The sequence below is a fragment of the Clavibacter michiganensis genome, assembly GCF_016907085.1.
Classification (GTDB): Bacteria; Actinomycetota; Actinomycetes; order Actinomycetales; family Microbacteriaceae; genus Clavibacter; species Clavibacter michiganensis_O.
Genome location: NZ_JAFBBJ010000001.1, coordinates 2,048,242 through 2,157,039, shown reverse-complemented (window position 1 = coordinate 2,157,039; position 108,798 = coordinate 2,048,242). Strand labels below are relative to the sequence as shown.

114 protein-coding genes and 1 tRNA gene (2 of these 115 cut by a window edge) are annotated in these 108,798 nt (G+C 73.1%); 56 read left to right on the top strand and 59 right to left on the bottom strand.

Annotation, left to right across the window (positions count from 1 at the left end; all coding sequences use genetic code 11):
• A protein-coding gene (locus tag JOE38_RS10065) for a hypothetical protein (protein ID WP_204576162.1) crosses the window boundary here: on the bottom strand, window positions 1-893 show its 5' portion. The gene continues 127 nt to the left of window position 1, outside the view; only the first 893 of its 1,020 coding nucleotides appear in the window; the start codon lies at window positions 891-893; the stop codon falls past the left edge of the window.
• Window positions 894-1,023: 130 nt separating this feature from the next.
• On the opposite strand from JOE38_RS10065, the gene JOE38_RS10060 reads away from it, so the two are divergent.
• A complete protein-coding gene (locus tag JOE38_RS10060) occupies window positions 1,024-2,325 on the top strand; it encodes an ATP-dependent DNA helicase (protein ID WP_204576161.1) in 1,302 nt (433 codons plus the stop codon).
• 36 nt (window positions 2,326-2,361) lie between these two features.
• Here JOE38_RS10060 and JOE38_RS10055 read toward each other — a convergent pair whose 3' ends face one another.
• The 3 genes from JOE38_RS10055 to JOE38_RS10045 all read right to left on the bottom strand — a co-directional run bounded on the left by JOE38_RS10055 (window position 2,362) and on the right by JOE38_RS10045 (window position 4,350).
• Window positions 2,362-3,051, bottom strand: a complete 690-nt coding sequence (locus tag JOE38_RS10055) for a hypothetical protein (RefSeq protein ID WP_204576160.1) — start codon at window positions 3,049-3,051, stop codon at window positions 2,362-2,364.
• Between the two features lie 128 nt (window positions 3,052-3,179).
• The gene (locus tag JOE38_RS10050; RefSeq protein ID WP_043583712.1) at window positions 3,180-3,599 is read right to left on the bottom strand and encodes a DUF4383 domain-containing protein; all 420 of its coding nucleotides are present in this window, start codon (window positions 3,597-3,599) and stop codon (window positions 3,180-3,182) included.
• 100 nt (window positions 3,600-3,699) lie between these two features.
• Entirely contained in the window at window positions 3,700-4,350 is a 651-nt protein-coding gene (locus JOE38_RS10045; RefSeq protein WP_204576159.1) for a dienelactone hydrolase family protein, read from the bottom strand.
• Window positions 4,351-4,405: 55 nt separating this feature from the next.
• Between JOE38_RS10045 and JOE38_RS10040 the strand changes: the two genes are divergently transcribed.
• A complete protein-coding gene (locus JOE38_RS10040) occupies window positions 4,406-5,119 on the top strand; it encodes a DUF305 domain-containing protein (RefSeq protein ID WP_204576158.1) in 714 nt (237 codons plus the stop codon).
• A gap of 87 nt (window positions 5,120-5,206) precedes the next feature.
• Here the strand turns inward: JOE38_RS10040 and JOE38_RS10035 are convergent, their stop codons facing one another.
• Window positions 5,207-6,502, bottom strand: a complete 1,296-nt coding sequence (locus JOE38_RS10035; protein WP_204576157.1) for a M18 family aminopeptidase — start codon at window positions 6,500-6,502, stop codon at window positions 5,207-5,209.
• Window positions 6,502-7,224 (bottom strand): deoxyribose-phosphate aldolase, encoded by a 723-nt coding sequence (gene deoC, locus JOE38_RS10030; protein ID WP_204576156.1) that lies wholly within the window; start codon window positions 7,222-7,224, stop codon window positions 6,502-6,504. Before deoC ends, JOE38_RS10035 begins: the two co-directional genes overlap by 1 nt.
• Before the next feature lie 110 nt (window positions 7,225-7,334).
• Between deoC and JOE38_RS10025 the strand changes: the two genes are divergently transcribed.
• Complete coding sequence (locus JOE38_RS10025; RefSeq protein WP_239544799.1) at window positions 7,335-7,550, top strand: hypothetical protein; 216 nt, start codon at window positions 7,335-7,337, stop codon at window positions 7,548-7,550.
• A 22-nt stretch (window positions 7,551-7,572) separates the two neighbouring features.
• Here JOE38_RS10025 and JOE38_RS10020 read toward each other — a convergent pair whose 3' ends face one another.
• Window positions 7,573-7,776, bottom strand: coding sequence for a hypothetical protein (locus tag JOE38_RS10020; protein WP_086521659.1), 204 nt, complete (start codon window positions 7,774-7,776; stop codon window positions 7,573-7,575).
• 251 nt (window positions 7,777-8,027) lie between these two features.
• Here JOE38_RS10020 and JOE38_RS10015 point away from each other — a divergent pair, with 251 nt between their 5' ends.
• From JOE38_RS10015 to JOE38_RS10005, 3 genes are all read left to right on the top strand, one after another.
• Window positions 8,028-8,351, top strand: coding sequence for a DUF7882 family protein (locus tag JOE38_RS10015; protein WP_012039605.1), 324 nt, complete (start codon window positions 8,028-8,030; stop codon window positions 8,349-8,351).
• A gap of 160 nt (window positions 8,352-8,511) precedes the next feature.
• A complete protein-coding gene (locus JOE38_RS10010) occupies window positions 8,512-8,838 on the top strand; it encodes a hypothetical protein (RefSeq protein ID WP_204576154.1) in 327 nt (108 codons plus the stop codon).
• A gap of 378 nt (window positions 8,839-9,216) precedes the next feature.
• Entirely contained in the window at window positions 9,217-10,392 is a 1,176-nt protein-coding gene (locus JOE38_RS10005) for a zinc-dependent alcohol dehydrogenase (protein WP_204576153.1), read from the top strand.
• An 89-nt stretch (window positions 10,393-10,481) separates the two neighbouring features.
• Here JOE38_RS10005 and JOE38_RS10000 read toward each other — a convergent pair whose 3' ends face one another.
• The 3 genes from JOE38_RS10000 to JOE38_RS09990 all read right to left on the bottom strand — a co-directional run bounded on the left by JOE38_RS10000 (window position 10,482) and on the right by JOE38_RS09990 (window position 12,998).
• Window positions 10,482-11,033, bottom strand: coding sequence for an NAD(P)H-dependent oxidoreductase (locus JOE38_RS10000; RefSeq protein ID WP_204576152.1), 552 nt, complete (start codon window positions 11,031-11,033; stop codon window positions 10,482-10,484).
• 146 nt (window positions 11,034-11,179) lie between these two features.
• Complete coding sequence (locus JOE38_RS09995) at window positions 11,180-12,193, bottom strand: Gfo/Idh/MocA family protein (protein ID WP_204576151.1); 1,014 nt, start codon at window positions 12,191-12,193, stop codon at window positions 11,180-11,182.
• A gap of 58 nt (window positions 12,194-12,251) precedes the next feature.
• Window positions 12,252-12,998 carry an SDR family oxidoreductase gene (locus JOE38_RS09990; protein WP_204576150.1) on the bottom strand — a complete coding sequence of 249 codons (747 nt, stop codon included), beginning with the start codon at window positions 12,996-12,998 and terminating at the stop codon, window positions 12,252-12,254.
• A gap of 181 nt (window positions 12,999-13,179) precedes the next feature.
• On the opposite strand from JOE38_RS09990, the gene JOE38_RS09985 reads away from it, so the two are divergent.
• From JOE38_RS09985 to JOE38_RS09965, 5 genes are all read left to right on the top strand, one after another.
• Window positions 13,180-14,307, top strand: a complete 1,128-nt coding sequence (locus tag JOE38_RS09985; RefSeq protein WP_204576148.1) for a hypothetical protein — start codon at window positions 13,180-13,182, stop codon at window positions 14,305-14,307.
• A 72-nt stretch (window positions 14,308-14,379) separates the two neighbouring features.
• Complete coding sequence (locus JOE38_RS09980; RefSeq protein ID WP_204576146.1) at window positions 14,380-15,459, top strand: hypothetical protein; 1,080 nt, start codon at window positions 14,380-14,382, stop codon at window positions 15,457-15,459.
• A 94-nt stretch (window positions 15,460-15,553) separates the two neighbouring features.
• Window positions 15,554-16,642, top strand: coding sequence for a hypothetical protein (locus JOE38_RS09975; RefSeq protein ID WP_204576144.1), 1,089 nt, complete (start codon window positions 15,554-15,556; stop codon window positions 16,640-16,642).
• Window positions 16,643-16,675: 33 nt separating this feature from the next.
• Window positions 16,676-17,485: an Fpg/Nei family DNA glycosylase gene (locus JOE38_RS09970; protein ID WP_204576142.1), complete on the top strand. Its 810-nt coding sequence runs from the start codon at window positions 16,676-16,678 to the stop codon at window positions 17,483-17,485.
• Window positions 17,486-17,543: 58 nt separating this feature from the next.
• A complete protein-coding gene (locus JOE38_RS09965) occupies window positions 17,544-18,119 on the top strand; it encodes a pyridoxamine 5'-phosphate oxidase family protein (RefSeq protein ID WP_204576140.1) in 576 nt (191 codons plus the stop codon).
• On the opposite strand, the gene JOE38_RS09960 is transcribed toward JOE38_RS09965, so the two are convergent.
• A complete protein-coding gene (locus JOE38_RS09960; protein WP_204576138.1) occupies window positions 18,116-19,516 on the bottom strand; it encodes a GntP family permease in 1,401 nt (466 codons plus the stop codon). The two genes, JOE38_RS09965 and JOE38_RS09960, sit on opposite strands and share 4 nt — an antisense overlap.
• A gap of 514 nt (window positions 19,517-20,030) precedes the next feature.
• Between JOE38_RS09960 and JOE38_RS09955 the strand changes: the two genes are divergently transcribed.
• Window positions 20,031-23,495 carry a KAP family P-loop NTPase fold protein gene (locus tag JOE38_RS09955; protein WP_204576136.1) on the top strand — a complete coding sequence of 1,155 codons (3,465 nt, stop codon included), beginning with the start codon at window positions 20,031-20,033 and terminating at the stop codon, window positions 23,493-23,495.
• A gap of 134 nt (window positions 23,496-23,629) precedes the next feature.
• On the opposite strand, the gene JOE38_RS09950 is transcribed toward JOE38_RS09955, so the two are convergent.
• Window positions 23,630-23,703, bottom strand: a tRNA-Gly gene (locus JOE38_RS09950).
• Window positions 23,704-23,784: 81 nt separating this feature from the next.
• Between JOE38_RS09950 and dcd the strand changes: the two genes are divergently transcribed.
• The gene (gene dcd, locus JOE38_RS09945; protein WP_015491456.1) at window positions 23,785-24,390 is read left to right on the top strand and encodes a dCTP deaminase; all 606 of its coding nucleotides are present in this window, start codon (window positions 23,785-23,787) and stop codon (window positions 24,388-24,390) included.
• A gap of 25 nt (window positions 24,391-24,415) precedes the next feature.
• Here dcd and JOE38_RS09940 read toward each other — a convergent pair whose 3' ends face one another.
• Window positions 24,416-25,336 (bottom strand): alpha/beta hydrolase, encoded by a 921-nt coding sequence (locus tag JOE38_RS09940; protein WP_204576133.1) that lies wholly within the window; start codon window positions 25,334-25,336, stop codon window positions 24,416-24,418.
• A 102-nt stretch (window positions 25,337-25,438) separates the two neighbouring features.
• On the opposite strand from JOE38_RS09940, the gene JOE38_RS09935 reads away from it, so the two are divergent.
• Window positions 25,439-25,867, top strand: a complete 429-nt coding sequence (locus tag JOE38_RS09935; protein ID WP_104293174.1) for a MarR family winged helix-turn-helix transcriptional regulator — start codon at window positions 25,439-25,441, stop codon at window positions 25,865-25,867.
• Between the two features lie 14 nt (window positions 25,868-25,881).
• Here JOE38_RS09935 and JOE38_RS09930 read toward each other — a convergent pair whose 3' ends face one another.
• A complete protein-coding gene (locus JOE38_RS09930) occupies window positions 25,882-26,688 on the bottom strand; it encodes an NAD-dependent epimerase/dehydratase family protein (RefSeq protein WP_204576131.1) in 807 nt (268 codons plus the stop codon).
• Between the two features lie 78 nt (window positions 26,689-26,766).
• On the opposite strand from JOE38_RS09930, the gene JOE38_RS15925 reads away from it, so the two are divergent.
• The 3 genes from JOE38_RS15925 to JOE38_RS09915 all read left to right on the top strand — a co-directional run bounded on the left by JOE38_RS15925 (window position 26,767) and on the right by JOE38_RS09915 (window position 28,355).
• Window positions 26,767-27,180 (top strand): winged helix-turn-helix transcriptional regulator, encoded by a 414-nt coding sequence (locus JOE38_RS15925; RefSeq protein ID WP_204576129.1) that lies wholly within the window; start codon window positions 26,767-26,769, stop codon window positions 27,178-27,180.
• A 159-nt stretch (window positions 27,181-27,339) separates the two neighbouring features.
• On the top strand, window positions 27,340-27,822 hold the full coding sequence (locus JOE38_RS09920) for a hypothetical protein (protein WP_204576127.1): 483 nt from the start codon (window positions 27,340-27,342) through the stop codon (window positions 27,820-27,822).
• Between the two features lie 8 nt (window positions 27,823-27,830).
• Complete coding sequence (locus JOE38_RS09915; RefSeq protein WP_204576125.1) at window positions 27,831-28,355, top strand: hypothetical protein; 525 nt, start codon at window positions 27,831-27,833, stop codon at window positions 28,353-28,355.
• Between the two features lie 47 nt (window positions 28,356-28,402).
• Here the strand turns inward: JOE38_RS09915 and JOE38_RS09910 are convergent, their stop codons facing one another.
• Complete coding sequence (locus tag JOE38_RS09910) at window positions 28,403-28,897, bottom strand: Lrp/AsnC family transcriptional regulator (RefSeq protein ID WP_204576123.1); 495 nt, start codon at window positions 28,895-28,897, stop codon at window positions 28,403-28,405.
• A gap of 165 nt (window positions 28,898-29,062) precedes the next feature.
• On the opposite strand from JOE38_RS09910, the gene ald reads away from it, so the two are divergent.
• The gene (gene ald, locus JOE38_RS09905; protein ID WP_204577173.1) at window positions 29,063-30,181 is read left to right on the top strand and encodes an alanine dehydrogenase; all 1,119 of its coding nucleotides are present in this window, start codon (window positions 29,063-29,065) and stop codon (window positions 30,179-30,181) included.
• Between the two features lie 90 nt (window positions 30,182-30,271).
• Window positions 30,272-30,967 (top strand): DUF4190 domain-containing protein, encoded by a 696-nt coding sequence (locus tag JOE38_RS09900; RefSeq protein ID WP_204576121.1) that lies wholly within the window; start codon window positions 30,272-30,274, stop codon window positions 30,965-30,967.
• A gap of 54 nt (window positions 30,968-31,021) precedes the next feature.
• Here JOE38_RS09900 and JOE38_RS09895 read toward each other — a convergent pair whose 3' ends face one another.
• Window positions 31,022-33,094, bottom strand: coding sequence for an MMPL family transporter (locus JOE38_RS09895; RefSeq protein ID WP_204576119.1), 2,073 nt, complete (start codon window positions 33,092-33,094; stop codon window positions 31,022-31,024).
• Between the two features lie 77 nt (window positions 33,095-33,171).
• Between JOE38_RS09895 and JOE38_RS09890 the strand changes: the two genes are divergently transcribed.
• Together JOE38_RS09890 and JOE38_RS09885 are read left to right on the top strand one after the other, a co-directional pair.
• Window positions 33,172-33,735 carry a MarR family transcriptional regulator gene (locus JOE38_RS09890; protein ID WP_204576117.1) on the top strand — a complete coding sequence of 188 codons (564 nt, stop codon included), beginning with the start codon at window positions 33,172-33,174 and terminating at the stop codon, window positions 33,733-33,735.
• Between the two features lie 129 nt (window positions 33,736-33,864).
• Window positions 33,865-34,743, top strand: coding sequence for a patatin-like phospholipase family protein (locus tag JOE38_RS09885; protein ID WP_204576114.1), 879 nt, complete (start codon window positions 33,865-33,867; stop codon window positions 34,741-34,743).
• A 73-nt stretch (window positions 34,744-34,816) separates the two neighbouring features.
• On the opposite strand, the gene idi is transcribed toward JOE38_RS09885, so the two are convergent.
• Window positions 34,817-35,383, bottom strand: a complete 567-nt coding sequence (idi, locus tag JOE38_RS09880) for an isopentenyl-diphosphate Delta-isomerase (RefSeq protein WP_204576112.1) — start codon at window positions 35,381-35,383, stop codon at window positions 34,817-34,819.
• 44 nt (window positions 35,384-35,427) lie between these two features.
• Between idi and JOE38_RS09875 the strand changes: the two genes are divergently transcribed.
• The 5 genes from JOE38_RS09875 to JOE38_RS09855 are packed head-to-tail and all read left to right on the top strand — an operon-like array spanning window position 35,428 to window position 40,738.
• Entirely contained in the window at window positions 35,428-36,498 is a 1,071-nt protein-coding gene (locus JOE38_RS09875; RefSeq protein ID WP_227266735.1) for a polyprenyl synthetase family protein, read from the top strand.
• The gene (gene crtI, locus JOE38_RS09870; protein ID WP_204576110.1) at window positions 36,495-39,140 is read left to right on the top strand and encodes a phytoene desaturase family protein; all 2,646 of its coding nucleotides are present in this window, start codon (window positions 36,495-36,497) and stop codon (window positions 39,138-39,140) included. The genes JOE38_RS09875 and crtI overlap by 4 nt, the downstream gene beginning before the upstream one ends.
• The gene (locus JOE38_RS09865) at window positions 39,140-39,484 is read left to right on the top strand and encodes a lycopene cyclase domain-containing protein (protein ID WP_045529955.1); all 345 of its coding nucleotides are present in this window, start codon (window positions 39,140-39,142) and stop codon (window positions 39,482-39,484) included. Before crtI ends, JOE38_RS09865 begins: the two co-directional genes overlap by 1 nt.
• A complete protein-coding gene (locus JOE38_RS09860) occupies window positions 39,481-39,849 on the top strand; it encodes a lycopene cyclase domain-containing protein (protein WP_204576108.1) in 369 nt (122 codons plus the stop codon). Before JOE38_RS09865 ends, JOE38_RS09860 begins: the two co-directional genes overlap by 4 nt.
• Complete coding sequence (locus tag JOE38_RS09855) at window positions 39,842-40,738, top strand: prenyltransferase (RefSeq protein ID WP_204576107.1); 897 nt, start codon at window positions 39,842-39,844, stop codon at window positions 40,736-40,738. Before JOE38_RS09860 ends, JOE38_RS09855 begins: the two co-directional genes overlap by 8 nt.
• 25 nt (window positions 40,739-40,763) lie before the next feature.
• On the opposite strand, the gene JOE38_RS09850 is transcribed toward JOE38_RS09855, so the two are convergent.
• Window positions 40,764-41,084 carry a hypothetical protein gene (locus tag JOE38_RS09850; RefSeq protein ID WP_204576106.1) on the bottom strand — a complete coding sequence of 107 codons (321 nt, stop codon included), beginning with the start codon at window positions 41,082-41,084 and terminating at the stop codon, window positions 40,764-40,766.
• Between the two features lie 149 nt (window positions 41,085-41,233).
• On the opposite strand from JOE38_RS09850, the gene JOE38_RS09845 reads away from it, so the two are divergent.
• Window positions 41,234-41,965: a hypothetical protein gene (locus JOE38_RS09845; protein ID WP_204576105.1), complete on the top strand. Its 732-nt coding sequence runs from the start codon at window positions 41,234-41,236 to the stop codon at window positions 41,963-41,965.
• Between the two features lie 45 nt (window positions 41,966-42,010).
• Here the strand turns inward: JOE38_RS09845 and JOE38_RS09840 are convergent, their stop codons facing one another.
• Window positions 42,011-43,027: a LysR substrate-binding domain-containing protein gene (locus tag JOE38_RS09840; RefSeq protein WP_204576104.1), complete on the bottom strand. Its 1,017-nt coding sequence runs from the start codon at window positions 43,025-43,027 to the stop codon at window positions 42,011-42,013.
• 103 nt (window positions 43,028-43,130) lie between these two features.
• Between JOE38_RS09840 and JOE38_RS09835 the strand changes: the two genes are divergently transcribed.
• A complete protein-coding gene (locus tag JOE38_RS09835) occupies window positions 43,131-43,562 on the top strand; it encodes a DUF5997 family protein (RefSeq protein WP_094127217.1) in 432 nt (143 codons plus the stop codon).
• A 107-nt stretch (window positions 43,563-43,669) separates the two neighbouring features.
• Entirely contained in the window at window positions 43,670-45,154 is a 1,485-nt protein-coding gene (locus JOE38_RS09830; RefSeq protein ID WP_204576103.1) for a DUF2079 domain-containing protein, read from the top strand.
• A gap of 105 nt (window positions 45,155-45,259) precedes the next feature.
• On the opposite strand, the gene JOE38_RS09825 is transcribed toward JOE38_RS09830, so the two are convergent.
• Complete coding sequence (locus JOE38_RS09825) at window positions 45,260-46,687, bottom strand: CitMHS family transporter (RefSeq protein ID WP_239545437.1); 1,428 nt, start codon at window positions 46,685-46,687, stop codon at window positions 45,260-45,262.
• A 159-nt stretch (window positions 46,688-46,846) separates the two neighbouring features.
• Here JOE38_RS09825 and JOE38_RS09820 point away from each other — a divergent pair, with 159 nt between their 5' ends.
• Genes JOE38_RS09820 through JOE38_RS09805 form a run of 4 tightly spaced genes read left to right on the top strand, consistent with a single transcriptional unit; the run spans window position 46,847 to window position 50,185 of the window.
• Window positions 46,847-48,673: a sensor histidine kinase gene (locus JOE38_RS09820; protein WP_204576101.1), complete on the top strand. Its 1,827-nt coding sequence runs from the start codon at window positions 46,847-46,849 to the stop codon at window positions 48,671-48,673.
• Window positions 48,670-49,332, top strand: a complete 663-nt coding sequence (locus JOE38_RS09815) for a response regulator transcription factor (RefSeq protein ID WP_116054080.1) — start codon at window positions 48,670-48,672, stop codon at window positions 49,330-49,332. The genes JOE38_RS09820 and JOE38_RS09815 overlap by 4 nt, the downstream gene beginning before the upstream one ends.
• 28 nt (window positions 49,333-49,360) lie before the next feature.
• Entirely contained in the window at window positions 49,361-49,828 is a 468-nt protein-coding gene (locus tag JOE38_RS09810) for a YybH family protein (protein ID WP_204576099.1), read from the top strand.
• A 9-nt stretch (window positions 49,829-49,837) separates the two neighbouring features.
• Complete coding sequence (locus JOE38_RS09805) at window positions 49,838-50,185, top strand: ASCH domain-containing protein (RefSeq protein ID WP_204576097.1); 348 nt, start codon at window positions 49,838-49,840, stop codon at window positions 50,183-50,185.
• Between the two features lie 64 nt (window positions 50,186-50,249).
• Here the strand turns inward: JOE38_RS09805 and ectB are convergent, their stop codons facing one another.
• The gene (gene ectB / locus JOE38_RS09800; protein ID WP_204576095.1) at window positions 50,250-51,584 is read right to left on the bottom strand and encodes a diaminobutyrate--2-oxoglutarate transaminase; all 1,335 of its coding nucleotides are present in this window, start codon (window positions 51,582-51,584) and stop codon (window positions 50,250-50,252) included.
• A gap of 149 nt (window positions 51,585-51,733) precedes the next feature.
• Here ectB and JOE38_RS09795 point away from each other — a divergent pair, with 149 nt between their 5' ends.
• Together JOE38_RS09795 and JOE38_RS09790 are read left to right on the top strand one after the other, a co-directional pair.
• Window positions 51,734-52,600, top strand: coding sequence for an alpha/beta fold hydrolase (locus tag JOE38_RS09795; RefSeq protein ID WP_204576091.1), 867 nt, complete (start codon window positions 51,734-51,736; stop codon window positions 52,598-52,600).
• A gap of 106 nt (window positions 52,601-52,706) precedes the next feature.
• Entirely contained in the window at window positions 52,707-54,221 is a 1,515-nt protein-coding gene (locus tag JOE38_RS09790) for a glycoside hydrolase family 28 protein (RefSeq protein ID WP_204576089.1), read from the top strand.
• On the opposite strand, the gene JOE38_RS09785 is transcribed toward JOE38_RS09790, so the two are convergent.
• From JOE38_RS09785 to JOE38_RS09740, 10 genes are all read right to left on the bottom strand, one after another.
• Complete coding sequence (locus tag JOE38_RS09785) at window positions 54,218-54,859, bottom strand: HEAT repeat domain-containing protein (RefSeq protein WP_204576087.1); 642 nt, start codon at window positions 54,857-54,859, stop codon at window positions 54,218-54,220. The two genes, JOE38_RS09790 and JOE38_RS09785, sit on opposite strands and share 4 nt — an antisense overlap.
• Window positions 54,860-54,930: 71 nt before the next feature.
• Window positions 54,931-56,040 carry a VIT1/CCC1 transporter family protein gene (locus JOE38_RS09780; protein WP_204576085.1) on the bottom strand — a complete coding sequence of 370 codons (1,110 nt, stop codon included), beginning with the start codon at window positions 56,038-56,040 and terminating at the stop codon, window positions 54,931-54,933.
• Window positions 56,041-56,294: 254 nt separating this feature from the next.
• On the bottom strand, window positions 56,295-57,164 hold the full coding sequence (locus tag JOE38_RS09775; RefSeq protein WP_204576082.1) for a M56 family metallopeptidase: 870 nt from the start codon (window positions 57,162-57,164) through the stop codon (window positions 56,295-56,297).
• A 68-nt stretch (window positions 57,165-57,232) separates the two neighbouring features.
• On the bottom strand, window positions 57,233-57,694 hold the full coding sequence (locus JOE38_RS09770) for a MarR family winged helix-turn-helix transcriptional regulator (protein WP_012039555.1): 462 nt from the start codon (window positions 57,692-57,694) through the stop codon (window positions 57,233-57,235).
• A 112-nt stretch (window positions 57,695-57,806) separates the two neighbouring features.
• Window positions 57,807-58,523, bottom strand: a complete 717-nt coding sequence (locus JOE38_RS09765; RefSeq protein WP_204576081.1) for an HAD family hydrolase — start codon at window positions 58,521-58,523, stop codon at window positions 57,807-57,809.
• Window positions 58,524-58,572: 49 nt separating this feature from the next.
• On the bottom strand, window positions 58,573-60,231 hold the full coding sequence (locus tag JOE38_RS09760; protein WP_204576080.1) for a glycosyltransferase family 2 protein: 1,659 nt from the start codon (window positions 60,229-60,231) through the stop codon (window positions 58,573-58,575).
• 1 nt (window position 60,232) lies between these two features.
• On the bottom strand, window positions 60,233-61,438 hold the full coding sequence (locus JOE38_RS09755) for a hypothetical protein (RefSeq protein ID WP_204576079.1): 1,206 nt from the start codon (window positions 61,436-61,438) through the stop codon (window positions 60,233-60,235).
• A gap of 188 nt (window positions 61,439-61,626) precedes the next feature.
• Window positions 61,627-62,322, bottom strand: coding sequence for an endonuclease NucS (gene nucS / locus JOE38_RS09750; protein ID WP_204576077.1), 696 nt, complete (start codon window positions 62,320-62,322; stop codon window positions 61,627-61,629).
• 9 nt (window positions 62,323-62,331) lie between these two features.
• Window positions 62,332-63,291: a DMT family transporter gene (locus tag JOE38_RS09745; protein ID WP_239545431.1), complete on the bottom strand. Its 960-nt coding sequence runs from the start codon at window positions 63,289-63,291 to the stop codon at window positions 62,332-62,334.
• A gap of 167 nt (window positions 63,292-63,458) precedes the next feature.
• On the bottom strand, window positions 63,459-63,974 hold the full coding sequence (locus JOE38_RS09740; RefSeq protein WP_204576074.1) for an AAA family ATPase: 516 nt from the start codon (window positions 63,972-63,974) through the stop codon (window positions 63,459-63,461).
• A 50-nt stretch (window positions 63,975-64,024) separates the two neighbouring features.
• Between JOE38_RS09740 and JOE38_RS09735 the strand changes: the two genes are divergently transcribed.
• Both JOE38_RS09735 and JOE38_RS09730 read left to right on the top strand, forming a co-directional pair.
• Window positions 64,025-64,735 (top strand): alpha/beta fold hydrolase, encoded by a 711-nt coding sequence (locus JOE38_RS09735; protein WP_204576071.1) that lies wholly within the window; start codon window positions 64,025-64,027, stop codon window positions 64,733-64,735.
• Window positions 64,736-64,803: 68 nt separating this feature from the next.
• Entirely contained in the window at window positions 64,804-65,334 is a 531-nt protein-coding gene (locus JOE38_RS09730) for a GNAT family N-acetyltransferase (protein WP_204576069.1), read from the top strand.
• Here JOE38_RS09730 and JOE38_RS09725 read toward each other — a convergent pair.
• Both JOE38_RS09725 and JOE38_RS09720 read right to left on the bottom strand, forming a co-directional pair.
• The gene (locus JOE38_RS09725; protein WP_204576067.1) at window positions 65,331-65,885 is read right to left on the bottom strand and encodes a GNAT family N-acetyltransferase; all 555 of its coding nucleotides are present in this window, start codon (window positions 65,883-65,885) and stop codon (window positions 65,331-65,333) included. The genes JOE38_RS09730 and JOE38_RS09725 overlap by 4 nt on opposite strands.
• Window positions 65,886-65,940: 55 nt before the next feature.
• Window positions 65,941-66,468: a hypothetical protein gene (locus JOE38_RS09720; RefSeq protein WP_204576065.1), complete on the bottom strand. Its 528-nt coding sequence runs from the start codon at window positions 66,466-66,468 to the stop codon at window positions 65,941-65,943.
• Window positions 66,469-66,506: 38 nt separating this feature from the next.
• Here JOE38_RS09720 and JOE38_RS09715 point away from each other — a divergent pair, with 38 nt between their 5' ends.
• The gene (locus JOE38_RS09715) at window positions 66,507-67,226 is read left to right on the top strand and encodes a class I SAM-dependent methyltransferase (RefSeq protein WP_204576064.1); all 720 of its coding nucleotides are present in this window, start codon (window positions 66,507-66,509) and stop codon (window positions 67,224-67,226) included.
• A 40-nt stretch (window positions 67,227-67,266) separates the two neighbouring features.
• On the opposite strand, the gene JOE38_RS09710 is transcribed toward JOE38_RS09715, so the two are convergent.
• Window positions 67,267-67,458 carry a hypothetical protein gene (locus tag JOE38_RS09710; protein WP_204576063.1) on the bottom strand — a complete coding sequence of 64 codons (192 nt, stop codon included), beginning with the start codon at window positions 67,456-67,458 and terminating at the stop codon, window positions 67,267-67,269.
• Between the two features lie 148 nt (window positions 67,459-67,606).
• Here JOE38_RS09710 and JOE38_RS09705 point away from each other — a divergent pair, with 148 nt between their 5' ends.
• From JOE38_RS09705 to JOE38_RS09685, 5 genes are all read left to right on the top strand, one after another.
• A complete protein-coding gene (locus JOE38_RS09705) occupies window positions 67,607-68,122 on the top strand; it encodes an ASCH domain-containing protein (protein ID WP_204576062.1) in 516 nt (171 codons plus the stop codon).
• Complete coding sequence (locus tag JOE38_RS09700; RefSeq protein WP_204576061.1) at window positions 68,119-69,060, top strand: methyltransferase family protein; 942 nt, start codon at window positions 68,119-68,121, stop codon at window positions 69,058-69,060. The genes JOE38_RS09705 and JOE38_RS09700 overlap by 4 nt, the downstream gene beginning before the upstream one ends.
• A 23-nt stretch (window positions 69,061-69,083) precedes the next feature.
• Window positions 69,084-69,944 carry an aldo/keto reductase gene (locus JOE38_RS09695; protein ID WP_275577773.1) on the top strand — a complete coding sequence of 287 codons (861 nt, stop codon included), beginning with the start codon at window positions 69,084-69,086 and terminating at the stop codon, window positions 69,942-69,944.
• A gap of 61 nt (window positions 69,945-70,005) precedes the next feature.
• Window positions 70,006-70,995, top strand: a complete 990-nt coding sequence (locus tag JOE38_RS09690; RefSeq protein ID WP_204576057.1) for a type IV toxin-antitoxin system AbiEi family antitoxin domain-containing protein — start codon at window positions 70,006-70,008, stop codon at window positions 70,993-70,995.
• A gap of 35 nt (window positions 70,996-71,030) precedes the next feature.
• A complete protein-coding gene (locus JOE38_RS09685) occupies window positions 71,031-71,897 on the top strand; it encodes a nucleotidyl transferase AbiEii/AbiGii toxin family protein (RefSeq protein WP_204576054.1) in 867 nt (288 codons plus the stop codon).
• 6 nt (window positions 71,898-71,903) lie between these two features.
• On the opposite strand, the gene JOE38_RS09680 is transcribed toward JOE38_RS09685, so the two are convergent.
• Together JOE38_RS09680 and JOE38_RS09675 are read right to left on the bottom strand one after the other, a co-directional pair.
• Window positions 71,904-73,238 (bottom strand): MATE family efflux transporter, encoded by a 1,335-nt coding sequence (locus JOE38_RS09680; protein ID WP_239545428.1) that lies wholly within the window; start codon window positions 73,236-73,238, stop codon window positions 71,904-71,906.
• Between the two features lie 86 nt (window positions 73,239-73,324).
• On the bottom strand, window positions 73,325-75,109 hold the full coding sequence (locus JOE38_RS09675) for an ATPase (protein ID WP_204576052.1): 1,785 nt from the start codon (window positions 75,107-75,109) through the stop codon (window positions 73,325-73,327).
• 181 nt (window positions 75,110-75,290) lie between these two features.
• Here JOE38_RS09675 and JOE38_RS09670 point away from each other — a divergent pair, with 181 nt between their 5' ends.
• The gene (locus tag JOE38_RS09670; RefSeq protein ID WP_204576050.1) at window positions 75,291-75,779 is read left to right on the top strand and encodes a MarR family winged helix-turn-helix transcriptional regulator; all 489 of its coding nucleotides are present in this window, start codon (window positions 75,291-75,293) and stop codon (window positions 75,777-75,779) included.
• Between the two features lie 53 nt (window positions 75,780-75,832).
• On the opposite strand, the gene JOE38_RS09665 is transcribed toward JOE38_RS09670, so the two are convergent.
• From JOE38_RS09665 to JOE38_RS09650, 4 genes are all read right to left on the bottom strand, one after another.
• Window positions 75,833-76,570 carry a ZIP family metal transporter gene (locus JOE38_RS09665; RefSeq protein WP_204576047.1) on the bottom strand — a complete coding sequence of 246 codons (738 nt, stop codon included), beginning with the start codon at window positions 76,568-76,570 and terminating at the stop codon, window positions 75,833-75,835.
• A gap of 55 nt (window positions 76,571-76,625) precedes the next feature.
• On the bottom strand, window positions 76,626-77,231 hold the full coding sequence (locus tag JOE38_RS09660; protein WP_204576045.1) for a hypothetical protein: 606 nt from the start codon (window positions 77,229-77,231) through the stop codon (window positions 76,626-76,628).
• 37 nt (window positions 77,232-77,268) lie between these two features.
• The gene (locus tag JOE38_RS09655; protein WP_204576043.1) at window positions 77,269-77,634 is read right to left on the bottom strand and encodes a biopolymer transporter Tol; all 366 of its coding nucleotides are present in this window, start codon (window positions 77,632-77,634) and stop codon (window positions 77,269-77,271) included.
• Window positions 77,635-77,796: 162 nt separating this feature from the next.
• The gene (locus tag JOE38_RS09650) at window positions 77,797-79,872 is read right to left on the bottom strand and encodes a PhoX family protein (RefSeq protein ID WP_204576041.1); all 2,076 of its coding nucleotides are present in this window, start codon (window positions 79,870-79,872) and stop codon (window positions 77,797-77,799) included.
• Between the two features lie 192 nt (window positions 79,873-80,064).
• Here JOE38_RS09650 and JOE38_RS09645 point away from each other — a divergent pair, with 192 nt between their 5' ends.
• On the top strand, window positions 80,065-80,817 hold the full coding sequence (locus tag JOE38_RS09645) for an SDR family NAD(P)-dependent oxidoreductase (RefSeq protein WP_204576039.1): 753 nt from the start codon (window positions 80,065-80,067) through the stop codon (window positions 80,815-80,817).
• A gap of 107 nt (window positions 80,818-80,924) precedes the next feature.
• On the opposite strand, the gene JOE38_RS09640 is transcribed toward JOE38_RS09645, so the two are convergent.
• From JOE38_RS09640 to JOE38_RS09625, 4 genes are read right to left on the bottom strand one after another with little or no spacing between them, the layout of a single operon-like run.
• Window positions 80,925-81,218: a putative quinol monooxygenase gene (locus tag JOE38_RS09640; RefSeq protein ID WP_204576036.1), complete on the bottom strand. Its 294-nt coding sequence runs from the start codon at window positions 81,216-81,218 to the stop codon at window positions 80,925-80,927.
• A complete protein-coding gene (locus JOE38_RS09635) occupies window positions 81,215-82,012 on the bottom strand; it encodes an ATP-binding cassette domain-containing protein (RefSeq protein ID WP_043583835.1) in 798 nt (265 codons plus the stop codon). Before JOE38_RS09635 ends, JOE38_RS09640 begins: the two co-directional genes overlap by 4 nt.
• Entirely contained in the window at window positions 82,009-83,055 is a 1,047-nt protein-coding gene (locus JOE38_RS09630; protein ID WP_204576035.1) for an ABC transporter permease, read from the bottom strand. The genes JOE38_RS09635 and JOE38_RS09630 overlap by 4 nt, the downstream gene beginning before the upstream one ends.
• Window positions 83,056-83,057: 2 nt before the next feature.
• The gene (locus JOE38_RS09625; protein WP_204576033.1) at window positions 83,058-84,149 is read right to left on the bottom strand and encodes a substrate-binding domain-containing protein; all 1,092 of its coding nucleotides are present in this window, start codon (window positions 84,147-84,149) and stop codon (window positions 83,058-83,060) included.
• A 167-nt stretch (window positions 84,150-84,316) separates the two neighbouring features.
• Between JOE38_RS09625 and JOE38_RS09620 the strand changes: the two genes are divergently transcribed.
• The 3 genes from JOE38_RS09620 to JOE38_RS09610 all read left to right on the top strand — a co-directional run bounded on the left by JOE38_RS09620 (window position 84,317) and on the right by JOE38_RS09610 (window position 87,343).
• Window positions 84,317-85,315 (top strand): LacI family DNA-binding transcriptional regulator, encoded by a 999-nt coding sequence (locus JOE38_RS09620; RefSeq protein WP_239544798.1) that lies wholly within the window; start codon window positions 84,317-84,319, stop codon window positions 85,313-85,315.
• Window positions 85,308-86,198: a carbohydrate kinase family protein gene (locus JOE38_RS09615; protein ID WP_204576029.1), complete on the top strand. Its 891-nt coding sequence runs from the start codon at window positions 85,308-85,310 to the stop codon at window positions 86,196-86,198. The genes JOE38_RS09620 and JOE38_RS09615 overlap by 8 nt, the downstream gene beginning before the upstream one ends.
• A 275-nt stretch (window positions 86,199-86,473) precedes the next feature.
• Window positions 86,474-87,343, top strand: coding sequence for an SDR family oxidoreductase (locus tag JOE38_RS09610; protein WP_204576027.1), 870 nt, complete (start codon window positions 86,474-86,476; stop codon window positions 87,341-87,343).
• A 46-nt stretch (window positions 87,344-87,389) separates the two neighbouring features.
• On the opposite strand, the gene JOE38_RS09605 is transcribed toward JOE38_RS09610, so the two are convergent.
• From JOE38_RS09605 to JOE38_RS09580, 6 genes are all read right to left on the bottom strand, one after another.
• Window positions 87,390-88,301, bottom strand: a complete 912-nt coding sequence (locus JOE38_RS09605; protein ID WP_081840891.1) for a carbohydrate ABC transporter permease — start codon at window positions 88,299-88,301, stop codon at window positions 87,390-87,392.
• A 10-nt stretch (window positions 88,302-88,311) separates the two neighbouring features.
• Window positions 88,312-89,151, bottom strand: coding sequence for a carbohydrate ABC transporter permease (locus JOE38_RS09600; RefSeq protein ID WP_204576025.1), 840 nt, complete (start codon window positions 89,149-89,151; stop codon window positions 88,312-88,314).
• A 134-nt stretch (window positions 89,152-89,285) separates the two neighbouring features.
• The gene (locus JOE38_RS09595; RefSeq protein WP_239544797.1) at window positions 89,286-90,584 is read right to left on the bottom strand and encodes an ABC transporter substrate-binding protein; all 1,299 of its coding nucleotides are present in this window, start codon (window positions 90,582-90,584) and stop codon (window positions 89,286-89,288) included.
• Window positions 90,585-90,697: 113 nt separating this feature from the next.
• A complete protein-coding gene (locus tag JOE38_RS09590) occupies window positions 90,698-91,051 on the bottom strand; it encodes a DUF202 domain-containing protein (protein WP_204576023.1) in 354 nt (117 codons plus the stop codon).
• A complete protein-coding gene (locus tag JOE38_RS09585; protein ID WP_204576022.1) occupies window positions 91,048-91,437 on the bottom strand; it encodes a YidH family protein in 390 nt (129 codons plus the stop codon). The genes JOE38_RS09590 and JOE38_RS09585 overlap by 4 nt, the downstream gene beginning before the upstream one ends.
• Window positions 91,434-92,411 carry a DMT family transporter gene (locus JOE38_RS09580; RefSeq protein ID WP_204576020.1) on the bottom strand — a complete coding sequence of 326 codons (978 nt, stop codon included), beginning with the start codon at window positions 92,409-92,411 and terminating at the stop codon, window positions 91,434-91,436. Before JOE38_RS09580 ends, JOE38_RS09585 begins: the two co-directional genes overlap by 4 nt.
• A 90-nt stretch (window positions 92,412-92,501) precedes the next feature.
• On the opposite strand from JOE38_RS09580, the gene JOE38_RS09575 reads away from it, so the two are divergent.
• Window positions 92,502-93,437 (top strand): LysR family transcriptional regulator, encoded by a 936-nt coding sequence (locus JOE38_RS09575; protein ID WP_204576018.1) that lies wholly within the window; start codon window positions 92,502-92,504, stop codon window positions 93,435-93,437.
• 27 nt (window positions 93,438-93,464) lie between these two features.
• Here the strand turns inward: JOE38_RS09575 and JOE38_RS09570 are convergent, their stop codons facing one another.
• The 3 genes from JOE38_RS09570 to JOE38_RS09560 all read right to left on the bottom strand — a co-directional run bounded on the left by JOE38_RS09570 (window position 93,465) and on the right by JOE38_RS09560 (window position 96,184).
• On the bottom strand, window positions 93,465-94,331 hold the full coding sequence (locus tag JOE38_RS09570) for an aldo/keto reductase family oxidoreductase (protein ID WP_204576016.1): 867 nt from the start codon (window positions 94,329-94,331) through the stop codon (window positions 93,465-93,467).
• A 102-nt stretch (window positions 94,332-94,433) separates the two neighbouring features.
• Window positions 94,434-95,726 (bottom strand): MFS transporter, encoded by a 1,293-nt coding sequence (locus tag JOE38_RS09565; RefSeq protein ID WP_204576014.1) that lies wholly within the window; start codon window positions 95,724-95,726, stop codon window positions 94,434-94,436.
• A 77-nt stretch (window positions 95,727-95,803) separates the two neighbouring features.
• The gene (locus JOE38_RS09560) at window positions 95,804-96,184 is read right to left on the bottom strand and encodes a winged helix-turn-helix transcriptional regulator (protein ID WP_204577170.1); all 381 of its coding nucleotides are present in this window, start codon (window positions 96,182-96,184) and stop codon (window positions 95,804-95,806) included.
• A 114-nt stretch (window positions 96,185-96,298) separates the two neighbouring features.
• On the opposite strand from JOE38_RS09560, the gene JOE38_RS09555 reads away from it, so the two are divergent.
• Entirely contained in the window at window positions 96,299-97,162 is an 864-nt protein-coding gene (locus JOE38_RS09555; RefSeq protein ID WP_204576012.1) for an SDR family oxidoreductase, read from the top strand.
• 87 nt (window positions 97,163-97,249) lie between these two features.
• Here JOE38_RS09555 and mmuM read toward each other — a convergent pair whose 3' ends face one another.
• A complete protein-coding gene (gene mmuM / locus JOE38_RS09550) occupies window positions 97,250-98,155 on the bottom strand; it encodes a homocysteine S-methyltransferase (RefSeq protein WP_204576010.1) in 906 nt (301 codons plus the stop codon).
• Window positions 98,156-98,294: 139 nt separating this feature from the next.
• Here mmuM and JOE38_RS09545 point away from each other — a divergent pair, with 139 nt between their 5' ends.
• Both JOE38_RS09545 and JOE38_RS09540 read left to right on the top strand, forming a co-directional pair.
• Window positions 98,295-98,807, top strand: a complete 513-nt coding sequence (locus JOE38_RS09545) for a MarR family winged helix-turn-helix transcriptional regulator (RefSeq protein ID WP_086521745.1) — start codon at window positions 98,295-98,297, stop codon at window positions 98,805-98,807.
• Window positions 98,808-98,856: 49 nt separating this feature from the next.
• Window positions 98,857-99,555, top strand: coding sequence for an HAD family hydrolase (locus JOE38_RS09540; RefSeq protein WP_204576008.1), 699 nt, complete (start codon window positions 98,857-98,859; stop codon window positions 99,553-99,555).
• 20 nt (window positions 99,556-99,575) lie between these two features.
• On the opposite strand, the gene JOE38_RS09535 is transcribed toward JOE38_RS09540, so the two are convergent.
• Window positions 99,576-100,262, bottom strand: coding sequence for a GntR family transcriptional regulator (locus tag JOE38_RS09535; RefSeq protein WP_204576006.1), 687 nt, complete (start codon window positions 100,260-100,262; stop codon window positions 99,576-99,578).
• Between the two features lie 147 nt (window positions 100,263-100,409).
• Between JOE38_RS09535 and JOE38_RS09530 the strand changes: the two genes are divergently transcribed.
• Together JOE38_RS09530 and biuH are read left to right on the top strand one after the other, a co-directional pair.
• A complete protein-coding gene (locus tag JOE38_RS09530) occupies window positions 100,410-101,786 on the top strand; it encodes a cytosine permease (protein ID WP_204576004.1) in 1,377 nt (458 codons plus the stop codon).
• Window positions 101,783-102,514 (top strand): biuret amidohydrolase, encoded by a 732-nt coding sequence (gene biuH, locus JOE38_RS09525; protein ID WP_204576002.1) that lies wholly within the window; start codon window positions 101,783-101,785, stop codon window positions 102,512-102,514. The genes JOE38_RS09530 and biuH overlap by 4 nt, the downstream gene beginning before the upstream one ends.
• Here biuH and JOE38_RS09520 read toward each other — a convergent pair.
• The 4 genes from JOE38_RS09520 to JOE38_RS09505 form a co-directional block, all read right to left on the bottom strand.
• Window positions 102,493-103,866, bottom strand: coding sequence for a glycosyltransferase 87 family protein (locus JOE38_RS09520; RefSeq protein WP_204576000.1), 1,374 nt, complete (start codon window positions 103,864-103,866; stop codon window positions 102,493-102,495). The two genes, biuH and JOE38_RS09520, sit on opposite strands and share 22 nt — an antisense overlap.
• A 184-nt stretch (window positions 103,867-104,050) precedes the next feature.
• A complete protein-coding gene (locus JOE38_RS09515; protein ID WP_204575997.1) occupies window positions 104,051-105,334 on the bottom strand; it encodes a uracil-xanthine permease family protein in 1,284 nt (427 codons plus the stop codon).
• Between the two features lie 118 nt (window positions 105,335-105,452).
• Window positions 105,453-105,854: a hypothetical protein gene (locus tag JOE38_RS09510; RefSeq protein ID WP_204575995.1), complete on the bottom strand. Its 402-nt coding sequence runs from the start codon at window positions 105,852-105,854 to the stop codon at window positions 105,453-105,455.
• Window positions 105,838-106,035, bottom strand: a complete 198-nt coding sequence (locus JOE38_RS09505; RefSeq protein WP_204575994.1) for a helix-turn-helix transcriptional regulator — start codon at window positions 106,033-106,035, stop codon at window positions 105,838-105,840. The genes JOE38_RS09510 and JOE38_RS09505 overlap by 17 nt, the downstream gene beginning before the upstream one ends.
• A 115-nt stretch (window positions 106,036-106,150) precedes the next feature.
• Between JOE38_RS09505 and JOE38_RS09500 the strand changes: the two genes are divergently transcribed.
• Together JOE38_RS09500 and JOE38_RS09495 are read left to right on the top strand one after the other, a co-directional pair.
• Window positions 106,151-108,133, top strand: a complete 1,983-nt coding sequence (locus JOE38_RS09500) for a M13 family metallopeptidase (protein WP_204575993.1) — start codon at window positions 106,151-106,153, stop codon at window positions 108,131-108,133.
• A gap of 11 nt (window positions 108,134-108,144) precedes the next feature.
• Window positions 108,145-108,798: the 5' portion of a serine hydrolase gene (locus tag JOE38_RS09495; RefSeq protein WP_204577169.1), read on the top strand. It continues 255 nt past the right edge of the window; 654 of the gene's 909 nt are visible here — the first part of the coding sequence; the start codon lies at window positions 108,145-108,147; its stop codon lies off the right edge, out of view.

Here is a 108,798-nt window from a genome sequence, read left to right as displayed (position 1 = left end):
TGCGCGGTGCCGACGGTCGACGGCACGACCCAGTCGAGGTCGGCGGGGTCGCCGCTCGCCGGCTGCAGCGTGATCTGCGGCATCGCCGTCATGCTCCACACCGGCGGCGCGGTGATCCGGTCGCGGATCGTCTTCCCGAACGGGCAGCCCGACGGGTACAGCACGGCCTGCGTCGTGCACTCCGTGAGGTACGCCTCGACCTCGGACTGCACGGAGGCCACGAGGTCGTCGGTCGGCTCGGCGTCGAGGCGCGCCGGGACGACGCTCCCCGGATCGGTGACGGCGACCTCGGCGTCCTCCGCCTGGAGGTACTGGGACGCGTGGTCGAGCGCGAGCGACGCGGGCGCGAGCACGAGGTACGTGGATCCGGCGCCGGCCGTCGTCTCGCCGCCCGCCGCCGCGGAGACGGCCAGCCCGTTGGCCGTGAACGTCGACGCGTGCCGGAGCTCGAGGTCGATCGCGGCGACCGGGCTCGTCGCGAACTCCCACCGGGCGAAGAGGCCGAGGGCCGCGGGGGTCTCGCGCACGCGGAACTCGGTGGATCCGGGCCCCGACGGCAGCGTGTACGAGTACGTGACCGCGCGCTCGCCGCCGCCCGCGGGCTCGTCGGACACGAGCACGACGTCGGCGAGGCCGGGCAGCGCGTGGGCGTCGAGGAGGGCGTGGCTGCCGTCCTCCGGCAGCGTGACGCCGGGGGTCGCGAGCGCGTCGCGGCTGTCCTCGCGGGCGAGCGCGTCGAGGTAGGAGCGCACGAAGCCGTGGGCGCTGAAGGTGCCCTGGTTGAGCGCGGCGACGGTGCCGAGGAACGCCCCGACGAGGAGCGCCGCGAGGAGGGACCAGACGACGACGGCCCGACGCAGCTCGCCGCGCGCGTCGACGGCGGGGCTCGGCATGCGGATCATCCTACGGGCGGGGGATCCGCGCCTCCCCGCGGTGGGCCGGGGTAGATTCGAGTGCGCATCCGCGCCGCGCCGCCGCCCTCGATGCGCGCCGCATCCACCCTCGAACCACCTGGAGCCCCGCGTGAGCACGGTCCCCCTCTCCCCGGAGCAGGCCGCGGTCTTCCAGGCCATCGAGGGCACGCGCGACCACATCTTCGTCACGGGTCGCGCCGGCACCGGCAAGTCGACCCTGCTCACGCACCTGTCGTGGAACACCGAGAAGCAGATCGTGATCTGCGCGCCCACGGGCGTCGCGGCGCTGAACGTCGGCGGGCAGACCATCCACTCGCTGTTCAAGCTGCCCATCGGGGTCATCGCGGACGAGGAGATCGAGCAGACCGGCGAGCTGCGGAAGCTCCTCAACACCATCGACACGCTCGTCATCGACGAGGTCTCCATGGTCAACGCGGATCTCGTCGACGCCATCGACCGCAGCCTCCGCCAGGCGCGCCACAAGAAGGACGTGCCGTTCGGCGGCGTGCAGGTCGTGCTGTTCGGGGATCCGTACCAGCTGGCCCCCGTGCCGGGCGACGGCGACGAGCGCGCCTACTTCGCCGACCGCTACCGCTCCATGTGGTTCTTCGACGCGAAGGTGTGGGAGGAGGCGCAGCTGCGGATCTACGAGCTCACCGAGATCCACCGGCAGCACGAGGAGGCGTTCAAGGAGATGCTCAACGCCGTGCGCCACGGACGCGTCACGGCGGAGATCGCGGGCGTCCTCAACGCGGCGGGCGCCAGGCCGGCACCCACCGACGGCGCCATCACGCTCGCGACGCGCAACGACACCGTGAACCGGATCAACGCGGAGGCCCTCAAGCGCCTGCCCGGCCGCTCGCTCACCGCCACCGCCGACGTCACGGGCGACTTCGGAGGCCGCACCTACCCGGCCGACGAGAAGCTCGACCTCAAGATCGGCGCGCAGGTGATGTTCCTCCGCAACGACGTCGACCAGCGCTGGGTGAACGGATCCGTCGGCGTCGTCACGCGCATCGACACGAACGTGTACGTGGAGCTCGACGGCGTCGTGCACGAGGTCGAGCCGGTCACGTGGGAGAAGCACAAGTACTCGTACTCGCCCACCACGAAGCAGCTCCGCCGCGACGTCGTGGCGGACTTCACGCAGTTCCCGCTGCGGCTCGCGTGGGCGGTCACGATCCACAAGTCGCAGGGCAAGACGTACGACCGGGCCATCGTCGACCTCGGCGCGCGCGCGTTCAGCCCGGGTCAGACGTACGTGGCGCTCAGCCGGATCACCGACATCGACGGCCTGTTCCTCACGCGGCCGCTGCGCCCGGGCGACATCATCGTCGACGAGAACGTGCGGCGCTTCATGAGCGAGGCCACCCGGATCCGCGTCACGCCGGCGGTCGCGCCCGCGAGCTGACCCCGGGATCCGCGTCCGGCGGGCCGGCCGACCGGCTCAATGGCCGGAGTGCTCGCTCTGGATGCCGTCGAGGTCGATCGTGCTGTGCTGCCCGTGGGGCACGGCGAACTCGCCGGCGCGCGTGAGCGAGAGGGCCGGCGTGACGAGGCCGGCGACGACGAAGGCGCCGATGAGCACGCCCACGAGGTAGCGGCCGCCCGTGCGCTCGGGCTCGGCGGCGGATGCGGTGCCGGAGGTCGTCGTGGCCGGCGGCTCGGGGGCGACGGCGGACGCGGATGCGGCGGACGGGAGCGGCGCGCCGGATCCCACGAGCGCGGCGTCGGCCGGGAACGTGGCCTCGACGGCCGTGCACACGGCCTGGGCCTCGGACTCGGCGCGGGAGCGCAGGTGGCGGCCGACGACCGCGGCGACCACGAGGTCGAGCAGGGTCGCGGCGAGCATGGGGATCGCGGGCAGATCGCTCGTGATGCCCGGGGCGGACATGACGACCGCGGCCGTCACGAGGAGCGCCCAGCCGGCGACCGGGACGAGCGCGCCGAGGGCGGCCCAGCCCGGGAGCGGCAGGCGGTCGGAGCGGAGGACCGCGATGGCCCACGCGCCCTCGGCGAGGCCGATGAGGAGGAGGGCCACCATGGCCGCGGGCGGGGATCCCGCGCCGACGGCCAGGTGGATGAGCGCGGCGCCCAGGGCGGCGAGGGCCAGCCAGTGGCGGATGAGCAGTGACACGTGCTGGTCCTTTCGTCGTCCCGGGCGCCGCGGGTGGTGCGGTGCTGCGTGCTGTCGTGCTGTCGTGCGGGTGGTGCCGGTGATGCGTTGCGTGACGCGCCCGGTGCAGCGGCGCGGCCGGGTGCTGCCTACGCGGCGCGGGCGGCGCGGTTGCGGACGCCCTTCTCGGCGCCGAGGCCCACGATCAGCAGCACGACGGCGCTGCCGAGGTGCAGGAAGTGGTCCGCGGTGTTGAGCGCGAGGATGTTGAAGTCGGTGTTCACGAGGAAGAAGCCGACGATGCCGAGGGCGAGGTACGCGAATCCGATGGTGGAGTTCACGGCCTTGGCCGACGCGACGCTGGAGAGGCCGCCGATGAGGAGGGCCGCGCCGATGAGGAGGTGCGCCACGTTGTGGAACGGGTTCACCATGAAGATCCCGAGCAGCAGACCGCCGTCGGAGGAGAAGAAGCCACCGCTCTGCGGCGGGAACAGGAAGCCGAGAAGGCCGACGAGGACGTAGACGGCGCCGAAGACGGTGCCGAGCAGGCGGTTCGGGGATGAGCTCATGATGGTGCCTCCACTGGTAGGGAAGAGCCGGGGATCTCCCAGGCTCCCTACATTCGTACCGCGTAAGCGACCGGATTGGTGCGTATGCGGCACTGATCGGTCACTGGTCTCGCAGGTGCTCGACGAGGAACGCCTCAGTACGGCGGTAGGCGAGGGCCGCGGCGTCGGGATCGAAGCGGTCGCGGAGGCTCGCGTTGGGGAACACGGGGGTCGTGCCGGGATAGGTGTGCGCGGTGACCGGCGTGCCGTGCTCGCGGAGTCGGCCGATGAACGCCTCGGGCCGCTGGTCGTCGATCCACTCGTCGTGCTCGGCGAGGTGGAGGAGCACCGCGCACGGGATGACGCCGTGCTCCTGGGGGCCGAGGCTCGCGCAGTGGGCGACGACCGCGTCGGCACCGCCGTCCTGCGCCTCGAGCAGCGCGAGCCAGCCGCCGGGCGCGAAGCCGACGAGGCCGACGCGCCGGGATCCGCGGGCGCGCGCCGAGTCGATGCCGTCGCGGATCGTGCCGAGGGCGTATCCCACGTCGAGTCCGGCGGCGAGCCCCTCCGCGAGGCCGTCATCGAGGGTCGCGCGGCCGTCGTAGAGGTCGGGCACGAGCACGTGGAAGCCCGTGCGGGCGAGCGCGAGGGCGTACTGGTCGAGCCAGGGGAGGCGGCCGTGGTCGTCGTGGACGAGCACGACCACGGGGCTGCCGGGTGCGCCGAACTCGAGGGTGACGCCGGGGTGCGGCAGGTCGACGATCTCGGGCATGGGGAGAACCTATCGTCGGCCCCTCCGACGCCGCGCCGTGGAGGAGGATCGTCGCATGGGATACCGCAACCGCATCGCCGCCGCCACGACCGCCCTCGTCATCGCCGCCGCGCTCGCCGGCTGCTCGACGCCCCCGCGCACGCCCGAGGATGCCGCCAGCCCCAGCGCCGACGCGGCCGCGCCCTCCGAGACGGAGTCGCAGGGCTGGAACCGCGCCGACCTCTCCTTCGCCGAGGAGATGGGCGACCACGCCGCCGGATCCGTCGAGCTCGCCGTGGCCGCGCTGCAGGTGCGCGACCTGCCGCCGGGTGCGCAGGAGTTGGCCGCGCAGATCCGCGACGAGCAGGGCCCGCAGGCCAGGACGCTCGCGCAGCTCGCCGAGGAGTGGTCGGGCGAGGAGGGCGGATCCGGCGCCACCGGCACCGAGGACCACGACGAGGCGGGCGGGGTCTCGGCCAGCAGCGGATCCGAGGACGGCAGCGCCGGCGGCACCGCGAGCGGCGCCGCGTCCGAGGCCGACATCGAGGCCATGAGCGACACCGCGTTCGACTCCGAGCTGCAGGTGCTCAAGGCGTCGAGCGGCACGGACGCGGGCCGGCTCTTCCTTCAGGGGATGATCGCCCGGCACCAGGCCGCGATCGCGCTGGCCGACGGGGAGGCGCAGCTCGGCACCTCGACGGAGGCGCTCGAGCTGGCGGGCGCCATGTCGGCGTCGCAGGGCGACCAGCTCACCAAGATGCGCGCGCTGCTGGCGTCGTACGGGGGCTGATCCCCGCTGCACGAGCGAGGGCCCGGTGCGGATCGCGTCGGGCCCTCGTGTCGTGCGCGTGGTGCGTTCCGGTGCGCCGGTCCGGCGTCAGGCGGCCGGGCGGAGGAACGCGGCGGCCGCGGCGGCGAGGTGTCCCGGGTCGTCGGCGCCGCACAGCTCGCGGGCCGAGTGCATCGAGAGCAGCGGGATCCCGACGTCGACCGTGCGGATCCCGAGCCGCGTGGCCGTGATGGGCCCGATGGTCGAGCCGCACGGCACCGCGTTGCTGGAGACGAACTCCTGATACGGGACGCCGGCGCGCTCGCAGGCCAGCGCCCACTCGCGCGCACCCACGCCGTCGGTCGCGTAGCGCTGGTTCGCGTTGATCTTCAGCAGCGGGCCGCCGTTCGGCACCGGCCGGTTCGCCGGGTCGTGGCGGTCCGGGTAGTTGGGGTGCACGGCGTGGCCGGCGTCGGCGGAGAGGCACCAGGAGGAGGCGAACGCGCGGCGGCGCTCCTCGGACGTGGCGTCGAGGCCGCCGGAGATGCGACCGAGCACGTCCTCGAGGATGGGGCCGGCGGCGCCCGACGGGGTCGCGGATCCGACCTCCTCGTGGTCGAAGGCGGCGAGCACGGCGATGGGCGCGTCCGGGTCGTCGTCCGCGGTGGCGGCGAGCTCGAGCAGGGCGGCGAGGCCCGCGTGCACGGAGCTGAGGTTGTCCATGCGGCCGGCGGCGAAGAGCTCGCCCGCGAGGCCGAGGGATCCGGGCGCCTGCGTGTCGGCGACGCCCACGTCGTAGCCGAGCACGTCGTCGGCGGCGACGCCCGCCAGACCCGCGAGGTGGCCGAGCACGTCGGCGTCGGCGGGGGAGCCCGTGCCGAGGATCGGGGACATGTGCCGCTGCGGATCCAGCCGGAGCCCCTCGGTGTTGACGCCGCGGTCGAGGTGCACGGCGAGCTGCGGGAAGCGCAGGAGCGGGCCGGTGCGGACGAGGTGGCGGGATCCGTCGCGCATCACGAGGCGGCCGGCCAGCTCGAGGTCGCGGTCGAGCCAGGAGTTGATGAGCGGGCCGCCGTAGACCTCGACGCCGGCCTGGAGCCAGCCGTCGGATCCGATGGTGGGCTTCGGCTTGAGCTTGAAGCCGGGGGAGTCGGTGTGGGCGCCGAGCACGCGGAAGGGCGTGGTGGCGTGCGCGCCGGCGGGATGGATCCACGCGAGGAGCGCGCCGTCCCGGACGATGAACCGTCGACCCGCGCCGGTCGGCCACGCGTTGCGCTCGTCGAGGCGCGCGAAGCCCGCGGCCTCGAGACGGCGGGCGCCCTCCTCCGCGGCGTGGAACGACGAGGGGGAGGCCTGGATGAAGCGGCCGAGGTCCGCGAGGTGCGCGCGACGGTCCGCGGGCATCAGTAGCCGCTCGATCCGAGCGCGCCGTTCTCGGGCGTCTGCACGGGCCCGGCGAGCACGACCGCGCTGCCCGAGACGCCGAGGCGGGTGGCCCCGGCCTCGATCATCTGCACGGCGGTCTCGTAGGTGCGGATCCCGCCGGACGCCTTGACGCCCGCCTTGCCGTCGACCGTGCGGCTCATCAGCTCGACCGCGTGGACGGTGGCGCCGCCGGTGGGGTGGAAGCCCGTGGAGGTCTTGACGAAGTCGGCCCCCGCGGCGACGGCCGCCTGGCAGACGGCCACGATCTGGTCGTCGTCGAGCGCGGCGGACTCGATGATCACCTTGAGCACGGCCGGCGCGGGCACGGCCTCGCGCACGGCGCGGATGTCGGCCTCGACGTCGGCGAAGCGGCCCTCGCGGGCGGCGCCCACGTCGATGACCATGTCGACCTCGTCGGCGCCCTGGCGGATCGAGAGCGCGGCCTCGGCGGCCTTGACCTCGCTGTGGTGCTTGCCGCTCGGGAAGCCGCAGACGACCGCGATCTTGAGGTCGGATCCCGCGGGCAGCTCGAGCGGGAGCATCGAGGGCGAGACGCACACCGAGTAGGTGCCGAGCTCCACGGCCTCGGCGACGAGCGCGGCGACGTCGTCGCGCGTGGCCTCGGGCTTCAGGAGCGTGTGGTCGATGATGCGGGCGATCGCGGCCGTGTCGGTCGCGGGCGTGGACGGGCTGGTGCTCATGCGGGGATCCTCACGTGGACGCTGGGCCTCGATCCTACGGCGGGGGCTGGTCGGCCCGGCCGGACGGGGGTCGGCCGAGGCGCGAGCGCACCGGTAGCGTCCACGGTGTGATGACCGACGGCACGACCACCGCGCTCCTGTACGTGGCCCTCGCGGCCCTCGCCGTCGGGATGGTGCTGCAGGTGATCGGCGCGATCAAGGGGGCCCGCGAGCACGGTTGGGGCCGGGCGAAGCTTTTCGCCCAGCCCGTCCTGCCGTGGACGCTCGCGTCCTTCGGTGCGCTCGCGGTCAGCGTCCTCTGCTGCCTGCCGATCGTGTGGAGCTAGGGGAGCGCGACGGCCCCGCGGCTCAGGAGTAGTCGGCTCCCGGGATGCCGGCGGGACGGTAGACGTAGCCGTCGGCGTCGGAGTCGAGCTCCCACACGACCTCCTCCTCCTTCAGCGAGGTGGCGCGGACGAAGCTCTTCACGGGCTCGCCGTTGAGGAACTCGACCTCGGTCTCCTCCGTGCCGTCGGGGCCGACCAGCTGTGCGGTGTACGTGGAATCAGTCATGTCCCGACCCTACGACCGTCGGCGCGCGGCGACCGGGCCGGCCGGATCCGCACGGCCCCTGCGCAGGCGGGCCGCGACGCCCTCCCCAGGGCCGGCCCATTACCACATGCCGATCCGCCTTCCGGACGAAGCGATCCCGAGCGGCAACGCTGGCATAGTGGGTGGGCACGGCCGAAGCTCAGCGCCGCTCTCTGGCCCCCTCTCCGTCGGCGCGGGGCCCGAGAGCTCATGAGGGGGACACGGGATCGATCATGGGCACGTTCAAGTACGACTCGACGCTGACGGCGGAGTTCGACGACCGCCTGCTCGCGCACCTGCAGCTCGTCATCGGCGCGAAGCTGCGCCGCGGGGAGAACTTCTACTTCTCCTGGCGCGACGACGTGGAGGTGGGCGACGGGCGCACGACCATATGGATGCACAACTCGCTGCCGCTGGTGTTCAAGTACCACGGCAGCCGCGTGCCGCCCATCAACCGCAAGTGGGTGGATGCGCTCATGACCACGGCGAACAGCCCCGGCGGCCTGCTGATCATGCGGGAGCCCCCCGAGGACGAGCCGCGCGACGACGCGCGCTGACCCCCACCGCTTCCGCATCACCCCGTCCCTGGGTGCACCGTCGCCCCTAGGTGCGGACGCTCGCGCGTGTCAACCCCCGCCGGCCCATTGGGGTGGCGTCCGCGCGGCTGGCATCGTGGGGCACGGGTCACGCGGGGGCGTCACCTCGAGGGGGGACGCGATGCAGGACACAGGGACCGACGACACGGGTGACCTCGTCCAGTCCTCCGCGAGCGAGTCCCTCCCCGCGCGCCGCGCGGGTCCCGGCCGCAGCCCCACCGAGCAGGCGCGCTTCGTGGCCGGCTACTTCGGCTGGTCCATCACGGGCGACGCGATCCACGGCGCCGACGACGCCGTCGCCGCCTACATCGAGGACCTCGCGGTCGCGCTCGCCGAGCTCGGCTGGATCTCCGCCGCCGGCATCCACTGGGACCGCCTGCCCTACGCCGAGCACGAGGCAGCCGAGGCGCTCCGCGAGGCGCAGCGCGCCCACGGCTGGGACGTCTGAGCCCCGCCGTTCCCGCGGGTCCGCCGGGAGTCATGGTCGGGGGCTGGCGCATTTCCCCGCCCGAGGAGCACACTGTCCGCACGAGGCCGCCGCGGGCTCGGGCGCTTGAGGATTGTCGAGAGTCCTCCTATGCAGTCCGGACCGTCGTCACCGGCCCTCCAGATCCGCCCCGGTCCGGTCGTGTCGTGGACGACCGACTCCCCGGGGCGGATCGTCTGAGCCGCCGCCCGCCGCGCCATCCGCCTCCGGTCCGCCGCGCCCGGGCGTCCGCGCTCCCTGGGTGACTTCTGGCCTTCGCTTGGCGGACAGGCCGGCAGGGCGTTGTCTGGAGGAGCGCGTGTCCCACGAGGATCCGCGCCCGAGAGCAGAAGGAGCACCATGAAGGCACTCACCTGGCAGGGCATCCACGACGTCGAGGTCAAGGAGGTCGCCGACCCCGTGATCGAGCAGGACACCGACGCCGTGATCCGCATCACGTCGACCGCGATCTGCGGATCCGACCTCCACCTCTACGAGGTCTTCGGACCGTTCCTCGAGAAGGACGACGTGCTCGGGCACGAGAACATGGGCGTCGTCGAGCAGGTCGGCAGCGCCGTCACGAAGCTCAAGGTCGGCGACCGCGTCGTCGTCCCGTTCGTCATCGCCTGCCACGACTGCTTCATGTGCGACAAGGGCCTGTTCACGCAGTGCGAGACCACGCAGGTGAAGGCGCAGGGCAGCGGCGCCGCGCTCTACGGCTTCAGCGAGATGTACGGATCCATCCCCGGCGGCCAGGCCGAGCGCCTCCGCATGCCGCTCGCCGACGTGAACGCCATCGTCGTGAACTCCGAGCTGCCGGACGAGCGCTACCTCTTCCTCAGCGACATCCTCCCCACCGCCTGGCAGGGCGTGCAGTACGCGAACGTGCCCGAGGGCGGGACGCTCGGCGTGATGGGCCTCGGCCCCGTCGGCCAGTTCGCGGCCCGCATCGGCAAGCACCTCGGCTACCGCGTCATCGCGGTGGATCCCGTCCCCGAGCGCCGCGCCATGGCCGAGCGCCACGGCGTCGAGACCCTCGACCTCACCGACGACGTGGCCGACAAGCTGCGCGAGATGGTCGACGGCCGCGGGCCCGACGCCATGGTCGAGGCCGTCGGCATGGAGGCGCACGGCAGCCCCGCCGCCTCGTTCGCGCAGAAGGCCGCGGGCCTGCTGCCCGACGGCATCGCGAAGAAGGTCATGGACGTCGCGAGCGTCGACCGCCTCGCCGCGCTGCACACGGCGTTCGACGCGGTCCGCCGCGGCGGCACCGTCTCCATCTCGGGCGTCTACGGCGGCGAGGCCGACCCGCTGCCCATGAAGTCGCTCTTCGACAAGCAGATCGCGATCCGCATGGGCCAGTGCAACGTCCAGTACTGGATCGAGGACCTGCTGCCCCTCGTCGAGGACCCGTCCGACCCGCTGGGCGTCCTGGACCTCGTCACGCACTCCGTGCCGCTCAGCGAGGCCGCGCACATGTACGAGATCTTCCAGAAGAAGGAGGACGGCTGCATCAAGGTGGTGCTGAAGCCGTAGCCTCTCCGCACGCACGACGACGGCCGCGTCCCCGAGGGGGCGCGGCCGTCGTCGTGCTCGGGGCTCTCGGCCCGGGTCGGCGGGTGGGCTCAGGCGGCGGTCGCCGAGGAGCGCACGGCGTCGAGCACCTGGCTGAGCTTCTCCACGACCTCGGCGTCGTCCGCCGGGTGGCGCTCGGCGAACCGCACGACCGACTCGGGGACGGCCATCTTCACGTCCTCGAGCACGTGCGCGCCGGCGATGCCGAGCGACTTGCGGGCCTCGTCCTGCGCCCAGACGCCGCCGTACTGGCCGAAGGCGCTGCCGATCACCGCGGTCGGCTTCCCCGCGAGGGCGGATGCGCCGAACGGACGCGACGCCCAGTCGATGGCGTTCTTGAGCACCGCGGGCATCGTGCCGTTGTACTCGGGCGTGATCACGAGGAGCGCGTCCGCGGCGGCGATCGCGTCGCGGAAGCGGACGGCATCGGCGGGCACGGATCCCTCGACGTCGATGTCCTCGTTGTAGAAGGGGAGCCGGTCGAGGCCGGCGTGGATCTCGAGGGTCACGCCCTCGGGGGCGTGGCGCACCGCCGCCTCGGCGATCTGCTGGTTGGTGGAGCCGGCGCGCAGGCTGCCGACGAGCACGAGGACGTGCGTCATGGTGTTCTCCTTCGGGGTCGTTCCGGTCGGATCGTCTCCGTCGACGTGCCGCAGGGGGAGGCGCGTGCCTCCCCATCGACCCTAACGACCGTCTTCTGACGGCTCCCCGGACGGACGACTCCGGGCGCCTCCCGGCCGGCCGTCCGTCAGCGCGCGCCGATGTCCGCGAGGATCCCGTCCATCAGCTCGGCGAGGGCGACGGACTCCGCGTGCGGCATCTCCGCGCACTCGACGGCGCCCGCGCGGATCGCGTCGCGGGCCGCCCGGAACATGGGCACGTAGCCGCGGCCCTCGATCGCGTGCTCCTGCCGCTCGGGATCCCCGTCGGCGGGCACGACCGTGAGCGCGCGGGAGGCGAGGAAGAGCGGATCCACCTCGATGCGGCCGGCCGTGCCGCTGACGGTCGCGCCGGTGGGGAGCGCCGCGACGAGCGAGCAGGCGAGGGTTGCGTGGCGGCCGTCGGGCCAGCCGAGCAGGATCGCGACCTCGGTGTCGACGCCGCCGTCGATCACGGTGCCGACCGCGGAGACGGACGAGGGCGTGCCGAACAGGCCGTGCGCGAAGGCGAGCGGGTAGACGCCCATGTCGAGCAGCGTGCCGCCGCCGACCTCCGGGTCCCAGAGGCGGCCCGTCCCGTCGGTGACGAAGCCGAAGGCCACGGAGATGGCGCGCGGATCCCCGATGCGGCCGTCCGCGATCGCCTGGCGCACGGCGAGGTAGCCGGGGGAGAAGGCCATCCAGAGCGCCTCGAGGAACAGCAGGCCCTCCGCGCGGGCGAGCTCGACGAGCGCGCGGGTGTCGGCGGCCGTGGTGGTGGCGGGCTTCTCGCCGACCACGTGCTTCCCGGCGCGGAGGGCGGCCTCGGCCTGCGACCGGTGGAGGGTGTGCGGGGTGGCGACGTAGACGGCGTCCACCTCGGGGTCGGCGAGGAGCGCGTCGAGGGTGTCGTGGATCCGCGCGATGCCGTGCGCTTCGGCCAGCGCCGCGGAGCTCGCGCGGGAGCGGGAGTGCACGGCGACGACCTCGATGCCGGGCACGAGCAGCATGTCGGGGACGACGGAGGTCGCGATGCCGGCGGCGCCGATCACGCCGAAGCGGATGGGGCGGGCGTCGTCTCCGTCGGCGGTGCGGGCGGGAGCGGGCGGCATCGTCGTCGACATGGATCGAGCCTAGGCGGGCGGGTGCGCACCCGACCGGGTCAGCAGGCGACCCGGCGGGTCAGCGCCCGCTGAGCAGCGCGAGCATCTCGTCGTGACGGCTGTCGCGCTCGGCGAAGCGGAGGCCGTGCACGTCCTGCACGAGGATCTCCTCGTCCTCCGGGCGCGCCTGGAGGATCCCCATGACCTCGTCGAGGAAGTCCTCGAGCGGCATCGCGTCGCCCGCGTCCTGCTGGCCGGGCATGAGCGCGGTCTGCACCTTGGGCGGCACCAGCTCGACCACCTCGACGGACGTGCCGTCGAGCTGCGCGCGGAGGCTCTGCGTGTACGAGTGCACGGCGGCCTTGGTGGCGGAGTAGGTGGGCGTGGCCGGCAGCGGGACGAACGCGAGGCCGGACGAGACGGTCATGAGCGTGGCCTCGTCGCTCGCGAGGAGGCCGGGCAGGAACGCGTCGACGGTGCGGATCGTGCCGAGCAGGTTCGTCGTGACGATGGCCTCGGCGGTGGCCTGGTGCGCGGGATCGCGGAGGTCCTCGGCCCGCATGATGCCGGCCATCGTGATCACGACGTCGAGGTCCGGGTGGCTCGCGGCGAGCTCGTCGCGCGCGGCCGTGATGGAGGCGGGGTCGGCGACGTCGAGCACGACCGAGGCCATGCCGTCGTGCTGCGCGGTGATCTCGTCGAGCAGCTCGCGGCGGCGGCCCGCGATGACGACGCGGTTGCCCGCGGCGTGGAACCGCTCGGCGAGCCCGCGGCCGATGCCCGAGGTGCTGCCGGTGATGAGGACGGTGCGGCCGGTGATCTTCATGGGTGGGCTCCTGTGCTCCTGCTGCTCGGGACGTGACGCGGGGATCGGGTGCGTCGAGTGTGCTCCCTCGCGGGTGACCGGAACGGGGCACGCGCCGATGGTCGCGGAGCGTCCAGGTGCAGTTCACGCCGCCTTCGGGGAGTCCGCTCGCCGGAGGGTCCCCGACCGCTACCGTCGGCCCATGCATCCACCCCGCGTCCCCTCGTCCTCCACGAGCGCGAGGCCCGGGACCCCCGTGGTGGTGGCCGCGTTCGTGATCCTGCTGCTCGGCACCCTCGCGCTCGTCGCGCAGGGGCTCATCGCCGTCGTCTCCGGTGCCGTCGGCGCGGACGGCGTGCGGTCGTGGGTCGTGTCCGCGGCGGCGTCGGTGCTCCTGGCGGCCCTGATCGGGCTGCCGACGCGGGGCGACGCGATCCGCCGCGCCCTGGGTGTGACGCCGGATGCCACCATCCTGGGCCTCGAGACGCCGGCGCTGGTGGCGGGGCTCGCCGCCCTCCTGGCTGTCGTGTCCGCGATCGTCTCCGCCGTCGTCGGCCTGCCCGTGGCGCACATCGCGGGGGCGCTCGCCGGGACCGTGGGGGTCGGCGCGGCCAGCTGGATCCTCGGCCTGCGTGCCGGCGGCGGCGCCCGGGAGCTCCGCGACGGTCTGCGGGACGGGCAGCCGTTCCCCGCGGACATCCCCTGGGACCGGCGCGCGATCCTCGCGCGCGTCCTCGGGGTCGCCGGGCTGGGCGTGCTCGTCATCGTGGTGGGCGCTGCGGTGCAGTCGACCTCTGCTGCCGGCGGCGACACGGACCTGCCCGTGACCGGCGCGCTGATCAGCGTCGGAGCGGCTGCCGTCGTGGCGGGGGTCGCGAGCATGGTGGTCGTGTTCCCGGCCAGCCGGATCCTGCGGCCGCTCGTCCTCGACCTCGACCGGCCGGATCAGAAGCGGGTCCTCCTCCGGATCCGCGGCACGGGCTCGCCCCTGGAACCCGATCACGAGTGGCGCGCCGCGCGTCTCGCACGTGCGTGCCGCATCGGCGAGCCCTTCAGCTCCGTCGGCATCGTGCTGATCCTCGCGGGCGCTGCCCTTCTCGCGCTGGGCGCATCGCGCGTCGTGCCGCCCGACGCGGTGTTGGCCCTCACCGCCGTCGCCATCGGGCTGGCGTTCGTCGTCGTGGTCGCAGCGGGGTACCTCGGCTCGATCTACGCGCTGCTGATGCGGTACTCCGGCGACGAGGCCGTGATCGCGCTCGCCGCCTCGCGACGGCCAGGTGCCGTGGAGGCCGAGCGCTGGCCGGCACCGACGGGCGATCCGCTCGGCTGACGTCCGGCCCGCGTGACGTGCGCCCTGTCCTGGGGAGGCGGCGATCCGGATCCCGGCCGATAGCGTCGGGGAGTGAGCACACGTGGAACGGATGCAGCACCACCCCGCGCGACGACGGGACGTCCGGTCGGGCGACGCCGCTGGCTCGCCGCCCTCCTCGCGCTCTTGACCGCGGGAACGGCCGTGCTGCTCGGTGCCGGGTTCTGGAGCGCGATCCAGGCCGACGTCGATGACCCGTTGTTCGTCGCGCTGGCCGTGCAGACGACCGTGGGCCTCGTAGCCCTGAGCCTCGCGCTCTCCGTCGGCCAGGTCGAGGTGCATCGGGCCGTGGGTCCCGCGACGGAGGGGCGGCGGCCCGTCGCGCTCCTGGTCGTGAGCGGGATCACCGGTGCGCTCGCGATCGTCGCGACGGTCGCGGGCGTGATCGCTGGTCTGTCTGCGTGGATCACCATCGGCTTCCTCCTCGGGCTCGTCGGCATGTCCGCGACCAGCTGGCTGCTGGGGCACCGCACGCGCCTCCGGTCCGAGACGAGCGAGGCCGAGGCGGGGGCGAGCGGCGCCGGTCCGACGCCCGACCTCGACTGGACGCCCGCGGTGGTCCGCCGCAAGGTGCGCAGGATCGTGGTGGTCGGCTTGCTCGCGGGCCTCGCGGCGGCCGCCGTCGCCGTCGCGTTCGCCGACGAGCTCGACGAGGGCCTCGCGGAGGTCTGGCCGATCGTCCTCCAGCTGGCCTTCACGGCGTCGGCGCTGACGTGCGCCGTGGTGTCCTACCCCGCGCAGGCGGCGGCGGCGCCCATCGTGCGCGACCTCAGCCCGGCCGAGCGCAAGGCCGTCGGCCGCCGGACCTCGGGCAAGGGCGATCCGCTCGCCCCGCGCCTGGAGCGACGGGCCGCTCGCCTGGCCGCGGTCTCCGTGATCACCCAGCGGTTCCAGCTCACGACGTCATCGCTCATCGCCGTCGCGGCGGTGATGACCTTCGTCCGGCTCGACGCCGACGGTCCGCTCCTCGTCATCGCGATCGTCCTAGCCGTCCTCTTCGTCGCGTTCATCCCGTACGCCGTCATGGACGTCCGCCGTCGCGGCCGCTACGCCGCGTCGACGCGGGAGCTCGCGCGGGTCGGCGCGGATGCGGACGGCGTCACCGCGTCTTGACGCGGTCCTCGCGCACGATGCTCCGGGTCCCGTGTCCGGAAGCCGCCCCGGACCGGGGCCAGACCGCGCCGCCTCACGCGCCTACGGTGAGCAGATGAGCATCCCCGGCACGGACTCGACCGCCGCCACCGCGTCGACGACCGGCGACGAGGGCGGGCTCCGTGGTCGCGTGCTCCTCGGCGTGCTCCTCGCGGCGCTCGGGGCGGGGATGGCCGTGCTCTACGGCGTCGGCCTGTGGTCGGCTGCCGTCCACTCCGATCGGGATGCGGCGGCCGTCCTGCCGCAGATCATCTCAGGACTCGTGGTCCTCGGCTTCGCGCCGATGATCGGCCTGATCGAGACCCAGCGCCCCGCCGACGACCTGCTCCGCGATGCACGTCCGGCCCGCCCCGTGCGCTTGGCCGGGTGGCTGGCCGTCACCGCGCTCACCGCGGCCGTGCACGCCGTCGCCTCCGCGATCGCGGGCGTGCCGTTCCTCGTGGGCCTCGGGTTCCTGCTCGGCGCCGTCGGAGCGGTCGCGACCAGTGGGATCCTCGGTCGCCGTGCGCGTCTCGCCCGCGCCGCCCGGGCCGCCGCGGGCAGCCGCGATCTCGGCGAGGCGCTCACCCCCGACCTCGACTGGACGCCGCGCGACATCCGCCGCAAGCGCCGCCTGATCGTGGCAGCCTTCGTCGTCGTGCTGGCCGGCTCGATCCTCGTCGGGGTGCTCTTCCCCCGCGACGGCGACGACGCGCTGCTGCAGACGGGGACGATGATCTGGTCCCTCTCGTTCCTGGCCGCGGGCATCACCTGCCTGATCGTGACCATGCCGGCCCTGCTCAGCACCGGGTCTGTGATCAGCGACCTCCCCCGGGCGGAACAGCGCGTGGTCGCCCGACGCTCACAGGGGCGGGACGAGCCCCTCGAGCCCGAGCTCGAGTGGCGCGCGGCTCGGCTGGCAGCGGTGTCGTTCGTCCTGCAGCCGTTCCTCCTCGTGCAGACCCTCTGCATCGTCATGGCGATGTTCGTCCCCGTGCTGGTCGGCGGCGATCTCGAGACGTGGCTGATGATCCTGCTCGGGGTGTTCGCGGTGTTCGTCCTGGTGATGACGCCGGCCATGGTGCGGCAGGTCCGCGGCACCCGGCGGTACGCGGCAGAGACCCGCGACCTGGCCCGGTCGTTCGGGCCGGACGCCGTCGCCTGACCCCCTGTCGGCGGCCCCCGCTACCGTCGACCCATGCCCGAGGGTGACTCCGTCTTCGTCCTCGCGGCACGCCTCCGCGCGCAGGTCGGCGGCGCGCTCATCGCCGACGGGGAGCTGCGGTCCGGCGCGCGGGCGGGTGCGCGGCTCGGCGGGCGGCGCATCACCGGCTTCGACACGCACGGCAAGCACCTGCTCATGCGGCTCGACGACGCCTCCACCCTCCACACGCACCTCCGCATGCAGGGCTCGTGGACGGTCACCGGTCCGGGCAAGCGCGTGCCGCAGCGGATCCAGCACCAGGTGCGCGTGCGCCTCCGTCTCGACGACGGCCGCACGCTCTGGGGCGTCGACCTGCCGGTGGTCGAGCTGATCCCCACCCGCGACGAGCGCGCGGCCATCGGCCACCTCGGGCCGGACCCGCTGCGCGACGACTGGGATCCGGCGCTCGCCGTGTCCCGCCTCGCAACCCGCCCCGACGACGCGATCCGCGCGGCCCTCCTCGACCAGCGCCCGATGGCGGGCCTCGGCAACCTGTGGGTCAACGAGGTCGGCTTCCTGCGCGGCGTGCACCCGGCGACCCGGGTCCGCGACGTGGACCTCCCGCCGCTGGTCGACCTCGCCGCCCGCTCGCTGCGGCACTCGGCGACGGTGCCGGCCGCGTACCAGATCACGACGGGCGATCCCCGCCGCGGCCGCACGCACTGGGTGGTCGGCCGCGCGGGCCGACCGTGCCTGCGCTGCGGGACGACGGTGCTCGGCCTCGACGATCCGGGCGGCACGAGCGAGCGCGGGCGGCGGGCGTGGTGGTGCCCGAGGTGCCAGCCGGCGCCGGATCCGACCTGAGGGAACCCGCTCTGCGCAACCCGTTTCGCTGCGGGCGCCGTCTCGCGAAGATGGATCCATGACCTCCGACGACTTCGCCCGCTGGCTCCGCGCCCAGCCCTCGCTCACCGGATCCGCCCCCCAGCTCGACCTCGACGCCCTGCCCGAGGACCCCGACGATCTCTTCCGCGACTGGGTCACCGCCGCCGCCGACGCGGGCGTGCCCGAGCCGCACGCCGCGACGCTCGCGACGGTCGACGCCGACGGCCTGCCCGACGCGCGCACCCTGATCCTCAAGGACGTCTCGCCCCGCGGCTGGGCCTTCGCCAGCACGCGCTCCTCGGCCAAGGGCGCGCAGCTCGCGGCGGCCCCGGCCGCGGCGCTCGCCTTCTGGTGGCAGCCCATCGTGCGGGCGGTGCGGGTGCGCGGGTCCGTCGTGGAGGCCACCGCGGAGGAGAGCGCGGCCGATCTCGCCGCGCGCTCCGCGGCCGCCCGCGCCGACGTGGAGCCGGGCGACTGGGCGCTGTGGCGCATCCGTCCCGTGCACGTGGAGTTCTGGCAGGGCTCGCCCGACCGGCGGCACGCGCGCATCCTGTACGACCGAGTCGGCGAGACGTGGACGCGCCGCGGGGCCGCGGGCGAGGGTCGCGCCTAGACCAGCGACGCCACCCCGAACACCGCCGTCGCGATCGCGAAGCCCATCACGCCGATGGTGGTCTCCATCACGGTCCAGGTCTTCAGGGTCGTCTTCACGTCCATCTCGAAGAAGCGGCCGACGAGCCAGAAGCCGGAGTCGTTCACGTGGCTCGCGACCACGGATCCGCCGGCCACCGCCACGACGAGCGCCGCGACCTGGAACGCGTTGTAGTCGCCCGCGAGGATCGCCGGGGAGACGAGGCCCGCGGCGGTCGTGAGCGCAACGGTCGCGGACCCCTGCGCGATGCGGAGGATGGCCGCGATGAGGAACCCGGCCAAGATGATCGGGATGCCGAGGTCGCCGAGCACGTCGGCGAGGGCGTCGCCGATGCCGCTGGTGCGGAGGACGCCGCCGAACATGCCGCCGGCGCCGGTGATGAGGATCACCGAGCACACCGGGCCGAGCGCCGACTCGAGCGTCTTCTCGAGCGCGGTCTTGTCGATCCCGCGGCGGCGCCCGAGCACGAACGCCGCGAACAGCAGCGCGATGAGGAGCGCGACGGGCGTCTCGCCGATGGTGCGGAGGATCTGGTACCAGGCCTGGTCGCTCGTGCCCTCGGGCAGGATCCCGCCGGTGGACGCCGCGTTGAGGCCGGTGTTCAGGAAGATGAGGAGCAGCGGGAGCAGCAGCACGGCGAGGACGGTGCCGAACTTCGGGGGGTTCGACTCGGCGTGCGCGTCCGCCTCGCCCATGAGCGAGGGGATCGGCAGCACGAACTTCTTGCCGACCCACAGGCCGTAGAGGTACGCGGTGACATACCAGGTGGGGATCGCGGCGACGAGGCCGACGATGATGACGATGCCGACGTTCGCGCCGAAGAATTCGCTCGCCGCGACGGGCCCGGGGTGCGGCGGCACGAAGATGTGCATGACCGAGAAGGCGCCGGCCGCGGGGAGGCCGTAGCGGAGCACGCCGCCGCCGAGGCGACGCGCGACCGAGAAGACGATGGGCAGCATCACGACGAGCCCGGCGTCGAAGAAGATCGGGAAGCCGAAGATCAGCGACGCGACCCCGAGCGCGAACGGGGCGCGCTTCTCGCCGAAGATCCGGATCAGCGTGTCGGCCAGCGTCTTCGCGCCGCCGCTGGTCTCGACCAGGCGGCCGAGCATCGCGCCGAGCCCCACGAGCAGCGCGACGGTGCCGAGCGTGGAGCCGAAGCTGCCGACGAGCACGGTGACGATCTGCGACGTCGGGATCCCGGTGGCGAACGCGGTCGCGAGGCTGACGAGGATCAGCGCGACGAACGCGTGGATACGCAGTGTGATGATCAGGAGCAGCAGCACGGCGATGGCGCCCGCGGCGATCAGGAGGAGCGGCCCCGCGGTGAGGGTCTGCGTCCAGTCTTCGATGGTCATGGGTCTCCGTTCGGCTGGGGCGGGTCCGTGTATCGCGTTGCGGGGGCGGTGGCCAGCTGTGAAGGTGGGGCGCCGTCGCCTGCGTGGAAAAGCGGCGGTGTACCGCTCGCGGTACGTCCACACAACACCCGGCATAGGCGTGGATGCAGTACGAGGTAAGCGCTGCAATCGAACAGGGCCTTCGGCCCACTTGCCGCGGCGGCCCCCTGTCGGGGCCCTCCGCGCCTACAGCGATCTGCACAAAGTAGGACGGCAATATTGCCTGGTAGTAGGTCAGATCATTGCTGCTGCCTTGATCGAGGAGGGTTCGATCGGCCGGTGCGGTAGGCACGGCCCACTCCTGCGCTGCAAGTTGACCCCAGATGACATCCGTTCATCCACGATGACAAGGCGCGGGTGACGGGCATGGGATTATCGACGCGCCGGAAAAGTCGCGCAGTGACGACCAGCGATTGAATAGCCCCCAGATGGGGGCTACCGGCTCAGACGAAAAGCGGTGATATTAAGGAGCACTATGTCTTCCCCTATAGAGGCTTTTTTGCGGCCCGATGATCTTATTGATGACAGCGCTGTTGCCACTGTCGAGGGAGATGAGTTCGAGCACGATGCCATCGCGGGGCGCATAGTCGAAGTGCTCGGAGCCGGCCAGACGCCGCTCAACGTCGCGTTATACGGACCTTGGGGATCAGGGAAGTCTAGTATCTACCGCTTGATGAGCGAACGACTCAAAGCGGACGACACCGTCAAACTTGTGCGTTACGACGCATGGAAGTATGGGGGAGACTCGCTTAAGCGCAACTTCATTAGTTCCGCCGCGCGATCTCTTTCACTCGAGAGCAATAAGAAATTTATGCAAGGTCTTTACGAGACGCGTCGCGAAGTTCGCCTGGATTGGATAGCTTTTCTACTGCGGCACTGGCGCTCCTTAGTGCTCATATTCTTGTTCAGCGTTGCAGTCGCCACTGGATGGGCAGCCGTGATATCTCTGGCAAGTATTGCAAAAGATCAGTTTTTTGACGACTTCTGGAACAACCTACCCAAATCGCTGCTCACTCTTGGGACCGTTGTGCTGACCCTCATGACGTCCCTCAAAATTGTAGATGGCGCCAATCTTACCGTTGAATCGAGTGCCCCGAGCTCAGATGAGCAATTTGCAGAAACCTTTCGGGAACTAATCAAAGAAGCAAAAAAGAAGTTCGGCGCGCAAAGGTTGGTTTTCTTTGTGGATGAACTTGACCGCTGTGCTCCTAACGACGTTGTTTCGACTCTCATTAGCCTGAAGACATTCCTAGATGAGCCAGATGCCGCATTTGTTGTTGCCGCGGACCGGTTAGTTCTCGAAGCAGCCTTAGATGATGGGTTGCGCCAAGTCACTCCGACACGCGCAGCGGAGCCGTACTACAGCACCTCCGGGGCCTTCCTTGAGAAGATTTTTCAGTATCAGTTTTCGCTACCCCCGCTCCGTGAGCGAGCGCTAACTGGGTTCGCAAGGGACCTCGTGGCCAATAAGGGCGGATTGTGGAATCAAATTCGCGAACATGGTTCTAATGATCTACTCGAGGCGGTGGTCTATGTCCTGATCCCAGCTCATGTTCGAAGTCCGCGCCGAGTTAAAGCCCTGTTGAATGGATTTGCAACGAGCTGTCGAGTTGCCGAAGCGCGCGGTATCGATTGGCTCAAAAGGGTACTGGAGATCGCACAGCTGTCGACGTTGGAGATCGAATTTCCTGATGTGGCGCGTAGTCTGCTTCAGCATCCTTCACTACTGCAAGCCCTTCGGAACGAAGACACGGCTTCTGAGGATGCGAAACGTGCTGCCCATGCTTTTGAAACCGGCGCGGGGCCTAGTGATTTAATTTTGGACGTTCACGACAAGGAGTCCCTTAGCGCAAAAGCGGCGGCCGTTTCTTCGCTTCATCGGCAACTCGTACGTTACCTTGAACGAGTCACGGTGACAGACGTCATTGATCCTAGCCCGGACCTTTTTTACTTGCAGCAGCCCGGCGGTTCACAACGGTTTGACAACGACGCCGTGGCACGGGCTGTCGATATGGCGGAAGAAGAGTCCGTTACAACAACCCTGGCGTCGTTCGCAAGCGCGTCGTCGTCTGACCGGTTGCTCGGCATAGAGGTACTTCTTGGCATGGCAGAAAACGCCGTCGGGCCTGGTCGCGGAAATGTTCTGGAGGCAGCAAGTCGATTGTCAGAGGGTGTGCCCGACGAAGAACTTCGTTCCCCAGCGCGACGATTCGTTGCGCCTCTAATTTCAGCTGAGAAGAAGCGCGATCTTCGTCATGCGGCCAGTCCCGGTGCGGTCCGCATCCTGGCGGCAGCGGAAAGCGAGAGTCTGATAAATCTTGTTGCTGGACACAGCACAGATACAGGGACGTTACTCGCTGCGTGTCGCTGGGGTGCAGTAATGAGTTCGCATGACATCGAAGCGCTGGCGGGGTTTGTCCAGGATGCGATGTACGAGGGTAATGAGGCCTTGCTCGATGACATTGTTCGCGAAGCTGATGAGCGAATCTTAGAGCCTGTCCTGAATGCCTGCATGCCCGCCGTGCTCGAACGTATGGAGGAAAGCGGCACTGAAGTCGCTGCCACACGTATTCTTGCCGCGCGCATGGATTTTACGGCTGCTGAGATGCGGCTTACAAGGCTTGTTGAGGCGTCCGCAGATCGCGAATTGATGCCAGCCGTCATGCTGAAGGTAATGACTTTTGCCCTAGCGACTTCGGACGTCGCTTTGCGATCGATTGTACTAGGCGTTGTGCGAGAACATATTGAGAGCGCGCACGAAGGCGTAACGCGAAGCGCCATTGCTCTCGCGGCTGCCAAACAAGCCGACAGTGTGGACCTTCCTTTCTGGGTTGCTCATATAACCTCTGGCGATACTTCGGGACTATACGAAGTCCTGGTTCGTCTGCTAGATGCCCTTCGCCTTGACGAGGCGGGAGAGAGAACATCTGCTCTATCAGGCGCCATTGAGATCATTGCATCTTTACTCACTGGGACCGAAGAAATAAATGAATTGTTGGAAGGTGCGCAAGCGCTTCTCGGACAGGAAAACTGGGCCCGAGCAGGGGGAGTGGGCAGAGTTGACGACGTATACGGCGCCGTGCGAGCGCTTGAGCCAGTCCTGGGCGCTGGCAGGGTTGACAAGCTTCTTTCCGATGACCTTTGGCAGGAAGCACATGCTGGGTCGTTCTCGGCCAGTGGCCTTGAGGTGCTTCAAAGACAACTAGACGCTTCGTCTTTGGGCGCAGCCCGGCATCTTGCCGACGCGTTCGAGCTTCAGCCGTTGAGCGAGAGCTCCCTCGTTGCGCGACTAGAGTTTGCCGCCGTCATGAGGGCGGGTCGTCGTACCGCTCGTACCTATGAGGACGTCTCGAACTTCGCGGAAAGTGCCGCGGCGGAACTTGTTGCTGATTGGTTGGGGGCAAGGCCCGCTGTAAACGATGTTCTTGCACTCATGCGGCGAGGGCGTGTCAGCTTGCGGCCCATGCGAGTTTATGCAAGTCACGCGAGTGACCCTGAAGCTGGCCTGCTGTGGGTTGAGGCGGAGTCGTTGGGCTGGTCGACAGACCACCTTCGAGCATATGCGCGTAGTTCAGTCGGGGATGTCGCGACTGCACATCTCCGTGATCGCATTTTATTTGCACCGCGTGTAGACGATCGGGCCGCGGCGGTACGACGCCTCCTTACGGTTCCCTTTGGCGCACCGGGCCCGGGCGTTGAGCCGATGGTGGGGATCGCTATGGAACTACTGAAAACTGGCATGCAGTCGAATGCGGTTTTGGCGGCTCAACTTGTCGTCGTTGTTAGCGAAATTCCTCGTGGATACAAACTCGCCCTACGTGATCGGTTCGACGAGGTACACACGAAGCAACCGAAAGCCCTCACCGCGACTCAGAGCGAAAAACTCGTAAGGCTGGGCGTGCTAAGCCGCAGAAAGAAGGGGTTGTTCAGGAAGAAGTAGATTGCCCTTTAATTAAAAGGCAAGCGTGTACGGCGTGTTAGCATAGACTCCGGCCAGTGAGTGTTCGTCGCTGATTGTGACCCTATTCGCCACCATTTGATTGGTAGGGCTGTCGATCGGTTCAATCATTCACATGGAGCGAGTGACGGGAATCGAACCCGCGCTATCAGCTTGGGAAGCTGAAGTTCTACCATTGAACTACACTCGCGCGACCGGCCAGGAGCCGGGTCGAGACCACAGCCTAGCAAGAGTCCGGCCGGGCGCCACCCCGCGCCGGTAGGCTCCTGCCGTGCTCCTCTCCGACCGTGACATCACCGCCGAGCTCGACGCCGGACGAGTGGCCCTCGATCCGTACGACCCCGGGATGCTGCAGCCCGCGAGCATCGACGTGCGCATCGACCGCTTCTTCCGGCTGTTCGACAACCACAAGTACCCCTACATCGACCCCGCCGAGGACCAGCCCGAGCTCACGCGCCTCATCGAGTCGAAGCCGGGGGAGCCGTTCATCCTGCACCCGGGCGAGTTCGTCCTGGGGTCGACGTTCGAGCTGGTCACGCTGCCCGACGACGTCGCCGCGCGCCTCGAGGGCAAGAGCTCGCTCGGCCGCCTCGGCCTCCTCACGCACTCCACCGCCGGCTTCATCGACCCCGGGTTCTCCGGCCACGTCACGCTCGAGCTGTCGAACGTCGCGACGCTGCCCATCAAGCTCTGGCCCGGGATGAAGATCGGCCAGCTCTGCTTCTTCCGCCTGTCGTCGCCCGCCGAGAAGCCCTACGGATCCGGCGAGTACGCCTCCCGCTACCAGGGCCAGCGCGGCCCCACCGCCTCCCGCTCCTACCTCAACTTCGTGCACACCGACGTGACGGTCACGGACGCGGGGCAGCCGGGGGAGTAGCCCGGCCGGCTCCCGCGGGCGCGGGTCAGAGCCGCGCGCGGAAGAACGGCACGAGGTGGCCCGCGGCCTCGTCCACGTATCGCGGCTCGTCGTACATCTCGTAGTGCCCGGCGCCTTCGATGACCACCAAGTCCTCGGCGGCTGGCGCGCGACGCTGCAGCTCGATCCCGGCCTCCAGCTGTCCCGTGCTGCCGGGGCGGCCGGCGACGATCACGAGCAGTGGCTGCGTCAGCAGCTCCTCCACCAGGTGGAAGGCCTCGTAGCCGGTGAGCAGGGAGTCGCTGCGGCGCAGGCGCCGGTTGGTCGAGCGGGCGTGGCCGCCGCGGGGCGTGCGGTAGAAGCGCACCGCCTGGAGCGTGTCGAGGTCGGTGATCCCGGCGGCCTCCGCGGCCTCGACCGTGTCGGGGATCCACGCCACGCGCTCCATAGGCCCGGCCGCCATCTCCGCCGTGCGCTCGGCGGCGAGCGCGTCGAGCGCTGCCGCCGGTCCCTCGGGAGCGAACGCGGCGCTCCGCCAGGCGGCGCCGATGTCGCTCGCGACGACGGTGCCGAGGGCGCGGATGCGGTGATCCGTCCGCGCCGTGTGCACCGCGTACCCGCCGCCGGCGCAGATGCCGAGCGCGCCGATCCGCTGCGGGTCGACGCCGGGCATCGCCTGGAGGGCGTCGATGGCGGAGGAGATGTCCTCGCCGCGGCGGTACGGATCCTCGAGGTCGCGCGGCTCGCCGCCGCTCTCGCCCTGGTGGCCGGGGTCGAAGGCGAGCGCCACGAAGCCGGCGGCGGCCAGGCGCGACGCGTACTCGGCGCCGATCTGCTCCTTGACGCTGCTGCCGGGCGTGCTGAGCACGACGGCGGGATGCGCGACGGACGGGTCGAAGCCAGCGGGCAGGTGGAGCGCTCCCGCCAGGTCGATGGGTCCGCGGGCGATGGTGACGGGCTGGGGCATGGTGCCCTCCGGATACGATCGAATGATGTCGAACGGGTCGTTCGACACGACTAGTTCCATATGGAACTAGTACAAGACCGTATCACTTGCCCGAGGAGGGTCATGCCGTCGACCGAGAGCGCGGAGCTGTGGAAGCTCAACCAGCGGCTGCTCACGCGGATCCTCAACGCCGCTGCCCCGCAGCTGGAGGAGCTCGGCCTCGAGACGAAGGAGTTCTTCGTGCTCGACGAGGTCGACGCCTGCCGCTACCCGGCGGAGCTCGCGCAGAAGCTGATGCTCCCGAAGGCGAGCGTCACCATCTACCTCCGTAACCTCGTCGCCGCCGGGCTGGTGCGCCGCGAGATCGACGAGACGGACCTCCGTCGCCACCGCCTCGAGACCACGGACGAGGGTCGCGCGGTCCTCGCGAAGGCGCTGGCGGCGCTCGCCTCCGAGTTCCGCGCGATGATGACGCGCATCGACGCCCGCGACCAGGCCGAGCTGCACCGGATCCTCCGCCAGCTGCTCGACGACGGGCAGCCGGCGGGCTGACCCCGCGGCTCCCCTCACGCAGGGCGGAGGGCGGTCGCCACCTCGGCCGCGACCTGCACCCCGTCCGCCGGTGCCCGGCCGAGGAGCATCACGAGATCGCCGCTCGAACCCGCGAGGAACCCATGCCGCACCGCGGTGTGGATCGACATCAGCATCGCAGGCTGGAACGGCTTCATCCCCGCGTCCGCGTAGGACGCGCGTCGAGCGGCGAGGTCGATCCGGTCGAGCGGCGCGCCCACGCGCTCGGCCACCTCGGCGGCGGTGATCGCCGGACCCACCAGGTCGTACCGCCGCCCGGCGTGATCCCGCGGCGCACGCGCGACGACCGCCGCCGCCTCCGCGAGATCACCACGCGCGACCGCCGCGAGGGCGCCATCCCCGAACGCCGACTCCAGCCGGGATCCGCGCCAGGTCAGCAGCGCCCCGAACAGCTCCGCGTACAGGCCGTTGCGCAGCACGGTCGACGGCACGCCGCTCCGGGCCAGCCGTCGCTCGGTCCAGCGGTGCGCGAGCGCGAAGGCGAGGTGATCCCCTCCCGTCGCGACGCTCGTGTAGACGACGTGCCCCACGCCGTCGCGCTCGGCCGCCGTGATCGCGGCGTCGTGCCGCGCGGTGACCACGTCGTCCTCGGCCTCGCCCGCCGAGACGAGCACCAGGGTGTCGACGCCGACGAAGGAGATCGTCGCCGGGTCGTCGAGGTCGATCCGCCGCATCCCGTCGGCGCCGGAGCGGCTGCTGCCGATCGCGTCGGACCCCGTCGCGCGGAGGTGCTGGAGGATGGCGGAGCCGAGCTGGCCTGTGGCGCCGGTGACGAGGATCATGGATCCACCTCTCGTGGTCGTGTCGGTGATGTCTCCGAGCGTGCTGCGACCCCTGATCCCTCACAAGGAGACACTTCCGTGTCACTCACGCACACCACCGTGACCGCCGAGCTCGAACCCTGCGGTCGCGAGGACCACCCCGACTGCGGGATCCGCGACGTGCTCGACCGCGTCGGCGACACGTGGTCGGTGATGGTCGTCGTCGAGCTGGCGTCGGGGGAGCGGCGCTTCCGCGAGCTGCAGCGCGCCATCGACGGGATCTCGCAGCGCATGCTCACGCTCACCCTCCGGCGGCTCGAGCGTGACGGCCTCCTCCTCCGCACGGTCTTCCCGACGGTGCCCGCGCAGGTCTCGTACGCGCTCACCCCGTCCGGCAGCCGGCTCACGCACCTCGTGAAGGCCCTCGGCGACTGGGCGCTCGCGGAGCGCGCGGGCATCGCGGAGTCGCGCGAGCGCTACGACGCGGAGCACCCGGGACACGCGATCCGCTGAGCGGCGAGTCGGCCACAAGAGTTGAGCGCGCGGACTATTGGTGCCTCACTTGCGAGGTCGTCAGAAGTCTCCGGTTCTCGCGGTGGTCTGCAGTAGCTTCAAGTTCAGGGGTAGTGCCAACGAACGGAGCGACAAGTGAGCCTTGATAGCGAAGATGCTGTGAAGAAGGTGCTCGGCATCAACTCCTTCCGCGAGCTGTCCAAGGAGAAGATGCTGGCTTTCGCGGCGACCATGCCCGACATGGCGCAGGAAGTGCGCCTGAAGCTCATCGAGCAGATCCCTGGATTTCAGAAGTTTGCTCTCGATGCGATCAACGCGGCCGAACGAACCTTCAAGGAGACGCTGTCCAACGAGGACCACCGCGGCGAGCGACTCAAAGAGTCAATGTCTGACATTCGAGACGCGATCAAGACCCAGCTCGCTGACGGCGACGTGTCAGAAGAGCACGCGCGGTTGCTCATCGACAAGCTGATCGAGACCGGTCACATTGAGGCGGAGGATCGGAAGGAGAGCCGAGCGCACGACGCGGCGCAGGCTGGTGAGACACGGAAGTCGATCACGACCCTCGCCGGCATCGGCCTCGTGTCTGCCATCGTTCTCGCCGGGGGCAAAGTCATGCTGAGCCGCGGCGGAAAGCTCTAGGAACAGGCATGGAAGAAGACGTCTGGTACTCAGAGCGCCGAGCCAGCTGGCAGCCGGATCGCGTACGACTGCTACTCATCGCAGAGAGCGCGCCCGACGACGGAGGTGACGTCGCAGGACGTCGGTTCTTCTATGACACGCGGCTCACCGGTCACGACAACCTGTTTCGCGAGACAGTGCGATCTCTCTATGCACCGGAGTCGCTCAAGTCTGGACCTGATGCCAAGCGCCCCTGGTTGCAGCGCCTCAAGGACGATGGCGTGTTCCTGATCGACCTCGCTCCGGTGCCTGTCAACTACTACGGAGCGGTTGAGCGCAAGGCCCAGCTAGCGGACAACATCGCGGATGTCATCCGGCGGGCGAAAGGGCTACAACCGGACGGCATCATCCTCATCAAGCAGAACGTCTTCAAACTGCTTGCGTCACCTCTTCGCGCTGCAAGTCTTCCTTTGCTTCACGAGGAGTTCATTCCCTTTCCTGGCAGTGGGCAGCAAAAGCGTTTCCGAGAGAGGTTCGCCGCGGCAGTGCAGTGACTGGACCGGATTTAAGGCACGGGCTTGCGTTCGAGATCCGATGCCGGCTAGTCGCCCGGATCCGCCACCGCCGGCCCCGAGTAGTGGTGGTCGAACACCACGCTCGTGCGGGTCGACGCGACGGCCGGGTGCGCCGAGAGGTGCTGGAGGACGAAGTCGCGGAGGTGGTCGCTGTCGCGGACGGCGATGTGGACGATGAAGTCCTCGGATCCGCCCAGGAAGAAGAGCTGCACCACGTCGGCGAGCTCGCGCATCTCGGACGCGAAGGCGGCCATCTCGTGGCGGGCGCCCGCGCGGATCGCGATGCTGATGAGCGCCTGCAGCCCCACGCCCACCGCATCCGCGTCGATCGTGGCGGTGAATCCCGTGATCACGCCGCGCTCCACGAGGCCGCGCACCCGGGTCACGCACGTCGACGGCGCGATGCCCGCCTGCTCGGCGAGGCGGCTGTTCGGGGTGCGCGCGTCGGCCCGGAGGAGCGCGACGAGCTTCCGGTCGATCGCGTCCAGCGGCTCGGGCGTCCGCACATCCTTCGTCGGCATCCGGTACTCCTCGGCTAGCGGGCGCAGGATCGTGCAGATCAAGCGGCTGTCGCGGAAGATCCTACGGAGTTCATGCGTCTGAAACGCACGATGGCCACCATGAGTCTCGCCCTCCCGCATCGCCGCCGCCGGCCGCACCTCGCGGGGAGACGAGACGGAGCACGCATGAAGGTCGGGATCCCCACCGAGATCAAGAACAACGAGAACCGGGTCGCCGCCACGCCCGCGGGCGTCCACGAGCTCGTGCGCCGCGGCCACGAGGTGCTCGTGCAGGAGGGCGCGGGGCTCGGCTCGAGCATCACCGACGCCGACTACGTCGAGGCGGGCGCGACCATCGTCGCCACGGCCGACGAGGTGTGGGGCGCTGCGGATCTGCTGCTCAAGGTCAAGGAGCCGATTCTCGAGGAGTACCCGCGCATGCGCCCCGGCCAGACCCTCTTCACCTACCTGCACCTTGCGGCGTCGCGGCCCTGCACGGACGCGCTCGTCGCCTCCGGCACCACGGCCATCGCCTACGAGACGGTGCAGCTCCCGAACCGCCAGCTGCCGCTGCTCCAGCCGATGAGCGAGGTCGCCGGCCGGCTCTCGACGCAGGTCGGCGCTTACCACCTGATGCGCGCGGCCGGCGGGCGCGGGATCCTCCTCGGCGGCGTGCCCGGCACCCCGAAGGCGCGCGTCGTCGTGATCGGCGGCGGCGTCGCGGGCGAGCACGCGGCGGCGAACGCGCTCGGCATGGGCGCCGACGTCACGATCATCGACCTCTCCATCCCGCGCCTCCGCGAGCTCGAGATCCGCTTCGGCGGGCAGGTGCAGACGCGCGTCTCGTCCGCGTACGAGATCGCCGCGCAGCTGAAGGACGCCGACCTCGTCATCGGCTCCGTCCTCATCCCCGGCGCGCAGGCGCCCAAGCTCGTCACCGACGCGATGGTCGCGACCATGAAGAAGGGATCCGTGCTCGTCGACATCGCCATCGACCAGGGCGGCTGCTTCGAGGGATCCCGCCCCACCACGCACGACGCCCCCACCTTCGACGTGCACGACAGCGTCTACTACTGCGTCGCCAACATGCCGGGCGCTGTGCCGGAGACCTCGACGCGCGCGCTCACGAACGCGACGCTGCCGTACGTGATCGCGCTCGCCGAGAAGGGCTGGAAGCGGGCCCTCGCGGAGGATCCCGCGCTCGCCCTCGGCCTCAACGTGCACGACGGGCACGTCACGAACTCGCACGTCGCGGCGGCGCTCGACATGCCGCTGACGCCGGTCGCGGACGTGCTCGCCGCCTGACGCGCGCCCCGGCCGTCGCTGGGCCCGGCCGTCGCGGGATCGTGACCCCGTGACGGCCGGATCCGCCCGCATCCCTGGCAGGGTCGATGCATGACCTTCAGCTACGCGCCCGAACCCGACACCAGCGCGCCCCGCGAGCGCAAGACGTTCAACGGCGTCGGCCTCGCCGCGCTCATCGTGGGCGTGCTGTCGCTCATCGGCTCGGTCATCCCGATCCTCAACTACGTCTCCGGCTTCCTCGCGGCGGTCGGCATCGTGCTCGGGATCATCGGCCTCGTCCTCAAGGACCGGCCCAAGGGCATGGCGCTCGGCGGCCTGGTCGTGAGCGTGGTCGCGCTGATCCTCTCGATCGTGCTCGCGATCGTCTACACGGCGGGCATCGTCACGGCCATCACGGGCGCGGTGCGCGAGTCCGAGGAGCGGTCGTCGGCGGAGGCGGCCGACGAGCCGCGCATCACGTACCAGGTGGAGGGGACGGGCGGCACGGTCACCGCGGGCGTGCTCTGGACGACCTCCGTCGGCGGCACCGCGGGGTCCGAGCAGGCCTCCGACCAGCCGCTCCCGTTCACGCGGGAGGTCGTCGTGCCGGACACCTCCGCGTTCGACCTGGCGGCGTTCTCCATCAGCGCGGTCGCGGGCGTCGACGCGACGGCGGGCTCGGATCCCGACATCACCTGCCGGATCCTCGTCGGCGACCACATCGTCACCGAGCAGCGGGCCGAGGGCGACGGCGCCACGGTCACCTGCAGCGCCACCGCGGAGGACCTGCGGGACATCGCGGACTGATCCGCGCGGCGGGCCCCGCCATCCGCTCCGCCGACTCGCGGGCCGCGGCGCGCCTCACGCGTCCGCCGCCTCATGGCGTCCGAGGCGGCGCGTCGGCCACCAGAACCGGTCGCCCAGCAGGAAGACGAGCGCCGGCACGAGCAGCGTCCGCACCACGAGCGTGTCCAGCAGCACGCCGATGCAGACGATGACGCCGATCTGCGTGAGCGCCACCACGGGCAGCACGCCGAGCACCGCGAAGACCGCGGCGAGCAGGATGCCCGCGCTCGTGATCACGCCGCCCGTCGACGCGAGCGCCCGCACCATGCCCTCGCGCGTGCCGTGCAGGCGCCGCTCCTCGCGCGCCCGGGTCACGAGGAAGATGTTGTAGTCGACGCCCAGCGCCACCAGGAAGAGGAACGCGAACAGCACCACGTTCGCGTCGAACGCGGGGAAGCCGAGCACCTGCTGGAACAGGACGTTCGCGGCGCCGAGGCTCGCGAAGAAGGTCGCCAGCACGCTCGCGATGAGGAGCACCGGGGCCACGAGCGAGCGCAGGAGCAGGCCGAGGATCACGAACACGATGGCCAGGATGATCGGGATGATCAGCCCCTGGTCGCGTGCGGACGACGCGGCGGTGTCGGCGGCGGTCGCGTCGCTGCCGCCGACGAGCGTCGTGGACTCGGCACCCGGCGCGTCGGCGTAGGCGTCGCGGAGATCCTGCACGGCCGCGAAGGCCGCCGCGCTCTCGGGCTCGGCGTCGAGCTGCACGTCGATGCGCGTGCGGCCCTCCGCCGACTCGCCCGCCCGGGCGCTCACGACGCCGGCCACGGACTCGGCCGTGGCGACCGCGTCGGCGGCCACCGCGTCCGGCGCGAGCACGACCGTCTGCGCCGTGAGGCCGGCGGAGAACGAGGCGTCGACGACCTCCTGGGCCGCGACCGACTCCGGGTCGCCGAGCAGCTGGTCCGTCTGCGACAGGCCGACCCGCGCGCCGACGAGGCCGAGCGCGAGCACGCCGACGCCCGCGAGGGCGACGACGGCCACGACCGCGGGGCGACGCCGGACCCGGAGGCCGAGCCGCCGCCAGACGCCCGGCTTCCCGCCGTGGTCGGCGTCGGTGCCGGCGCGCGGGATGAACGGCCAGAAGAGCCCGCGCCCGCAGACCACGAGCGACGCGGGCAGCACGAGCAGGGCGGCGGCGATCGCGATGAGCACGCCGATCGCGCACGCGAACCCGAGCGCGCGGTTGCCGGAGAGCTCGGCGAGCAGCAGCGTGATGAGGCTGAGCGCGACCGTGCCGCCGCTCGCCGCGATGGCGGGTCCCGCGCTCGTGACCGCCGTGAGCATGGCCGCGTGGCGGTCCTCCTGGCGCGTCAGCTCCTCCCGGTAGCGCGCGACGAGCAGCAGCGCGTAGTTCGTGCCGGCGCCGAAGACCAGCACCGAGAGGATCCCGCCGATGGAGGCGTCGATGGTGATGCCGAGCGGATCCGCGAGGGCCGTGACGACCACGCGGGCGAGGCCGTCGGCGGCGCCGACCACGACGAGCGGCACGATCCAGAGCACGGGGCTGCGGTACGTGACGATGAGCAGCACCGCGACCACCAGCACCGTCACGAGCAGGAGCCGGAAGTCGGCGCCCGCGAACGCGTTCGAGATGTCGGCCTGGAACCCGACCGGGCCGGTCAGCTGCGCGACGAGCCCGTCCGGCAGGCCGTCCGCGGCCGTGGTGCGGAGGGTCGCAGCCGTCCCGGCGACGTCGTCGGCGGCCTCCGACGCGTCGAGCGGCACCGCGACGAGCGCCGCGCGCCCGTCGTCGCTGAGCTGCGGGACGACCGCCTGCGGGGCGGTCGAGTCGGCGGCCAGTGCCGCGGCGCGCTGCGCGATCGCGGCGGTGTCGGCGTCCGTGAGCGCGGCGCCGTCCCGGCTGAAGACGAGGATCCCGACCGTCGTGTCGGCGCTCGGGAACCGCTCGAGCAGCTCGCTCACCTGCTTCGCCTGGCTCGAGTCCGGCAGGCCGGAGGGCGGGAACGCGTCGGCCTCGCCCTTCGGCAGGAAGGCGAACAGGGCGGCCACGGCGGCCGCCGCGATGACGAGCGCCAGCCAGGCGGTGCGGCGGGCGCTGACGAATCGGGCGATGGATCTCACGGGTCCTCCAGGGGTGCGGTGATCGTCAGCCTACTGATGATCAAGCGGCTTAGCTACCCGCGGCGTACGATGCCCGCATGCCCCGACGCCGTCCCCGCCCCGATGCGGACGCGCCCGTCGCCCTCCCCGCACCGGGCGCCGGCGTCCCCGTCGAGGCGGGCGAGGCCGGCGAGCTCGGCCGGATCCTCCGTGACGTGCTGGGCCTCGCCGCCGGGTTCGAGCGCCGCCTCGGCGGCGTGCTCGAGGTGAACCCCACCGACATGAAGGCGATGGAGCACCTCATCCAGGAGGGGTCGCTGTCGCCCACCGAGCTCGCGGGCCGCCTCGGGGTCACCACCGCGGCCGCCACGCTCGTGGTGGACCGGCTCGTCGAGGTCGGCCACGTCGACCGGCGCCCGCACCCGCACGACCGCCGCCGCGTCGTCGTCGTCCCGCGGCCGGCCTCCGTCGGCCGGGCCATGGCCGAGCTGATGCCCATGATCGGCGGGGTCGCGCGCGCCGCCGACGCCCTCACCGCCGAGGAGCGCGCCGCCGTGACGCGGTTCCTCGGGGAGGTGCGGGAGGTCTACCGGGAGGCGGCCGACGGCCCCGCGGGCCCCGCCGGATCCGCGTCCGTCGCGGATCCGCCCGCCGCGCGCTGATCCGGAGCCCGTCCACCGCGCGTGCATCCCGCGCTCGGCCGGCGTCCACCGTGTTCGGGGATGATGGGTCCGCATCAACCACCACCACGACGCGCACGCGTGCCTCCGGGCGCGCGGAAGAGGAGGACCATGACCGGCACCGAGCGGGACACGACCACGCCGACGCGGGGACTGGTCCTCGGCGGCGGCGGCGTCGCCGGGATCGCGTGGGAGACGGGACTCCTCTCGGGCCTCCTCGCGGCGGGCGTCGACCTCGGCGCGGCCGACACGGTCGTCGGCACCTCGGCCGGATCCGTCGTGGCGATCAACCTGCGCGCGGGCGCCATCGACGCCGCGTACGACGAGCACTTCGTCGACGTGGCCGGCATGGCCGAGCCGATGGGGAGCCGCGACCTCGCGCGCACCGTCGAGGTCATCGGCGAGGGCGTCGCGAGCACGGAGGGCGAGATCCCGACCCGGCAGCGGATCGGCGAGTTCGCGCTCGAGGAGTACGACCCCGAGGCGGACGACGCGGCGAGCGTCGAGCGCATCGGCCAGCTGCTGCCCATCCGCGACTGGCCCGAGCAGGATCTCCGCATCACCGCGGTCGACGCCGGCACCGGCCGCTTCACCGTCTTCGACAAGGCCTCCGGCGCCGACCTCGTGCGCGCGTCCGCCGCGAGCTGCGCCGTGCCAGGCGTCTTCCCGCCCGTCACCATCGACGGCCGCCCCTACATGGACGGCGGCATGCGCTCCGGCACGAACGCCGACGTCGTCGCCGACCACGAGCGGATCCTCGTCGTCGCGTGCGGCCCCGAGGCCCCGCAGAGCGGCATGGGCCCGACGCTCTCGACCGTCGTGCAGCAGCTGCGCGGCCGGGCCGACGTGCTCGTGATCCAGGCCGACGCCGAGAGCACGGCCGCCTTCGGCGAGAACTCGCTCCTGCTCTCGACCCGCACGGCCTCCGCCGAGGCGGGCCGCCGCCAGGCCGAGCGCGTCGCCGACGAGGTCCGCGCCTTCTGGGGCTGATCCCGGCCCGCACCACGACGAGGGGCCCGGCCGCGCATCGCGGCCGGGCCCCTCGTCGTCCGGGTGGTGCGGGTCAGGCGGCCGGCACCGCGTCCGCGAGCCCGGCGTGCGCCGCGTGCTCCGGGTAGAGCAGCGGCAGCTGCAGCGTGAGCCACGGGCTGAAGGCCCACGGCGTGTGGGCGACCGCGGGGATGAGCTGCTCGGGATCCACCCACTGGTACTCGCCGACCTCCTCGGGCCGCGGATCCACCGGCGTCGCCGCGACGGCGCGGAACACCGGGCAGATCTCGTTCTCCACGACGCCCGCGGCGTCGGTCGCGCGGTAGCGGAAGTCCGGCAGCACGAGCTCGACCGACGCGAGCGTCAGCCCGAGCTCCTGCTCGGCGCGGCGGTGCACGGCCTCGAGCATGTCCTCGCCGGGCGCGGGGTGGCCGCAGAACGAGTTGGTCCAGACGCCGGGCCACGTGAGCTTGCCGATGGCGCGGCGCGTGACGAGGATCCGCCCCTCCGCGTCGAAGACGTGGCACGAGAACGCGAGGTGCAGCGCGGTGTCGCGGGTGTGGACCGTCGCCTTGGGCGCCGTCCCGATGGTCTCGCCGTCGTCGTCCAGGAGGACGACGAGCTCGGTGTGCTGTGACATGCGCTCCCTGCTTTCCGTTACCCCCTCGATGTTAGGTTTCATCCGTGGACGCCACCAACCTCGCTGCCGTCTCCACATCGAGGCAGGCCCATGTGAACGGCGTGCTGGACGCGTTCTTCGCCCGCTCGCTCGTCCGCGCCGAGGTCATGGGCGATGAGTACGTGAAGCTGTGGCGCACGCTCGAGTCGAACACGGCGGGCGGCAAGCGCTTCCGTCCGCGCATGGTCATGGCCGCGTACGACGGCCTCGGCGGCCAGGACGTGCAGGCCGCGGCCCACGTCGGCGCCGCCTTCGAGATGCTCCACACCGCGCTCATCGTCCACGACGACGTCATCGACCGCGACTTCACCCGGCGCGGCGGCCCCAACGTCTCCGGCGCCTACCGCGACATCGCCACCACGCAGGGCCTGCCCCAGCCGCTCGCCGAGCACCGCGGCATGTCCGCCGCCGTCATCGCGGGGGATCTGGCCCTCGTCAACGCCTACCGCCTCATCGACGCGAGCGGCGTGCGCGACCTCACCCGGTCGCACCTGATGGAGATCCTCGACGACGCCGTGTTCGCGTCGGCCGCGGGCGAGCTCATCGACGTCGAGTTCTCGCTCACCGCGGACGTGCCGAGCGTCGACGAGATCCTCCGCATGGAGCGGCTCAAGACCGCCGTGTACTCGTTCGAGGCGCCGCTGCAGGCGGGTGCCGTGCTCGCGGGCGCGCGACCCGAGGTCGTCGCGGCGCTCGGCGACTTCGGCCGGGACATCGGCATCGCCTACCAGGTGGTCGACGACGTGCTCGGCGTCTTCGGCGACGAGCAGGAGACCGGCAAGACCAACCTCGGCGACCTGCGCGAGGGCAAGCGCACCGTGCTCATCGCGCACGCCGTCCGCTCGTCGGAGTGGGGCGAGATCAGCGCGCTCGTCGGCAAGGACGACCTCTCCCGCGGCGAGGCGGCGCTCGTCCGCTCGGTGCTGGAGAGCTCGGGCGCCCGGGCCTATGCCGAGGGCGTGGCGCGGGATCTCGCGGTCGCCGCCGTCGCGCGCCTCGACGACCCGGTCGTGCCGGAGGCGCTCCGCCGGGAGCTCGCTCCCGTCGCGGAGTCCGTGCTCGGGCGCATCCGATGACGCGTCGCCTGCCCGGCCGTCGGCCCGCCGCTCCCGAGGCGCCCACCGGCCTCGAGAAGTACGACCGCGTGGCGCAGGAGACGGCCTCCGTCGTCATCCGCCGCTACTCCACCTCCTTCGGGCTCGCGTCGCGCCTCCTCGGCCCCGACGTGCGCCAGCACATCGAGAACGTGTACGCGCTCGTGCGCGTGGCCGACGAGATCGTCGACGGCGCCGCGGCCGGTGCGGGGGTGGATCCCGCGCACGTCGAGGCCCTGCTGGATGCGCTGGAGCAGGAGACCGAGGACGCCATGCTCCGCGGCTACAGCACCAACCTCGTGGTGCACGCCTTCGCGATCACCGCCCGCCGGGCCGGCTTCGGCGCCGAGCTCACCGCCCCGTTCTTCGCGTCCATGCGCATGGACCTGCGCCGCATGGAGCACACGCCCGCGTCCTTCACGGAGTACGTCTACGGATCCGCCGAGGTCGTCGGCCTCATGTGCCTGCGCGCGTTCCTGGTCGGCCACGCCACGACGCGGCCCGAGCGGATCCGCTTCGAGGAGGGCGCCAAGCGCCTGGGCGCCGCGTTCCAGAAGGTCAACTTCCTGCGCGACCTCGCCGCCGACCACGGCGCGCTCGGCCGCAGCTACTTCCCCGGCGTCGATGTCGGGTCCTTCTCGGAGGCCGACAAGGAGCGCATCCTCGACGACATCGACCACGACCTCCGCATGTCCGGCGCCGTGATCCCCGACCTCCCCGCATCCAGCCGCCGCGCCGTCGCGCTCGCGCAGGGCCTGTTCGCCGAGCTCGCCGTGCGGCTGCGCGACACCCCCGCCTCGGAGCTCGTGCGCACGCGCGTGCGGGTGCCGGATCCCGTCAAGGCCCGCATCGCGCTCGCCGCCGCCGCGGGCGCCGAGCCGTCCGGCGTCGACGGCCGCCTCGTGCGCCGCTCCCGCGCGCCCCGCGTGCACGCCGCGCGCCCTGCCCCCGCGGCCCGCCCCGCACCGACCGACCCCACCCCGACCCAGCCCGCCCCGTCCGACCCCGAGCAGCAGGAGAGCGCCATGACCGCACCCACCGCCATCGTGATCGGCGGCGGGATCGCCGGCCTCGCCTCCGCCTCGCTCCTCGCCCGCGACGGCTACCGCGTCACCCTCGTCGAGGGCCGCGACGAGGTCGGCGGGCGCGCCGGCTCCTGGGAGAAGGACGGCTTCCGCTTCGACCTCGGCCCCAGCTGGTACCTCATGCCCGAGGTGTTCGACCACTTCTTCCGTCTGTTGGGCACGAGCGCCGCCGAGCAGCTCGACCTCGTGCGACTCCCCGGCTACCGCGTGCTCTTCGAGGGCGACCCCGATCCCATCGACATCCGCGACTCCCGCGAGGCCAACCTCGACCTGTTCGAGAGCGTCGAGCCCGGATCCCGCCCCGCGATGGCCCGCTACCTCGACTCCGCGAAGGACGTCTACGAGGTCGCGAAGAAGCGCTTCCTCTACACGACCTTCGCCGACTACCGGCCGCTGCTGAAGCGCGACGTCGTCACCCGCACGGGCACGCTCGGCAAGCTGCTGCTCACGCCGCTCGAGACGCACGTGGCCCGGTACGTGAAGGACCGCCGTCTCCGCCAGATCCTCGGCTACCCGGCCGTCTTCCTCGGCTCCTCGCCGAAGCTCGCGCCGAGCATGTACCACCTGATGAGCCACCTCGACCTCGAGGACGGCGTGCTCTACCCGCGGGGCGGCCTCATCACCGTCATCGACGCGATCGAGCGGGTCGCGCGGGCCGAGGGCGTGGAGATCCGCACGGGCGCGCCCGTCTCGCGCATCCTCACCGAGCCCACGAAGGCCGGGAAGGCGCGGGCGCGCGGCGTGCAGATCACCACCGACGCCGGCACCGAGACGCTCGAGGCCGACGTGGTCGTCTCCACCGCCGACCTGCACCACACCGAGACCGAGCTCATCCCCGAGGCGTTCCGCACCTACCCGCAGTCGTACTGGGACAAGGCCACCGCCGGTCCCGGCGCCGTGCTCGTCTACCTCGGCGTGAAGGGCGGCCTGCCCGAGCTGCACCACCACACGCTGCTGTTCACGGAGGACTGGGACGAGAACTTCTCCCGCATCTTCCCGCCGAAGGGCGGCACGACCTCGGTGCCGGATCCGGCGAGCATCTACGTCTGCAAGCCCAGCGCCACCGACCCCTCCGTCGCACCGGAGGGCCACGAGAACGTCTTCATCCTCGTGCCGATCCCCGCCGACCCGTCCATCGGTCGTGGCGGCGTCGACGGCGCCGGGGACGCGCGCGTCGAGGAGATCGCCGACCGCGCCATCCAGCAGATCAGCGACTGGGCCGGCATCCCCGACCTCGCCGAGCGCATCGTCCTCCGCCGCACATCGGGCCCCGGCGACTTCGCCGCCGACCTGCACTCCTGGAAGGGCACCATCCTCGGGCCCGCCCACACGCTCTCGCAGTCGGCCATGTTCCGCGCCGGCAACACGAGCAAGAAGGTCGACGGGCTGCACTACGCCGGCGGATCCACCATCCCCGGCATCGGCCTGCCCATGTGCCTCATCAGCGCGGAGATCCTCGTGAAGCGCCTCCGCGGCGACACGTCGACCGGCCCGGGCGCGGTGCCGCTCGTGCGCACGGTCGGCCGCCCGGTGGTCTGATGGGGCTCGTCTACCTGGTGCTGCTGCTCGGGGCGCTGGGCTGCATGATGCTGATCGACCGGCGCTGGCGCCTGTTCTTCTGGCGCGACCGCACGGCGGCGGCGGGCACGCTCCTCATCGGCGTCGCGTTCTTCCTGCTGTGGGACATCGCGGGCATCTCGCAGGGCATCTTCTTCCGCGGCGAGACGCCGTTCATGACGGGGATCCTCGTGGGCCCGGAGCTGCCGCTCGAGGAGGTCTTCTTCCTCACGCTGCTCTGCTACCTCACGATGAACCTCGTCAACGGGTTCAGCCGCCTCGCCGACCACCACGTCGCCCGGGCGAGGGAGCGCGCGAACCGATGAGCTACCTCGTGCTCGACCTGCTGTTCCTGCTCCCCGTCGCGGTCGTCGGGTTCCTGTTCCGCCGCCTGCTGCTGCGCGAGGCGAACGCGGTGCCCTACGGATCCAGCCGCTTCGACTACCCCGAGTACTACTGGTACCGGCGGATGCCCGTCGCGATCCTGCTCGTGATGACCCTGATCTTCGACAACATCATGATCAGGGTCGGCCTCGTCAGCTACGACCCCGACAAGCTCGTCGGCCTCATCCTGGGCTACGCGCCCATCGAGGACTTCGCCTACGCGATCGCCGCCCTCGTGCTGCTGCCCGCCGTCTGGTACCTGCTGCGCCGCCGCCGCAGCGTCTCCGGCATCGAAGCGCATGAGTGACGTGCGGGCGCGGCCGGGTGTCGCGGAGATGCTGCGCACCATCGCGCTGTCGTCCCGCCCGCTCTCCTGGGTGAACACGGCGTTCCCGTTCGCGGCCGCGTACCTCACGGTGACGCGCGAGCTCGACCTCACGGCCGTCCTCGGCACGATCTACTTCCTCATCCCGTACAACCTCGCGATGTACGGGATCAACGACGTCTTCGACTACGAGTCCGACATGCGGAACCCGCGCAAGGGCGGCGTGGAGGGCGCGGTGCTGGCGCGCGCCATGCACCGGCCGGTGCTCATCGCGGTGCTCGTCACGAACGTGCCGTTCCTCGTCTACCTCGTGGCCGTGGGATCCGCGGCGAGCATCGTCGTGCTCGCCGTGAGCGTCTTCGCCGTGGTCGCGTACTCGCTCAAGGGGCTCCGCTTCAAGGAGCGGCCGGTGCTCGACTCGCTCACCTCGAGCACGCACTTCACCTCGCCTGCCGTCTACGGGATCGTGCTCGCGGGCGGCGCGTTCACGCCCGCGCTGTGGGCGATCCTCGCGGCGTTCTTCCTGTGGGGGGTCGCGTCGCACGCGTTCGGCGCCGTGCAGGACATCGTGGCCGACCGCGAGGGCGGCATCTCCTCCATCGCGACCGTGCTCGGCGGTGCCGTGACCGTGCGGATCGCCGTGCTCGCGTACGCCGCGGCCGGGGTCGCGATGCTCGTCACGGGTTTCCCGGGGATCATCGCGGCCGTGCTCGTGATCCCGTACATCCTCAGCACCGCGCCATTCTGGTCGATCCGCGACGAGGACGCAGGAGCCGCCAACCGCGGCTGGCGCCGCTTCCTCGGCCTCAACTTCCTGTCCGGCTTCGTGGTGACGATGCTCCTCATCGCGTACTGGCTCACGAACCCCTGACGCCGACTGCGGCGCCCCGCCCCGCTCAGTAGTGGGTCGGCATCATGCCCGTGGCGAGCTCGCGGCGGCGACGCGCGTGCTCGCCCGCGAAGGAGAGCAGCTCCATGTCGTGCTCGCGCATCCACGCGACGGCGGCCTCTAGCGTGACCGCGGTGGACACCCACACCCGGCGGCCGGAGTCGTCGACCGCGTCGGCGTAGACGTCGAAGACGGGATCCGCGCCGGCCGCGCGCACGGTGGGCACGACGTAGCCGAGGACGGGCTGCGACGCGACCTGCACGCGCCAGGCGCCCTGGTGGAAGCGGGCATGCGGGTGGTGGACGAGGGGCTCGGGCTCGCGGATCATCGGTGCTCCTGATGGTGGGACGGGGGCGCGAGCACCCGGCCGCGCTCGTGGACGACGATAGGCTGTGCGTCCGACACGGGGGTGGTCGGCGCATGGTCAGCGCACGTTCTGCGCATGACGGACGGACGCCCCGCGAACCCCTGGAGCCCATGTCACCGCCGATCCGCCTCCTCCACCAGACGGTGCGCCCCTTCGTAGCGGCCGGCCTGCGCGGCGGCATCCCGACCCCGCTGACCGCGGCCGTGCCCACGGACGCGCCCGTCGGCGTGGTGCCGGGGCCGGATCCCGATCGCGTCCTCGCGCTCGGCGGCATCGGCGGATCCGGCGTGGGCCTCGGCACCCACGCGGAGGGCGTCGCGGCGCAGTCGGCGCAGGCGCTCGCCGCGATCACCGGTCGCGGCGTCGAGTGGCGCACCGTCCCGCTCGCCGACCAGCACCTCACCGCCACGCAGGAGGCCGTGCGGCAGATCACCGAGCTGCACCGCTACGACGTCGTGCTCGTGATGCCCGGTGTCGCCGACGCGCTCGAGCTCGCGCGCATCACCCCGTGGGTCCACCGGCTCGAGGACCTGCTCGACCACCTCGTGGAGCAGACCGCCGACAACTCGATCGTGCTCGTCTCGGACGTGCCGCAGGTGTCGCAGTACGTGCAGGCGGGCGGCTTCGTGCGGGGCCTCTTCCGCGATCACGCGATGTACCTCTCGCAGCGCAAGGCCGAGGTCTGCGCGCGCTTCCCGCAGGTCGCGTCGGTCAAGCTGCCGGACGCGGGTCCCGTCGACTTCGAGGGCGGCGAGTTCCGCTACGCGTCCATGTACCACCGCTGGGGCGAGCACGTGGGTCGCGTGATCGCCGACCTGCAGGCGGGGCGCGGCACGGCCTGACCCGTCCCGCGTGACCGGGCCCGGCGGATCCGCCCGCTCGCGTCCCTAGCGCCCGCGCCGCTGCCCGCGCGGCGGGGGAGTGCGCTTGCCGCCGCCCTTCGCGGTCGGCTTCTTCGCGCCCGCGGCGCCCGGCTTGCCCGCGGCCTTGCGCGCGGTCTTCTGCGCGGCGGTCGGCTTCCGGCGGTCGCGCTCGTCGTCGTCGCGGGAGGAGCGCGAGCTCGCGGCCGTGCGCCCGCGGACGATGCCCACGAGCTCCTCGATGTCGGGGGAGGCGTCGCCCTCGCGCCAGGCCACGGCGATCCGCGTCTCCGGCAGGTCGTGCACCGGCACCGCGACGACGTCCTTGCGCGCGTGCAGCCGGCCGAGCGCGTGCGGCACGACGACGAAGCCGACTCCCGCGGCGACCAGCTCGACGGCCGCGGCGACGTCGTCGGGCATCGGGACGGGATCCGCGCCCGCGGTGCGCCCGGGCCAGCCCGGCACCCGCTCGGCCGGCTGCAGGAGCAGGTCGTCCGCCAGGTCGGCGATCGCGACGGCGTCGGCGTCGGCGTGCGCGTGCTCCTTCGGCAGGATCGCGACCTGCACCTCGCCGTAGAGCGGCACGATCGTGAGGCCGCGCCCGTCGACGGGGAGGCGGAGGAACGCGACGTCCGCGGATCCGTCGACCAGGGCGGGAGCTGCGTCCGGCTCCGCGAGCGGCACGACCCGCAGCGGCACGTCGGCGACGCGCTCGTCCCAGGCGCGGGTCCACTTCGCGACGGTGACGCCCGGCACGATCGCGACGACGAGACCGCGCGGCGGCGCTGCTGCCTCCTCGGCCAGGCGCGCGTCGTCCGCGGCGATCGCGGCGCGGGCCTCGACGAGCCGGTCCTCGCCCGCGGGGCTGAGCCGCGTGGGGCCGTCGTCGCGCACGAACAGCTCGACGCCCCAGAGCGCCTCGAGGTCGAGGATCGAGCGGCTCACGGCGATGCGCGAGACGTTGAGGGCCTTCGCGGCGCGGGCGAAGTGCAGCTCGTCGGCGACGGCGGCGAAGTGCCGGAGGGCGGTCGGATCGGCGTCCACGGGAGTCCCCTCGATGGCCCGCACGGTGGTGGCACGCGGAGCGGCGGCGGGTCGGATCCAGGCTAGTGCAGGGCGCCCGGGGCCCCGACGGTACCCTGGGGGCATGACGAGCCCCGGATCCAGCCAGACGATGAAGGCCGCGACCGCGGCGAAGAAGCTGGGCGTGCACCTCCCGGCGACCCCCGTGGAGTTCCAGGAGTCGACCCCGTCCCGCGCGGAGCTCGCCGAGATGCACGAGAACCCGCCGGAGTGGCTCGCCACCCTGCTGCGCGACGGCCCGCACCCGCGCCAGGTCATCGCCGGCAAGCTCGGCGTCTCCATCGCCGGCCTCGCCCGCGGCGGCGTCGACGAGGCGCTCACCACCGCCCAGATCAAGGAGCTGCTGCAGGCCCCGCCGCAGTGGCTCGTGCAGGAGCGCGCGACGCAGGCCGAGGTGCGCGAGGAGCAGATCCGCGTGAAGAACCGCGACGCCGGCCGCGCCGCCATGGCCGCCGAGCGCGAGCGCCAGGAGGGTGCCGGCGGCTCGCGCCGCTGAGCCGACCCGCACAGGCCCGGGTCCGGCCCGGGATGCGGCCGGCCCTGAGCGGATGATCCCGGGGACCCCGCCGCCGCGATCCCGGCCGCGCGTGAGACCCTGATGCGGTGACCCGCACGAACGACTCGGCCCACCGCCGCCACGCCGCCGATGCCGGATCCGCCGATGCCGGATCCACCGAGCCGGATCCCGCGGGCGCCCTCCCCGCGCCGATCACCGGATCCCGCGTGCCCGGCACGGTCGGCGTCATCGTCGTCGCCGCGCTCGTCACCGCCGTCTACGTGCTCTACTCGGCGCTCGAGTGGCGCCGCTTCACCGTGAAGTCGTGGGACCTCGGCATCTTCACGCAGCTCGCGCAGGACTACTCGCGCCTCCAGGCGCCGCTCGTCTCCATCAAGGGCGACGGCTTCAACCTCATGGGCGACCACTTCCACCCGATCCTCGTGCTGCTCGGCCCGGTCTACGCCGTCTGGCCGCACGCGTTCGCGCTGCTCGTGGTGCAGGCCGTCCTCATCGGGACCTCGGTCATCGGCGTCGGCCGCCTGGCCGGCCGCGTCGTCGGGCGGTGGGGCGCGATCGTCGTCGCCGCCGCGTACGGGCTCAGCTGGGGGATCCAGGGCGCGGTCGCGTTCCAGTTCCACGAGATCGCGTTCGCCCTGCCGCTGCTGGCCTTCGCGCTCGACGCCGTGATCGCCCGCCGCGCGCTCGCCGCCGCGGCGTGGGCCGTGCCGCTCGTGTTCGTGAAGGAGGACCTCGGCCTCACGGTCGCGGTGCTCGGCGCGATCATCGCCCTCACGATGGACCGCCGCATCGGCGTCGCGCTCGCCGGCTGGGGCGTCGCGTGGTTCGTGCTCGCGACCACCGTGATCCTGCCCGCCTTCAACCGGGAGGCCCGCTGGGACTACGCGTCGAAGCTCGACGCGGGCAGCGCGCTCGCGGATCCCTTCGGCACCATCGCGGGGCTGTTCGTCGCGCCGAAGCTCGAGACGGTCGCCTTCCTGATCCTCGCGGGCGCGCTCATCGCGCTGCGCTCGCCGCTGCTCCTCCTCGTGGTGCCGACGCTCGCCTGGCGCTTCCTCTCGCCCACCGAGGCGTACTGGGCGCCCGGCTACCACTACGACGCGGTGCTCATGCCGATCGTGTTCGCCGCCGCGATCGACGGCGTCGTGCGCGCGCGCCGGGGCCGGCAGCACTGGCTCGCCATGGCGTCGCGCGCGACCGTGCCGGTGCTCGCGATCGCCGCGGTCGCCCTCTTCTTCCGCTCGCCCATGGCGGAGTTGACGAAGCCGGCAATCTGGCAGCCCTCACCGCGGGCCGCGCAGGCGCAGGCCGCGCTCGACCAGGTGCCGGCGGGCGCGAGCGTCCTCAGCGACATCGGCCTCATGTCGTACCTCGTCGACGACCACGAGGTCTTCTGGCTCGGCAACCCGGGCAACCCGGCGCCGCAGTACGTCGTGATCGACACCCTCGGCGGCGGCCTCGGCCAGGGCGCGCTCAACGCGGACCAGTACGGCGAGGCGACGCAGGCGGGCACGACCTACGAGATCGTCTACGCCGACGCCGGGTATCAGGTGGCCAGGCGGATCCAGTAGCCGGACGGGCGCGCCAGCCGCACGCCCCCCGCACGCGCGGAGGCCGGGCGCTCCCCCGAGCCGCCCGGCCTCCGCGTGCGCGCGCTCCTCGGGGAGCGCTCCCGATCAGATCGGGATCACCGCCGTGAGCACGCCCACGGCGAGCATCGTCAGCGACACGAGCACCGCGCGCCACAGGACCTTGCGGTGGTGGTCGCCGAGGTTCACGTCCGCGAGTGACACGAGCAGCAGGATCGCCGGCACGAGCGGGCTCTGCAGGTGCACCGGCTGCCCGGTGATGGACGCGCGCGCCATCTCGACGGGGTCGATGCCGTAGTTCGCGGCGCTCTCCGCGAGCACCGGGAGCATGCCGTAGTAGAAGGCGTCGTTGCTCATGAAGAAGGTCATCGGGATGCTGAGCACGCCCGTGATGACCGCGAGGCCGGGGCCGAGGGCGTCCGGGATGATCGTGACGAGCCAGGCCGACATCGCCGAGACCATGCCGGTGCCGTTGAGCACGCCGATGAGGACGCCCGCCGCGAGCACCATCGAGACGACGCCGACCACGCTGGGCGCGTGCGCCGCGATGCGCTCGCCCTGGTGCTTGAGGTCGCGGAAGTTCGCGATGAGCGCGATGGCCGCGCCGACCATGAAGACGTAGGCGAGGGGCAGCTGGTCCATGATCAGCAGCGCCAGCACCACGATCGTGAGGCCGAGGTTGAACCAGATCATGCGCGGGCGCAGGGTCTCGCGGTCGGGGTCGAGCATCGTGGTGCCGAGCGTGGAGACGGCGGCCGTCTCGGCGCGGACGAGGGCCGGGGCCATCGTGATGAGTCCGCCGCGCGGGGTCGCGGGGGCGCCGCGACCGGCGCGCCACCAGCCCGACCCGCCCGTGGACCCGCCGGAGCCGGACCCGCTGCCGCCCGCGGCGTCGAGGCCGCCCTCGGCGCGCGCCTCGCCGAGCGCTGCCAGGCGGCTGCGCTCGCGGAGGCCCATGGTCCAGGCGAAGATCATCACGAGCGCGATGCCGACGAGGAGCGACGGGATCATCGGCACGAAGATGTCGGTCGGCGAGACCTTGAGGGCCGCCGCCGCGCGGACGGTCGGGCCGCCCCACGGGACGATGTTGAGCGTGCCGTTCGCGAGGCCGGCCGTGCAGGTGAGGACCACGGGGCTCATCCCGAGCTTGCGGTAGATGGGCAGCATGGCCGCCGTGGTGACGATGAAGGTCGTGGATCCGTCGCCGTCGAGGGAGACCGCGGCCGCGAGGATCGCCGTGCCGAGCACGATCTTCGCCGGGTCGCCGCCCGCGAGGCGGAGGATGAGGCGCACCAGCGGGTCGAACAGGCCGACGTCGATCATGATGCCGAAGTAGATGATGGCGAACATCAGCAGCGCGGCCGTGGGGGCCAGGTCGCCGAGCGCCTCGATGACCATGTCGCCGATGCCGAGGCCGGCGCCCGCGAAGAGCCCGAAGATCGTCGGCACGAGGATGAGGGCGACCATGGGCGTCAGCCGCTTGGTCATGATGAGCGCCATGAAGGTGAGGACCATGGCGAAGCCCAGGAATACCAGCACGCGTGACTCCTTCGTCGGTGGGCGGGACGCCCGGCTGAACACCACACGCTAGGTGGGCGTCCGCGTCCCGTCGCGCTTGTGCCGCTTCATCGCGATAGTGCACGTAGACGACGTTCTGCGCATTATGCTCACCAGGTGGATCGAGCGACGGGGCGACGGCGGACGGGGCTCGACTTCGCGCGCCGCACGCTCGTCCTCCAGCTGCTCGTCGTGCTCGTGGTGGTGGGGATCGCGACCGTCGCGTACGGCCTGCTGAGCTCCTCCGAGAACCGCCAGGAGGCGCAGGCGACGGCGCTCGCCATCGCGCGGACGGCCGCCGAGGATCCCGCCCTCCGGGCCGCCGTGACGGCCGAGACCGCGGACCCCGCGACCGCCTCCGCCGCCGACCTCGCCGACGGGCCGGTGCAGCGGACGGCCGAGGCGGTGCGGGAGCGGACCGGCGCGCTCTTCGTCGTGGTCACCGACGACCGCGGCCTGCGGCTCGCGCACCCCGACACGGCCGAGCTCGGCGAGCGCGTGAGCACGGATCCGACGGTCGCGCTCGCGGGTCGTGAGGAGGTGACGTGGGCGACCGGCACGCTCGGGGAGTCCGCGCGGGCGAAGGTGCCGGTGCGCGCGCTGGCGGACGCGGGTGCTCCCGGCGACGCGTCCGGCGGCGATGACGCGCGCGTCGTCGGCGAGGTCAGCGTCGGCTTCGCGGCGGCCACGGTGCGGGACTCCATCGGCGTCGACGTCGCGGCCATCGCGGTCGTCGCCCTGCTCGCGCTCGGCGTCGGGGCGGTGGCCAGCGGGATCCTGAGCCGGCGGCTCGCGCGCCTCACCCTCGGCCTCCAGCCGTCCGAGCTCGCGGGCCTCGTGCAGGACCAGGCGGCCGTGCTCTCCGGCGTCGGCGAGGGCGTCCTCGGCCTCGGTCCCGACGGGCGCGTCACCGTCTGCAACCCGCGCGCCGCGGCGCTGCTCGGCCTGGTGGATCCGGTCGGCCGCACGCTCGCGGACCTCGACGTCGCGCCGGTGCTGCGCGACGCGGTGGCCGAGGCGCAGGCCGGGGCCGCCGCGGGATCCCCGTCGCTGCGCGCGGTCGTCGACGACCGGCTGCTCTTCGTCGACGTCGCCCGCGTCGACCGCGACGGACGCGACCTCGGCACGGTGATGGTGCTGCGCGACGAGACGGACATCGAGGCCATGAGCCGCCGCCTCACCGCCGTCACCGCGATGTCCACAGCGCTCCGCGTCCAGCGGCACGAGTTCGCGAACCGCCTCCACGTCGTGCGCGGCCTCGTCGCGACCGGCCGCGTCGACGAGGCCGACAGCTACCTCGCGGGCGTGCTCGAGCAGGGGCCCGTCACGTTCCCGACGGTCGACGCCGGGCTCGTCGACGAGCCCTACCTCCAGGCGTTCCTCGGCGCGAAGGCCCTGGAGGCGGAGGAGCGCGGCGTGGCGCTCCGGGTCGGGCCCGGCACGCTCGTCCGCGGGTTCCTGGTGCGGCCCGAGGAGGTCACGACCGTGCTCGGCAACCTCGTCGACAACGCGGTGCACGCCGCCGTCCGCGGATCCCGCGCCGACCGGTGGGTGGAGGTGGAGGCGCTCGACGACGGCGCGGACCTGCACATCGCGGTGTCGGACTCGGGGGACGGGCTCGCCGCGTCCGACGCCGGCCGCGTGTTCCATCGCCGGCCGGACGACGTGGGCGGGGCCGCGGAGGCGCTCGCGGCGGGCGGGGGAGCGGATCCCGCGCACGGCCTCGGCTTCGGCCTGCCGCTCGTGCGCGACATCGCCCGGCGCGACGGCGGCGACGTGTGGGTCGCGGATCCCGGCGGCCCGCCGCCCGACGCCGACTCCGGCGCCGTGTTCTGCGCGCGCCTCGCGGGCGTGGTCGAGCCGCCCGAAGTGGATCCGCCCGCCGCCGCCACCGACGACCCCGACCGCACCGACACCCCCGACCCCGACGGAGCCCGCGCATGACCGACGACCTCACCGTCCTCATCGTCGACGACGACTTCCGCATCGCCCGCCTGCACGAGGGCATCGTGGAGCAGGCGCCCGGGTTCCGCGCCGTCGGCACCGCGGGCAGCGTGCGCGCGGCGCTCGCCGTGCTCGACACGTCGCGCCCCGACCTCGTGCTCCTCGACGCGTACCTGCCTGACGGCAGCGGCGTGGACCTGGTGCGGCGCATCGAGCCCGACGTGATCCTCGTCACGGCAGCCGACGATCCCGCCACCGTCCGCCGCGCCCTCCGCGGCGGCGCGGTCTCCTACCTCGTGAAGCCGTTCGCGCCCGAGCTGCTCACCGCGCGCCTCGCGGCCTACGCGGCGTTCCGCGCCGGCCTCGCGAGCGACCGCCCGCTCGACCAGGCCGGCATCGACCGCGCCATCCACGCGCTGCGACCCGGCCGGGTCTCCGCGCGCGAGCGGCCGGCGACCGAGCAGGCCGTGCTCGACGCCCTGTCCGCATCCGACGAGGAGCTCAGCGCCCCCGAGATCGCCGAGCGCGTGGGCGTCTCCCGCGCGACAGCGCAGCGCTACCTCGGCGCGCTCGCCCGCGACCGCGTGGTCGACGTGCAGCTCAACTACGGATCCACGGGCCGCCCGGAGCACCGCTACCGGATCCTGCGGCCGCGGTGACGTCGCCGGTCGGACGTACGCTCTCCCGATGACCTCCCCGCTCGACCGCCCCGGCTGGCACGCGCCCCGCTCCGTCCCCCGCGCCGGCATCAGCAGGGCCGCCGTGTCGAGCTGGCTCGACGCCTACGTCGCCGCCTGGCGGTCCTACGAACCCGCCGACATCGCGGCCCTGTGGTCGGAGGACGCGGTGTGGCACTACCCGTTCGAGATCCGCGCGACGGGTCGCGACGCCATCGTCGCGGAGTGGCTGGCCGAGCGCGATGCCTTCGTCGGCGAGCGCTTCGAGGCCGAGTACCACCCGGTGGTCGTCGAGGGGCACACCGCGGTCGCGCACGGGCGCACCGTCTTCCTCGCGTCGGACGGCGACGAGGTCGTCACGGCGTACGACAACATCTGGTTCCTGCGGTTCGACGCCGACGGCCGGTGCAGGGAGTTCCACGAGTGGTACGCCGGCCGACCCGAGGACGAACCGGACCGCGCCGTCCCGCGCCCGTAGGCTCGACGGATGTCCGACGCAGGAGCCCAGGTGATCCGCTTCCATCGGAAGCACCACGACGCGATCGTGAGCGGCGAGAAGGTCACGACCGTGCGCTTCGACGAGGACCTGCGGGTCGGTCCGGCGACGTTCGTCTTCGACGAGCACCCCACCGCCGTCCCGCTCGCCGGACGCGTCACCTCCGTGCGGCCGCACCTCCTGGCGGATCTCACGCCGGAGGACGCGCATCAGCCGCCGGGCACGGACATGGCCCTGTTCGCCGAGCAGCTCCGCGAGAACTACTACCCGACGATGCCGGCGTCGGCGGCCGTCGTGGTCGCGGAGATCGAGCTGCAGGACACCTCGCCCGTGGCCTGAGTCGAGCGACGGCCCGGCCGCCGCGCATGCGGGACCGGGCCGTGAGGTGATCTGGAGGAGTGGATCAGCTCCCGACGACCACCGTCAGCGGCACCTCGTCGGCCGCGAGCTCCTCGCTCGTGGATCCGAGGACCTCGGCGACGGACGCGCGGATGATGGCGAGCCCCTCCTCGACCTCGTCGTCGGTGATCGTGAGCGCGGGCAGCACCTTCATGACCGTGCCGCCGGCGCCGCTGGTCTCCATGAGCATGCCGCGCTCGAACGCCGCCCGGCAGACCGCGCCGGCGAGCTCGCCCGAGGGGAACTCGATGCCGCGCGCGAGGCCGCGGCCGCGCACCTTGAGCTGCATCCCCGGGGCGGCCGAGGCGGCGATCTCGGTGAATACCTCGTGGATCCGCTCGCCCTTGCGCAGCGTGGACGCCTCGAGCTCGCCGTCGGCCCAGTACAGGCGGATGGCCTCGGCGCCCGTGAGGAACGCGGGCGCGATGCCGCGGAAGGTTCCGTTGTGCTCACCGGGCTTCCACTGGTCGAGCTCGGGCTTGAGGAGCGTCAGGGCCATGGGCAGGCCGTAGCCGCCGATGGACTTGGAGAGCGTGACGATGTCCGGGACGATCCCCGACTCCTCGAAGCTGAAGAACCCGCCCGTGCGGCCGCAGCCCATCTGCACGTCGTCGACGATGAGCACGATGCCGTGGCGCGAGGTCAGGTCGCGCAGCTTCCGCAGCCATTCGGCGCTCGCGACGTTGATGCCGCCCTCGCCCTGCACGGTCTCGACAATGACGCCGGCGGGGGTGTCGAAGCCGGAGCCCGAGTCATCGAGCAGCTTCTCGAAGTACGCGAGGGTGTCGGTCTCGCCGCCGAGGTAGCCGTCGAACGGCACCGCGACCGCGTGGTGCAGCGGGTGGCCGGCGCCGCCGCGCTTGAGCGCGTTGCCGGTGACCGCGAGCGCGCCCTCGGTCATGCCGTGGAACGAGTTGGTGAAGTGGACGATCGTGGTGCGGCCGGTGACCTTGCGCGCGAGCTTCATCGCGGCCTCGACCGCGTTGGCGCCGCCCGGGCCGGGGAACATGATGCGGTAGTCGAGCCCACGCGGCTGGAGGATGACGTCCTGGAAGGTCTGCAGGAAGTCGCGGCGGGCCTCCGTGAACATGTCGAGGGAGTGCGTTACGCCGTCTCGCAGGATGTAGTCGACGAGCTTCTGCTTGAGCGCGGGGTTGTTGTGCCCGTAGTTGAGCGCGCCGGCGCCCGCGAAGAAGTCGAGGTAGCGATCGCCGTCGGCCGTGAACATCTCGCTGCCCACCGCCCGGTCGAACACGACCGGCCAGCCGCGGCTGTAGCTCCGGACCTCGGACTCCATCTGCTCGAAGATCGTCATGCCGTGTCGCTCCTTGATGCTCATCGGCGACCTCGGTCGATCGCCGCACGTCGGGCGGGCTCGTGGCTCCGGGCGACGGGGAAGGGCGCTGCGATGCGCAGCCCCTCCATCGTCGCACCTCCTCCCGACATCGCCGGAATCCCTCGCGCGGGGGAACTCTGTAGGGTCGCGGCATGGCCGCATCCGGGGACGTCGATCCGCTCCGGGCCCCGGGGACCGCGATGCTCGACGTCGGCGGCCGGCGGGTGCGGCACCGCGTGACGGGCTCCGGGGATCCGCTCCTCCTCCTGCACGGCATCGGCCGCAGCCTCGAGGACTGGGACGAGCAGCACGCCCGCCTCTCCGCCGGCCACGAGCTGCACAGCCTCGACCTGCCCGGGTTCGGCTGGTCGGATCCGGTCGTCGGAGCGACCACGCTCGAGTCGCTCGCGGACGCGCTGCCCGCGTACCTCGACGCGGCGGGCGTCGCCGGTCCCGTGACCGTGGTCGGCAACTCCCTCGGCGGCGCGGTCGCCATGACCCTGGCGACCCGGCACCCGGATCGCGTGCGCGCGCTCGTGCTCGCGGACAGCGCGGGCTTCGGCCGGCAGGTCACCGTCGGTCTCCGCATGCTCGCCTTCGACCCGCTCGCGACGCTGCTGATGCGCCCGACCCCCGGCAACTCCCGGCGCTCGACCCGCACGATCTTCCACGACCCCGCGCTCACGACCGACGCGCGCGTGCGGCACGCGCAGGAGCTGTCGGCCCGACCGGCCCACGCGGCCACGATGCTCGACATCGCGCGCGACCTCGGCACGGTCCGCGGCGTGAGCTCGCGCTGGCGGCGGCCCCTGGTCGAGAGCGTGCGGGTGTCCGGCCTGCCGGTGCTCGCCGTGTGGGGCGACCGCGACCGGATCCTCCCGCCCGCGCACCTCGCGGCCGTCGCGCGCGAGCTGCCCGACGCGCGCACGCGCCTCATCCCCGACTGCGGGCACATGCCCCAGATCGAGCGCCCGGACCTCTTCGCGGGCCTGGTCGAGGACTTCCTCGCCGGACTCTGACGCCGCCGGGTCGGGCTGGGGAGCGTCCGCGCGGGCCGTCGCCCGGCCACCTACCGTGGCCCCGTCGCGCGGGACCTCCTCGCCCCGATCCTCGGAAGGGCGTCCCATGGGCCTCGCTCCCCGCCGCATCCGCACGCTGCTGGTCAACGGGCTGCTCGTCGCGGCCGTCCTCGCGTCCGTCGTCGCCCTCGCCGCGGCGCCGCCGGGTGCCGCATCCGTCGCGTCGGCGGGCGACGCGGGATCCGTCGTGCACGGCGACCGGCGGGTCGTCGGGGAGCCGACCGCGCCGAGCACCACGTGCGCCACCGTCCCGGCCCAGGTGGCCATGGCGCAGCGGCAGGCATCGGCGGACGACGAGGCGCACGCGCCGGACACCGCGCGCATCCAGGCCGCGCTCGACGGGTGCGCGGGATCCGGCGGCGCCGTCGTCCTCGCGGCCTCGAGCACCACGGCGGCGTTCCTCAGCGCGCCGATCACCGTGCGCGCGGGCGAGGTGCTGGTCCTCGATCCCTCGGTCGTGCTGCACGCCTCCCGGGCCGCCGCGGACTACCAGGTGGCGGGCCGGGCGACGTGCGGCACCGTCGGCGGCGCGGGCGACGGCTGCCGGCCCTTCATCACCCTGTCGTCGCACTCCGGGCTCGCGTCGAGCGCGGCGACCGGCCTCGGCCAGGGCCGTGTCGACGGCCGGGGCGACCTCGCGATCCTCGGCGGGAACGCGAGCTGGTGGCAGGTCGCGGCGAGCGCCAAGCAGGCCGGCAAGCAGAACGTGCCCCGGCTCGTCGCCGCGACGCGGGCGGACGACGTGACGCTGCACGACGTGGACCTCGTCGACTCGCCCGGCACGCACGTGTCCTTCGACCACGGCGACGGCCTCACCGTGTGGGGCGTGCGGATCCGCACCCCCGCTGGCGCCCGCAACACGGACGGCATCGACCCCGCCGGCGCCACGGACGTGACGATCGCCCGCTCCTGGATCAGCGCCGGTGACGACGGGATCGCCGTCAAGGCGGGCACCGCGGCGTCGGCCCACATCAGCATCCTCGACGACCACCTGTTCGGCACGCACGGCGTCGCCATCGGCAGCGAGACGCAGGCCGGGGTGAGCGACGTGCTCGTCGCCCGCGTCACCGTCAGCGGCCGGGACGCCTTCGGGACGCTGAGCGTCGCGGCCGGGGGCATCCGCATCAAGGGCTCCTCCGCGACCGGCGGCCCCGTGCGGGACGTGGAGTACCGCGACGTGTGCGTCGACGAGGTGAAGAACCCCCTGGCGTTCGATCCCCGCTACTCGACGGCGGTCGGCACTTCCATCCCGACCATGACGGGGATCGTGGTGGACGGCTTCCGCGCGACCCGGTCGGTGCACCTCGCGTCGTCCGAGCTCGACGGGAACGACGCGGCGCACCCGCTGGGCCTCGAGCTCCGTCGCACCGCGGTCGACGCGGCGCGCGTCGACATGGCGGCGGTTGACATCACGACCGCGGGCGCGACCTTCGGGGGCGTGCCGCTCGCGTCCACCGCGTCGGACGTGCGCGTGACCGCGGGGCCGGATGCCGGGGATCCGCCGACCTGCGCGTTCCCGGCGTTCCCCGACCTCGGAGCGGGCGCGCCCGTCGAGGGCTAGGAGCGGTCGGCGTCCTCGGCGTCGTCGTCCGCGTCATCCGCGTCCGCGGCGGGAGCGCTCGCCTCGGCCGCGGCGGCCGCGTGCCGGCCCGCGGGGGAGAGCACCTGCTCGTGGCGGGCGGCGAGGGCCTCGAGGCCGTCGTGCGCGGCGACGCGGACGGAGGTGTCGGGATCCGTGAGCGCGCGGCGGATGACGTCCTCGTCGGCAGGGGAGCCGACCGCGCCGAGCGCGCGGAGGGCGGCGCCGCGGACGCGGGCGTTCTCGTCGGTGACGAGCACCGTCAGCGCGCGCACGAGCGGCAGCTGCCGGGTCGCGACGACCTTCGCGCAGGCCTCGCGCACGCGCCAGGCGCGGTTCGTGAGGTTCTTCTCGACGACCTTCGCGGCCTCGGGCGTCCAGGCGTAGAGGAGCGCGCGGGCGCCCCAGGCCTCGGGCCAGTAGAGGGGAGGCGCGCCGTTGAGGATCCCGCGGGCGTGGCGTCCGCCGACCAGCAGCAGGAAGTCGTCGCCCTCGTACAGCCCGTCCAGCAGGCCCATCGCCCGCAGGGCGACCTCCCGCTCGCTCGTGCGCGACACCGCGTCGCTCATGCGCGTCGCGAGGGAGTCCTCGCGACGGCGGGGGTCATCTCCGTCAGCCATGCGGACAACCGTATCGGCTGCGGCAGGCGCGGCCCGCCGCCCGGGACCGGCGGGAGCGGCGGGAGGGCGGATCAGCCGGCCTGCGTGTTGAAGAGCAGACCCAGCAGGTAGGTGGCCCCGGCCGCGCCGAATCCGATGAGCAGCTGGCGTCCCGCGCGGCGCAGGGGCGGGCCGCCCGAGAGGAGGCCCGTGACCGCGCCTGTGATCGACAGCGCGATCGCGACGAGCACGCACGCGACCGCGAGCGCCGCGAGGCCCTGGAGGCCGAACAGGTACGGGAGCACCGGGATCACGGCGCCGGACGCGAAGAAGCAGAAGCTCGAGATCGCCGCGCCCCACGCGGTGCCGACGCTCTCGTGGTCGTCCTCCGGCGCGGCGACGCCCGCGATGGTGACGGGGATCGGCCGGGTCTCGGCCGCGAGGTCGCGCAGCACCTCGTCGGCGTGCGCGAGCGCCTCGTCCTCCGTCATGCCGCGGGCGCGGTAGACGAGGGCGAGCTCGTTGGCGTCGACGTCGAGGTGCGGGAGGGCGTCGCGCGTGCCCGGATCCGGGGCCGAGGCCTCGAGCAGCTCGCGCTGGGAGCGCACCGACACGAACTCGCCCGCGCCCATGGAGAGCGCGCCGGCGAGGAGGCCCGCGAGGCCCGTGGCGAGGATCACGGAGTTCGCGACGCCCGTGGCTGTGATGCCGAGCACGAGCGCCAGGTTGCTGACGAGCCCGTCGTTGGCGCCGAACACGGCCGCGCGGAACGTGCCCGAGAGCCGCATCCGGCCGCGGGTGGCGAGGCCGCGGACGACCTCCTCGTGCACGCGCTCGTCGGCGGCCATCGCGTCGGTGGCGTCGGCGTCGTCCGCGTAGGGCGAGCGGCTCTCGGCGCGCTGCGCGAGGGCGAGCACGAAGACGGATCCGAACCGGCGGGCCAGCAGGCCGAGGATGCGGGTGCGGATGTCGCCGCGCACGGGCTTGCCGACGCGGTTGCCGAGCAGCTCGATCCAGTGGTCGGCGTGGCGGCCCTCGGCCTCGGCGAGGGCGAGCAGGATCTCGCGCTCCTCGCCGGTGCGGCGGCCGGCGAGGTCGCGGTAGACGGCGGCCTCGGCGCGCTCGTCGGCGAGGTACTGCCGCCAGCGGCGCACCTGGGCGGGCGTCGGATCGGGCGTTCGGGCAGGGGGCATGGATGTCATGGGTCCTCCGGTCGGGCGACGGCCGGGAACCGCAGAGGGTCTCCGGCCGACGCGACGGCGCATCGCGCGCCTGTCGTTCGTCTGGCCGAAGGTCTCGTCCGCCCGCCTCGCTCGTGCTCCGTGGCGGGTGATGCACCGGGCCCGGGGGCCAGCATGTCGACGCATCGCCGTCCGGCTCGAAGGCCGGGGGGACTACTCCCCTTCGAGAGGAGACCCTAGCGCACGGGTCCGAGGGGGCCAGGCGCCCCCGCCGCTCAGGCCGGCGGCAGCAGCACGATGACCAGCGGCAGCACGGGCAGCGCGCACGCGACCGCGCACAGCAGCCGCAGCGCGACCCGGTGCCCGCCGCGGGGGTGGCGCATGCGGTCGGCGCGGAGGGCGGAGAGGCCGCCGTCGGGATCCAGCTTGCGGAGCGCCGCGGCGACCGTGGCCGGCCCGGTGGCGCGGGCCGCGTGGTCGTCGGCGATGAACTCGATCGCGATGGTGGTGGAGAGCGCGAGGCGCTGGCTCGCGGGGAGGGCCGGGAGGATCGCGCGGGAGACCTGGGCGATCCGCACCGCGAGCGCGTGCCGCTGCTCGAGGTGCGCGGTCTCGTGCTCGAGCACGGCCGCGAGCTCGTCGTCGTCGAGGCGGGCGCGCGTCTCGGTGGTGAGGAGGATCACGCCGGTGGCGGGGGAGAGCGCGGCGAGCGGCACGTCCGACTCCACGATCCGCGCATCCCGCCCCGCCACCCGGTACGGCCGCGACGCCAGCAGCAGCGCCGCCACCTCGCCCGCCCGCTGCCGGGCCTCGCGCACCACCCGGCCGCCCTCCTCCACGATGCGGAACAGCAGCACGCCGAGGACACCCGCGGCGACGTAGGCCAGCGGGATCGCGGCGACGGGCGCCGTGTCCGCGTCCTGCTGCGGGCCGGCGCCCGCCTGCATCGCCATGCCCTGGTGGATGAGGAGCCCGAGCCCGGATCCGAGGCTCAGCACCGCCGTGACGAGGAACCCGTGCCAGGCGGCGAGCATCGCGACGGGCCGCTGCGCGACGAGCGGCAGGCGGCCGAGGAGGAGCGGCGCCAGCAGCGTGACGGTGACGTAGCACTCCAGCAGGAGCACCGCGCGGACCGTGTCGCTCACTGGTCGCGCTCCGATCGGGTGGTGCGGTGATGCGGGGAGCCGGGCGCGGGGACGCGGGGACGGCCGGGCTAGATGGTCTCGGGGAGCGCCTTCGCGTTGTCGATGACCTGGCTCAGCACGGTCTTGAGGCCCTCGAGCTGCTCCTCCGTCATGGAGAGCCGGTCGCGGATCTGCTGCGGGATGGCGACGGCCTTCTCGCGGAGCTCGCGGCCCTGGTCGGTGAGGCCGATCTCCAGCACGCGCTCGTCCGTCGCCCGGCGCACGCGCCACACGTGGCCCATGGCCTCCAGCCGCTTGAGGAGCGGGGAGAGCGTGGCGCTGTCGAGCTGGAGCTCGTGGCTGAGGTCCTTGACCGAGCGCGGCCCGCGGGCCCAGAGCGCGAGGAGCACGAGGTACTGGGGGTGGGTGAGCCCCAGCGGGTCGAGGATGGGTCGGTAGAGGGCGGTCACGCTGCGGGCGGCGACGACGAGCGAGTAGCTGACCTGCCTGTCGAGCGCGAGCGGGTCCTGCAGGTCCTGCGGTGTTGACATGGTTCCTCCGCGGGTCATTCTGTCACTCCGTGTTGCTAACCCCGGGCGTTCGGGCCGCGGCAGCCGGATCTGTGGAAAAGCTCCTGCTTGTGAGGCATTCGGAGCGGCCGCCTCAGGCGGCGGGTCGCGCGGCCGTCGGGAGCAGACGGGCCTCGAGCTCGGCGGCCGTCTCGACCACCGCGATGGTGCCCGCGGCCTCCGCGGGGCTGCCGTAGCCCCAGCCGACCATCACCGTCGGGATCCCGTGGGCGGCCGCCCCGAGCACGTCGTGCTCGCGGTCGCCCACCATCACGACGTTGCCGAGGTCGATCCCGTCCGCGCGCAGCCGGCGGAGGGCCTCCTCGATGACGTCGGCCTTCGCGGATCGCACCTCGTCCTCGCTCGCGCCGCAGACCTCGGTGAAGAGGTCGGCGATGCCGTAGTGGTCGAGCACGCGGCGGGCCTGCGACTCGGGCTTGCTGGTGGCGAGGGAGAGCGGGATGCCGGCCGCGTGGATCGCGCGCAGGACATCGGGCACCCCCGCGTAGACCGAGCTGTCGAAGACGCCGCCGCCCGCGTAGCCCTCGCGGTAGTGGGCGAGGGCGCGCTGCTGGGCGTCGTCGTCCATGCCGGCGAGGTCGCGGAACGAGTCGAGGATGGGCGGGCCCACGTACTCGAGGAGCTGGGCCGGGCCGGGCACGGGCAGGCCCATGAAGACGAGGGTCTTCGCGAGCTGCGCGGTGATGCCGGGGGCCGAGTCGGTGATGGTGCCGTCGAGGTCGAAGAGGATGCAGCTCCAGGGCGCGGAGCCCGCGACGGGGGACGGCGTGGACGTGTCGGGTGCGGTCACGCTGCCACCCTACGAGGGTCGATCGGGTGCCTGCCGGGAACCCCCACCGTCACTGCTGGGTGAGGCCGTGCTCCGTCTTCTCCCAGTAGTGCGGCCGGGTGAGCAGCTGCCAGAGGCCCTTGTACGCGGCGATGGAGTGGAGGATCCAGTAGACGGGGTTGAGCAGCGACCACAGGATCAGGTGGAACGTGCCGCGCTTGAACGGCCCCATCATCGAGACGTAGACCATGACCCCGTTGCCGATGAGGAAGTTGAACAGGCTCGTCCAGAGCGCCCACGCCGGGAAGACGGAGGTGAGGACCGTGCTCGGGATGGCGAGCGACGCGATCGTCACGAGGTAGAAGGGGATCACGCCGAGGAACGTGGCCGGCGTCCCGCCGATGAGGAGCGCGAACGACAGGAAGCGCACGAGGCCGACCTCGCGGATGAGCGCGACCGGACGGCGGGCGTGCACGAGCGTCGTCTGCATGTACCCCTTGATCCACCGCGAGCGCTGCCGGATGAAGTTGGGGATGGAGGTGTTCGCCTCTTCCATGGTGGTGGAGTTGATGACGCCCACGCGGTAGCCGACGGCCGAGGCGCGGATGCCGAGGTCGGCGTCCTCCGTCACGTTGTAGGGGTCCCAGCCGCCGAGCTCGACGAGCGCGCCCGTGCGGAAGTGGTTCGAGGTGCCGCCGAGGGGGATCGGCAGCTCCGAGTGGTCGAGGCCCGCGAGCATGTAGTCGAACCAGTACGAGTACTCGAGCGTGAACATGCGCGTGAGCGCGTTCTCGGTCGCGTTGAAGTAGTTGAGGGCGGCCTGCACGCACACCATCTCGGGGCCGCCGCGCTCGAAGGCGATGAGCGCCTTCTTGAGCTGGTCGGGATCGGGCGTGTCCTCGGCGTCGTATATGACGAGGAACTCGCCCGACGCGAGGGTGAGGCCCACGTTGCAGGCGCGCGGCTTGGTCTGCGGCTGGCCCGCGGGCACGGTGACGATGTGGAAGTGGGCGGGCGGATCCGCGTGCACGATCGCGTCCCGCGTCTCGGAGTCCTCCTCCTCGATGAGGATGAGCACCTCGAGCTTGTGCGCCGGGTAGTCGAGCCCGCCGAGGTTCTCGATGAGCTGGGCGACGATGTTGGCCTCCCGGAACACCGGCACCAGGACCGTGTAGATCGGCAGGTCGGCGTCGTCGAGCCGCGCGACCTCCGCGTCGGTGACGCGCTCCACCACGTCGAAGCGCGCGCCCTGCAGCGCCACCAGGAACTTGAACGTCGTCGCCGCGAGGAACGCGAGGCTCACCACGGAGAGCGCGCCGACGGCGGTCTGCCGCGGCCACACCACCGCCAGCGCGACGATGATCACGGCGGCCACCAGGGCGCCCGTCTTCTGGCCGCGCGAGAAGACGAAGCGGCCGGACAGCTCGGGATTCCTGCGGAAGAGCCGGTTGGCGGCGTCGTCCGCGACGGCCTCGCCGCACAGGCGGAGGACCGCGTCCTTGAGCTCCCACGGATCCACGTCGGTGAACGAGAGCGGGCCGCCGAGATCCGCGGCCAGGTCGTCGGCGAACGCGGGCTCGCGGTGGCGTCCGTCCGTGGCGACGAGCTGCCGGCCGTCGGCGAGGCGCCGGATCGGCAGCCACCCCTCGGCGAGGTAGCGCTCGCGGGGGCCGCGCCGGACGGGCTCCGGGTCGATGTCGTCCTGCCACGTCGGCTGCGCGAGGGTCATCTCAGGCCCACCCGATGGCGCGGGCGATGGATCCCATCCAGTCGAGGACGACGGGGCGGTTGTACGCGGCCGCCCACGCGATGGCGATCTGGACGGCGGCGACGATCGTGATCAGCACGTCGGCCCGACGCGTGGTCGCGGCCGGGAGGATCGCCATGCCCATCATCGTCATGATGAAGAAGGTGTTGCCGGCGGAGTTGGCGGGGATCAGGCCGAGGATGTAGCCGACCAGCAGGCCGAGGAACAGCAGCGTGGAGATGAGCACGGCGCCGGGGCGGCGGACCAGGAGCGCGAGGATCCAGCCGGAGATCATCGGCGCGAGCAGCAGGAAGCCGTTGAGGGTGGTGACGAGCTGCGGCACGGTGTCCCAGAGGGCCGGGTCGTAGCGGAACTGGGCCGTGAGGAACGCGAACGGCTCGTGCAGGAAGACGAGCTGCAGGAACGCCACCGTGAGGAAGGCCGAGAGGGTCGGGAACAGGAGCACGAGGGTGTTCGACGCCCGGGCCCCGCGCTCGCCGCGGCGGGCGAGCGAGATCAGCGGCGCGGCCAGCCCGATGACGACGATGTAGACGATGCCGCTCGCGCTGGAGAGCGCCGAGAGCGAGAACAGCAGCCCCGCGCGGAAGCCGGCCTGCGTGTTCCGGTACGCGACGAAGCGGACCATGTTGGTGGCGCCCACGCCGAACGCCGCGACGCCGAGGAACGCCTCGAGGTTGGTCGTCACCATGTGGGCGAACAGCGGGTTGGCGCCGAGGGCCGCCATGAACATGGCGGACTCGACGGGCGGGAAGCGGCGCTGCTGCATCGCCTGGAGCATCTGCTGGAGGAAGGGGCCCGCGATGAGCGCGCCGACGATCCCGAGGCCGAGGGTCCCGCCGGGGGTGAGGGCGGCGACGACCGTCGCCACGGGCGGGTAGAGGTCGCCCACCCACGCGGCGTCGGCGCGGGTCCAGTCGATGCGGGCGACCCGGGCGAGGAGGTCGGCGTTCACCGTGGTCGTGGCCATCGGCGATTCGGCCGCCGCCCGGTCCCCGAGGATCGCGACCACGATGTAGGGGAGGCTGAAGAGCAGGCGCAGCAGCCAGCGGCTCCTCGTGCTGCGGGGATACGGGTCGATCCGCACGCGCGCGGCGGTCGGCCCCGCCCCGGTGCCGGCACCGGCGGCCCGGGCGGCGGCGCGGGAGGCGGTGGCGTCGATCGTGGTCACGGCGTCGCCCCGACGACCGCATCGGCACGCCTCACGTCCACCCCCGTAGATGCGGCGGTGAACCGTCGCCCGTCTGACGCTAGGCAGGGGTCCGAGCAGTGCACAGCCCCCGAACGGGGACACGTCGCCAGGTGGACAGGCGCGCGCTCCGGGCGGGGCGGGCGGGGTGGGCCGCAGGGCGGATCAGGTCAGAACAGGCGCGCGTGCCCGTCGTCCATGCCGCGCATGGCGTCGTAGTCGAGGAGGAGGCAGCGGATGCCGCGGTCCTCGGCGAGCGTGCGGGCCTGCGGCTTGATCTCCTGCGCGGCGTACACGCCCGTGACCGGCGCGAGGTGCGGATCCCGGTTCATCAGCTCGAGGTAGCGCGTGAGCTGCTCGACGCCGTCGATGTCGCCGCGGCGCTTGAGCTCGACGGCGACCGACTTGCCGCCCGCGTCGCGCGCGAGGATGTCGACCGGCCCGATGGCGGTCATGTACTCGCGGCGCACGAGCTCGTGGCCGTCGCCCAGCAGGTGGATCTGCTCGGCCAGCAGCTTCTGCAGGTGCGCCTCCACGCCGTCCTTCACGAGGCCCGGGTCGACGCCGAGGTCGTGCGCGGAGTCGTGCAGCACCTCGTGGATGGAGACGACGAGCATGTCCGCCGTCTTCGGCTGCACGACGCGCCAGATCTCGCGGACGCCCGCGAGCGCCTGGTCGTCGTCGGGCTCGACCTCGACGATCGTGCAGGGCGGGCTCATCCAGTTGAGCGGCTTGTAGGAGCCGCCGTCCGAGTGGACGAGGAGGCTCCCGTCGGCCTTGACCATGAGGAGGCGGGTGGCGAGGGGGAGATGCGCGCTGAGGCGGCCGGCGTAGTCGACGGAGCAGCGGGCGATGACGAGACGCACCCGGCGAGCCTATCCGGGCGTCGGAGGGGTGCGCGTCGCGGCGGGCGCGGCTGCGGCGGCTGCGGCGGTCGCGGCGGCCCGGGCGGCGGATCCGCGTCCGGCGCGACGGCGGCCCTGCGAGAGGAGCACGCCGAGGAGCACGAGGACGGCGCCCGCGGGCTCGTTCCAGTGCAGGGTCTCGCCGAGCACGAGGATCCCGAGCGCGACTCCCACCACGGGCGTGATGTACGTGACGGTCGAGGTGGCCGTGGGGCCCCAGGCGAGGAGCACGTTCATGTTCCAGAGGTACGCGAGGCCCGTGCCGACCACGCCGAGCACCACGAGGCTGAGCACGATGGGGAGATCCAGCGACACGGGGCCGGTCGCGAGGAACGGGGTCGCGAGGACCATCGCGGCAGCGCCCATGCCGATCTGCATGAACGCGGTCACGACGCCGGGGATGCCGCGGTGCGTGAGGAAGCGGCGGAGGTAGCCGAACGTGATCCCGTAGCAGAGGGCCGCGCCGAGGCATGCGAGCTGGCCCGCGAGCTCGAGGAGCGGCTCGCCGGACGCGGCGGCTTCCGCGCTCGGGGTGAGGCGCCACGGGCCGATGATCACGACGACGCCGACGATGCCCAGCGCGATCCCCGCGAGCTGCCGGCGGCCGAGCTTCTCGACCCGGAACGCGAGCGTGGCGAGGAGCGCGGTCATGATCGGCGTGGTCGCGTTGTAGATGCTCGCGACGCCCGAGGTGACGTGCTGCTCGGCCCACGCGAACAGCGAGTAGGGGATCGCGGATCCCACGACGCCGACGACCGCGAAGTGCAGCCACACGACGCGCTCCTTCGGCAGCGGCAGGCGGCGCGCGGCGACGATGAGGCCGAGCGCGATCGCGCCGAGCACGAGCCGCGTCCACGAGACCTGGCCGAACGAGACGCCCTCGAGCGCGACCTTCATGAAGAGGAAGCTCGCGCCCCAGACCGTGCCCATGGCGGCGAACTGGACGGCGACGCGGCGGCCGCCGGGGAGCGCGAGCGGCGAGGCGGGGGCGGCGGATGCGGAGGGCGTCGGGGCGCCGGCGGGTGTCACGTCGTCAGCGTATCGGCGGGGTGCGACGGCGGCGGGCGGGGCGGCCGGCCGCGGCTCGGGGACCGGGATCAGCGCGCCGGCGGACCAGGGGGACCGCCGGCGAGGATCCGGGCGGTCACCGCGTCCAGCGGCTCGTCGGCCGCGATGCGCTGCTCCGCGACGAAGGGCAGCGGGTCCCAGCCGCGGTACCAGTCGCGCATCTCGTCCGCGCCGAACTCGGCGGCCTGCGGACGGCCCGCGTGCCGCCGCACGGTCTCGTCGAAGGGGACGTCGAAGGCGTGGAACCGGGCGTCGTCCGCGTGGCCGGCGATGCGCTCGAGGGCGGCCGCGTAGTGCGATGCGCGCAGGATCCCCTCGACGATCACGTGATGACCGGCCGCGAGGCAGTGGCAGGCGGCGACCTCGAGCAGGTCGACGTGCGCGGTGCCCTCGGGGAGCCCGCCCGTGTCCTCGCTCTCGCGGTAGACGACCCGGCGGAGGTGGTCCTGGCCGAGGACGGCGGCGGGCCAGCCGAGCGCGCGCTGGAGCGCGGCCGCGAGCGTGGACTTGCCGGATCCGGAGCTGCCGCGGATCACGATGAGCATGCGGGGATCCTAGGGACCCGGCGCCGTCGCCCGCGTGATCTCCTGGTCGCATGCGCCTGCACATCGACGAGACCGGCACCGGGCCGCGCGCGGCCGTCCTGCTCCACGGGCTGATGGGATCCGCCGAGAGCTGGTGGCGGGTCGCGCCCCTGCTCGCGGCGCGCGGATACCGGGTGCTCGCCGTGGACCTGCCGGGGCACGGCCTCGCCGACCGCGATCCGGCGCTGACGGTGCCGGGGGCGGCCGATGCGGTGACGCGCGCCGTCGCGGATGCGGGCGTCGAGCGGCCGGCGCTCGCGATCGGGCACTCGTTCGGCGGGATCGTGCTCGGGGAGGCGTTCCCGGAGCGGCGCCCCGACGTGGTCGTCTACGTGGATGCGCCACTCGAGGTCCTCGGCGGCGAGGATCCGGTCGAGGTGGCCGCCGCCTACGAGCGCGACCGCCGGGGCCGGACGGCCGAGGCGCTGCGGATCTCGCGGCCGGAGTACTCCGAGCGCGACCGCGAGGTCGAGGGCCGCGCCGCCCGGCGCTTCGACCCCGCCACGGCCGCCGCGCTCGCAGCCGTCCCGTCGTACGCGTGGGCGCCGGAGCCGGGGTCCATCGTCGTGCGCGCGGATCCGAGCCGCTTCGTGAGCGCGGAGGAGGCCGCGCGCCTCGCGGCGGCGGGCGTCGACGTGCGGGGCATCCCGGGGGCCGCGCACTCGGTCTGGTACTCCCACTTCGACGCCTTCACCGCGGCGCTGCCGGAGGCGTTCGGCTGATCCCCGTCCCGCGCGGCGGCGCGCGGGCGGCCAGCGCGTGGGAGGCCCGCGCGTGGGAGGCTCGGGCGATGACGACGTCGCCCGCTCCCGAGCCCGCCCCCGTGCTCGTCACGGCCAGGTTCGCGCTCGAGCCGCTGGTGGTCGCGCACGCGCGGGAGATGGTCGAGGTGCTGGCGGATCCGGCGCTGTACCGCTTCACCGGGGGCGAGCCGCCGTCGCCCGCCGCGCTCGAGGTGCGGTTCGCCCGGCAGGCGGCGGGGCGCTCGCCGGACGGATCCGCGCGGTGGCTCGTGTGGATCCTCCGCGAGCGCGCGTCGGGCCGCGCAGCCGGGTTCGTGCAGGCGACCGTGACCGGCGAGGCGCCCGCGCGGGTGGCGGAGGTCGCGTGGCTCGTGGGCACGGCGGCGCAGGGATCCGGCGCGGCGGCCGAGTGCGCGGCGGCGATGGTCGCGTGGCTGCGGGAGGACGGCGTCGGGGTCGTGCGGGCGAACATCCACCCGGATCACGCGGCGTCGGAGGCCGTGGCCCGGCGGCTGGGGCTCGCGCCCACCGACGAGCGCGTGGACGGAGAGATCCGCTGGGAGATGCGGGAGGTCTAGGCGACGGCGGGCTCCCGGAGGCCGCACACCATCCACACCGTGTCGCCGTCCTCGGGATCCGGCGTGACGCGGCCGCTGTCCGTGAAGCCGGCCTTCACCAGCACGCGGACGGACGCGGAGTTCCACCGTCGGACCGTCGACCACAGCCGGGTGCGGCCCGTCGCGCGGGCGGCCTCGACCACGGCGCGCGCCGCCTCCGTCGCGATGCCCTGGCCGTGCACGTCGCGCAGCAGCTCGAAGGCCATCTCCGGCTCCTCGACGGAGGCGCTGCCGACGACCAGGCCGCAGTATCCGATGACGCCCGGCTCGTCGCGGCGCTCGATCGCAAGCAGCCCGATGCCTGTGCGGAGCGACTCCTCGGCCTGCACCGTCAGGCGGTCGAGCACCTCGCCGCGTGACGGGTGCCCCTCGTCGTCGACGCGGCGGTGCGCGGGATGCCGCGGGTCGCGCTCGGCCCACAGGCGGTGGACCACGTCGACGTCCGCCGGGCCGAGCGGCCGCATGCGGAGGCGGGCGGTCTCGAGGAGCGGCGCGAGCGGGGAGGCGGGCATCCCCTCACGCTACGTCGGTCGCCTCCGGGAACGGCGGGATCGGATCCGGAGCGGATCAGTGGACGGCCAGCTCCACCGCGAGCACCGCGACGCCGAGCACGGCGACGACCGCGAGCACCAGGAGCTTCACGCCGAACGACACGCGCAGGCGGCGGACGGCGACGAGCGTCACGATCACGAGCGTCGCCACGAGGACGATCGCGATGATCCGCAGGGCCGCCTGGAGGTCGAGCGCGCCGAGCGCGGAGAGCCCGAGGATCGCGAGCGGCGCGGGCAGCACGCCGAGGGAGCTGATGCCGACGTACAGGATGTGGCCGACGTCGCGCCGATCCGGCACCTCGCCGTCGCGCACCATCTGCGCGATGCACTCGGCCACCGACACCGCGAGCAGCGTGCCGACCACCGTGAGCAGCAGGGTGAGCGCGGCGCCGCCGATCGTCGCGTGCTCCGCCTCGCGCTCGGTCGCGATGGTGACCGCGAGGGCGGTGAACGTGACGTAGATCCGCTCCTTCATGGCCTCGGATCGCTGCGCGGCGTCGGGGGCGCGGCGTCCGCGGGCGGGGTGCTGTTCCGGATCCGTCACGGGATCAGGCTAGGGGCACCGCCCGCTACCGTCGGAGCGTGCCCGACCTCGATCCCCGCCTCGTCGCGCTCTACGACGGCGACAACCCCGACGGACCCGACCACGACTTCGACCGGGCGCTCGCCGCGGAGGTGGGCGCCCGGTCCGTGCTCGACCTCGGCTGCGGCACGGGCATGCTCACCGTCTCGCTCCAGGCGCCCGGGCGCCGGGTCGTGGGCGTGGATCCGTCGGCCGCGATGCTCGATGTCGCGCGGAACCGGCCCGGCGGCGATGCGGTCGAGTGGATCCACGGCGACAGCCGCGCGATCCCCGCCGGCCCCTTCGACCTCGCGTTCCTGACCGGCAACGTGGTGCAGCACATCCCGGATGCCGAGTGGATCCGCACCCTCGCCGACCTGCGCCGGTCCCTCCGCGCGGGCGGCACGCTCACGTTCGAGAGCCGGAACCCAGCCGACCGCGCGTGGGAGCGCTGGGCGGGGCCGGCCACGACGCGCGACACCGCGCACGGGCCGCTCGAGGAGCGGATGGACGTCGAGGAGTCGGGACCGGGCCGCGTCACGGTCGCCTTCCGCAGCCGGTTCGTCGCGACGGGCGAGGTGGTCACCGACGTGCAGGAGTTCGCGTTCCGCGACCGCGCCACGATCACGGCGCAGCTCGACGCGGCCGGCTTCGACGTGGACGCGGTGCACGGCGACTTCGCGCGCGGCCCGCTGACGGAGGCATCGCGGGTGATGGTGTTCGTGGCGCGAGCGCGCTGACGCCGGAGACCGTCGCACTCGATCTGCGTCGTGCCGACGGTCAGAACGGGATGCGGAGCCCGCCGCTCGCCTCGATGGAGATCCAGAGGATCGCGACGAGGGCGGTGGCGGCGGCGACGAGCAGCAGGAGGATCCCGGCGATGATGCCGAGCGCCGATCCCGCGCGGAAGCAGAGGACCGCGAGGGCGCCGATGAGCAGCGCGAGCGCGCCGAAGACGAGACCGCCGATCACCGGGGGCCGCCCGCGGAGTCGGACGCGTGGCGTGCGCGACGAGGGCCAGGAGCTTCCACGACCTCAGGCTAGGGGGAGGCGGGTGCTGCGTCGCGGGTGACGGCGGCACCCGGTCCGGATCGCCGACGCGCGTGGGAGCATCGGACCCATGAGCGACCCCACCGCGCCCGTCTCCCCGCCCGACCGCGAGGCCGCCGCGCGGATGTGGGCCGCGTACGCCGACGCGCACCCGCAGGCCGTCGCGGCCGGGCCCGAGCACACGGTCGAGCACTTCGGGGATCACGCGCGCCTCGCGGACGAGCTGCTCGGGATCGTGCTCTCGGGTCGGAAGCGCGCCACCGCCGAGCTCGTCGCCGACTTCCTCGCGCGCGGCGACGAGGTGCCGCGGATCGGATCCCACTGGATCGCCTGCGACAGCACCGGGGCGCCGCGCATCGTGATCCGCAGCACCGAGCTCCGCGTCGGCCCGTTCACCAGCGCCGACGCCGCCTTCGCGCACGACGAGGGAGAGGACGACCTCTCCCTCGAGAGCTGGCGCACGCAGCACCGCATCTACTGGGAGCGCGTGAGCGCGGCCCGCGGCGCGGCCTGGTCGGAGGAGGACGAGATCGTCTTCGAGCGCTTCGCCGTGGTGTGGCCGCCGGAGCACGCGGACGCGCGGTGACGCGGTCGGGGCGCCTGCTCTCGGCGCGCATCGCCGCCCGCCTCTGGTTCGCCGCGCAGGCGGCGGGCGGCGCCGCGTGGTGGATCGCCGTGCCGACGATCCCCGCGGTGCGCGTCGCGACGCTCGGGTCGCTGGATCCGCTGCCCGTCGCCCTGCTCGACGTCCCGCTGTTCGTGGTCGGGTCGGCGCTCGCCGCCGCCGGGGTCCGGTGGGCCGCGGCCGTCGCGTCCGCGTGGACCCTCCTGGTCGCCGTCGCGCTCGCCGCCTACGCGACCGTCACGACCGAGGCCGGGATCGGGGTCGTGATCATGGCGGTCGCCGCCCTGGGATCCCTCGTCGCCTGCGCCCTGTTGCTGGTCGGCCGGCTGCCGACCCGCTGGGCGCTCATCGGCCCGTTCGCGGCGCGCCCCGCTGACGCGACCGCCGCCACCTCGCGGCACGTGCTCGCGACGGCCCTGCAGATCGTCGTCTTCTGGGGCTCCTTCCTCGTCGTCGCGCCCCTCGCGATCCGCTGGCTCGAGCTGCGCTGGCGTGTGGCGGTGCCGCTGCCGTCGGCCGCGTTGCCCGTCGGGATCGCCGTGCTGGCGCTCGCGAGCGTCCTCGGGATCTGGTCGGCCGCCGCCATGTCCACCCGCGGCGGCGGCACCCCGCTCCCGGCAGCGACCGCCACGCGCCTCGTGATCGCCGGCCCCTACCGCTTCGTCCGCAATCCCATGGCCCTCGCGGGCGTCACGCAGGCGGCGGCCGTCGGGCTGATTCTCGGATCGTGGCTCGTCGTCGCCTACGCCGTCATCGGCTCGTCGCTCTGGAACCACGTCGTGCGCCCGGGCGAGGAGGCGGACCTCGAGGCCCGCTTCGGGGATCCGTTCCGCCGTTACCGCGCCGCCGTGCGCTGCTGGGTGCCGACGTTCCCGGGCGTTCCGGGGACGCCGCGCTGACGCCCCGGCCCGATCAGCGGAGGATGGACCCGATGGCTGACACCGAGATCCCCACGACCACCTTCCCCGACGGCCGCAGCACGGTCGCCCTCGCGCAGGGCACCTGGAACATGGGCGACGAGCCCGCCGCCCGAGCGACCGAGCTCGACGCCCTGCGCGCCGGCCTCGACGCGGGCCTCACCGCGATCGACACGGCCGAGATGTACGGCAGCGGGCGATCCGAGGAGCTGGTCGGCGAGGCGATCGCCGGCCGCCGCGACGAGGTGTTCCTCATCAGCAAGGTGCTCCCGTCGAACGCGTCCCGCCGCGGCACGGGCGAGGCCGCCCGCCGCAGCCTGGCGCGCCTCGGCACCGACCGGCTGGACCTCTACCTGCTGCACTGGCGCGGATCCCACCCGCTCGCCGACACGGTCGCCGCGATGCAGGAGCTGGTGGAGGAGGGCCTGATCCGCGCGTGGGGCGTCAGCAACCTCGACGCCCGTGCCCTCGACGAGCTGGCGGCGATCCCCGGCGGCGACGCCGTGCAGACCGACCAGGTGCTCTACAACCTCGCCCAGCGCGGGCCCGAGCACGACGTGATGCCGTGGGGGCGCGAGCGCCGCATGCCCGTCATGGCGTACTCGCCGCTCGACCAGGGCCGGCTCGCGACGGATCCGACGCTCGCCGCCCTCGCCGCGCCGCTCGGCGTCAGCGCGGGCCAGCTCGCGCTCGCCTGGGTCGTCCGCCAGTCGCCGCACGTCTTCGCGACCGCCAAGGCCGCGACCGCCGCGCACGTCGCCGAGAACCGCGCGGCGCTCGATCTCGTGATCCCGGACGAGACGCTCGCGGAGCTCGACCGCGCGTTCCCGGGGCCGCGGGGCGCGGAGCCGCTCGCGATGTACTGAGCCGCGACGCGGACACGTCTCATATTGCTCCGTTTGTTGCGTTTATGCGTACAATCGCAGCATGGGCACCCAAGGAACCCGGACGCTCGAGGAGCTCGCCTCCGAGCAATGGGGGCTGGTGACCACCGCGCAGGCGAGCGCTGCCGGTGTCGCGCGGAGCACGCTCACCCGGCGAGAGAGCTCCGGGTCGCTGGAGCGCATCCGGCCCGGCGTGTACAAGGTCTCGACCGCGGCGATGGACGGGCGCGACGATCTCCGTGCTGCTTGGCTCGCCTCGACGCCCGCCGTGCCGGCACGAGAACGTCGTCGGGATCCGGATGTTGTCGTCGGCGGTGCCGCCTCGGCGTGGGTGCATGAGATGGGTGACATCAAATCGTCGCCGTTCACCTTCTGGACCAGGGCTCGCAAGCAGACCCGCGCCACGGACGTGCGATTCCGGGTGTCGGATCTGTCTCCCGCCGATGTGACCCTCGTCGACGGCCTCCCCGTTACGACTCGCGAGCGGACCCTCGCCGACCTGCTCGAGACGGACGGTTCTGATCTCAGCCTGGTCGCCGATGCGCTCGGCGACGCGGAACGGTCCCGCGGGGACCTCGACGTGCCGGCGCTGATCTCGCACCTCGAGCAGCGCGCGCCCCGTCTGGGTTTCGTCGGCGGCGCAGCCCTGTACCGCCGGCTCCGAGCGCTATCCGGCCTCGACGGCCGTGATCCTGAAGGTCTGACGGTGCATGCCGATCTGGCGGAGCTGGTCATCCGGTCCTTCGACGCGCAGCTGGAGGAGGTCTTGGCTCCGCTGCGTGCTGATGAGAGGCGGATCGCCCGGGCGGCGATGCTGCCGGTCCATGATGCGATCGCCTCGATGGCCCGGGGTCTCCAACCGCTGATGTCGCGCGAGCTCTTGTCTGCGACGCCGGCTGCGATGGCGATGACGACCGTCCCGCCGTTCCCCCGCTTCACGATCGATGCTCTGGTGCATGATGCCCTGCACGCTGCGACGAGGTCTGCGCTCGAAGCGGAGCGCGGCAGGACGGAGGAGGTCACATCGCCGTGAAAGCAGATGACGCATATCGGCGCCCGGCTGACACCATGCGCGCCATCTCGGCGGCCGCACGGCGTGCGGGTCCCGCGCTCGGCGTCTCCGTCTCCGATCTGAGGACGTACCTCGTCTTCGACCGCTTCCTCGGTCGAGTGTTCGCGCTGGCCGATCCGGCGTTCATGTTGAAAGGCGGTACGCGGATGCTGGCCTTCATCCCGGCCGGCCGTGCCACCGTGGACATCGATCTGGAGAGCGGGCAGATGGGCCTGGACGCCGCTGTCGCGCACCTCGCCGAGCTCGTGGAGGTCGACATCGGGGATCGGCTCTCCTTCCGCCTGGTGAGGCGCGTCGATGGAGGAAGCGAGGACCAGCCTGCGCTCGCCGTCACCTCGCTGCGGTTCGAGCTGGACGAGGTACCGGGGCATGCGATCAAGGTCGACCTCGCGGTCCATGAGCGCGTCGGAGTGTCGATGATCAGAGCTGCGCCGCGTTTCCGAGTGCCCCTCGGCAAGCCGGTGCCGGTCGTCGACTACGCGATGATCTCCGTCGAGCAGCAGATCGCGGACAAGGCCGCGGCCATGATGGAGCGGAACCACGCAGGCGGGGACGGGCGCTCCTCTCGAGCGAAGGACCTGGTCGATCTCGCGCTCATCGCGATGCACCTCCCCTGCGACGGGAGTCTCCTGCGCGAGGCCACGGAGCAGCAGATCCGAGAGCGCCGACTCGAGCCCTTCGTCGCCGTGGATGCCTCGCCGGAGATCCAGCGTGGCTTCGCCCGCGTCGCGCGGAGCCTCAGCGGCTTCGGGCTGAGCTGGCGCGAGGCGGAGGAGCTCGTCAACATGATGCTCACTCCAGCCCTGCGGGGCGACGCACAGGGGACGTGGGTGCCAGATGACCGCGCGTGGACATCCCGTTGACGCTGGTCAGGCCCGCGCGACCCCCGTCACGATCCACCGGTCGCCGCGTGCCCGGAGGCCGAGCGTGAGCGCCCGCGCGCCGATGTAGACGAGGCCGAAGGCCGCCCACAGCGCGAGGAGGGCGGGGGTGCCGGCGACGCGGCCGGTCTCGGTGAGCCACGCCACGAGGATCAGCGCGGGCGCGTAGATCGCGAGGTTCACGAGGCCCGCGAGCGCGAGGTAGCGGGCGTCGCCGGCGCCGATGAGCACGCCGTCGAGCACGAACACGTACCCGGCGACGGGCAGGCCCACGGCGAGCACGAGCGTCACGGCGGTGAGCATGCGGTGGATCCCCGCGTCGCCCGTGAAGACCGGCCCGAGCAGCGGCGAGAGGGCCGCGAGCACGAGGCCGAGGATCGCGCCGAGCCCCACGCCCCACTGCACCAGCCGGCGGGCGACGGCCCGCACGCGCGGCACGTCGTCGGCGCCGAGGCCGTGGCCGACGAGCGCCTGGCCGGCGATCGCGAGCGCGTCGAGGACGAACGCGACGGTCGAGAAGAGCGTGAGCGCGATCTGCAGGGTCGCGAGCCCGGTCACGCCGAGGCCCGCGCCCACGGCGACCGTCGCGAGGATCGCCGCCCGGAGCGACGCCGTGCGCACGAGCAGCCAGCCGCCCGATGCCGCCGAGCGCGCGACGCCGCGGATGCCCGGCCGCAGGGTCGTGCCCGTCTCGCGGGCGGCGCGCACGGCGATCGCGACGAACACCGCGGCCATGCCCCACTGCGCGAGGACGGTGCCCCACGCGGAACCGGCGATGCCGAACCCGAGGCCGTAGATGAGGAACGCGTTGAGCGCCGCGTTCGCCGCGAAGCCCGAGACGGCGACGACGAGCGGGGTGCGCGTGTCCTGCAGGCCGCGGAGGAGGCCCGTCGCGGCGATGACGAGGAGCATCGCGGGGATCCCGGCGAGCGAGATGCCGAGGTAGGTGCGCGCCGCGTCGACCACGGCGACGGTGGCGGCCGAGTCCGCGTCGGCGCCGCCGGTGTCCGCGAGGGCGCGCACGAGCGGATCGGCGAAGAACAGGCCCAGCACGAGGACCACCGCGCCGAGCGCGAGCGCCAGCCACAGGCCGTCGATGCCCGCCCGGATCGCGCCCGGCCGGTCGCCCGCGCCGAGCCGCCGCGCGACCGTGGGCGTGGTCGCGTAGGCGAGGAAGACGAGGAGGCCGACGATCGTCTGCAGGATCACGCTCGCGATGCCGAGGCCCGCGAGCGGCGCGCTGCCGAGGTGCCCGACGAGCGCCGTGTCGGTGAGCAGGAACAGCGGCTCGGCCACGAGCGCGCCGAGCGCGGGCACCGCCAGGGCGAGGATCTCGCGGTCGAGCGGGCGGCGGATCCGCGGGCCGCGCCCGGCGGATCTGCCCGCGGGCTCAGACCCGGCGGCGTCCGTCAGCGGACCGCGTGCGCGAGCCGCTGCACGACGCCGGCGGTCGCGGCCGTGAAGGCGCGCGCGACCACGGGGTCGAGCGAGGCGAGCGAGATCGGGCCGCGCTCGGCGATGTGCGCGTCGTACGGCACCGTGAAGATCTGCGCCGGGCGGGCGTCGTCGAGGATCCGGTCGATGCGGGCGACGACCGCGGGATCCTCCGGGCGTCCGTCGTGCAGGCGGATGATGACGGCGTTGTCGGCGAGCATCGCCGCGTGGCCGCCGAGCTCCCGCAGGAAGTCGAGCAGCGCGACGGCCTCGAGCACCGCGTCGCCCGCGTTGAGCACGGGGACGACGAGCACGTCGGTGACCTCGATGGCGCCGCGGAATGCCGAGGACGACGGCTGGTTGCCGGAGTCCATCACGCGCATCCCGTAGTACTCGTCGATGAGGCGCGCGACGCCGATCACGTCGTCGCCCGTGAGCTCGCGGCGCGGCCCGACGGACGCGACGACCGAGGCGAAGCTCGTCTGCGGCGCGGTGTAGCCGGCGAGCTGGCCGGCGCTGTGGATCTCGTCGCGGTCGCGCACGAGCTCGCCGAGCCCGCGGGTCGGCTGGCCCTCGGCGCGGTAGCCGAGCGCTCCGGGATCGTCGGTGACCTCGACCACGGCGACGGATCCGCCGCGGATGGACCCGAGCACGCCGCCGAGGATGAGGGAGGTCGGGGTCTTGCCCACGCCGCCCTTGCGGTTCGCGACCAGCACGCTGACCGCGCGCGACCAGGTGGCCTGCCGGATGATGCGCTCGTCGCCCTCGCGGCGGGCGACCTCCGCGTTCGCGGCGGCCTCCTCGGCGCCGGGGCCGATCTTGAAGACGCCGCCCGTGACGGTGTTCATGAAGCCCCGGAAGCCCGTGCGCGCGATCGCGGGACCGCGCGGCGGGCGCTGGCCGGTCTGCTCGGGGAAGAGGGTGAGGGCGCTCGTGGCGGCGTCGGCGCGCGGGGTGCGCATGACGTAGCGCTGCGGATCCGCGTCGGGGAACGCCGTGAGGTCGGTGCCGGGGCGCGGGGCGTCGGCGGGCTCCTCGACGTCGTCGGGCGCGGCGGGGAGCGACGCGACAGGGGTCGGCTGCGGCTCGACGGCGGCAGCGGGACGGACGGGCGGCGCGTCGTCGACGGGGGCGGCACCGGCGGGCGCGGGCGTGCGCTCGGCGTCGGCCGGCTCGGGACCGGACGCCTCCGCGCTCGGGCGCAGCGGCATGCGGAAGGGGTGCGCGTTCACGACGTGCGGCGCGGGGACGGTCCACGCGGATCCGGCCTCGGGGGAGACGACGGCGTCGAAGGGGGTGGGCGCGACGGCGGGGCGCGCGACGGCGGGGCGCGCGTCGTCCGCGTCGTCGTCCTCCGCGGGAACGGGAGCGGCCGCGGGTGCGGCGGCGGGCACGCGGTCCTCGGGATCCACGTCGTCGTCCTCGGCGTCGTCGAACAGCTCGTCGAAGGCGTGCGTGCCGACGACGACCTCCTCGTCGGCCTCGGCCTCGGCGGCCTCGATCTCGGGAGCCGCGGCCTCGGGCGCCCGGGCCTCGACGGGAGCGGCACCGGGGCGCACGCGGTCGGGTCCGAACAGGCCGCCCTCGGAGGTGCGCGGCACGGCGGGGAACGGATCCACCCAGCGGTGCGCGTCGCCCGACGGCTCGGCGGAGGTGCGCTCCATCTCCTGCTGGCGGCGGCGCAGCTCCCTGCGGCTGAGGAGGGGAGGCTCGGACGCCCCACCGTCGCGGTGGCCGGTGTCCTGCGTGTCGTCGGTCATGTGGCTCGCCTTCGTCGTCCCCGCCTGCGCGGACGAGGCTACCAGTGGGCGGTGCCGCCCCCGGATCCGCCGGGTCGTCGCCCACCGCGCGCCCCCGCCTCGACGCCCGCCGCGCCCCCGCCCGGGGTCGCCGTCCACGGGCGTGGCGGGCACGCGGATCGAGGTCGGTTAGGGTCTCCCCGTGATCCCCGGAACCGCCGACGTGCCCGCGCCCGCCGACGACCGCTCGGCCGCCGTCTCGTCCGTCGCGACGGAGCTCGGGGTCCTGCTCATGCAGATCCGCACGCTGCGCATCGAGGAGGCCGCCGCGTTCCACGCCGGCCTCCAGCCCGGCGCGTTCGCCGTCGCCCGGTGGATCCGCAGCGACGGGCCCGCCTCCGCCGGCGCCGTCGCCGCCGGCCTCCTCATGGACAAGAGCTCGGTGAGCCGGCACCTCCGCGTGCTGCGCGAGGCCGGGTACGTGCAGGACGAGCCGGATCCCGAGGACCGCCGCTCCACGATCCTCACCCTCACCCCGCTCGCCGAGGAGCGCCTCGCGCAGGTGCGGATGGGCACGCGGGAGCGCCTGCAGAACCGCCTCCACGCGTGGGACACCGAGGAGGTCGAGCAGCTCGCGAGCCTGCTGCACCGCTTCAACGTGTCGCCGCGCGACAAGCCCGCCGACGCCTGACGCCGTGCCGCCCGGCCGTCCGGCCGCCGCCGCGGGTCCGCCGCCCGGCCGCCTCAGCCGGCCTGGTGCACTGCGTAGCTCGCCACGAAGCCGAGCACCGTCACGAGCCCGGTGAGTGCCTGCGCCTTGCGGAACGCCTCGGGGATCATCGTGTCGCAGATCATCGCGAGGATCGCCCCGGCCGCGAACGCCATCACGACCGACTGCCCGCTCTCCGGCAGGCCGCCGAGCAGCGCGTACCCGCCCAGCGACGAGAGCGCGCAGACGACGGCGATGGTGGTCCAGAGCCCGAACACGTAGCGCGCGCTCCGGCCCGACTGCTTCAGGTCGGCCGTGCTCGACATGCCCTCGGGGAAGTTCGAGATGACGACCGCGACGAGCACGCCGATGCTCAGCGCCCCGCCGCCCGTGAGGCTGAGGCCCTGCACGGCCGTCTCGGGCACGCCGTCGAGGAGGGCGCCGAGCGCGATCCCCACTCCGGTGCCGCCTCCGCCGCCCGACTTCCCGTGGTGCTTCCGCCGGAACCCGCCGTGCTCGAGGATCTGGTCGAGCACCACGTAGACCACCGCGCCCGCGACGAAGCCGCCGAGCGTGGGGATCACGCCGCCGCTGGCCGCCGCCTCGTCGACCAGGTCGAACGACAGCGCCGAGATCAGCACGCCGGCGCCGAACGCCATCACGAGCGCGACGACCTCGCGCGGCACCTTCACGAACCACGCGACGAGGGATCCGACGACGAGCGACAGCCCGGAGAGCAGGCCGGCGAGACCGGCCAGGAGGAGAGGCGACATGCCTCCGAGGATGCTCTCTCCGGCGTCGTCCGTCACATCGTCCTGCGGTGCCGCGTCACCGCCCCGCCGACACCCCCGCGTCGCGGAGCGCCAGGTCGGCGAGCTGCCGCACCACGCGCGGGTCGCCCGCGCGCCAGGCGGCGACCGGATCCGGGTGCGCCTTGAGGAGCGCCGTCGGCTTCCGCGTCGAGAGGGCCCGCAGCGCGAGCAGCTCGGTGCCGCCGGGCGTCGCGGAGAGCGATCGGGCGGCGGCCGCACGGCGCACGAAGGACACGCGCCGCAGCAGCCAGTGCCGCACGATGAACGCGATCGGCACGAGAGCCACGAGGAGCCCGAGCACGAGCGCGATGGTGCCGACGAGCGACTGCTGGTCGCGCCCCGCCTGCACGAGGCCGGATCCGATGCCGCTGGCATCCTCGAACGGACCGCGGGCGGCGTCGCCCACCAGCGGCAGGCGGCCGAGGGCGTCGGCGGCGTCGGTCATGGATCCGCTCAGCTGCGTCCCCGACCGCTCCATGCTCCGCCCGAGGTCGCCGAGCGGACGGATGAGCGCGGCCATCGCGATCCCCACCAGCACCGAGACGACGATGCCCGCGAGCGCCGCGGTGTCGGCCGCGATCTGCCGGGCGCGGACGAGGGGGAGCGCGGAGTAGAGCTGCATGCGTCCAGCCTGGCCCGCGGGTGGGGCGACGCGCGGATCAGGTCGCGGGGTCGTCGAGCGCGTCCAGCGCCCGCAGCGCCTCCCGCGCCCGCTCGAGGCGCGCGTCCTCCGGCTCGTCCCACCAGCGCGGGCCGCGCTCGCCGAGGCCGTGCTTCGCGAGGCTCACCCGCTCCCGGGCCGTGGCGATCGCGGCGTCGTCGCCCGCGCGCTTCGCGGTGCGGACCCCCGAGCGTCCGCGGCCGAGGTGCGACGTCAACGCGTCGACCAGGTCGGCCGGCAGCGACGGATCCGTGCGCGGCCAGCGCCGCCCGTTCACCACCAGCCAGCGCTCCGCCTCGATCGCGGCCTCGGCTGCCGCGTCGGCGTCGGCGGCGGCGGCGGGATCCGGGGGCCGCTCGGTCATGGTCCGACGCTAGCCCGGGCCGCCCCGGACGGACGGTCGCGCACGGCCACCGGCTAGGCACGGGGCCGGCACGCACGAGGGCCGGGACGCACGCACGCCCCGGCCCCAGGATCGGCCCCCCGATCAGCTCAGCGGGTCACCCCGCGAGCAGCTCTCCGCGGGTCAGCCCCGCCACACCTGGATCACCGACGGACGCGGTCCGCGCCAAGCGCCCTTCGGCGGGGTGGCGCCGGCGGGCACGTAGTCGGGGAAGAACGAGTGCTGCTCGGCGAACGAGCCGTCCTCGCCCGGGTGCTGCACCGCGACGAACACCATGCCCTCGGTGTCGTGCACGACCGGCCCGCAGGTCTCCGCCTCGGTGGGCACGGAGAGGAACTGCTGCACGTGCCCGCGCTCGGCGCCCTCGACGGGGACCTTGAACAGGCCGTCGTTGAGGCCGATGGTGCTCGGGGCGCCGTCGGTGGAGATCCAGAGGTTGCCCTCGGAGTCGAACGCGACGTTGTCCGGGCAGCTGATGGGCGAGACCTTGTCCTTCGGGAAGCCCGCGAAGTAGGTCGACTCGTTCTTCGCCGGGTCGCCCGCGACGAGCAGCAGGTTCCACGTGAAGGTGGTGGATCGGGCGTCGCCGCCGTCCTCGGTGATCTCCACGATGTGGCCGTCGCGGTTGGTGGTCCGCGGGTTCATCTCCGTGGCGCCCTCCTTGCCGGCCTTGCCGCGGTCGGTGTTGTTGGTGCAGGCGACGTAGATCTTGCCGGTGACGGGGCTGGGCTGGACGTCCTCGCAGCGGTCCATCTTCGTGGCGCCGGCCGCGTCGGCGACGAGGCGCGTGTGCACGAGCGCCTCCTCGGTCGAGAAGCCGGGGACCTGGCAGACGCCGTCGACCACCAGCGGGATCCACTCGCCGATGCCGTCGAACTGCCCGTCGGAGGGGAGCTGGCCGGTGCCGGTGATCTCCGCGACGGGCGAGTCGCCCGTGAAGCGCGCCACGTAGAGCGCGCCGCGCGTGAGGAGCTGCTTGTTCTTGCGGCGGTCCTGGCGCGAGGTGCCCACGACCATCGTGTCGTGCGAGACGAACTTGTAGAGGTAGTCGAAGCGCTCGTCGTCGCCCATGTAGGCGGCGACGTGGCCGCTCTTCCCGAGGATGACGTTCGCGCCCTCGTGCTTGAAGCGGCCGAGCGCGGTGTGCTTCACGGGCGCCTCGCCGGGCTCGAACGGGTCGACCTCGACGATCCAGCCGAAGCGGTTCGGCTCGTTCTCGTAGCCGGCGGTGCGGGCGTCGAAGCGCGGGTCGATGGCCTCCCAGCCGCGGGTCGTCGCCTTGTCGGCGAGGCCGTAGCGCTTGTCGGCCGCGGAGGTGCCCGCGGTGCGGAAGTAGCCGTTGAAGTTCTCCTCGCCGGAGAGCACGGTGCCCCACGGGGTGGTGCCGCCGGCGCAGTTGCCGAGCGTGCCGAGGATGCGCGTGCCCTTCGGGTCGTCCTTGGTGCGCAGCGACGCGGATCCGGCGGCCGGGCCGCTCACGGTGAACGGGGTGTCCGCGGTGATGCGGCGGTTGCGGTGGTGGCCGATCGTGTACGTCCACGGCTGGCCGACCGTCTTGCGGCGGAGCGCGACGACGGACATGCCGTGCGAGGCCTTGCCGATGCGGCGCTGCTCGGCGAGCTCGGCGTCGTCCGCGGCGGGCGGGAACATGATGTTCTCGTTCGTGTACTCGTGGTTGGCGACGAGGAGCGCCTCCTTGTTCCGCGAGTTGATCGGGATGATGTCGAGGTAGTCGTTGTTGTAGCCGAACTGGCGCGACGCGAGCTTGGCCGTCTGGTTGTCGGCGTCGAAGTCGTCGGCGTAGCTGAAGAGCGGGTCGCCCCAGCGGATGATCGGCTGCCAGCGGTACCCGGTCGGCACGGTGAACTGGTCGACGGACGCGTCGACGGGCGTGATCGCCGTGAAGGGGAGCGTCGACGCGGCCTGCGCGGCGGCGGCCTCGGCGCCGGGGGCCGCGGCGTTCTGCGCCACGAGGATCGCGAGGGCACCGGCGCCCGCGCCGCCGAGCAGCGTGCGGCGCGAGAGGGCGCGGCCGGCGATGTCGCGGAAGTAGGAGTTGTCGGTGACGTTGGGGACGGGCTTCGTGCACGCGTCGTCGCACTTGAGGTGGCAGGTGACGGTGCTGCGCTTGCCGCGGGCGTGGGGATCCCGGGACAGGATCGGCAGCAGCCGGTGGTGGGTCTCACGGGTGAGGGTCATGTGGGGTCTCCATCGATCTCGGGCGTCTGCTCCGGGCACGGCGGACGCATCACGCTCGAAAGGTATTGGCGCCCCCGGGCACGCCCCCGACGCCGGGGTGGACGCCGGGTGAACCCCGGATGGACGGATCACGCGGGCGTACCGTCGAGGGGCGGCGCGGCCCGGCGCCGCCTCGACCCGAGGAGGACCCCCATGGCCAGGTTCGACACGAAGACCGCTCTCGTGACAGGCGGAGGCAGCGGCATCGGCGCCGCGATCTCCCGCGCGCTCGCCGCGGAGGGCGCGTCGGTCGTCGTCACCGACATCCAGCTGGAGGCGGCCGAGCGCGTCGTCGCCGAGATCGAGGCCGCGGGCGGCACCGCGACCGCGTTCCGCCAGGACACCGCGAAGGCGGCGGACTCCGAGGCCGCGGTCGCGCACGCCGTCGCCACGTACGGCGCGCTCCACCTCGCCGTGAACAACGCCGGCGTCAGCGCGCCGCCGGCCGACATCGGCGACTACGAGATCTCCGCGTGGGACCGCACGCGCGCCATCGACCTCGACGGCGTCTTCTACGGCCTCCGCTACCAGCTGCCCGCGATGGTGGCGGCGGGCGGCGGTGCGGTCGTCAACATGAGCTCGGTGCTCGGATCCGTGGGGCTGGCCCAGAACGCGGCCTACGTCGCGAGCAAGCACGCCCTCGTCGGCCTCACCAAGGTCGCGGCGCTCGAGTACACGGCACGCGGCGTGCGCACCAACGCGGTCGGCCCCGGCTTCATCGACACCCCGCTCGTGCGCTCGTCCCTCTCGGCGGATGCGCTGACGTACCTCGAGGGCCAGCACGCGACCGGCCGCCTCGGCACCGACAAGGAGGTCGCGGCCCTCGTGCTGTTCCTCCTCAGCGACGACGCGTCCTTCATCTCCGGCAGCTACCACCTGGTGGACGGCGGGTACACGGCGCGCTGACCCGCGCCCGGCCGCGCGCGCACCCGCGGCCGTACGCGCGGCGCACGACCGCGGCCGCCCGGCGCGTCGAGACGCCGGGCGGCCGCGGTGCGCGCAGGATGCGCGGCTCAGACGGGCGCGAGGAACGTGAGCTGCGACCCGTCCTCCACGATCAGCGGCCCGAGCGCCGCGTTGAACTCGGCGCCGTACGACGCCCCGATGTGCGCCTGGAACGCGGCCTCGTCGCGGTAGACCTCGTGGACGACGAAGCGCGCTGGATCCTCCACCCGCCGGTACGGCTCGAACACGACGTTGCCCGGCTCGGCGCGCACGAGCTCGGCGAGCTCGGCGATCATGCGCGCCACCCGCTCCTCGTTCCCGGGCAGTGCCGTGAACTCCGCGTACAGCACCGTCGCCGTCATGCGGTCGCCGCGCCCGTCATGATCGCGACCGCATCGGTCATCGAGTGCGACTGCGGCGTGATCGTCGCGGCCTTCTTGCCGAGCCGCTGGATGTGGATCCGGTCGGCCACCTCGAACACCTGCGGCATGTTGTGGCTGATGAGGATCACCGGGATGCCGCGGTCGCGCAGGTTCCGCACCAGCTCCAGAACCTGGTTCGACTCGCGCACGCCGAGCGCCGCGGTGGGCTCGTCGAGCACCACGACCTTCGACCCGAACGCCGCGGCGCGCGCCACCGCGACCGCCTGCCGCTGCCCGCCGGACAGGTTCTCGACCGGCACGGTCACGTCCTGCAGCGTCGAGATGCCGAGCTCGGTCAGCTCCGCCTTGGCCTCGCGGCGCATGCCGGCCGTGTCGAGCATGCGGAAGACCGAGCCGAGGATCCCCTTCTTCCGCTTCTCCCGCCCGAGGTAGAGGTTCGACGCCACGTCGAGCGCGGGCGAGACGGCGAGGTTCTGGTACACCGTCTCGATGCCGGCGGCCCGGGCGTCCTGCGGCCGCTTGAACGACACCGGCTTGCCGTCGAGGAACAGCTCGCCCTCGTCGGGCGTCTCCGCCCCCGTGAGGCACTTGATGAGCGTCGACTTGCCGGCGCCGTTGTCGCCGATGATCGCGAGCACCTCGCCCGGGAACAGCTCGAGGCTGACCCCGTCGAGGCCGACCACGCGGCCGAAGGTCTTCACGAGCCGCTTCGCCTCGAGCACGGGCGTGCGGGTCGGGGCGGGGGCGCTCCCCGCCGGGTCGGTGAGGGTCACTTGCGCACCTTTCGGATCCACTGGTCGACGGAGACCGCCACGATGATGAGGACGCCCACGGCGAGGGTCTGGTAGAGCACGTCCAGCCCGGCGAGCGAGAGCCCGTTGCGGAAGACGCCGACGATGAGCGCGCCGAGGAGGGTGCCCCACACGGTGCCGCGCCCGCCGAACAGGCTCGTGCCGCCGATGACGACCGCGGTGATCGAGTCGAGGTTGAGGTCGGCGCCCGCGTTCGGGCTGGCGGCGTTGCTGCGGCCGATCGCGATCCACGCCCCGACCGCGAGGATCGCCCCCGCCGCGAGGTACACGCTCATGAGCACGCGGTTGACGCTGATGCCCGCGAGACGAGCCGCCTCCTTGTCGTCGCCGACCGCGTACACGTGCCGGCCCCAGGCCGTCTTGCCGAGGATGAAGGCGACCACGACGTACAGCACCAGCATGAGGACCACGCCGAAGCTGATCTTCACTCCCGCGAGGTCGAACGTGCGCCCCGTCCACGAGAGGGCGGCGGGCATGTCCACGCCGCGGATGGTCGCGCCGTTGGAGTAGAGGAGCGTGAGCGCCACGAAGATGTTCAGCGTCCCGAGCGTGACGATGAACGGGGGGAGCCGTAGCCGCGTCACGAGCAGGCCGTTGAACGCGCCGGCCGCGAGGCCCACGACGAGCCCGGCGGCCAGCGCGGCGGGCGCCGGCAGGCCGTTCTGGCTGGCGGTCTGCGCGATCACCATCGAGGTGAGCACCATGACCGCGCCCACCGACAGGTCGATGCCCGCGGTGAGGATGATGAGCGTCTGCGCCACCGCGAGCGTGCCGACCACGGCGACCTGCTGCGTGACGAGCGACAGGTTGGCCGGATCGAGGAAGCGGTCGTTGAGCAGGCCGAACACGATGATCGCGAGGACCAGCACGACGGCGGGGCTGACGGCGGGGTAGCGGTGGAGCACCCCGCGGATCCGGTCGAGGGGCGTGCGCCGGTCGAGGAACTCGTTGGCGAGGTCGAGCGCGGAGGTGGGCGGGTTCGGATCGGCGGTGGTCCGGCTCACGGTCACTCGCCCCAGCACTTCGTCGCGGCGTCGTCGGCCGTGATGCTGTCGAGGCCGTCGACGGGCGTGTCGGTGACGAGCGCGGATCCGGTGTCGAAGAAGTCGAGGCCGGCGCTCGTGGCCGGCTTGGTGCCGTCCTTCGCGAGCTGGGCGATGGCCTCGACGCCGAGCTGCGCCATCTTCACCGGGTACTGCTGCGCCGTGGCGCCGATGACGCCCTCCTTCACGTTCTTGACGCCCGCGCAGCCGCCGTCGACCGAGACGAGGATCACGTCCTTCTCCTTGCCGGCCGCCTGGAGCGCCTGGTACGCGCCGAACGCGGCGGGCTCGTTGATCGTGTAGACGACGTTGATGTCGGGGTCCTTCGACAGCAGCGTCTCCATCGCCGTGCGGCCGCCGTCCTCGGCGCCCTGCGTGGCCTCGTTGCCGACGATCTCGTAGTCGCCGCCGCTGTAGTCGCCGGTCTTCGCCTCGTCGCCGTTCTTGGCCTTGTCCCCGACGTCGATGCCCATGCCGGTGAGGAAGCCCTGGTCGCGGTTGTAGTCGACCGAGATGGCCTTGTCGTCGTACAGGTCGAGGAGGGCGATGGTCGCCTTCTTGCCGCCGAGCTGCGCGGCCGCCCACTTGCCGATGGACTCGCCCGCGGCGAAGTTGTCGGTGGCGAACGTGATGTCGACCGAGTCGGCGGGGTCGGGTGCCGTGTCGAGCGCGATGACGAAGAGGCCGGCGTCGCGGGCCTTCTGGATCGCGTCGAGGACGGACGGGCCGTTGATCGTGATGAGGATGCCCTTGTCGCCCTTCGAGATGGCGTTCTCGATGGCCTGGATCTGGGTGTCCTCGTCGCCGTCCGCCTTGCCGGCGGCGAGCGTGAGGTCGATGCCGTCCTTCGCCGCGGCCTCCTTCGCGCCGTCCTCCATCGCGACGAAGAAGGGGTTGGTGGTCGTCTTCACGATGAGCGAGACGCCGACGTCGCCGGATCCGCCGGATCCGGAGCCGCCGCTGGAGTTGGAGCAGCCGGCGAGCCCGCCCGCGGCGATGAGGGCCGCCGAGCCGAGGGCGATGGTGCGCACGAGGCGCGGGGATCGGTTCGTCATTGATGGATCCTGTCCTTCGGGTGGGAGCGCGCTCCCGACAACGTTGTCAGGTAGAGGTCTACCGGGTGGGACCCGATAAGGTCAAGCCATTGCGCAGAGAGCGAGACCCATTCGTGACACCGTTGTCATCCCCGCCCGATCCGCCGTCTGGCACGCGCCGCCCCACGATGAAGCACGTGGCGCGGCTCGCGGGCGTCGGCATCAAGACCGTGTCGCGCGTGGTCAACGGCGAGCCGAACGTCTCCGCGGAGATGACCGCCCGGGTGCAGGCCGCCGTGGAGCAGCTGCAGTACCAGCCGGATCTGCACGCGGGCAACCTGCGCCGCGCCGACAGGCGCACCAACACGCTCGGCCTCCTCGTCGGCAGCGTGGCCAACCCGTTCTCGGGAGCCGTGCATCGCGCGGTCGAGGAGGTGGCCAAGGAGCGCCGGGTCGCCGTCTTCGCCTCGAGCCTCGACGACGACCCCGAGCGCGAGCGCTCCTCCGTCGACGCGTTCCTGGCACGCCGGGTCGACGGGCTCATCCTCACCACCATCGCGCCCAGCCAGGCCTACCTCGGCGTCGCGGCGTCGCGCGGCACCCCGCTCGTGTTCGTCGACCGCGTGCCCGCCGGGCTCGAGGCCGACTCGGTCATCGTCGACAACGCGGCTGGCATCTCCCGGGCCGTCGCGCACCTCGCCGACCAGGGCCACCGCCGGATCGCGTTCCTCGGCGACCGGCCGGAGATCTTCACGGCCCGGGAGCGCGAGCGCGGCTTCGTGGAGGAGATGCAGCGGCGCGGGCTGCCCGTGGCGCCCGAGCTCGTCCTCGACGGCGCGTGGGACGAGCGCGTGGCGGAGGCGCTCGCGGAGCGACTGCTCGCCCTGCCCGAGCCGCCGACCGCGATCGTCAGCGGGCAGAACCTCATCACCATCGGCGTCATCACGGCCCTCCGGCGGCACGACGCCCACCGGCGCATCGCGCTCGTCGGCTTCGACGACCTGCCGCTGGCGGCCCTGCTGGATCCGGCCGTCACCGTGATCGCGCAGGACCCGTCGGGCATCGGCCACGCCGCCGCCGAGCGCGTCTTCGCCCGGCTCGACGGGGACGCCGGCCCCGCGCAGACCGTCGTCGTCCCCACCACGCTCATCGTCCGAGGCTCAGGAGAGGTCCCCCGCCATGCATGACCAGCCCATCGTCGTCGTCGGCGACGCCCTGATCGACCTCATCCGCGAGGGCGGCGAGGAGACCGCGTTCGTCGGCGGCGCCGCGCTCAACGTCGCCGTCGGCCTCGCGATCCTCGGGCATCGCGTGCAGCTCGTCGCGATGGTCGGCGACGACGCGCACGGCGACCGGATCCGCGCCGAGCTCGACGCGCACGGGGTCGAGCTCATCGCCACCGTCGGCCCGTCGGGGACCTCCGTCGCGGTGAGCGAGCGCGAGGACGGCGAGCCGCACTACTCCTTCAACGAGGCCGCGTGGAACCGGCGCGTGCGCATCGGCGAGGCGGAGCGGGCGGCGCTGGATGCGGCGTCGCTCGTGGTCGTCAGCTGCTTCCCGTACGACGACCACGCGCAGGCCGACGAGCTCCTGGCGGCCGTGCGGGATCCGCGCGAGCGCCTCCTCGTCGACCCGAACCCGCGCGCCGGCATGCTGCACGACGCCGCGCGGTTCCGCGCCGGGTTCGCGCGCGCGGCCGCGGAGTCGCTGCTCGTGAAGATCGGCGACGACGACACGGCGCTGCTCGGCCTGGGCGCGCTGGCCGACGCGCGCGCGGAGCTGCACGCGACCGGCAGCCGCCTCGTGCTGGCGACCGAGGGCGCGCGCGGCGCGTCCGTGCAGCTCGAGGGCGGCGAGGTCGTCACCGCGGGCATCGCGCCGGATCCGCGACCCATCGTCGACACCATGGGCGCCGGCGACGCGTGCCTCGCCGCCGCGGCCGACGCCATCGTGCGCCGGGGTGCGCCGCGGAGCCCTGCGGAGGGCGAGGCGATGCTCCGCACCTGCATGGCGATCGCCGCGGCCACCTGCCGGGAGCACGGCGCGCTGCTGCGGATGCCGACGGCCTGAGGCGCGCAGGCGCGCAGGCTCGCAGGGCGCAGGGCGCAGGGCGCAGGGCGCAGGGCGCAGGGTACCGGTGCGCGGATCCGCGCGGCCCGACCCCCGCGTGCGGCGTAGCGTCGACGCGCACGAATCGATCGAACCGCCGAGCGGACAGCCCTCGGCGGCGGTGCTCGAGCAGGTCATCGCCGTCCTCCGTGACGCGTCTGCCGGCGACACCCCTCCTCGGCAGGCGGCTGCGGGCCCTGCGCCATGCGCCGACGAAGCAGACGAGGAGGATCACCATGGACGACGCACGAACCCTGATCATCGGCGGGACCGGGACGGTCGGCTCGGCCGTCATCGCCGAGGCCCTGCGCAGGGGGATGACCGGGCTGCGGGTCATGAGCCGCGACGCGCGGCGGCTCGAAGACCTCCCCGACGGCGTCGAGGGCGTGGTCGGCGATCTGGGCGACCCCTTCGCCGCGATGCCGGCGTTCGCCGGAGTCGAGCAGGTGTTCCTGGCCCTGACGGGGACGCCCACCGAGCTGTACGAGACGACCGTCGCGGTCAACCATGCCGTGGCGGCGGGCGTCCGCCGGATCGTCTACCTGTCCGTCCAGGACCTCGACCGGGCGCCGCAGGTGCCGCACAACTCGGCGAAGCTCGCGGTGGAGTCCCTCCTCGAGCACAGCGGTGTCGAGGCCTGCTTCCTCCGGGTCAACAACTTCTTCCAGAACGACGTCTGGTACCTCGACGCGATCCGTGACGGCGTGTACCCGCAGCCGCTCGGCGGGACGGGCGTCTCGCGGGTCGACGTGCGCGACATCGCGGAGGTCGCCGTGAGCGCCCTGACCCCGGGGACGGAGCTCGCCGGTCCGATCGACGTGGTCGGCCCGGCCGCGTGGACCGGTGAGGCGACGGCCGTGGCCCTGTCCGAGGCCCTCGGGAGGACGGTGGCGTACGGGGGAGACGACCAGGTGGCGTGGCGCGAGGCGTCCCTCGCCTCCATGCCGTCCTGGCTGGTCTACGACTACGAGCGCATGTACTCCGGCTTCCAGCGGGACGGGCTCATCGGGAGCCCCGGGGCCATCGCGCGTCTCCGCGGCATCCTCGGGCACGCGCCCCGCGCGTACGAGGACTACGTGCGGGAGCTGCTCGGGCCCGTCTCCTAGCGGGACCCGGCCAGCATGCCGATCACGGCGGCGTCCGGGCGTCGCGTCAGCGGATCCCGCTGCGGGCGAACCCCTGCACGAAGTAGCGCTGGAAGACCAGGAACAGCACCACCATCGGCGCCACGTTGATGAGTGCGAACGCCATCGTGCCGCCGTAGTCGGAGCCGAACTGGCCCTGCAGGTAGAGCAGGCCGATCGGCAGCGTGAAGAGCTCGTTCTGCTTGAGCGCGATGAGCGGCCAGGAGAAGTCGTTCCACGTCGACAGCAGGCTCATGAAGAAGAGCACCGCGAGCAGCGGCTTGGACAGCGGCAGGACGATGCTGCGGAGGATGCGCAGGTGGCTCGCGCCATCGATGCGCGCGGCCTCGATGAGCTCCGTCGGGATCCCGAGGATGGACTGGCGCGCGAGGAACAGCCCGAAGGCGCTCGCTGCGGTCGGCAGGATGACGGCCCAGTACGTGCCGTAGAGGTCGAGGCCGGTGACGAGCGTGAACAGCGGCACCATGATCACCTGCACCGGGATCATGAGCGTCGCGAGCGCGACGAGGAACACGGCGTTGGATCCGCGGAACCTCAGCCGCGCGAACGCGTATCCGCCCAGCACGTTGATGGTCACGGTGATGAGCGCGACCACGAGGGCGATCGCGGTCGAGTTCCCGAACCAGGTGGCGACGGGGAAGGAGTCGAGCACGCGCTCGAAGTTCGCCGTCGTGAGGGTCGTCGGGAAGATGCGCAGCGCCCCGCCGAGGAGGTCGGCGCGCGTGGAGAAGGCGACGACGACCATCCAGTACAGCGGGAACAGGATGATCAGCGAGACGACGACGGCGGCGAGGAGCCGCAGCGCGCGGAGGCGGCGTTCGCGGGCGCGGCGGGCGCCGGGGCGGGTGAGGGGCGCGTCGGGAGCGGTCCGCGCGCGGCGGACCTCCTGCTCCACGGGCGCGACGGGTGCGGTGGTCATGGCGCGGCTCTCAATCCACGAGGTCCCGGGAGCGGCTGGAGTACCAGCGCACCACCGTGAAGGCGAGCATGACGGCGAGCAGCACGACGCCGATGGCGGCCGCGTAGCCCTGGTCGCGCGTCACGAAGCCCTGGTCGTAGGCGTACGTGACGATGACGCTGGTGGCGTTGCCCGGCCCGCCGCCCGTCATCACGAAGACCAGATCGAAGACCTGGAACGAGTAGATGACGTTGAGGATCAGCAGGAAGAACGACGACGGGCCCACGAGCGGCACCGTGAGGTACCGGAAGCGCTGCCAGCCGCCCGCGCCGTCGAGCCGACCGGCCTCGTAGACGCCCGCGTCGACGGACTGCAGGCCCGCAAGGTAGATGAGCATGTTGAAGCCGACGCGCCACCACAGCGTGATGAGCACGATCGAGACGAACGCCGCCGTCCCGTCCGACTGCCACGGCACACCCGGCAGGCCGACCGCGCGCACGAGCTTGTCGATGAGCCCGCTGTTCTCGTCGAACAGGAGCACGCCGATGAGCGCGGTCGCGACGCCCGAGATCGCCATCGGGACGATGAGGATCGAGCGGAAGAGCCCGCGCGCCGGCAGCACCGAGTTGAGCAGCACGGCGGCGCCGAGGCCGAGGCCCATCGACAGCGGGGTGACGATCACGGTGAAGAGCACGGTGTTGGCCGCCGAGCGCCAGAACACGGGATCGGACACGAGCCGCTGGTAGTTGTCGAGGCCCGTGAACGTGCCGCCGCCGAAGCCGTCGGTGCGCTGGAGGCTCACGAACACGGCCCAGACGAGCGGTACGAGCACGAAGAGCGTGAGCATGAACAGGTTCGGCGTGAGGAGCATCCACGCGACCGCCGCCTCGCCGCGGGAGCGCGAACGGGACCCCGGCCGCTGCGGGCGGGGCGTCGACCTCCCGGCGTCCGTCCCCCGGCCGACGGGTGGGGTCGCGCGGGGCGCGACCCCGGGTGCCGCCGTCATCAGCCCGCCTGGACGGCCGACGCGATGCCCGTGCTGAGCGCCGCCACGACGTCGTCCGTGCTCGCGTCGCTCGTGAACGCCTTCTCGAGCTCGTCCTGCAGCACCGTGATGATGCGCGACATCGATGGCGAGGCGACCTGCCCCGAGTCCGACGCCTGCACGGTGCTGGCCTGGCCGACGTAGACGGGCGCCAGCTCCGGGCGCACGGCGAACTCGATCCCCGAGTCGATGAGGTCCTGCCGCGTGGGAAGCAGCGACGCGCCCTCGCAGAAGGCGCGCATGGCGTCCTCCTGGGTGAGGAAGTCCAGGAAGGCGGCGGCCAGCTCGGGATCCGCCGTGTCCTTGGTCACGACGAGGGCGTTGCCGCCGAAGTCGCTCGCGGCGCGCACGTCGCGCGGCGCGAAGGTCGCGCCCCACTCGAAGTCGAGCGTGTCGGTGGCGTCCGGGATGGAGAAGGCGCCCGAGAAGACCATGGCCGTGGTCTGCGCGTACCAGCTGTCCTGCGCGTAGGTGGAGGACTTGATCGTGTCGTTGTCCGGCACGTAGCCCTTGGCGAAGAAGGCGCGCGTGAAGTCGACGGCCTTGCGCGCGGCGTCGGAGTCGATGGCCGCGTCGGACAGGTCCTCGGTGAGGAAGCGACCGTCGGCCTCGAACAGCCAGGTGAGCCAGCGCGTGACCCCGTTGCCCTGCCAGTTGTAGGCGAACGGGTACTGGTCAGCGGGGAGGGACGCGCGCAGCTGCGCGGCGACCGCGTCGAACTCCTCCCACGTCCAGGCATCCTCGAGTGCGGTGGGGATGTCCGTGACACCGGCGGCGTCCAGGAGCGCCTTGTTGTAGAGGATCGCCGTGGTGTCGGTGTGGTGCGGGATGCCGAAGGGGGAGCCCTCGTTCTGCACGGCCGCCCACGCGCCGCGCGTGAAGCGGTCGCCGAAGTCGCCGTCGAGGTGGTCGCTCAGGTCGAGGAGCTGGCCGCGTCCCGCGTAGCTGCCGAACGTGTAGTACGGCACGCGGAAGACGTCCGGCGGGTTGCCGGCCTGGAGCTGCGCGTCGATGTTCGTGAACATCTGCTCGTACGGGACTGCGTTGAGCGCGACGGTGGATCCGGGGTTGGCGTCCTGGAACCGGGAGATCTGGTCGCGGAAGCCGGCCAGCTCGGAGTCGGTGCCCCAGGTCGTGAAGGTGAGGGTGCCGGCGGCGGCGGACGTCGCGGGCTTGCTGAAGCCGGCGCAGCCGGCGAGGAGCGCGGTGAGCGACACGGCGCCGGTGGCGGTGAGGAAGCGTCGGCGGTCGAGTTCCATGGGTTTCCTTTCCGATGGGGCATCGCCCGAGTCGACGCGATGTACCGCCACTGAATACCCCAGGCGAGGGAACCGGGGCGCCCTCGGATGCATCCGTCAGATCTGCTGTCCGTTCAGCGTCCGAGCGCCAGGAAGAGCGCGGCGAGGCCGGCGCACGCGGTGAGGGCGGCCACGAGCGCCGGGAGCGCGCCGCCGGGGAGGCCGGTGCCGGGGTCGACGGATCCCGCGGTGAGGATCCGGTGCACGCGCCGGTAGCGGAGGTGCGCGGTCGTGAGCACGGCGAGGGCGGCGATGACACCGGCCGCGGCGACCACCAGGCCGGCCGCGCCGAGGAGCGTGGGGAGCACGCGCAGCCCGAGCAGGGAACCGGCGACCAGCGCCAGCGCCGTCCGCCGCCACGCGAGCGCCGTCCGCTCGGGCTGGAGGCCGGGGTCGGACGGGCGGGCAGTCGGATCCGGGGCGCTCACGCCGTCAGCACGCCCAGCAGCACGAGCATCCCGGCCGCGACCACGGCGATCCCGAGCGGAAGCGACAGCGCGGCCGACGGCAGCGGGCGGTCGCGGCGGAGGGCGCGCTCGGTGCGCATCCAGCCGATCCACGCCTGCGCGGGCGCGGCGATGCCGGTGACGATCAGCACGATCGAGGCCGCGAGCCGGAAGCCCGGCTGCAGGCCGAGCCCCAGCGCCTCGAGCGCGACGCCGCCGGCGATCAGGGCGAGCGAGGTGCGGATCCACGCGAGGAACGTGCGCTCGTTCGCGAGCGTGAAGCGCACGTCGGGCTCGGCGCCCTCGCGGTAGACGCTCCGCGGGAAGCGGCGGTCGCTCGGCGCCGAGCCGGGGTCGGGGGCGGTCATGCGGCGGGATCCAGGGACCGGTCGGCCGGGGCGCGCGAGGGCATGCCGCCATCCTGGCCGACCGCGCCGACCGCCGTGTCGATCCGCGCCCGGTGCCGCCGCTCGATCGCCTGGCCCGCGTACGACGCCGCGACGATGAGCGCCGCGCCGGCAGCGCCGACCGGCCCGATCGCCTCCCCGGCCACGACCACGCCCACCAGCAGCGCCCACACCGGCTCGGTGCCCATGAGGATGCTCGCGCGCGACGCGGACGTCCGCCGCACGGCCCACAGCTGCACCGCGAACGCGAACAGCGAGCACAGCACCCCGAGGAAGAGGACGCCGGCCCAGCCGCGGGCGTCGAGCGAGGCTGCCGCCGCGGGCAGGTCGGGCCCCGCCATCGCGGAGAACAGGGCCGCGCACACGGCCATCTGCACGAGGACCACGCCGAGGGATCCCTCGCTCCGCCCGCGCGTGAGGCGCCCGCTCGCGGTGACGTGCACGGCCCGCACGACCGCCGCGGCGATCACGAGCCCGTCGCCCGGCGTCGGCGCGCGCAGGCCGCCCTCGGAGACGAGCAGCGCGACGCCGACCACGGCCGCGACGGCCGCGACGAAGTACGACCGCGGCAGCCAGGACCGCGACGCGGCGCCCTCGAGCACGGGCGTCATCACGAGCGCCAGGCTGATGAGGAGACCCGCGTTGGTCGCGCTCGTCAGGTGCACGCCCCACGTCTCCAGCCCGATGACCGCGGCCTGCGAGCAGCCGAGCGCCGCCGCGATCAGGAGGCCGCGACCGCGCGGCAGGCGCTCGCGCCGGGCCACGCAGACCAGCCCGGTCGCGGCCGCCGCGACGAGGAAGCGCAGCGCGACCGCCGCCGGCACGCCCGTCTCCGCCGCGAGGTCCTTGGCCGCGAGGAAGCTCGCGCCCCACACGGCCGCGACCGCCAGGAGCAGCAGGTCGACGACGGGTGCGGGGCGGATGCGGGATGCCATGCCCTCACTGTCCGGCAGGCGACCCGGAAGATCGACGGGCATCGTCTTCATCGATGCGTTAGCCGCGGCTCATGCGTGAGACAGTGCAGCATGGATCCCGCTCGCCTCCGCCTCCTCCGCGAGCTCGGCGACCGGGGCAGCGTCGCGGCCGTGGCGGTCGCGATGCACGTGAGCGCGTCCGCCGTCTCGCAGCAGCTCGCCGCGCTGCAGGCCGGCGTGCCCGTGCCGCTGACCGTCAAGCGCGGACGGCGCCTGGTGCTCACCGAGGCGGGGGAGGCGCTCGCCGCGGCGTCGACGCGCGTGGACGAGGCGCTCGCCGCCGCCCGCGACGCCGTCGGGTCGTTCCTCGCGCAGGACGACCGGGCCGTCCGCGTGTCCGCGTTCCACAGTGCCGGGCTCGCGCTCTTCGGACCGCTGCTCGCCGAGCTGGCCGGCGCCGGGGGATCGGGCACGCGCGTCGCGCTCGCGGACGCCGACGTGGCGCAGGGCGACTTCGCGGGCCTCACCGCGGATCACGACCTCGTCGTCGCGCACCGCCTCCCGCACGATCCGCCGTGGCCGACCGCCCGGCTCGTGGTCGTGCCGCTCCTGCTGGAGCCGCTCGACGTCGCGCTGCACGCCGGGCATCCGCTCGCGTCGTCCGCGGGCATCACGCCGGAGATGCTGCGCGACGAGCGGTGGATCTCCACCCATGCCGGATTCCCGCTCGCGGGCGTGCTCGACCACCTCGGGGCGCTGATCGGGCAGGCGCCGCGCGTCGTCCACCGCGTCAACGAGTTCTCGGTGGCGGCCCAGATCGTGCGGGCCGGCGACGCGATCGCCGTGATGCCGCGCACGACCGGCGCCCCGCTCGCGGTCGACGGGATGGTGCTGCGCCCGGTCGTCGGCCCGACCCTCGTGCGGCACGTCGACGTGCTCGCCCGGCCGGACGCGCTCGCGCAGGCGCCCGTCCGCGTGGTGCTGGCGGCGCTGCGGAAGGTGGCGGACGCCGCGGCCGAGGCCGCCGAGCGGGGCGGCGCGGCCTGACGCGGCGCACGCCCGTGGGGCCCGGCCTCAGCCGCCGATGCCCTCGAGCTCCGCGAGCGCGTCCTCGGGCAGCCGGATCCGCGCGCCCGCCACGTTCTCCCGCAGGTGCTCCACCGACGACGTGCCCGCGATGACCAGCACGTTCGGCGACCGCTGCAGGAGCCAGGCGAGCGCGACCGGCAGCGGCGCTGAGCCGAGCGAGGCGGCGACTCGGGCGAGCACCTCCGACTGCAGCGGCGAGAACCCGCCGAGCGGGAAGTACGGCACGTACGCGATGCCGTCGGCGGCCAGCTCGTCGATGAGCGCGTCGTCGTCGCGCCGGGCGAGGTTGTAGTGGTTCTGCACGCTGACGATCGGCGCGATCCCGCGGGCCTCGGCCACCTGCGCGGGGCTGACGTTGCTCACGCCGAGGTGGCGGATCAGCCCCTCCTGCTGCAGCTCGGCCAGGGCCGTGAACGGCTCCTCGATGGATCCGTCGGTCGGGCTGTCGAAGGCGCCGACGCGGAGGTTCACGACGTCGAGCACGTCGAGCGTCAGGTGCGTGAGGTTGTCGTACACGGCCTGGCGGAGCTCGGCCGCGGAGAGCGCCTGCGGCCAGCGGCCCTTCTCGTCGCGCAGGGATCCGACCTTGGTCACGATGTGCAGGCGCTCCGGGTACGGGAACAGCGCCTCCTCGATGATCGCGTTCGTGTGGCCGGGTCCGTAGAAGTCGGCCGTGTCGATGTGCGTGATCCCGAGCGCGACCGCCTCGCGCAGCACGGCGCGGGCGGCATCGGGATCCGCGGGCGGCCCGAACACGCGCGGCCCCGCGAGCTGCATGGCGCCGTAGCCGAAGCGCGTGACGGTGAGGTCGTCGGCGAGGGGGAAGAGCCCTCCGGGCAGGTCGGTGGACATGGCGATCCTCTCGGGTGGCGGGCGTGGACCCACTCTCCCGCGGCCGTCGCGCGGCGCGCCCGCACTCGCAGGAGCCCGTGAGCGGATCCGCCCGCACCGGCCCTAGGAGGAGGGGACGGGGCCCGGCGCCGCCTGCGCCGCCGGGTGCGCCCGCCGCGTCGCCAGCACGCGCGAGAACACGAGCACGAGGAGGCCGGCCGCCGGGATGAAGATCAGGCCGAAGCGGAGCGACGAGGCGTCCGCGATGGCGCCGACGACGGGCGGCGAGATGAGGAAGCCGAGCCGCAGCAGCCAGCCGACGATGGTGAGGCCGGTGCCGGGCTTGAAGCCGGGGAGCTCGTCCGCGGCCTGCATGGCGGCCGGGATGAGGGTCGCGACGCCGAAGCCCGCGATGCCGAAGCCGATGATCGTGCCGACGACGCTCGGGAACGCGAGCGCGGCGCCCATGCCGACGAGCACGAGGACGCCACCGAGGCGGGCGACGGCGCGCTGGCCGAAGCGGTCGACCATGCGGTCGCCGAGCATCCGGCCGATGAACTGCATGCCCTGCAGCGAGATGAAGCCGAGGCCCGCGACGAAGGCCGACGAACCGAGGTCGCGCGAGAGGTAGATGGCCGACCAGGTGCTGCCGGCGTCCTCGACGATGGCGCCGCCGGACGCGATGATCACGAGTGCGAGCAGCACGCCGTACTTCGCCACGAGGCCGAGCGCGCGCGGGGAGGCGGCGCGCGCGACGTCGCCTTCGGGATCCGGCGCGTGCGCGTGCGCGGCGCCGCCTTCGCCGGGCTCCGGCTCGGGTCCCTTCAGCAGCCACAGCAGCGAGACGACCGCGAACGCGCTGAACAGCACGGCCGAGATGGAGAGGTGCACGATCAGCGGCATCCGGATCTGCGCGGCCGCCGCGCCCATGAGCCCGCCCGCCACCGCGCCGATGGACCACACCGCGTGGAACGAGTTGATGATCGACCGCCCGTACAGCCGCTGCACCCGCAGCGCGTGCGAGTTCTGCGCGACGTCGGTGATGGAGTCCATGGCGCCCGCGAGGAACAGGGCGCCCGCGAGCACGAGCCAGCCGGGCGCGAGGCCGGCCAGGAGGATCCCGACGGAGGCCACCACGGTCGCCGCGACCGCCACGCGCGCCGACCGGTACCGGCGGATGAGCACGCCCGCCGCGAGCCCGGCGATGAGCGCGCCGAGCGGCGACGCGGCGACGGCTGCGCCGAACTCGACGTTGGTCAGCCCGAGCTCCGCCTTGATCGACGGGTAGCGCGGCAGCAGGTTCGCGAAGATCGCGCCGTTGGTGAAGAAGAGGATGCCGACGGCGACGCGCGCGCGGCGGACGTCGCGGGTCGGGGCGGGCGTGCGCGACAGCGTCGGCGCGGACGGGGAGGGCATCGTCGGTCTCTCTCTGGCCGGGTGGCGCCGTGGCGCGGTGCGGGTCGGCGCCGGATCCCCCGGCTGCCGGAACCAGCCTAGGGTCGGCGGGACACGAGCGGGGACGTGTCCTCGGTGATGTCCATGACGAGGTCCATGAGCGGCACGAGCCGGGCGCTCACCTCGTGGCCGAGCTCGGTGAGCCGGTAGTCGACCCGCGGCGGGATGGTGGGCTGGGCCTCGCGGAGGACGAGCCCGTCGTCGGCGAGCGTGCGCAGCGTGGAGGCGAGCATCTTCTCGCTGATGCCCTCCACCTCGCGCCGCAGCTCGCCCCAGCGGCGCGACCGCTCGCCGAGCGCGAGCAGCACGAGCACGCCCCACTTGCTCGTGATGTGGTCGAGCAGGATGCGCGACGGGCAGTTCGCGGGGTAGCGGCCCTCGGTCACGCCGGGTCGGTCGCGGGTCACCCGGAAGCTCATCTGCGTCACATCACACAACTTACCAGAAAGTGGGTACCCCACTGTGGGAAGGTACTCGGCGGCGGGGCCGTTGTCCCCGGCAGCACCGCACACCATCGACTCGAAAGGCATCCCATGACCATCGTCGTCACCGCCGCCACCGGCCGCCTCGGATCGCGCATCGTCGCGTCCCTCCTCGCCCGCGGCGCCGCCGCATCCGACGTGCTCGCCACCGCGCGCCGCCCCGAGGCCCTCGCCGACCTCGCCGCGCAGGGCGTCCGCACCGCGCGCCTCGAGTACACCGACGCCGAGAGCGTGAAGGCCGCAATTAAGCCCGGCGACACCCTCGTGCTCGTCTCGGGCAGCGAGGTCGGCCAGCGCGTGCCGCAGCACACCACCGTCATCGAGGCCGCGAAGGCCGCGGGCGTGGGCCGGATCCTCTACACGAGCGTCCTCCGCGCCTCCACCACCGAGCTCTTCATCGCGGGCGAGCACAAGGCCACCGAGGAGGTGCTCGCCGCCTCGGGCGTCCCCGTCACGCTGCTCCGCAACGGCTGGTACACCGAGAACTACGCGGGCACCGTCGACTCCGTCAAGCAGTCCGGCGCGCTCCTCACGAGCGCGGGCGACGGCCGCGTCGCGAGCGCCACCATCGCCGACTTCGCCGAGGCCACCGCGGTCGCCGCCCTCGACGATTCGCTCGCCGGCCAGACCCTCGAGCTCGCGGGCGACGAGCGCTGGACCCAGGACGACCTCGCCGAGGCGATCTCCGGCATCCTCGGCCAGCCCGTCCCCGTCTCGCAGGTCTCCGCGGAGGAGCACGCGCGGATCCTCGGCGGCGCCGGCCTCGACGAGGGCACCGTCGGCTTCGTCGTCGGCCTCGACGCCGCCACGCGCGCGGGCCAGCTCGACGACGAGACGGGCGACCTCGCGCGCCTCCTCGGCCGTCCCACCACCTCGCTCGCCGACGGCCTCCGTCAGGCGGTCGCGGGGGCCTGATCCCGCCCGGATCCGCGCCCGAGGCGGATCCGCACGCCACGACGGCCCGTCCCCTCGCGGGGGCGGGCCATCGTCGTCTGCGCGCCGTCAGCCCAGCGCGTCCTTCATCCGCGCGATCTCGTCCGGGCCGACCCGGCAGCAGCCGCCCACGAGGCTCGCTCCCGCCCGGATCCACGCGTCGACGGCCGGCAGGGCCGGGTCGCCGCGCCAGCCCCGCGCGACGGCGTCCCAGCGCTCGCCGGAGTTCGGGTAGACGACGACCGGCCGGTCGGTCACGCTCCGGGCCGCGGCGATCGCGGCCGGCACCTCCTCCGGATGCGCGCAGTTGATCCCGACGGCCACGACCTCGTCGGCCTCCTCCGCGAGCCGGAACCCCTCGGCCATCGGCTCGCCCGAGCGCAGGCGCCCACCCGCGATCGTGAAGGCGAGCCACGCGGACGCGCCCGAGCCGCGCGCGAGGTCCACGAGCGCGCGGCCCTCGTCGAGGCTCGGGATCGTCTCGCAGGCGAGGAGGTCGGCGCCCGCGTCGGCGAGCACGGCGAAGCGCGGGGCATGCCAGCGGCGGAGCCCGGCGCGCGTGAGGCCGCTGGAGCCCGCGTACTCGGAGCCGTCGCCGAGCGTCGCGCCGTACGGACCGACGGACGCGGCGATCCACCGGTCACGGTCCGCCCCTGCGGCGTCCTCGCGCGCGACCTCGTCCCGGGCCTCGGCCGCGAGCCGTACGCTCGCGCGCAGGAGCTCCTCGGTGTCGGCGGTGCTCAGCCCGCGCGCCGCGAACGCCGCGAAGCCCACCTGGTACGAGGCCGTGATCGCGACATCGGCCCCCGCGCGGAAGAACTCGGCGTGCGCCGCCCGCACCGCGTCCGGCTCGTCGGCGAGCACGCGGGCGCTCCACAGCGGATCCGACAGGTCGTGCCCGTGCGCCTCCAGCAGCGTGCCGAGCCCGCCGTCGAGCACCAGCGGGCGGTCGGGGAGCGGCAGCGGGCGGGTCATGCGCACATCCTGCCGGAGCCCGGTGGCGGATCCGCGGTCCGCGACGCCCGGCGACATGTCCGTCCGTCTCCGCCGCGTGCCCAGGCGCCCGCGAGCCGCCCGCGTCCCGGGTACCGTGGACGCGACGGTGGGAGTCCCGATGAAGGATGACGACGACGTCGACCTGGTGATCGACGCGTGGGGCGCCGCCATGCCCGACGTCGACTTCGCGCCGCTGGACGTGGTGTCCCGGCTGCGGCGCCTGCTGCCGCAGATGCAGCGGATCCGCGAGGGCGCGTTCGCCGCCGAGGGCCTCACGACGAGCGAGTTCGAGTTCCTCTCCGTGCTCCGCCAGCAGGGCGACGCCGGGCTCACGCGCGCCGGCCTCGCCGAGCGCCTCGGCACCGACACCGGCAGCCTGGTGCACCGGGTGAACCGGCTGACCGCGCGCTCCTTCATCACGCGCGAGGAGGATCCGGCGGGCGGTCGCAGCCGGCTCGTGGTGCTCACGCCGTTCGGCATCGAGCGCGTCGACCGGGCGATGCGCCGCCTCGTGGCCGACGAGGACGAGGTGCTCGCCGACCTCAGCCGCGAGCAGATCGCGACGCTCATCGACAGCCTGCGCGTCATCGCGCGGACGACCGAGCGGATGCGCGCGCGCCGCTCCTCCTGATCCGGTCCCGCCGTCGGGCGCGTCGCGCGCGCCGGAGCACGATGGAGGGATGGTCGACTCCACGAACATTCCGCCCGCCGTCCTCTTCGACATCGACGAGACCCTCATCCACACGGGCGGCTCCGGCGCCCGCAGCTGGGCGATGGCGTTCCGCGACCTGCACGACGTCGCGGCCGACATCGGCGAGCACTCGTCGGCGGGGGAGACGGATCCCCAGGTCGGCACGGCGACCTTCCGCGGCGTGATGGGCCGGGACCCGGAGCCCGCCGAGCTCGCGCACCTCTACGCCTCCTACCTCCGCCACCTCGCCGACGACATCCGCGTCTCCGAGGGCTACCGCGTGCTCGACGGCGCCGAGGCGCTGCTCGCCCGGCTCGCCGACGCGGGCGTCGTGCTCGGCGTCGTCTCCGGCGCGATGGAGGGCGCGGCCCGCACCAAGATGGAGCCCGCCCGGCTCGGCCGGTTCTTCGTGTTCGGCGCGTACGGATCCGACTCGCCCGACCGCGTCGACGTCGTCCGCCGCGCGATCGCGACCGCCGGCACCCTCCGCGGTGCCGCGCCCGCCCGCGCCGAGGTGCTCGTCGTCGGCGACACCCCGAACGACATCACCTCCGCGCACGACGCGGGCGCGACCGCGGTCGGCGTCGCGAGCGGCCACTACTCGGCCGACGAGCTGCGCGACGCGGGGGCGGATCTGGTGCTCGACTCCCTCGAGGACCCGGCGCTGGAGCGGCTGCTCGGGCTCTGAGCCCGAGCCGGCGGCGACCGCTAGCCCGCGGCCTCGACCGCCGCGGCCTCCTCGCGCGTGAGCGCCTCGAGCGCCGCGCACGCGTCGACGCGCGTGGCCTCGATGTGCCGGCGCGCGAGATCCGCCGCCCGCTCGCCCTCGCGTCGTTCGACCAGCGCCAGCAGCTCGCGGTGGTCGGCGAGGGAGTCGGGCCGGCGCGCGCTCGCGGCGGGCAGGTAGTGGAAGCGCACGCGCTTCGACATCGACTCGACCACCTGCGCGAGCGTGGCGTTGTGCGCGGCCGCGGCGAGGGCCACGTGGAAGTCGTAGTTGAGGCGCGCGAGGTCGGCCGGGTCCTGGGTGCGCTCCTGCAGGTGGATCACGCGCTCGAGCTCGCGGAGGTCGTCGGCCGTGCGGCGCCCCGCGGCGAGCTCGACGGCCCGCGGCTCCACCAGCGCGCGCGCCTCGAAGAGGTCCACCAGCTCGGACAGCACGCGCGGCCGCACCGACATGCCCTCGTGCGCGCGGTGCACCACCCAGCCGTCGGCCTCGAGCGCTCGCAGCGCCTCGCGCACCGGGATGTGGCTCGTGCCCATCCGCTGGGCGACCTCGTCGGCCTTCACGCGGGATCCGGGGGCGATGACGCCGCCGAGGATCTCCTCCTCGAGCAGCACCCGCACGCGCTCCGCGGCGCCGAGACGGGCGGGGACGAGCGCGGGGGAGGGCATGCCCCGATTATAGGATCCGCGATCCGGCGGTCACCCAGGTGCGTTTCACATCCCGGAAACACCGCAGAAACGCACGTGAGCGACACCGATGTTCCTATAGGACGCAGCCGGATCCCCCGCCGGCATCACCCGATCCCAGGAGATCCCATGTCGCATCCCGCCGCCCCGCCGGTCGCGCGCCCCGCCACCCCCGCCGATCCGGATCCCGCCGACCGCCCCGCCTTCTCGGAGTACGAGTCGGAGCCCGTCCCGCCGCACGCCCGCCGCCGCACCTCCTCGGTCGCCGCCGTGTGGCTCGGCTTCCCGATGATCCTCACCTGCGCGGTGTTCGGCGGCCTGGTCGTCCACTCGCTCGGCTTCTGGCCGGGCATGGGCGCCATCGCGGTCGGGACGCTCGTCCTCATGGTCTACGTCGGGGCGCTGAGCTACCTGGCCGGGCGCAGCGGCGAGAGCTTCGCGCTCATGGCCATGCGCACGTTCGGGGCGAAGGGGTACGTCGTGCCGGCGGCCTTCCTCGCCACCGTGGTCATCGGCTGGTTCGCCTTCCAGACCGGGCTCACCGGATCCACCCTCCACGGCAGCCTCGGCTGGGACCAGACGGGCACCACGCTCGTGGCCGGCCTCCTCTTCGTCGCGGTCACGCTGCTCGGGATCCGCGCGCTCTCCTGGATCGGCGTGGTCGCCGCTCCTCTCTATCTCGTGCTCGGCGCTGTCGCCGTCGTCATCGTCGCGACGCGGCCGGGCGGCGCGGAGCTGCAGACGGCACCCGCGGCGGGAGCGGGCGCGCTCAGCTTCGGCGCGGCCGTGACCCTCGTCGTCGCGCTGTTCGCGGACTCGGGCACCATGACCGCCGACTTCACCCGCTGGGCCCGCTCGGGCCGGCAGGCCGTGCTCGCGACCCTCGCCGCGTTCCCGTTCGGCAACGCCGTGGCGCTCGTGGTCGGCGGCCTCGTCGTCGCGCTGGGCGGCGCCGCGGAGCCGGGCACGGCGGGCGGCGACTTCCTCGGGATCCTCGTCGCGCAGGGCGGCGCGCTCGTGCCGCTCGCCGTGCTGTTCGTGGTGGTGAACCTCGGATCCGTGTGCGCCCACTGCCTCTACAACGGCGCCGTCGGCTGGAGCCAGCTCACCGGGATGCGCATGCGCCGCACGACGCTCGTGCTCGGCGCGGTGGGCGTCGTCCTCGCGGTCGCCGGCATCTGGTCGTACTTCGAGACCTGGCTCAACCTGCTGGGCGTGATCGTGCCGCCGATCGGCGCCGTGCTCATCGTCGACCAGCTGCTGCTCGCGCCGCGGCGGGCGGCGGCCGGATCCGTCGTCGCGCACGGCGCCTGGCGCGCCCCCGCCTTCGTCGGCTGGGCGGTCGGCGCCGTCGTCGCGCTGATCGCGCACGCGTACGCCGACTTCCTCTCGACGGCCGTCGTCGGCATGGTCGTCGGCGCGGTCGTGCTCGTCGTCGCGGACGCCGCGGGACGCGTGCGCGCCCCGCTCGGCGCGGCCGTCGAGGCGGGGGAGGCCCGCTCGTGAGCGCGGTCACCGTGCCCGCGACCGTCGCCGGCACTACGGCCGTCGCGGCGGATCCCTACGCCTGGCCCTACGACGGCGCCGTCGACGTCGCCCGCACCGCGGTGGTCTGCATCGACTGGCAGGTCGACTTCTGCGGCGTCGGCGGCTACGTCGACCGCATGGGCTACGACCTCGCGCTCACCCGCGCGGGCCTCGCGCCCACGGCCCGGCTGCTCGAGCGCGTGCGCGAGCTCGGCATGACCGTGATCCACACCCGCGAGGGCCACCGCCCCGACCTCTCCGACCTGCCCGCGAACAAGCGCTGGCGGTCGGAGCGCGCGGGCGCCGAGATCGGCAGCGTCGGCCCGTGCGGGCGGATCCTCGTGCGCGGCGAGCCCGGCTGGGAGATCGTCCCCGAGGTGGCCCCGCTCGACGGCGAGCCCGTGATCGACAAGCCGGGCAAGGGCGCCTTCTACGCGACCGACCTCGACCTGGTGCTGCGGGCGCGCGGCATCGACCGCCTGATCCTCACGGGCATCACGACCGACGTGTGCGTCTCCACGACCATGCGCGAGGCGAACGACCGCGGCTACGAGTGCCTGGTGCTGTCGGACTGCACGGGCGCCACGGATCCGGCGAACCACGTGGCGGCGCTCCGGATGGTCACGATGCAGGGCGGCGTGTTCGGCGCCGTCGCGACGTCCGACGCCGTGCTCGACGCCCTCGCTCAGGCGGTGCCGCTCTCCTGACCGGCGGGCGCCGCCGCGTGCGGGTCGAGCACGCGCGCGCCCAGCGCGGGGCGCACCGGACGCGGCGCGGTCCGCCGGGCGCGGGCGATCCCGGCCCCGGGGATCCCGTCCACCTCCACGGCGCCCAGCCGGACCAGCCGCACGACGGCCACCGCCAGGAGCGCGATCTCCGCGAGGTCGCGCAGCGTGATCACCCCGACCATCACCGGGACCACGTAGACGAGCAGCGTGTACGCGTACGGGAAGACGAGCTGCGTGAGCGCGGCCACGACCAGCCCCAGGCGCGCCGCGAGGGCCGTGCCGGGGGCGTGGCGGTCGTGCACGAGCATCACGATGATCGGCACGGCGAACCACGACACGTACTGCGGCGAGCCGACCTTGTTCGTCACGATGAGCGCCGCCACCAGCGCGAGCGACAACGGCCCGATCAGCGCGGCGGGGGAGGCGCCGCGGTGGTGGGCGCGGATCCCGAGCAGCGTCACGACGAGCACGACGCCCAGCATGATCGGCGTGAGCGCGGCCGCGACCGCGTCCACCCCGGGGCCCGAGACCTGGAACGTGATGAGGGCCGCGTCGTGGTAGACGCGGTACCGGTCGTCGCCCGCGACGATGAGCCACAGGTGGTACAGCGCGGCGGTCGACTCGACCTGCAGCCCGCGGCCGGTCTGCTCGCCCACGAAGCCCAGCACGTTCGCGCCGCTGCCGAGGGCGAGGGATCCGGCGACGACGACGGCCGTGGTGCCGAGCGCGGCGACGACGACCTTGCCGCGCGCGAGCCCGCGGCGGGCGATGACGCCGGTGAGCAGCAGCGCTGCCGGCCACACCTTGACCCAGGCTCCGACGGTGAGGAGCGCGGAGGCCAGGGCGGGCCGGGTCGCGAGCACGAGCAGGCCGGCGAGGGCGAGCGGCACGGTGACCGCGTCGATCCGCCCGAGCGAGATGGGCCCGAGCGCGACGAGGAAGCCGAGCCACCAGGCGGCGGGAGCGAGGCCCCGTCCGCGGCGGATGCGGAGCAGCAGGGCGAACGCGGCGGCGTCGAGCGACGTCACCAGCGCGAGCCACACCGTGCCGTAGAACGCGGTGCCGCCGACGAGCGAGATGAGCATGGGCACGGCCGCGAGGATCGGGTACACCCACGGCAGGTCGACGCCCACCCGGCCGCCGCCCGCCATCCCCTCCTGCATCCAGACGCGGTAGACGTCCGTCACGTCGGTGAGCGCCGAGGTGGGGCCGATCAGGTTGAGCGTGATGAGCCAGAGATGGCAGAGCGCGAACGCCAGCCACGGACGCGACATGATGCCCCGGGCCGGCGGGCGGACGGCGTGCGCGGCGAGGGACGCGTCCGCGGTCACCGGGCGGCGCCCTCTCGGCGCGCAGGCGGGTGCATGTCGGGTGGTTCTCCTGCGGTCGGGACGGACGGGGACGCGGCCCGCGGCGGCCGGAGCCCGGCTCGCGGACGCCCGTCCGGCGGGCGGTGCACCCGCGATGCTAGGACACGGGGGCGGCGGCTCGCCGTGAGCGGGGGCCGCCGCGCGATCAGGCGGTGCCGCGCAGTCGCGCCACCGTGTGCATCACGTGGTAGACGACGATCGCCGCGATGGTGCCGAGCGCGATCCCGTTGAACGAGACCGTGCCGAGCGTGAAGGTGAAGGGCGCGATCGCGACGATGAGCGCGGTGGCGGCCGTGAGCTGGTTGACGGGCTTCGCGAAGTCCACCCGGTTGTCGAGCCAGATCTTCACGCCGATGATCCCGATGAGGCCGTAGAGCGCGGTCGTCACGCCGCCGAGCACGCCCGCCGGGATCGTGTTGATGACGGCGCCGACCTTGGGCGAGAGCCCGAGCAGCACGGCGAACGCGCCGGCCACCCAGTAGGCGGCGGTCGAGTAGACGCGGGTGGCGGCCATCACGCCGATGTTCTCGCCGTAGGTCGTGGTGCCGGATCCGCCGCCGAGGCCCGCGAGCACGGTCGCCAGGCCGTCGGCGAGGAGCGCCCGGCCGGTGAGCTTGTTGACGCTGCCGTCGGTCATCTGCGCGACGCCGCGGATGTGGCCGACGTTCTCCGCGACGAGCACGAGCACCACGGGCAGGAACGCGGGCAGCAGCGCCCAGAACTGCGGCGTGATCTCGGGCGCGTGGAACTCGGGCAGGCCGATCCACGCGGCGGACGCGACCGCGTCGAACACGATCTCGCCTCGGATCGCCGCCAACACGTACCCGACGACCACGCCGAGCACGATGGAGAGCCGGCCGAGGATCCCGCGGAACAGCACGGTCGAGAGGATCACCGCGGTGAGCGTGATGGTCGCCGTCACCGGCGCCTTCACGAAGTTGTCGCGCGCGGCCGAGGCCAGGTTGAAGCCGATGAGCGCCACGATCGCGCCGGCGACGACGGGCGGCAGCAGCGCGTCGATCCAGCCCGTGCCGGTGAGCTGCACGATGCCGCCGACGATCGCGAGCATCACGCCGACCGCCACGATGCCCGCGAGCGCCGCGCCGATGCCGCCGCCGCCCGTGGCCGTCGCCGCGTTGGCCGCGGTGATCGGGGCGATGAACGCGAACGACGAGCCGAGGTAGCTGGGCAGCCGGTTCTTCGTGATCAGGAGGAAGAGGATCGTGCCGAGCCCGGAGAAGAACAGCGTCGTGGTGGGCGGGAAGCCCGTGAGCACGGGCACGAGGAAGGTCGCGCCGAACATGGCGACGACGTGCTGCATCCCCAGCCCGATGGTGCGGGGCCAGGTGAGGCGCTCGCCGGGGCCGACGACCGCGGAGGCGTCGACCGCCTTGCCGTCGCCGTGGAGGGTCCAGATCTGTCGGGCCATGATCGCCTGCTCTCGCGCGGGTGTGTGGGGAGACGCCCCGATCGGCGAGCGTAGCGACGCCGTGTTGCGGTGGCGTTTCCGCGACGGATCCGGCGACGGATCCGGCGGCGTGTGGTGGTCAGCCCCGGCGCACCGCGATCCGGGTCGCGATCGCCCATACCAGGTACAGCAGGAGCGTGCCGCCGCCGATCACCCAGTCGATCCGGCCCATCAGCGTCGTCACGAGGAAGGCGCCCGAGGACAGCAGGAGGGCGGCGATGCCGACCGCGGCGAATCCCCGCTGCGCCAGCTGGCGATCCCGCTCGTCGCGGTGCTCGAGCCCGCCGATGCGCATCTCGTCGCTCGCCTCCGGCTGCGCGGAGGAGATCGCCGAGAGCAGCTGGACGACGGCGACCACGCCCAGGAGGATCGCGCCGTCCCCGTGTCCGGCGACGAGCGCCACCAGGGCGGCGACGGCGAACACCGCGACGATCGCGGTGTTGATGCGGGAGATCCCGCGGCGTTCAGTCGTCTTCGACATGGAAGACCTCCTCGACGGATCGGTGGAAGAAGCGGGCCGTCTTCACGGCGAGGGCGAGCGACGGGTCGTAGCGGCCCGTCTCGATGGCGTTGATCGTCTGGCGGGAGACGCCGAGCGCGTCGGCGAGGGACTGCTGGGAGAGCCCGGCCGCCGTCCGGAGCCCCCTCACCTCACTGCGCATGGGTGACAAGCTAGCTTGACACCCGAAGAGTGTCAAGCGCGCTTGTCACCGCGGCAGACGGGCCCGCCGACGGTCTCCCGGCGGCGCCCCGGCCGACGCGCCTAGGCTCGTGCCCATGAGCGCCGAGACACCTCCGACCGGGATCCGCACCGACGAGCTGGACCAGGAGGTGCGCCCGCAGGACGACCTCTACCTCCACGTGAACGGGCGCTGGCTCGACCGCACCGAGATCCCCGACGACAAGGCCCGCTGGGGCTCGTTCCACCAGCTCGCCGAGGCGGCCGAGGACGCCGTGCGCGTGATCATCGAGGAGGCCGTCGACGCCGAGCCCGGCACGGAGGAGCGCAAGACCGGCGACCTCTTCACGAGCTTCATGGACGAGGAGCGCGTCGAGCGCCTCGGCGTCGAGCCGATCCGCGACCACCTCGACGCGGCCGCCGCCGTCACCGACGTGCCGTCCTTCCTGCGCACCCTCGGCGCGCTCGAGCAGACGAACGTCCCGGGCCTCCTCGGCCTCTTCGTCGACAACGACCCGGGCGACCCCGAGCGCTACGTCGTGCAGGTCGAGCAGGGCGGCATCGGCCTGCCCGACGAGAGCTACTACCGCGAGGAGGGCCACGCCGCGATCCGCGACGCCTACCGCGCCTTCGTCGAGCGGATGCTCGGCCTCGCGGAGCTGGACGACCCCGCGGGCCGCGCCGACCGGATCCTCGACCTCGAGACCCGCATCGCCGCCGCCCACTGGGACAACGTCCGCACGCGCGACAGCCAGGCCACCTACAACCTCGTCACGTGGGCGGAGCTGCGCGAGCTGGTGGCGAAGGCCGCCGGCGCCGACCTCGACGTCTGGCGGGACGCCCTGGAGGCACCGGCCGCCGCGCTCGACGAGGTCGTGCTCCGCGAGCCGAGCTTCGCGGAGGGCCTGGGCGCGCTGCTGACCGAGGCCGAGATCCCGGCGCTCCGCGACTGGCTCACCTGGCAGGTCGTCCGCGCGAACGCGGCCCTGCTGCCGAAGGCGTTCTCCGAGGCGTCGTTCGACTTCTACGGCCGCACGCTCACGGGCGCGCCCGAGCAGCGCGTGCGGTGGAAGCGCGGCGTCTCGCTGGTGGAGGGATCCATGGGCGAGGCCATCGGCCGCATCTACGTCGAGCGCCACTTCTCCACCACCGCGAAGGCCGAGATGGACGTGCTCGTCGGCCACCTCGTCGAGGCGTACCGGCGGTCCATCTCCGGCCTCGAGTGGATGACCGCGGAGACGCGCGGCCGGGCGCTGGAGAAGCTCGAGAAGTTCACCCCGAAGATCGGCTTCCCCGACACGTGGCGCGACTACTCCGCGCTCGAGATCGACCCGACCGACCTCGTGGGCAACGTCCGCGCGACCTCCCGGTTCGAGACGCGACGCGAGCTCGCGAAGATCGGCGCCCCGCTCGACCGCGACGAGTGGTTCATGACGCCGCAGACCATCAACGCGTACTACAACCCGGGCTTCAACGAGATCGTGTTCCCGGCGGCGATCCTCCAGTTCCCGTTCTTCGACGAGACCCGGGACCCGGCGGCGAACTACGGCGCGATCGGCGCGGTCATCGGCCACGAGATCGGCCACGGCTTCGACGACCAGGGCTCGCGCTACGACGGCGACGGCCGCCTCACCGACTGGTGGACCCCGGCCGACCGCGCGGCGTTCGAGGAGCGGACGGCGTCGCTCATCCAGCAGTACGACGCGCTCGTGCCCGCGCAGCTCACGGGCGAGGACGCCCCGCACGTGAACGGGGCGCTCACGATCGGCGAGAACATCGGCGACCTGGGCGGCCTCTCCATCGCGTGGAAGGCGTACCTGCTCTCGCTGGAGGGCGCCGAGCCGCCGGTGATCGACGGCCTCACGGGCGCCGAGCGCTTCTTCCTCTCCTGGGCGCAGGCCTGGCAGCAGAAGGGCCGCGACGCCGAGGTGATGCGGCTGCTCGCCATCGACCCGCACGCGCCGAACGAGTTCCGCTGCAACCAGATCGTCCGCAACATCGACGCGTTCTACGACACGTTCGACGTGCAGCCGGGCGACGGCCTGTGGCTCGACGAGGAGGCCCGCGTCACCATCTGGTGACGCGCCGCGCGATGGCCGCCGTCGGCGAGGATCCGCAGCGTCGCCCCCGGCACACCGGGGGCGGTGCCGCGCGCCATGCGAGGCAGGAGCCGACCGACGGCTTCCGCTCCGCGTTCCGCGCGCTCGGCGGCCTCGCCCTCGACGGGATGCGCGTCGCGGCCCGCGCCACCGACCTCGACTCGGGCGACGTGGTGCTGACGGTCGACGACCATGTCGCCCTCCCCGCCGCCGGCCTCGGCCGCGTGCTCCTCCTGGTCGAGCTCTCGGCGCGCATGACGGGCGGCGACCTCTCGCCGCTGCACCTCGTGGACCGCCGGCCCGACGACGAGGGCGGCACCGCGGGCCTGTGGCGCCACCTCGTCGTGCCATCGCTGCCCGTCACGGATCTCGCGTCGCTCGTCGGCGCGACGGGCGACGCGGCCGCGACCAACGCGCTCCTCGGCCTCGTCGGCCTCGACGCGGTGCGCACGCGCGCCGAGTCGCTCGGCCTCCGCCGCACGGCGCTGCTCGACGTGGCGCGCGGCACCCGCGGGCCGGACGACGCCCCGCAGCTCTCCGTCGGATCCGCTCGCGAGCTCGCGTCGCTCTTCGCCTCGCTCGTGCACGGCGAGGTGGTCGACGAGGAGACGAGCACGCGCGTGGTCGGCTGGCTCGCGCTCAACACC

Excerpts from the sequence above, each read along its gene's own strand:
- JOE38_RS10050 (WP_043583712.1), bottom strand. The coding sequence starts at position 3,599 with ATGAGCTCATCCCCGAACCGCCTGCTCGGCACCGTCTTCGGCGCCGTC.
- JOE38_RS10045 (WP_204576159.1), bottom strand. The coding sequence starts at position 4,350 with ATGCCCGAGATCGTCGACCTGCCGCACCCCGGCGTCACCCTCGAGTTC.
- JOE38_RS10040 (WP_204576158.1), top strand. The coding sequence starts at position 4,406 with ATGGGATACCGCAACCGCATCGCCGCCGCCACGACCGCCCTCGTCATC.
- JOE38_RS10035 (WP_204576157.1), bottom strand. The coding sequence starts at position 6,502 with ATGCCCGCGGACCGTCGCGCGCACCTCGCGGACCTCGGCCGCTTCATC.
- deoC (WP_204576156.1), bottom strand. The coding sequence starts at position 7,224 with ATGAGCACCAGCCCGTCCACGCCCGCGACCGACACGGCCGCGATCGCC.
- JOE38_RS10025 (WP_239544799.1), top strand. The coding sequence starts at position 7,335 with ATGACCGACGGCACGACCACCGCGCTCCTGTACGTGGCCCTCGCGGCC.
- JOE38_RS10020 (WP_086521659.1), bottom strand. The coding sequence starts at position 7,776 with ATGACTGATTCCACGTACACCGCACAGCTGGTCGGCCCCGACGGCACG.
- JOE38_RS10015 (WP_012039605.1), top strand. The coding sequence starts at position 8,028 with ATGGGCACGTTCAAGTACGACTCGACGCTGACGGCGGAGTTCGACGAC.
- JOE38_RS10010 (WP_204576154.1), top strand. The coding sequence starts at position 8,512 with ATGCAGGACACAGGGACCGACGACACGGGTGACCTCGTCCAGTCCTCC.
- JOE38_RS10005 (WP_204576153.1), top strand. The coding sequence starts at position 9,217 with ATGAAGGCACTCACCTGGCAGGGCATCCACGACGTCGAGGTCAAGGAG.
- JOE38_RS10000 (WP_204576152.1), bottom strand. The coding sequence starts at position 11,033 with ATGACGCACGTCCTCGTGCTCGTCGGCAGCCTGCGCGCCGGCTCCACC.
- JOE38_RS09995 (WP_204576151.1), bottom strand. The coding sequence starts at position 12,193 with ATGTCGACGACGATGCCGCCCGCTCCCGCCCGCACCGCCGACGGAGAC.
- JOE38_RS09990 (WP_204576150.1), bottom strand. The coding sequence starts at position 12,998 with ATGAAGATCACCGGCCGCACCGTCCTCATCACCGGCAGCACCTCGGGC.
- JOE38_RS09985 (WP_204576148.1), top strand. The coding sequence starts at position 13,180 with ATGCATCCACCCCGCGTCCCCTCGTCCTCCACGAGCGCGAGGCCCGGG.
- JOE38_RS09975 (WP_204576144.1), top strand. The coding sequence starts at position 15,554 with ATGAGCATCCCCGGCACGGACTCGACCGCCGCCACCGCGTCGACGACC.
- JOE38_RS09970 (WP_204576142.1), top strand. The coding sequence starts at position 16,676 with ATGCCCGAGGGTGACTCCGTCTTCGTCCTCGCGGCACGCCTCCGCGCG.
- JOE38_RS09965 (WP_204576140.1), top strand. The coding sequence starts at position 17,544 with ATGACCTCCGACGACTTCGCCCGCTGGCTCCGCGCCCAGCCCTCGCTC.
- JOE38_RS09960 (WP_204576138.1), bottom strand. The coding sequence starts at position 19,516 with ATGACCATCGAAGACTGGACGCAGACCCTCACCGCGGGGCCGCTCCTC.
- JOE38_RS09955 (WP_204576136.1), top strand. The coding sequence starts at position 20,031 with ATGTCTTCCCCTATAGAGGCTTTTTTGCGGCCCGATGATCTTATTGAT.
- JOE38_RS09940 (WP_204576133.1), bottom strand. The coding sequence starts at position 25,336 with ATGCCCCAGCCCGTCACCATCGCCCGCGGACCCATCGACCTGGCGGGA.
- JOE38_RS09935 (WP_104293174.1), top strand. The coding sequence starts at position 25,439 with ATGCCGTCGACCGAGAGCGCGGAGCTGTGGAAGCTCAACCAGCGGCTG.
- JOE38_RS09930 (WP_204576131.1), bottom strand. The coding sequence starts at position 26,688 with ATGATCCTCGTCACCGGCGCCACAGGCCAGCTCGGCTCCGCCATCCTC.
- JOE38_RS09915 (WP_204576125.1), top strand. The coding sequence starts at position 27,831 with ATGGAAGAAGACGTCTGGTACTCAGAGCGCCGAGCCAGCTGGCAGCCG.
- JOE38_RS09910 (WP_204576123.1), bottom strand. The coding sequence starts at position 28,897 with ATGCCGACGAAGGATGTGCGGACGCCCGAGCCGCTGGACGCGATCGAC.
- ald (WP_204577173.1), top strand. The coding sequence starts at position 29,063 with ATGAAGGTCGGGATCCCCACCGAGATCAAGAACAACGAGAACCGGGTC.
- JOE38_RS09900 (WP_204576121.1), top strand. The coding sequence starts at position 30,272 with ATGACCTTCAGCTACGCGCCCGAACCCGACACCAGCGCGCCCCGCGAG.
- JOE38_RS09890 (WP_204576117.1), top strand. The coding sequence starts at position 33,172 with ATGCCCCGACGCCGTCCCCGCCCCGATGCGGACGCGCCCGTCGCCCTC.
- JOE38_RS09885 (WP_204576114.1), top strand. The coding sequence starts at position 33,865 with ATGACCGGCACCGAGCGGGACACGACCACGCCGACGCGGGGACTGGTC.
- idi (WP_204576112.1), bottom strand. The coding sequence starts at position 35,383 with ATGTCACAGCACACCGAGCTCGTCGTCCTCCTGGACGACGACGGCGAG.
- crtI (WP_204576110.1), top strand. The coding sequence starts at position 36,495 with ATGACGCGTCGCCTGCCCGGCCGTCGGCCCGCCGCTCCCGAGGCGCCC.
- JOE38_RS09865 (WP_045529955.1), top strand. The coding sequence starts at position 39,140 with ATGGGGCTCGTCTACCTGGTGCTGCTGCTCGGGGCGCTGGGCTGCATG.
- JOE38_RS09860 (WP_204576108.1), top strand. The coding sequence starts at position 39,481 with ATGAGCTACCTCGTGCTCGACCTGCTGTTCCTGCTCCCCGTCGCGGTC.
- JOE38_RS09855 (WP_204576107.1), top strand. The coding sequence starts at position 39,842 with ATGAGTGACGTGCGGGCGCGGCCGGGTGTCGCGGAGATGCTGCGCACC.
- JOE38_RS09850 (WP_204576106.1), bottom strand. The coding sequence starts at position 41,084 with ATGATCCGCGAGCCCGAGCCCCTCGTCCACCACCCGCATGCCCGCTTC.
- JOE38_RS09845 (WP_204576105.1), top strand. The coding sequence starts at position 41,234 with ATGTCACCGCCGATCCGCCTCCTCCACCAGACGGTGCGCCCCTTCGTA.
- JOE38_RS09835 (WP_094127217.1), top strand. The coding sequence starts at position 43,131 with ATGACGAGCCCCGGATCCAGCCAGACGATGAAGGCCGCGACCGCGGCG.
- JOE38_RS09825 (WP_239545437.1), bottom strand. The coding sequence starts at position 46,687 with ATGGTCCTCACCTTCATGGCGCTCATCATGACCAAGCGGCTGACGCCC.
- JOE38_RS09815 (WP_116054080.1), top strand. The coding sequence starts at position 48,670 with ATGACCGACGACCTCACCGTCCTCATCGTCGACGACGACTTCCGCATC.
- JOE38_RS09810 (WP_204576099.1), top strand. The coding sequence starts at position 49,361 with ATGACCTCCCCGCTCGACCGCCCCGGCTGGCACGCGCCCCGCTCCGTC.
- JOE38_RS09805 (WP_204576097.1), top strand. The coding sequence starts at position 49,838 with ATGTCCGACGCAGGAGCCCAGGTGATCCGCTTCCATCGGAAGCACCAC.
- ectB (WP_204576095.1), bottom strand. The coding sequence starts at position 51,584 with ATGAGCATCAAGGAGCGACACGGCATGACGATCTTCGAGCAGATGGAG.
- JOE38_RS09795 (WP_204576091.1), top strand. The coding sequence starts at position 51,734 with ATGGCCGCATCCGGGGACGTCGATCCGCTCCGGGCCCCGGGGACCGCG.
- JOE38_RS09790 (WP_204576089.1), top strand. The coding sequence starts at position 52,707 with ATGGGCCTCGCTCCCCGCCGCATCCGCACGCTGCTGGTCAACGGGCTG.
- JOE38_RS09785 (WP_204576087.1), bottom strand. The coding sequence starts at position 54,859 with ATGGCTGACGGAGATGACCCCCGCCGTCGCGAGGACTCCCTCGCGACG.
- JOE38_RS09780 (WP_204576085.1), bottom strand. The coding sequence starts at position 56,040 with ATGACATCCATGCCCCCTGCCCGAACGCCCGATCCGACGCCCGCCCAG.
- JOE38_RS09770 (WP_012039555.1), bottom strand. The coding sequence starts at position 57,694 with ATGTCAACACCGCAGGACCTGCAGGACCCGCTCGCGCTCGACAGGCAG.
- JOE38_RS09760 (WP_204576080.1), bottom strand. The coding sequence starts at position 60,231 with ATGACCCTCGCGCAGCCGACGTGGCAGGACGACATCGACCCGGAGCCC.
- JOE38_RS09745 (WP_239545431.1), bottom strand. The coding sequence starts at position 63,291 with ATGGGCACGGTCTGGGGCGCGAGCTTCCTCTTCATGAAGGTCGCGCTC.
- JOE38_RS09740 (WP_204576074.1), bottom strand. The coding sequence starts at position 63,974 with ATGCTCATCGTGATCCGCGGCAGCTCCGGATCCGGCAAGTCCACGCTC.
- JOE38_RS09735 (WP_204576071.1), top strand. The coding sequence starts at position 64,025 with ATGCGCCTGCACATCGACGAGACCGGCACCGGGCCGCGCGCGGCCGTC.
- JOE38_RS09730 (WP_204576069.1), top strand. The coding sequence starts at position 64,804 with ATGACGACGTCGCCCGCTCCCGAGCCCGCCCCCGTGCTCGTCACGGCC.
- JOE38_RS09725 (WP_204576067.1), bottom strand. The coding sequence starts at position 65,885 with ATGCCCGCCTCCCCGCTCGCGCCGCTCCTCGAGACCGCCCGCCTCCGC.
- JOE38_RS09705 (WP_204576062.1), top strand. The coding sequence starts at position 67,607 with ATGAGCGACCCCACCGCGCCCGTCTCCCCGCCCGACCGCGAGGCCGCC.
- JOE38_RS09695 (WP_275577773.1), top strand. The coding sequence starts at position 69,084 with ATGGACCCGATGGCTGACACCGAGATCCCCACGACCACCTTCCCCGAC.
- JOE38_RS09690 (WP_204576057.1), top strand. The coding sequence starts at position 70,006 with ATGGGCACCCAAGGAACCCGGACGCTCGAGGAGCTCGCCTCCGAGCAA.
- JOE38_RS09685 (WP_204576054.1), top strand. The coding sequence starts at position 71,031 with ATGCGCGCCATCTCGGCGGCCGCACGGCGTGCGGGTCCCGCGCTCGGC.
- JOE38_RS09675 (WP_204576052.1), bottom strand. The coding sequence starts at position 75,109 with ATGACCGACGACACGCAGGACACCGGCCACCGCGACGGTGGGGCGTCC.
- JOE38_RS09665 (WP_204576047.1), bottom strand. The coding sequence starts at position 76,570 with ATGTCGCCTCTCCTCCTGGCCGGTCTCGCCGGCCTGCTCTCCGGGCTG.
- JOE38_RS09660 (WP_204576045.1), bottom strand. The coding sequence starts at position 77,231 with ATGCAGCTCTACTCCGCGCTCCCCCTCGTCCGCGCCCGGCAGATCGCG.
- JOE38_RS09655 (WP_204576043.1), bottom strand. The coding sequence starts at position 77,634 with ATGACCGAGCGGCCCCCGGATCCCGCCGCCGCCGCCGACGCCGACGCG.
- JOE38_RS09650 (WP_204576041.1), bottom strand. The coding sequence starts at position 79,872 with ATGACCCTCACCCGTGAGACCCACCACCGGCTGCTGCCGATCCTGTCC.
- JOE38_RS09645 (WP_204576039.1), top strand. The coding sequence starts at position 80,065 with ATGGCCAGGTTCGACACGAAGACCGCTCTCGTGACAGGCGGAGGCAGC.
- JOE38_RS09640 (WP_204576036.1), bottom strand. The coding sequence starts at position 81,218 with ATGACGGCGACGGTGCTGTACGCGGAGTTCACGGCACTGCCCGGGAAC.
- JOE38_RS09625 (WP_204576033.1), bottom strand. The coding sequence starts at position 84,149 with ATGACGAACCGATCCCCGCGCCTCGTGCGCACCATCGCCCTCGGCTCG.
- JOE38_RS09620 (WP_239544798.1), top strand. The coding sequence starts at position 84,317 with ATGAAGCACGTGGCGCGGCTCGCGGGCGTCGGCATCAAGACCGTGTCG.
- JOE38_RS09615 (WP_204576029.1), top strand. The coding sequence starts at position 85,308 with ATGCATGACCAGCCCATCGTCGTCGTCGGCGACGCCCTGATCGACCTC.
- JOE38_RS09610 (WP_204576027.1), top strand. The coding sequence starts at position 86,474 with ATGGACGACGCACGAACCCTGATCATCGGCGGGACCGGGACGGTCGGC.
- JOE38_RS09605 (WP_081840891.1), bottom strand. The coding sequence starts at position 88,301 with ATGACCACCGCACCCGTCGCGCCCGTGGAGCAGGAGGTCCGCCGCGCG.
- JOE38_RS09600 (WP_204576025.1), bottom strand. The coding sequence starts at position 89,151 with ATGCTCCTCACGCCGAACCTGTTCATGCTCACGCTCTTCGTGCTCGTA.
- JOE38_RS09595 (WP_239544797.1), bottom strand. The coding sequence starts at position 90,584 with ATGGAACTCGACCGCCGACGCTTCCTCACCGCCACCGGCGCCGTGTCG.
- JOE38_RS09585 (WP_204576022.1), bottom strand. The coding sequence starts at position 91,437 with ATGACCGCCCCCGACCCCGGCTCGGCGCCGAGCGACCGCCGCTTCCCG.
- JOE38_RS09580 (WP_204576020.1), bottom strand. The coding sequence starts at position 92,411 with ATGGCATCCCGCATCCGCCCCGCACCCGTCGTCGACCTGCTGCTCCTG.
- JOE38_RS09575 (WP_204576018.1), top strand. The coding sequence starts at position 92,502 with ATGGATCCCGCTCGCCTCCGCCTCCTCCGCGAGCTCGGCGACCGGGGC.
- JOE38_RS09570 (WP_204576016.1), bottom strand. The coding sequence starts at position 94,331 with ATGTCCACCGACCTGCCCGGAGGGCTCTTCCCCCTCGCCGACGACCTC.
- JOE38_RS09565 (WP_204576014.1), bottom strand. The coding sequence starts at position 95,726 with ATGCCCTCCCCGTCCGCGCCGACGCTGTCGCGCACGCCCGCCCCGACC.
- JOE38_RS09560 (WP_204577170.1), bottom strand. The coding sequence starts at position 96,184 with ATGAGCTTCCGGGTGACCCGCGACCGACCCGGCGTGACCGAGGGCCGC.
- JOE38_RS09555 (WP_204576012.1), top strand. The coding sequence starts at position 96,299 with ATGACCATCGTCGTCACCGCCGCCACCGGCCGCCTCGGATCGCGCATC.
- mmuM (WP_204576010.1), bottom strand. The coding sequence starts at position 98,155 with ATGACCCGCCCGCTGCCGCTCCCCGACCGCCCGCTGGTGCTCGACGGC.
- JOE38_RS09545 (WP_086521745.1), top strand. The coding sequence starts at position 98,295 with ATGAAGGATGACGACGACGTCGACCTGGTGATCGACGCGTGGGGCGCC.
- JOE38_RS09540 (WP_204576008.1), top strand. The coding sequence starts at position 98,857 with ATGGTCGACTCCACGAACATTCCGCCCGCCGTCCTCTTCGACATCGAC.
- JOE38_RS09535 (WP_204576006.1), bottom strand. The coding sequence starts at position 100,262 with ATGCCCTCCCCCGCGCTCGTCCCCGCCCGTCTCGGCGCCGCGGAGCGC.
- JOE38_RS09530 (WP_204576004.1), top strand. The coding sequence starts at position 100,410 with ATGTCGCATCCCGCCGCCCCGCCGGTCGCGCGCCCCGCCACCCCCGCC.
- JOE38_RS09515 (WP_204575997.1), bottom strand. The coding sequence starts at position 105,334 with ATGGCCCGACAGATCTGGACCCTCCACGGCGACGGCAAGGCGGTCGAC.
- JOE38_RS09510 (WP_204575995.1), bottom strand. The coding sequence starts at position 105,854 with ATGTCGAAGACGACTGAACGCCGCGGGATCTCCCGCATCAACACCGCG.
- JOE38_RS09505 (WP_204575994.1), bottom strand. The coding sequence starts at position 106,035 with ATGCGCAGTGAGGTGAGGGGGCTCCGGACGGCGGCCGGGCTCTCCCAG.
- JOE38_RS09500 (WP_204575993.1), top strand. The coding sequence starts at position 106,151 with ATGAGCGCCGAGACACCTCCGACCGGGATCCGCACCGACGAGCTGGAC.